This window comes from Pedococcus sp. 5OH_020 (assembly GCF_027812955.1).
In the GTDB taxonomy this organism is placed as follows: domain Bacteria; phylum Actinomycetota; class Actinomycetes; order Actinomycetales; family Dermatophilaceae; genus Pedococcus.
Genome location: NZ_JAPYZV010000006.1, coordinates 1 through 112,006, shown reverse-complemented (window position 1 = coordinate 112,006; position 112,006 = coordinate 1). Strand labels below are relative to the sequence as shown.

At 70.3% G+C, this 112,006-nt stretch carries 109 protein-coding genes, 1 tRNA gene and 1 pseudogene (1 of these 111 cut by a window edge); 43 read left to right on the top strand and 68 right to left on the bottom strand.

Annotated features, from left to right (window positions below):
* From PHA84_RS12535 to mctP, 4 genes are all read left to right on the top strand, one after another.
* Positions 1 to 356: the 3' portion of a S24/S26 family peptidase gene (locus PHA84_RS12535; protein WP_270888455.1), read on the top strand. It extends 7 nt beyond the left edge of the window; 356 of the gene's 363 nt are visible here — the last part of the coding sequence; the start codon falls outside the window, past its left edge; its stop codon occupies positions 354 to 356.
* Between the two features lie 115 nt (positions 357 to 471).
* Positions 472 to 870 carry a superoxide dismutase, Ni gene (sodN, locus tag PHA84_RS12530; RefSeq protein ID WP_270888454.1) on the top strand — a complete coding sequence of 133 codons (399 nt, stop codon included), beginning with the start codon at positions 472 to 474 and terminating at the stop codon, positions 868 to 870.
* A gap of 218 nt (positions 871 to 1,088) precedes the next feature.
* Positions 1,089 to 1,373, top strand: a complete 285-nt coding sequence (locus PHA84_RS12525) for a DUF3311 domain-containing protein (RefSeq protein ID WP_270888453.1) — start codon at positions 1,089 to 1,091, stop codon at positions 1,371 to 1,373.
* Entirely contained in the window at positions 1,370 to 3,046 is a 1,677-nt protein-coding gene (mctP, locus tag PHA84_RS12520) for a monocarboxylate uptake permease MctP (RefSeq protein ID WP_270888452.1), read from the top strand. Before PHA84_RS12525 ends, mctP begins: the two co-directional genes overlap by 4 nt.
* A gap of 117 nt (positions 3,047 to 3,163) precedes the next feature.
* On the opposite strand, the gene PHA84_RS12515 is transcribed toward mctP, so the two are convergent.
* Genes PHA84_RS12515 through PHA84_RS12505 form a run of 3 tightly spaced genes read right to left on the bottom strand, consistent with a single transcriptional unit; the run spans position 3,164 to position 6,089 of the window.
* Entirely contained in the window at positions 3,164 to 4,471 is a 1,308-nt protein-coding gene (locus tag PHA84_RS12515) for an HD-GYP domain-containing protein (RefSeq protein WP_270888451.1), read from the bottom strand.
* The gene (locus tag PHA84_RS12510) at positions 4,468 to 5,919 is read right to left on the bottom strand and encodes an HD-GYP domain-containing protein (protein WP_270888450.1); all 1,452 of its coding nucleotides are present in this window, start codon (positions 5,917 to 5,919) and stop codon (positions 4,468 to 4,470) included. Before PHA84_RS12510 ends, PHA84_RS12515 begins: the two co-directional genes overlap by 4 nt.
* A gap of 41 nt (positions 5,920 to 5,960) precedes the next feature.
* Complete coding sequence (locus PHA84_RS12505; RefSeq protein WP_270888449.1) at positions 5,961 to 6,089, bottom strand: hypothetical protein; 129 nt, start codon at positions 6,087 to 6,089, stop codon at positions 5,961 to 5,963.
* A 307-nt stretch (positions 6,090 to 6,396) separates the two neighbouring features.
* Between PHA84_RS12505 and PHA84_RS20790 the strand changes: the two genes are divergently transcribed.
* On the top strand, positions 6,397 to 6,471 hold the full coding sequence (locus tag PHA84_RS20790; protein ID WP_369791897.1) for a 50S ribosomal protein bL37: 75 nt from the start codon (positions 6,397 to 6,399) through the stop codon (positions 6,469 to 6,471).
* A 123-nt stretch (positions 6,472 to 6,594) separates the two neighbouring features.
* Here PHA84_RS20790 and rsrA read toward each other — a convergent pair whose 3' ends face one another.
* The 4 genes from rsrA to PHA84_RS12485 form a co-directional block, all read right to left on the bottom strand.
* Positions 6,595 to 6,879 (bottom strand): mycothiol system anti-sigma-R factor, encoded by a 285-nt coding sequence (rsrA, locus tag PHA84_RS12500; RefSeq protein ID WP_270888448.1) that lies wholly within the window; start codon positions 6,877 to 6,879, stop codon positions 6,595 to 6,597.
* The gene (locus PHA84_RS12495; protein WP_270888655.1) at positions 6,876 to 7,499 is read right to left on the bottom strand and encodes a sigma-70 family RNA polymerase sigma factor; all 624 of its coding nucleotides are present in this window, start codon (positions 7,497 to 7,499) and stop codon (positions 6,876 to 6,878) included. The genes rsrA and PHA84_RS12495 overlap by 4 nt, the downstream gene beginning before the upstream one ends.
* A gap of 241 nt (positions 7,500 to 7,740) precedes the next feature.
* Positions 7,741 to 8,358: an alpha/beta hydrolase family protein gene (locus PHA84_RS12490; protein WP_270888447.1), complete on the bottom strand. Its 618-nt coding sequence runs from the start codon at positions 8,356 to 8,358 to the stop codon at positions 7,741 to 7,743.
* A 52-nt stretch (positions 8,359 to 8,410) separates the two neighbouring features.
* On the bottom strand, positions 8,411 to 9,331 hold the full coding sequence (locus tag PHA84_RS12485) for an SOS response-associated peptidase (protein WP_270888446.1): 921 nt from the start codon (positions 9,329 to 9,331) through the stop codon (positions 8,411 to 8,413).
* A gap of 104 nt (positions 9,332 to 9,435) precedes the next feature.
* Between PHA84_RS12485 and PHA84_RS12480 the strand changes: the two genes are divergently transcribed.
* The 3 genes from PHA84_RS12480 to rsgA are packed head-to-tail and all read left to right on the top strand — an operon-like array spanning position 9,436 to position 12,339.
* Positions 9,436 to 9,975 (top strand): DoxX family protein, encoded by a 540-nt coding sequence (locus tag PHA84_RS12480; protein WP_270888445.1) that lies wholly within the window; start codon positions 9,436 to 9,438, stop codon positions 9,973 to 9,975.
* A complete protein-coding gene (gene aroA / locus PHA84_RS12475) occupies positions 9,962 to 11,302 on the top strand; it encodes a 3-phosphoshikimate 1-carboxyvinyltransferase (RefSeq protein ID WP_270888444.1) in 1,341 nt (446 codons plus the stop codon). The genes PHA84_RS12480 and aroA overlap by 14 nt, the downstream gene beginning before the upstream one ends.
* Complete coding sequence (gene rsgA, locus PHA84_RS12470; RefSeq protein ID WP_270888443.1) at positions 11,302 to 12,339, top strand: ribosome small subunit-dependent GTPase A; 1,038 nt, start codon at positions 11,302 to 11,304, stop codon at positions 12,337 to 12,339. The genes aroA and rsgA overlap by 1 nt, the downstream gene beginning before the upstream one ends.
* Here rsgA and PHA84_RS12465 read toward each other — a convergent pair.
* Both PHA84_RS12465 and PHA84_RS12460 read right to left on the bottom strand, forming a co-directional pair.
* Positions 12,261 to 12,857, bottom strand: a complete 597-nt coding sequence (locus tag PHA84_RS12465) for a hypothetical protein (RefSeq protein ID WP_270888442.1) — start codon at positions 12,855 to 12,857, stop codon at positions 12,261 to 12,263. The two genes, rsgA and PHA84_RS12465, sit on opposite strands and share 79 nt — an antisense overlap.
* 2 nt (positions 12,858 to 12,859) lie before the next feature.
* Complete coding sequence (locus PHA84_RS12460; protein WP_270888441.1) at positions 12,860 to 13,399, bottom strand: hypothetical protein; 540 nt, start codon at positions 13,397 to 13,399, stop codon at positions 12,860 to 12,862.
* 141 nt (positions 13,400 to 13,540) lie between these two features.
* Between PHA84_RS12460 and PHA84_RS12455 the strand changes: the two genes are divergently transcribed.
* Complete coding sequence (locus tag PHA84_RS12455) at positions 13,541 to 14,092, top strand: RNA polymerase sigma factor (protein ID WP_270888654.1); 552 nt, start codon at positions 13,541 to 13,543, stop codon at positions 14,090 to 14,092.
* Complete coding sequence (locus PHA84_RS12450) at positions 14,089 to 14,697, top strand: hypothetical protein (RefSeq protein WP_270888440.1); 609 nt, start codon at positions 14,089 to 14,091, stop codon at positions 14,695 to 14,697. Before PHA84_RS12455 ends, PHA84_RS12450 begins: the two co-directional genes overlap by 4 nt.
* Positions 14,698 to 14,767: 70 nt before the next feature.
* On the opposite strand, the gene PHA84_RS12445 is transcribed toward PHA84_RS12450, so the two are convergent.
* The 6 genes from PHA84_RS12445 to PHA84_RS12420 form a co-directional block, all read right to left on the bottom strand.
* The gene (locus tag PHA84_RS12445) at positions 14,768 to 15,871 is read right to left on the bottom strand and encodes an ABC transporter ATP-binding protein (RefSeq protein WP_270888439.1); all 1,104 of its coding nucleotides are present in this window, start codon (positions 15,869 to 15,871) and stop codon (positions 14,768 to 14,770) included.
* Entirely contained in the window at positions 15,864 to 16,916 is a 1,053-nt protein-coding gene (locus PHA84_RS12440; RefSeq protein WP_270888438.1) for an ABC transporter ATP-binding protein, read from the bottom strand. The genes PHA84_RS12445 and PHA84_RS12440 overlap by 8 nt, the downstream gene beginning before the upstream one ends.
* A 20-nt stretch (positions 16,917 to 16,936) precedes the next feature.
* Positions 16,937 to 17,866, bottom strand: coding sequence for an ABC transporter permease (locus tag PHA84_RS12435; protein WP_270888437.1), 930 nt, complete (start codon positions 17,864 to 17,866; stop codon positions 16,937 to 16,939).
* Positions 17,859 to 18,785 (bottom strand): ABC transporter permease, encoded by a 927-nt coding sequence (locus tag PHA84_RS12430; protein ID WP_270888436.1) that lies wholly within the window; start codon positions 18,783 to 18,785, stop codon positions 17,859 to 17,861. The genes PHA84_RS12435 and PHA84_RS12430 overlap by 8 nt, the downstream gene beginning before the upstream one ends.
* Before the next feature lie 228 nt (positions 18,786 to 19,013).
* A complete protein-coding gene (locus PHA84_RS12425; protein ID WP_270888435.1) occupies positions 19,014 to 20,663 on the bottom strand; it encodes a peptide ABC transporter substrate-binding protein in 1,650 nt (549 codons plus the stop codon).
* Between the two features lie 230 nt (positions 20,664 to 20,893).
* Positions 20,894 to 21,364 (bottom strand): DUF2231 domain-containing protein, encoded by a 471-nt coding sequence (locus PHA84_RS12420; protein WP_270888434.1) that lies wholly within the window; start codon positions 21,362 to 21,364, stop codon positions 20,894 to 20,896.
* Between the two features lie 147 nt (positions 21,365 to 21,511).
* On the opposite strand from PHA84_RS12420, the gene hisN reads away from it, so the two are divergent.
* Positions 21,512 to 22,291 (top strand): histidinol-phosphatase, encoded by a 780-nt coding sequence (gene hisN / locus PHA84_RS12415; RefSeq protein ID WP_270888433.1) that lies wholly within the window; start codon positions 21,512 to 21,514, stop codon positions 22,289 to 22,291.
* A 98-nt stretch (positions 22,292 to 22,389) separates the two neighbouring features.
* Here the strand turns inward: hisN and PHA84_RS12410 are convergent, their stop codons facing one another.
* The 10 genes from PHA84_RS12410 to PHA84_RS12365 form a co-directional block, all read right to left on the bottom strand.
* Positions 22,390 to 23,757, bottom strand: a complete 1,368-nt coding sequence (locus PHA84_RS12410; RefSeq protein WP_270888432.1) for a M16 family metallopeptidase — start codon at positions 23,755 to 23,757, stop codon at positions 22,390 to 22,392.
* Entirely contained in the window at positions 23,754 to 25,037 is a 1,284-nt protein-coding gene (locus tag PHA84_RS12405) for a M16 family metallopeptidase (RefSeq protein WP_270888431.1), read from the bottom strand. Before PHA84_RS12405 ends, PHA84_RS12410 begins: the two co-directional genes overlap by 4 nt.
* 83 nt (positions 25,038 to 25,120) lie before the next feature.
* Entirely contained in the window at positions 25,121 to 26,542 is a 1,422-nt protein-coding gene (locus PHA84_RS12400) for an NAD(P)/FAD-dependent oxidoreductase (protein WP_270888430.1), read from the bottom strand.
* Between the two features lie 167 nt (positions 26,543 to 26,709).
* On the bottom strand, positions 26,710 to 28,035 hold the full coding sequence (locus PHA84_RS12395; RefSeq protein ID WP_270888429.1) for a hypothetical protein: 1,326 nt from the start codon (positions 28,033 to 28,035) through the stop codon (positions 26,710 to 26,712).
* Between the two features lie 128 nt (positions 28,036 to 28,163).
* On the bottom strand, positions 28,164 to 28,661 hold the full coding sequence (locus PHA84_RS12390; RefSeq protein ID WP_270888428.1) for a methylated-DNA--[protein]-cysteine S-methyltransferase: 498 nt from the start codon (positions 28,659 to 28,661) through the stop codon (positions 28,164 to 28,166).
* Positions 28,662 to 28,695: 34 nt separating this feature from the next.
* Entirely contained in the window at positions 28,696 to 29,118 is a 423-nt protein-coding gene (locus tag PHA84_RS12385; protein ID WP_270888427.1) for an HIT family protein, read from the bottom strand.
* A gap of 9 nt (positions 29,119 to 29,127) precedes the next feature.
* Positions 29,128 to 29,931 (bottom strand): DUF1295 domain-containing protein, encoded by an 804-nt coding sequence (locus tag PHA84_RS12380; RefSeq protein ID WP_270888426.1) that lies wholly within the window; start codon positions 29,929 to 29,931, stop codon positions 29,128 to 29,130.
* Positions 29,928 to 31,268 (bottom strand): class I SAM-dependent methyltransferase, encoded by a 1,341-nt coding sequence (locus PHA84_RS12375; protein ID WP_270888425.1) that lies wholly within the window; start codon positions 31,266 to 31,268, stop codon positions 29,928 to 29,930. Before PHA84_RS12375 ends, PHA84_RS12380 begins: the two co-directional genes overlap by 4 nt.
* Positions 31,265 to 31,996: a DUF1365 domain-containing protein gene (locus tag PHA84_RS12370; protein ID WP_270888424.1), complete on the bottom strand. Its 732-nt coding sequence runs from the start codon at positions 31,994 to 31,996 to the stop codon at positions 31,265 to 31,267. Before PHA84_RS12370 ends, PHA84_RS12375 begins: the two co-directional genes overlap by 4 nt.
* Positions 31,996 to 33,303: an NAD(P)/FAD-dependent oxidoreductase gene (locus PHA84_RS12365; RefSeq protein WP_270888423.1), complete on the bottom strand. Its 1,308-nt coding sequence runs from the start codon at positions 33,301 to 33,303 to the stop codon at positions 31,996 to 31,998. The genes PHA84_RS12370 and PHA84_RS12365 overlap by 1 nt, the downstream gene beginning before the upstream one ends.
* A 194-nt stretch (positions 33,304 to 33,497) precedes the next feature.
* On the opposite strand from PHA84_RS12365, the gene PHA84_RS12360 reads away from it, so the two are divergent.
* From PHA84_RS12360 to PHA84_RS12340, 5 genes are all read left to right on the top strand, one after another.
* The gene (locus PHA84_RS12360; RefSeq protein ID WP_270888422.1) at positions 33,498 to 35,447 is read left to right on the top strand and encodes an APC family permease; all 1,950 of its coding nucleotides are present in this window, start codon (positions 33,498 to 33,500) and stop codon (positions 35,445 to 35,447) included.
* 4 nt (positions 35,448 to 35,451) lie between these two features.
* The gene (locus PHA84_RS12355; protein ID WP_270888421.1) at positions 35,452 to 36,882 is read left to right on the top strand and encodes a sensor histidine kinase; all 1,431 of its coding nucleotides are present in this window, start codon (positions 35,452 to 35,454) and stop codon (positions 36,880 to 36,882) included.
* Complete coding sequence (locus PHA84_RS12350) at positions 36,879 to 37,556, top strand: response regulator (protein ID WP_270888420.1); 678 nt, start codon at positions 36,879 to 36,881, stop codon at positions 37,554 to 37,556. The genes PHA84_RS12355 and PHA84_RS12350 overlap by 4 nt, the downstream gene beginning before the upstream one ends.
* Before the next feature lie 70 nt (positions 37,557 to 37,626).
* Positions 37,627 to 38,592 (top strand): DUF389 domain-containing protein, encoded by a 966-nt coding sequence (locus PHA84_RS12345; RefSeq protein WP_270888419.1) that lies wholly within the window; start codon positions 37,627 to 37,629, stop codon positions 38,590 to 38,592.
* Positions 38,593 to 38,674: 82 nt separating this feature from the next.
* Positions 38,675 to 39,673 (top strand): molybdopterin-dependent oxidoreductase, encoded by a 999-nt coding sequence (locus PHA84_RS12340; protein ID WP_270888418.1) that lies wholly within the window; start codon positions 38,675 to 38,677, stop codon positions 39,671 to 39,673.
* Between the two features lie 66 nt (positions 39,674 to 39,739).
* Here the strand turns inward: PHA84_RS12340 and PHA84_RS12335 are convergent, their stop codons facing one another.
* The 5 genes from PHA84_RS12335 to PHA84_RS12315 form a co-directional block, all read right to left on the bottom strand.
* Complete coding sequence (locus PHA84_RS12335; protein ID WP_270888417.1) at positions 39,740 to 40,051, bottom strand: hypothetical protein; 312 nt, start codon at positions 40,049 to 40,051, stop codon at positions 39,740 to 39,742.
* Positions 40,052 to 40,282: 231 nt separating this feature from the next.
* Positions 40,283 to 40,732, bottom strand: coding sequence for a hypothetical protein (locus PHA84_RS12330; protein ID WP_270888416.1), 450 nt, complete (start codon positions 40,730 to 40,732; stop codon positions 40,283 to 40,285).
* A 128-nt stretch (positions 40,733 to 40,860) separates the two neighbouring features.
* On the bottom strand, positions 40,861 to 41,295 hold the full coding sequence (locus tag PHA84_RS12325; protein WP_270888415.1) for a hypothetical protein: 435 nt from the start codon (positions 41,293 to 41,295) through the stop codon (positions 40,861 to 40,863).
* A 150-nt stretch (positions 41,296 to 41,445) separates the two neighbouring features.
* Positions 41,446 to 41,519: transfer RNA gene (locus PHA84_RS12320), tRNA-Met, on the bottom strand.
* A gap of 52 nt (positions 41,520 to 41,571) precedes the next feature.
* The gene (locus PHA84_RS12315) at positions 41,572 to 44,637 is read right to left on the bottom strand and encodes a UPF0182 family membrane protein (RefSeq protein ID WP_270888414.1); all 3,066 of its coding nucleotides are present in this window, start codon (positions 44,635 to 44,637) and stop codon (positions 41,572 to 41,574) included.
* Between the two features lie 195 nt (positions 44,638 to 44,832).
* Here PHA84_RS12315 and PHA84_RS12310 point away from each other — a divergent pair, with 195 nt between their 5' ends.
* Positions 44,833 to 45,369: a PPA1309 family protein gene (locus PHA84_RS12310; RefSeq protein ID WP_270888413.1), complete on the top strand. Its 537-nt coding sequence runs from the start codon at positions 44,833 to 44,835 to the stop codon at positions 45,367 to 45,369.
* Positions 45,370 to 45,405: 36 nt separating this feature from the next.
* Here PHA84_RS12310 and PHA84_RS12305 read toward each other — a convergent pair whose 3' ends face one another.
* The 3 genes from PHA84_RS12305 to PHA84_RS12295 are packed head-to-tail and all read right to left on the bottom strand — an operon-like array spanning position 45,406 to position 48,082.
* Positions 45,406 to 46,497, bottom strand: a complete 1,092-nt coding sequence (locus tag PHA84_RS12305) for a YlbL family protein (protein WP_270888412.1) — start codon at positions 46,495 to 46,497, stop codon at positions 45,406 to 45,408.
* Positions 46,494 to 46,946, bottom strand: coding sequence for a molybdenum cofactor biosynthesis protein MoaE (locus tag PHA84_RS12300; protein WP_270888411.1), 453 nt, complete (start codon positions 46,944 to 46,946; stop codon positions 46,494 to 46,496). The genes PHA84_RS12305 and PHA84_RS12300 overlap by 4 nt, the downstream gene beginning before the upstream one ends.
* Positions 46,943 to 48,082 (bottom strand): NAD-dependent epimerase/dehydratase family protein, encoded by a 1,140-nt coding sequence (locus PHA84_RS12295; protein ID WP_270888410.1) that lies wholly within the window; start codon positions 48,080 to 48,082, stop codon positions 46,943 to 46,945. Before PHA84_RS12295 ends, PHA84_RS12300 begins: the two co-directional genes overlap by 4 nt.
* A 60-nt stretch (positions 48,083 to 48,142) precedes the next feature.
* Between PHA84_RS12295 and PHA84_RS12290 the strand changes: the two genes are divergently transcribed.
* On the top strand, positions 48,143 to 49,630 hold the full coding sequence (locus tag PHA84_RS12290; RefSeq protein WP_270888409.1) for a zinc-dependent metalloprotease: 1,488 nt from the start codon (positions 48,143 to 48,145) through the stop codon (positions 49,628 to 49,630).
* A 17-nt stretch (positions 49,631 to 49,647) separates the two neighbouring features.
* On the top strand, positions 49,648 to 50,214 hold the full coding sequence (locus tag PHA84_RS12285) for an NUDIX hydrolase (RefSeq protein ID WP_270888408.1): 567 nt from the start codon (positions 49,648 to 49,650) through the stop codon (positions 50,212 to 50,214).
* Positions 50,215 to 50,224: 10 nt separating this feature from the next.
* On the opposite strand, the gene PHA84_RS12280 is transcribed toward PHA84_RS12285, so the two are convergent.
* Positions 50,225 to 50,800: a M48 metallopeptidase family protein gene (locus PHA84_RS12280; protein WP_270888407.1), complete on the bottom strand. Its 576-nt coding sequence runs from the start codon at positions 50,798 to 50,800 to the stop codon at positions 50,225 to 50,227.
* Between the two features lie 258 nt (positions 50,801 to 51,058).
* Between PHA84_RS12280 and PHA84_RS12275 the strand changes: the two genes are divergently transcribed.
* The 3 genes from PHA84_RS12275 to PHA84_RS12265 all read left to right on the top strand — a co-directional run bounded on the left by PHA84_RS12275 (position 51,059) and on the right by PHA84_RS12265 (position 53,653).
* Positions 51,059 to 51,217: a DUF5679 domain-containing protein gene (locus PHA84_RS12275; protein WP_333742305.1), complete on the top strand. Its 159-nt coding sequence runs from the start codon at positions 51,059 to 51,061 to the stop codon at positions 51,215 to 51,217.
* 115 nt (positions 51,218 to 51,332) lie between these two features.
* Positions 51,333 to 52,322, top strand: coding sequence for a hypothetical protein (locus PHA84_RS12270; RefSeq protein WP_270888405.1), 990 nt, complete (start codon positions 51,333 to 51,335; stop codon positions 52,320 to 52,322).
* Complete coding sequence (locus PHA84_RS12265; protein ID WP_270888404.1) at positions 52,319 to 53,653, top strand: ABC1 kinase family protein; 1,335 nt, start codon at positions 52,319 to 52,321, stop codon at positions 53,651 to 53,653. The genes PHA84_RS12270 and PHA84_RS12265 overlap by 4 nt, the downstream gene beginning before the upstream one ends.
* 221 nt (positions 53,654 to 53,874) lie before the next feature.
* Here PHA84_RS12265 and PHA84_RS12260 read toward each other — a convergent pair whose 3' ends face one another.
* The 6 genes from PHA84_RS12260 to PHA84_RS12235 form a co-directional block, all read right to left on the bottom strand.
* The gene (locus PHA84_RS12260) at positions 53,875 to 54,546 is read right to left on the bottom strand and encodes an HhH-GPD-type base excision DNA repair protein (RefSeq protein WP_333742304.1); all 672 of its coding nucleotides are present in this window, start codon (positions 54,544 to 54,546) and stop codon (positions 53,875 to 53,877) included.
* Positions 54,547 to 54,646: 100 nt separating this feature from the next.
* The gene (locus PHA84_RS12255; protein ID WP_270888403.1) at positions 54,647 to 54,778 is read right to left on the bottom strand and encodes a hypothetical protein; all 132 of its coding nucleotides are present in this window, start codon (positions 54,776 to 54,778) and stop codon (positions 54,647 to 54,649) included.
* Positions 54,779 to 54,821: 43 nt separating this feature from the next.
* On the bottom strand, positions 54,822 to 55,109 hold the full coding sequence (locus PHA84_RS12250) for a WhiB family transcriptional regulator (protein ID WP_270888402.1): 288 nt from the start codon (positions 55,107 to 55,109) through the stop codon (positions 54,822 to 54,824).
* Between the two features lie 249 nt (positions 55,110 to 55,358).
* Positions 55,359 to 55,595, bottom strand: coding sequence for a hypothetical protein (locus PHA84_RS12245; protein ID WP_270888401.1), 237 nt, complete (start codon positions 55,593 to 55,595; stop codon positions 55,359 to 55,361).
* 138 nt (positions 55,596 to 55,733) lie between these two features.
* Positions 55,734 to 57,917, bottom strand: coding sequence for an ATP-dependent DNA helicase UvrD2 (locus PHA84_RS12240; protein ID WP_270888400.1), 2,184 nt, complete (start codon positions 57,915 to 57,917; stop codon positions 55,734 to 55,736).
* Between the two features lie 48 nt (positions 57,918 to 57,965).
* Entirely contained in the window at positions 57,966 to 58,394 is a 429-nt protein-coding gene (locus PHA84_RS12235; RefSeq protein ID WP_270888399.1) for a PPOX class F420-dependent oxidoreductase, read from the bottom strand.
* A 133-nt stretch (positions 58,395 to 58,527) separates the two neighbouring features.
* Here PHA84_RS12235 and PHA84_RS12230 point away from each other — a divergent pair, with 133 nt between their 5' ends.
* Complete coding sequence (locus PHA84_RS12230) at positions 58,528 to 58,797, top strand: mycoredoxin (protein WP_270888398.1); 270 nt, start codon at positions 58,528 to 58,530, stop codon at positions 58,795 to 58,797.
* A gap of 48 nt (positions 58,798 to 58,845) precedes the next feature.
* Here PHA84_RS12230 and PHA84_RS12225 read toward each other — a convergent pair whose 3' ends face one another.
* Together PHA84_RS12225 and nudC are read right to left on the bottom strand one after the other, a co-directional pair.
* On the bottom strand, positions 58,846 to 59,982 hold the full coding sequence (locus tag PHA84_RS12225) for a mannosyltransferase family protein (RefSeq protein ID WP_270888397.1): 1,137 nt from the start codon (positions 59,980 to 59,982) through the stop codon (positions 58,846 to 58,848).
* A gap of 81 nt (positions 59,983 to 60,063) precedes the next feature.
* Entirely contained in the window at positions 60,064 to 61,038 is a 975-nt protein-coding gene (gene nudC / locus PHA84_RS12220) for an NAD(+) diphosphatase (protein ID WP_270888396.1), read from the bottom strand.
* A 41-nt stretch (positions 61,039 to 61,079) separates the two neighbouring features.
* Between nudC and PHA84_RS12215 the strand changes: the two genes are divergently transcribed.
* Positions 61,080 to 62,423, top strand: coding sequence for a phosphotransferase (locus PHA84_RS12215; RefSeq protein WP_270888395.1), 1,344 nt, complete (start codon positions 61,080 to 61,082; stop codon positions 62,421 to 62,423).
* 10 nt (positions 62,424 to 62,433) lie between these two features.
* Here PHA84_RS12215 and PHA84_RS12210 read toward each other — a convergent pair whose 3' ends face one another.
* The 4 genes from PHA84_RS12210 to moeB all read right to left on the bottom strand — a co-directional run bounded on the left by PHA84_RS12210 (position 62,434) and on the right by moeB (position 70,748).
* A complete protein-coding gene (locus PHA84_RS12210) occupies positions 62,434 to 65,883 on the bottom strand; it encodes an ATP-dependent helicase (protein WP_270888394.1) in 3,450 nt (1,149 codons plus the stop codon).
* Positions 65,880 to 69,029, bottom strand: a complete 3,150-nt coding sequence (locus PHA84_RS12205) for an ATP-dependent helicase (RefSeq protein WP_270888393.1) — start codon at positions 69,027 to 69,029, stop codon at positions 65,880 to 65,882. The genes PHA84_RS12210 and PHA84_RS12205 overlap by 4 nt, the downstream gene beginning before the upstream one ends.
* Positions 69,030 to 69,073: 44 nt before the next feature.
* On the bottom strand, positions 69,074 to 69,457 hold the full coding sequence (locus PHA84_RS12200) for an MGMT family protein (RefSeq protein WP_270888392.1): 384 nt from the start codon (positions 69,455 to 69,457) through the stop codon (positions 69,074 to 69,076).
* A 64-nt stretch (positions 69,458 to 69,521) separates the two neighbouring features.
* Positions 69,522 to 70,748 carry a molybdopterin-synthase adenylyltransferase MoeB gene (moeB, locus tag PHA84_RS12195; RefSeq protein ID WP_270888391.1) on the bottom strand — a complete coding sequence of 409 codons (1,227 nt, stop codon included), beginning with the start codon at positions 70,746 to 70,748 and terminating at the stop codon, positions 69,522 to 69,524.
* 64 nt (positions 70,749 to 70,812) lie between these two features.
* Here moeB and PHA84_RS12190 point away from each other — a divergent pair, with 64 nt between their 5' ends.
* The 3 genes from PHA84_RS12190 to PHA84_RS12180 all read left to right on the top strand — a co-directional run bounded on the left by PHA84_RS12190 (position 70,813) and on the right by PHA84_RS12180 (position 72,189).
* Positions 70,813 to 71,469 carry a TetR/AcrR family transcriptional regulator gene (locus tag PHA84_RS12190; protein WP_270888390.1) on the top strand — a complete coding sequence of 219 codons (657 nt, stop codon included), beginning with the start codon at positions 70,813 to 70,815 and terminating at the stop codon, positions 71,467 to 71,469.
* A 79-nt stretch (positions 71,470 to 71,548) separates the two neighbouring features.
* Positions 71,549 to 71,773, top strand: a complete 225-nt coding sequence (locus tag PHA84_RS12185) for a DUF3107 domain-containing protein (RefSeq protein ID WP_270888389.1) — start codon at positions 71,549 to 71,551, stop codon at positions 71,771 to 71,773.
* Positions 71,774 to 71,913: 140 nt separating this feature from the next.
* Complete coding sequence (locus tag PHA84_RS12180) at positions 71,914 to 72,189, top strand: GlsB/YeaQ/YmgE family stress response membrane protein (protein WP_270888388.1); 276 nt, start codon at positions 71,914 to 71,916, stop codon at positions 72,187 to 72,189.
* A 49-nt stretch (positions 72,190 to 72,238) separates the two neighbouring features.
* On the opposite strand, the gene PHA84_RS12175 is transcribed toward PHA84_RS12180, so the two are convergent.
* Positions 72,239 to 72,931 carry a ferritin-like fold-containing protein gene (locus PHA84_RS12175; protein WP_270888387.1) on the bottom strand — a complete coding sequence of 231 codons (693 nt, stop codon included), beginning with the start codon at positions 72,929 to 72,931 and terminating at the stop codon, positions 72,239 to 72,241.
* 204 nt (positions 72,932 to 73,135) lie between these two features.
* On the opposite strand from PHA84_RS12175, the gene PHA84_RS12170 reads away from it, so the two are divergent.
* Positions 73,136 to 74,770: a DEAD/DEAH box helicase gene (locus PHA84_RS12170; RefSeq protein ID WP_270888386.1), complete on the top strand. Its 1,635-nt coding sequence runs from the start codon at positions 73,136 to 73,138 to the stop codon at positions 74,768 to 74,770.
* Between the two features lie 14 nt (positions 74,771 to 74,784).
* On the opposite strand, the pseudogene PHA84_RS12165 reads toward PHA84_RS12170, so the two are convergent.
* From PHA84_RS12165 to PHA84_RS12125, 9 genes and pseudogenes are all read right to left on the bottom strand, one after another.
* Positions 74,785 to 75,829 (bottom strand): annotated as a pseudogene (locus PHA84_RS12165) (NAD(P)-dependent alcohol dehydrogenase).
* A 107-nt stretch (positions 75,830 to 75,936) separates the two neighbouring features.
* A complete protein-coding gene (locus tag PHA84_RS12160; RefSeq protein ID WP_270888385.1) occupies positions 75,937 to 76,716 on the bottom strand; it encodes a ParA family protein in 780 nt (259 codons plus the stop codon).
* Between the two features lie 160 nt (positions 76,717 to 76,876).
* On the bottom strand, positions 76,877 to 77,554 hold the full coding sequence (locus tag PHA84_RS12155) for an MgtC/SapB family protein (RefSeq protein ID WP_270888384.1): 678 nt from the start codon (positions 77,552 to 77,554) through the stop codon (positions 76,877 to 76,879).
* Positions 77,551 to 79,131 (bottom strand): TIGR03767 family metallophosphoesterase, encoded by a 1,581-nt coding sequence (locus PHA84_RS12150; RefSeq protein ID WP_270888653.1) that lies wholly within the window; start codon positions 79,129 to 79,131, stop codon positions 77,551 to 77,553. Before PHA84_RS12150 ends, PHA84_RS12155 begins: the two co-directional genes overlap by 4 nt.
* A gap of 86 nt (positions 79,132 to 79,217) precedes the next feature.
* Complete coding sequence (locus PHA84_RS12145; protein WP_270888383.1) at positions 79,218 to 80,288, bottom strand: ABC transporter ATP-binding protein; 1,071 nt, start codon at positions 80,286 to 80,288, stop codon at positions 79,218 to 79,220.
* Positions 80,285 to 81,118, bottom strand: a complete 834-nt coding sequence (locus PHA84_RS12140) for an ABC transporter permease (protein ID WP_270888382.1) — start codon at positions 81,116 to 81,118, stop codon at positions 80,285 to 80,287. The genes PHA84_RS12145 and PHA84_RS12140 overlap by 4 nt, the downstream gene beginning before the upstream one ends.
* Positions 81,115 to 82,023 (bottom strand): ABC transporter permease, encoded by a 909-nt coding sequence (locus PHA84_RS12135; RefSeq protein ID WP_270888381.1) that lies wholly within the window; start codon positions 82,021 to 82,023, stop codon positions 81,115 to 81,117. Before PHA84_RS12135 ends, PHA84_RS12140 begins: the two co-directional genes overlap by 4 nt.
* A 1-nt stretch (position 82,024) precedes the next feature.
* A complete protein-coding gene (locus PHA84_RS12130) occupies positions 82,025 to 83,152 on the bottom strand; it encodes an ABC transporter substrate-binding protein (RefSeq protein WP_270888380.1) in 1,128 nt (375 codons plus the stop codon).
* Between the two features lie 95 nt (positions 83,153 to 83,247).
* A complete protein-coding gene (locus PHA84_RS12125; RefSeq protein WP_270888379.1) occupies positions 83,248 to 84,264 on the bottom strand; it encodes a LacI family DNA-binding transcriptional regulator in 1,017 nt (338 codons plus the stop codon).
* 255 nt (positions 84,265 to 84,519) lie between these two features.
* Between PHA84_RS12125 and PHA84_RS12120 the strand changes: the two genes are divergently transcribed.
* A complete protein-coding gene (locus tag PHA84_RS12120) occupies positions 84,520 to 85,428 on the top strand; it encodes a hypothetical protein (RefSeq protein ID WP_270888378.1) in 909 nt (302 codons plus the stop codon).
* On the opposite strand, the gene PHA84_RS12115 is transcribed toward PHA84_RS12120, so the two are convergent.
* The 3 genes from PHA84_RS12115 to PHA84_RS12105 are packed head-to-tail and all read right to left on the bottom strand — an operon-like array spanning position 85,412 to position 87,763.
* The gene (locus tag PHA84_RS12115) at positions 85,412 to 86,287 is read right to left on the bottom strand and encodes a RecB family exonuclease (protein WP_270888377.1); all 876 of its coding nucleotides are present in this window, start codon (positions 86,285 to 86,287) and stop codon (positions 85,412 to 85,414) included. The genes PHA84_RS12120 and PHA84_RS12115 overlap by 17 nt on opposite strands.
* Before the next feature lie 10 nt (positions 86,288 to 86,297).
* A complete protein-coding gene (locus tag PHA84_RS12110; RefSeq protein ID WP_270888376.1) occupies positions 86,298 to 86,915 on the bottom strand; it encodes a MarC family protein in 618 nt (205 codons plus the stop codon).
* On the bottom strand, positions 86,912 to 87,763 hold the full coding sequence (locus tag PHA84_RS12105) for a PHP domain-containing protein (RefSeq protein ID WP_270888375.1): 852 nt from the start codon (positions 87,761 to 87,763) through the stop codon (positions 86,912 to 86,914). The genes PHA84_RS12110 and PHA84_RS12105 overlap by 4 nt, the downstream gene beginning before the upstream one ends.
* Positions 87,764 to 87,802: 39 nt before the next feature.
* Between PHA84_RS12105 and PHA84_RS12100 the strand changes: the two genes are divergently transcribed.
* From PHA84_RS12100 to PHA84_RS12080, 5 genes are all read left to right on the top strand, one after another.
* Positions 87,803 to 88,828: a hypothetical protein gene (locus tag PHA84_RS12100; RefSeq protein WP_270888374.1), complete on the top strand. Its 1,026-nt coding sequence runs from the start codon at positions 87,803 to 87,805 to the stop codon at positions 88,826 to 88,828.
* Positions 88,829 to 88,887: 59 nt separating this feature from the next.
* Positions 88,888 to 89,415 (top strand): MaoC family dehydratase, encoded by a 528-nt coding sequence (locus PHA84_RS12095; RefSeq protein WP_333742302.1) that lies wholly within the window; start codon positions 88,888 to 88,890, stop codon positions 89,413 to 89,415.
* 101 nt (positions 89,416 to 89,516) lie between these two features.
* Positions 89,517 to 90,389, top strand: coding sequence for an MIP/aquaporin family protein (locus PHA84_RS12090; RefSeq protein ID WP_270888372.1), 873 nt, complete (start codon positions 89,517 to 89,519; stop codon positions 90,387 to 90,389).
* Positions 90,382 to 91,902, top strand: coding sequence for a glycerol kinase GlpK (gene glpK, locus PHA84_RS12085; RefSeq protein WP_270888371.1), 1,521 nt, complete (start codon positions 90,382 to 90,384; stop codon positions 91,900 to 91,902). Before PHA84_RS12090 ends, glpK (PHA84_RS12085) begins: the two co-directional genes overlap by 8 nt.
* Positions 91,903 to 91,910: 8 nt before the next feature.
* Positions 91,911 to 93,614 (top strand): glycerol-3-phosphate dehydrogenase/oxidase, encoded by a 1,704-nt coding sequence (locus PHA84_RS12080; protein WP_270888370.1) that lies wholly within the window; start codon positions 91,911 to 91,913, stop codon positions 93,612 to 93,614.
* A 42-nt stretch (positions 93,615 to 93,656) separates the two neighbouring features.
* Here the strand turns inward: PHA84_RS12080 and glpK (PHA84_RS12075) are convergent, their stop codons facing one another.
* Positions 93,657 to 95,153, bottom strand: a complete 1,497-nt coding sequence (gene glpK, locus PHA84_RS12075) for a glycerol kinase GlpK (RefSeq protein ID WP_270888369.1) — start codon at positions 95,151 to 95,153, stop codon at positions 93,657 to 93,659.
* A 3-nt stretch (positions 95,154 to 95,156) separates the two neighbouring features.
* A complete protein-coding gene (locus PHA84_RS12070) occupies positions 95,157 to 95,939 on the bottom strand; it encodes an IclR family transcriptional regulator (RefSeq protein ID WP_270888368.1) in 783 nt (260 codons plus the stop codon).
* A 173-nt stretch (positions 95,940 to 96,112) separates the two neighbouring features.
* Here PHA84_RS12070 and PHA84_RS12065 point away from each other — a divergent pair, with 173 nt between their 5' ends.
* Positions 96,113 to 97,177 carry a DNA topoisomerase IB gene (locus tag PHA84_RS12065; RefSeq protein WP_270888367.1) on the top strand — a complete coding sequence of 355 codons (1,065 nt, stop codon included), beginning with the start codon at positions 96,113 to 96,115 and terminating at the stop codon, positions 97,175 to 97,177.
* Positions 97,174 to 98,670, top strand: a complete 1,497-nt coding sequence (locus tag PHA84_RS12060) for an aminopeptidase P family protein (protein ID WP_270888366.1) — start codon at positions 97,174 to 97,176, stop codon at positions 98,668 to 98,670. Before PHA84_RS12065 ends, PHA84_RS12060 begins: the two co-directional genes overlap by 4 nt.
* 102 nt (positions 98,671 to 98,772) lie before the next feature.
* Here the strand turns inward: PHA84_RS12060 and PHA84_RS12055 are convergent, their stop codons facing one another.
* From PHA84_RS12055 to PHA84_RS12045, 3 genes are all read right to left on the bottom strand, one after another.
* Positions 98,773 to 99,513 carry a PIG-L deacetylase family protein gene (locus tag PHA84_RS12055; RefSeq protein WP_270888365.1) on the bottom strand — a complete coding sequence of 247 codons (741 nt, stop codon included), beginning with the start codon at positions 99,511 to 99,513 and terminating at the stop codon, positions 98,773 to 98,775.
* 195 nt (positions 99,514 to 99,708) lie between these two features.
* The gene (locus PHA84_RS12050) at positions 99,709 to 100,305 is read right to left on the bottom strand and encodes a general stress protein (protein ID WP_270888364.1); all 597 of its coding nucleotides are present in this window, start codon (positions 100,303 to 100,305) and stop codon (positions 99,709 to 99,711) included.
* Between the two features lie 61 nt (positions 100,306 to 100,366).
* The gene (locus tag PHA84_RS12045) at positions 100,367 to 101,572 is read right to left on the bottom strand and encodes an acyl-CoA dehydrogenase family protein (RefSeq protein ID WP_270888363.1); all 1,206 of its coding nucleotides are present in this window, start codon (positions 101,570 to 101,572) and stop codon (positions 100,367 to 100,369) included.
* A 282-nt stretch (positions 101,573 to 101,854) separates the two neighbouring features.
* Between PHA84_RS12045 and PHA84_RS12040 the strand changes: the two genes are divergently transcribed.
* Positions 101,855 to 102,691 carry a serine protein kinase RIO gene (locus PHA84_RS12040; protein WP_270888362.1) on the top strand — a complete coding sequence of 279 codons (837 nt, stop codon included), beginning with the start codon at positions 101,855 to 101,857 and terminating at the stop codon, positions 102,689 to 102,691.
* Positions 102,692 to 102,875: 184 nt separating this feature from the next.
* Here the strand turns inward: PHA84_RS12040 and PHA84_RS12035 are convergent, their stop codons facing one another.
* Together PHA84_RS12035 and PHA84_RS12030 are read right to left on the bottom strand one after the other, a co-directional pair.
* Positions 102,876 to 103,871 (bottom strand): L,D-transpeptidase family protein, encoded by a 996-nt coding sequence (locus tag PHA84_RS12035; RefSeq protein WP_270888361.1) that lies wholly within the window; start codon positions 103,869 to 103,871, stop codon positions 102,876 to 102,878.
* A 332-nt stretch (positions 103,872 to 104,203) separates the two neighbouring features.
* Positions 104,204 to 105,052 carry an alpha/beta fold hydrolase gene (locus PHA84_RS12030; protein ID WP_270888360.1) on the bottom strand — a complete coding sequence of 283 codons (849 nt, stop codon included), beginning with the start codon at positions 105,050 to 105,052 and terminating at the stop codon, positions 104,204 to 104,206.
* Positions 105,053 to 105,237: 185 nt separating this feature from the next.
* On the opposite strand from PHA84_RS12030, the gene PHA84_RS12025 reads away from it, so the two are divergent.
* Both PHA84_RS12025 and PHA84_RS12020 read left to right on the top strand, forming a co-directional pair.
* On the top strand, positions 105,238 to 105,687 hold the full coding sequence (locus PHA84_RS12025; RefSeq protein WP_270888359.1) for an iron chaperone: 450 nt from the start codon (positions 105,238 to 105,240) through the stop codon (positions 105,685 to 105,687).
* An 88-nt stretch (positions 105,688 to 105,775) separates the two neighbouring features.
* Complete coding sequence (locus tag PHA84_RS12020; RefSeq protein ID WP_270888358.1) at positions 105,776 to 106,336, top strand: mycothiol transferase; 561 nt, start codon at positions 105,776 to 105,778, stop codon at positions 106,334 to 106,336.
* A 4-nt stretch (positions 106,337 to 106,340) separates the two neighbouring features.
* Here the strand turns inward: PHA84_RS12020 and PHA84_RS12015 are convergent, their stop codons facing one another.
* Entirely contained in the window at positions 106,341 to 107,237 is an 897-nt protein-coding gene (locus PHA84_RS12015) for an HpcH/HpaI aldolase/citrate lyase family protein (protein ID WP_270888357.1), read from the bottom strand.
* Positions 107,234 to 108,319 carry an HpcH/HpaI aldolase/citrate lyase family protein gene (locus PHA84_RS12010; RefSeq protein ID WP_270888356.1) on the bottom strand — a complete coding sequence of 362 codons (1,086 nt, stop codon included), beginning with the start codon at positions 108,317 to 108,319 and terminating at the stop codon, positions 107,234 to 107,236. Before PHA84_RS12010 ends, PHA84_RS12015 begins: the two co-directional genes overlap by 4 nt.
* 52 nt (positions 108,320 to 108,371) lie before the next feature.
* On the opposite strand from PHA84_RS12010, the gene PHA84_RS12005 reads away from it, so the two are divergent.
* The 4 genes from PHA84_RS12005 to PHA84_RS11990 are packed head-to-tail and all read left to right on the top strand — an operon-like array spanning position 108,372 to position 111,915.
* Positions 108,372 to 108,914 carry a hypothetical protein gene (locus PHA84_RS12005; RefSeq protein WP_270888355.1) on the top strand — a complete coding sequence of 181 codons (543 nt, stop codon included), beginning with the start codon at positions 108,372 to 108,374 and terminating at the stop codon, positions 108,912 to 108,914.
* 9 nt (positions 108,915 to 108,923) lie between these two features.
* Positions 108,924 to 110,198: a magnesium transporter MgtE N-terminal domain-containing protein gene (locus PHA84_RS12000; protein ID WP_270888354.1), complete on the top strand. Its 1,275-nt coding sequence runs from the start codon at positions 108,924 to 108,926 to the stop codon at positions 110,196 to 110,198.
* Complete coding sequence (locus tag PHA84_RS11995; protein ID WP_270888353.1) at positions 110,191 to 110,760, top strand: DUF1003 domain-containing protein; 570 nt, start codon at positions 110,191 to 110,193, stop codon at positions 110,758 to 110,760. The genes PHA84_RS12000 and PHA84_RS11995 overlap by 8 nt, the downstream gene beginning before the upstream one ends.
* Positions 110,761 to 110,769: 9 nt before the next feature.
* Complete coding sequence (locus PHA84_RS11990; RefSeq protein ID WP_270888352.1) at positions 110,770 to 111,915, top strand: Mrp/NBP35 family ATP-binding protein; 1,146 nt, start codon at positions 110,770 to 110,772, stop codon at positions 111,913 to 111,915.
* The last annotated feature ends 91 nt before the right edge of the window (positions 111,916 to 112,006 follow it).

Sequence of the window (112,006 nt, the reverse complement as noted above, 5' to 3'; positions counted from 1 at the left end):
TCGGGCTAGGCGTCGTGGTGGTCCGGGGGCGGTCGATGGAGCCCACTCTGCACACCGGTGACCGGATGGTCGTACTGCGCGGTGCCCCGCCCCGGATGGGTCGGCTCGCCATCGTCCGCCTTCCCCCCGACGAGAGCGGTATGCCGCGTCCGCTGGCGATCAAGCGGGTCACCGGCCGTGACCCCAGCGACCCGCGGCGGTACTGGGTGGAGAGCGACAACCAGACCGTGTCAGGCGTGGCCGACTCCTGGACGCATGGCATCGGATCCCTCGCCCGCGAACAGATCAGAGCGGTCGTCCTCTTCCGCATCCCGCAGCGCCTGCGGCTCCCCGGAGGCCGCCGACCCCTCCAGTGACACCAGGCCCGGGGGGAGTCGCTCTCGCAGCGTGCCGAGGGGGCCTGTGCGGGCCGGGAGGGGCCGGGGTAGGTTGAACCAGCACGTGATCGTCCATCTCGCAGAAGGGATTCGCATGCTCTCCCGTTTCTTCACCCCGACCGAGGTCAGCGCCCACTGCGACCTCCCCTGTGGCGTCTACGACCCTGCCCAGGCCCGCATCGAGGCGCAGTCCATCAAGGCGATCATCGCCAAGGTCGCCGACAACAGCGACCCTGACTTCAGGACCCGCGCGGTCCTCATCAAGGAGCAGCGCTCCGAACTGGTCAAGCATCACCTCTGGGTGCTGTGGACCGACTACTTCAAGGCCCCGCACTTCGAGAAGTACCCCCAGCTGCACACGCTCTTCAACGAGGCCACCAAGCTCGCGGGTGCCTCGGGCACCAAGGGCGAGTTCGACGCCGGCAAGGCCGACGAGCTTCTCGCCAAGATCGACGAGATCGACGCCATCTTCAAGGAGACGAAGGCGGCCTGACCTCTGTCGCTCGGACCGGCGCCCGCCCCCTCGGGGGCGGGCGCCGTCGTTTCTCCGGGCCGCGGATCGGGTACCGGTCGGTTGGGGTACGTGTGCTCGAGCCGACGCCACGGGCTGTTACCGATGTGACCCGTGACATCCCCCCGTTACCCGGGAGTCGGGCATATCGTGCACCCGGCTGCGCATCCGCAGTCGTCGCCTGTCATCTGGAGGTCAAGGTGAGCACCGACACCGACGTCGATCACGACACCGTCCCGCCCGCCAACAAGGGGCTGCTGGCCATCGCCGGCGTTCTGCTGGCGATCCCGCTGATCGCTCTGCTGTGGGTGAGCAGCTATGCGAAGAAGGACCCACAGCTGTGGGGCTTCCCGTTCTTCATCTGGTACCAGTTCCTGTGGGTGTTCCTCTGCTCCGCCATGACGTACACCGCGTACCGCCTGGTGCTCAAGGCTCGCCCGCACCGACCGATGACCGGCGGCTACCGTGAGGAGGATGGCCGATGAGCAGTCTCGTGCCCGCGGCCGCGAACACCGGCGTCAACGGCGTGGCGCTCGTGGTCCTGATCGTGCTCTTCGCGCTCGTCACCGGAATGGGCTTCTGGGCGACCCGCTGGCGTAGGGCCGACTCGATGGAGTCGCTCGACGAGTGGGGCCTGGGCGGTCGACGCTTCGGCACCTGGGTCACCTGGTTCCTGCTCGGCGGCGACCTGTACACGGCGTACACCTTCGTGGCCGTCCCGGCCGCCATGTTCGCGCTCGGAGCAGTGAACGGCTTCTTCGCCGTGCCGTACACCATCGTGCTCTACCCCATCATCTTCGTCTTCATGGCGAGGCTGTGGTCGGTCAGCCACCGTCACGGGTACGTGACGCCGGCCGACTTCGTCAAGGGCCGCTACGGGTCGAGGGGCCTCGCCCTGGCCGTCTCGATCACCGGCATCCTCGCGACGATGCCGTACATCGCTCTTCAGCTCGTCGGCATCCAGGCCGTGCTGGAGGTGGCCGGGCTCGGCGGGAGCAACGCCCTCGCCAAGGACCTGCCGCTCTTCATCGCCTTCGCCCTCCTCGCCGCCTACACGTACTCGAGCGGGCTCCGGGCGCCCGCCGTCATCGCGTTCGTCAAGGACGCGCTGATCTACCTGGTGATCATCGTGGCCGTCATCTACCTGCCGTCCAAGGTGGGCGGCTGGGCCCATGTCTTCAGCGCCGCCGAGGCCAAGATGGCCAAGCCCAGCGTCGCCAACCCGGCGAAGCCAACCGGCTCGTTCATCCCGGGCGCCCAGCAGTACTGGGCCTACGCCACGCTGGCGCTGGGCTCGGCCCTCGCCCTGTTCATGTACCCGCACTCGATCACGGCGACGCTGTCCAGCTCGAACCGCAACACCATCCGCCGCAACGCCTCCATCCTGCCGGCGTACTCGTTCGTCCTCGGACTGCTGGCTCTTCTGGGGTGGGTGGCGATCGCGGCGGGCACCAAGCCGATCGGGCTCGACGGGAAGCCGAACGCGCAGCTGGTCATCCCGCAGCTGTTCGAGGACATGTTCCCGAGCTGGTTCGCCGGCGTGGCGTTCGCCGCGGTGGCGATCGGAGCGCTGGTTCCGGCGGCCATCATGTCGATCGCGGCGGCGAACACGTTCACCAGGAACATCTACCGCGACTGGATCAAGCCCGACGCCACGCACGCCCAGGAGGCCAAGGTCTCCAAGCTGGTCTCGCTGCTCGTCAAGGGTTTCGCCCTGGTGTTCGTGCTGACGCTGGACAAGCAGAACGCGATCAACTTCCAGCTGCTCGGCGGTATCTGGATCCTGCAGACCTTCCCGGCGATCGTCTTCGGCCTCTACACCCGCTGGTTCCACCGGTGGGGGCTCCTGGCCGGCTGGGCCGTCGGCATGGTCTACGGAACCTTGGTCGCCTACAACGTCATCAACCCCACGACGAAGGGACACTTCGGTGGGTCGCTCGCCCAGATGCCCGTCATCGGGAAGCTGGGCTACATCGCCATGACGGCGTTCGTCATCAACCTGGTGGTGGCCGCCATCGTGACGCTGGTCCTCAACGCGATGAAGGTCGACCCGGGCCGGGACGAGACGATCAAGGGTGACTACTTCGCCGACGCGGGAGACCCGCGGGTGGAGAAGAACCTCGAGATGGACGTCCGGCTCACCACCGGCGCGCCCTGACGGCGCGTCGCAGCAGTACCGGAGAAGCGGTGTCGGGGCCTCGGTCCCGGCACCGCTTCTCGCTTCGTTGTGCCGCCCGGGGCCGCCGCACGTCACCCGTGCGACACCGACGGCGCGTCACCCGTGCGCGGTGGTCAGCCGGCGGCGGCGGTCCAGGACGCGGGTCAGCGAGTCCACGACGCGCGGGTCGTACTCGTAGCCGAGGCCGAGGTGGATGCGCTCGATGGCGCGCTCGTCGTTCTCGCCGCCGGGAGCGCTGAGGTCGTCGTAGGCGTTGGCGACCTTGATGATCCTGCTGGCGAGAGGCAGGTCCTGGCCGAACTCCCGCACCTGTCGGTACGGCGTCGTCTGCGCCTCCAGGATGGCCGCGACGTTGTCGAGTACGCCGGTGGTGCGCACGATCTCCGCGCCGTCGTGGGCGATCCGCTGCTGGTCCGCGGGCGCCACGAGCACCGTGGCACCCATGGGGATCGGCTCCCGCAACGCCACCTGCCCCAGGTCGTGCAGCAACGCGGCATACTCCAGGTCCGTCAGTTCCCGCTGCCCCATACCGAGGTCACGCCCCACCGCCAGCGACAGCTGCGCCACCCGCTGGCCGTGGTCGGTGACCGTGTACCCCGCGCGCTCCGTGAGACCGGACAGGGCGCCGATGGTCTGGCGGTAGGTGAGCCGGATGCTGGCATAGCGCTGGACGGCGAACGACGTCAGGACCAGCGGGAAGAGGAACAGCGGGAGGGCCGCGATGCCGATCGCGTGTGCCGCGAGCGCGATGAGGGCGCCGGAGGTCACCAGGGCGGTGGCGAGGGCGACCGTGGAGCGGACCTCGTCGATGACGGCCGGTAGGAGCGGAGCCTGGTCGCGTCCGGCGCGGACCGCTGCCTCCAGGACGAGGTCGACCAGCATCGCCACCCCACCGACGAGCAGCATGACGAGCCCGACCAGCCAACGGTGGTGCGCCCACGCCTCCTGCCACTGCACCAGGGTCTGGCCGTCGAAGCGGACGTACCGGTAGAGCACGGGGGCCACCCAGGCGCCGGCGACCCGGGCGGACATGTCCACCCAGGAGACACGGGCGCCGGTGGCCCTCAGCAGCAGGGAGCCGACGATGATGCCACAGGCCACGACAGCCGTGACCAGGGCCGCGCCGACGTGGCCAGCGGACCCCTGGAACTTCAGCAGCGACAAGGCGAGCCCCAGAGCGGCAGCCGTCGACATGGGCGAGGTCTCGCGTCCGGTGAGGATCGTGAGCCGGGCAGTCTCCCCGACGGCGATCGCCAGCAGGAACAGAGTGACCGAGAGCAGAAGCCCGCCGTGCAGCTCCCGAAGGTCCGCCCGGCCCACCCATCCCGAGACCACCACGGTCGCGCCTGCGGCCACCGCGACAGGCCACCTGGCATCGACGGTGAGGCGGCGCAGCCGGTTCACCGATGGCTCCCCGTGGGCAGGGCGACGGACGTCGTCGCGCCCTGGACCCGGTCACGCAGGTCCCGCCGGGTGGCGAAGAGGTCCGAGATCTCCGGCTCGTCGTGGTCCAGCGCTACCCCGGCCGCGGCGAGCTGGTCCGGCGTCCGCTCGGTCGGCGTCCAGTCGTGGCGCGCCAGAGCCCGCCGCAGCGCTTCGACGATCTGCGGGTCGAACTGCGAGCCGGCACGGGCGGCCATCACGGCCAGAGCCCCCTCCACCGTGGCGGCACGCCGGTACGGCCGCGAGGTCGTCAGACTGTCGAAGGCGTCAGCCACCGCGACGATCCGCGCGACCAAGGGGATGCGGTCGCCCGACAGGCCCGCGGGATAGCCGCGGCCGTCATACCGCTCGTGGTGATGCGCGATGCCATGGACGGACCCGAAGAGGAAGTCGATGCCCTGCACGAGGTCCACCCCGCTGAGCGCGTGCTCCGCCATGACGACGAGCTGGTCGTCGGACAGCACCTGCCGCGAGCGAAGGAGCCGCGTCGGCACGCAGACCTTCCCGATGTCGTGCAGCATGGCGGCGGTCCGGACCTCCTGGATCTCCTTGTGCCCCAGCCCGAGCGTCTCGGCAAGCCATTCGGCGAGCTGTGCGGTGCGGTCGCTGTGGCCGGCGCTGGAGGGGTCCTTGATCTCGCCAGCCGTCACGAGGGCTCGCAGCGTGCGGTCCTGGGCTCGCAGCTCGTCGCCGTACTGCACGAAGGCCCAGCGGGCCACGAAGAGGGGGGCCAGCACGAGCACGGCGCTGAACCAGCCGACCTCGGCGGGGACCCAGAGGACGACGAAGAGGAAGCCGATGACGCCGTAGCCGACGTAGGCGACGCCCGTGGTGCTCAGAAGCTTGATGATCTGGGTCCGCGCAGGGACCCCGGCGGAGACGCGCATGACACCTGCGAGGAGGACGGCGTTCGTCCCGCACTGCGCGATGTCGGCGACGAGCAGTGGTGCGCCGATCCGGCCGATGATGTCGAGGGCCCCGTGGACCTGTTCGATGGCGTGGGGGCCGGTCAGGGCGAAGAACACGAGCCCGCCGACGCTTCCCACGACCGAGTGCATCGCCGCGTTGAAGGCGCAGACGACGGGTCGTCCCCGTCGCCACTCGGTGAGGTTGGAAACCAGTCCCACGAGCCCGGAGCCGACCGGGCCGATGATCACGGCTGAGGCCAGTAGGACGATGCTCGTGGAGGAGAACTGCACGCGGTGACCGACGTCGCCCTCACGGAGCACCCAGCCGGTCACGGCCAGTACTGCCAGCACACCAAGGGCGCCTGTCGCGTACGGCCTTCCCGCTACGACGTACCCGAGCCAGAGCAGACACACCGCCGCGCACACGACCACACTCACGAAGAGGTTGGTCCACAGCGCCTTCCGGTGGGTCCCGGACTCGTTCGTACGCCCGGCCGTCACGACCTCACTCTAGTCCGGCAGTGAGGTTCAGCAGCCGTGAATCAGCCGCCCCAGCTCCAGGTGTTGGACGCGAACTGGGTCGCAGCACCGTCGCGAGAGTCCTCGGGGGCCCAGACCAGGTCCTTGTTGTCGCGGAGGATGGACTCGAAGATGGTGGTGATGGCCTTCATGGCTGATGGTCTCCTTATGCCCGATGCCTGTATCGTCCGTTCGGACCAATCGGGCGGTCAATGCCGCGAACCGTCAGGGGTGCGGTTGGCTGGCAGGACTATGATGCCCTCCAACCTGCGGTGTTGATTGTTTACTGACTTGTTCTTGACCAAGTCTTGAAGATCCATATCCACCGATTGCACCGGAAACGCACACATTCGGACGCTCTTGTCCGGTGGCAGGCGCTTATTCGCGGGAACTGTGAGACAATAGCGCGCCAGACCGGGCGCACCCCGCGCCAGACCGAAATCCGACGGAGTGACCCCCATGAGCAAGCGCGCCCGCAAGCGCCGCTCGCGCAAGGGCAACGCGGCCAACCACGGCCGCAAGCCCAACGCCTGAGCCCGCGCCACAGACGCAGCAGACGACGAGGCGGGGTGATCGGACTCTCAGGTCCGACCGCCCCGCTTCGTCGTCTACGAGGGATGCGGTGCCCGAAAGGCCGAGCTCCCCGGCGAGGGCGAGCTACTCCGCGATCTCGAACCGGATGGTGGTGATCCGGGCCATGATCTGCGTACGCAGCTCGACCGGCGCCTCCTCGCAGGCGCACGACCGCTTCACCAGGGCCTTGAGGGCCTGGTCGAGGTCGTACTGCTGAAGGCAGGGCGCGCACGCGTCGAGGTGGTGCTGGATCTTGACCGTGTCGTCCCTGGTCATCTCACCGTCGAGGTACTCGTAGACGCGGTGCAGCACCTCCGAGCAGTCGGCGCCGGCCGCCTCGTCCATGCCAGAGTCAGGTCCGCACTTCATGAGTCCGCTCCCTGGGTCGCAAAGCCGCGTTCTGCGGCGTACTCGGTCAAGAGCTCACGGAGCTGACGCCGGCCACGGTGCAGCCGCGACATGACCGTCCCGATCGGCGTCTCCATGATCTCCGCGATCTCCTTGTAGGCGAAGCCCTCCACGTCGGCGAGGTAGACCGCCATCCGGAAGTCCTCCGGAAGCTCCTGCAGGGCGCGCTTCACCTCCGTGTCGGGCAGGTGGTCCAGCGCCTCCGTCTCCGCCGATCTGAGGCCGCTCGAGCTGTGCGACTCGGCGCGCGCCAGCTGGTAGTCCTCCACCTCGGAGGCATCCGACTGCAGGGGCTCCCGCTGCTTCTTGCGGTAGCTGTTGATGTACGTGTTCGTGAGGATCCGGTACATCCACGCCTTGAAGTTCGTGCCCGGGCGGTACTGGTGGAAGGCCGCGAACGCCTTGGTGTAGGTCTCCTGGACGAGGTCCTCGGCATCCGCAGGGTTCCTCGTGGTGCGCAGGGCAGCGGAGTAGAGCTGGTCCAGCAGCGGCATGGCCTCGCGCTCGAAGCGCGCCTGGCGTGCCTGCCGGCCTTCGGTGTCCACGTCGACCGTGGCGTCGGGGGCGGGAGTCTCAGTCATCACCCGCCAGCCTAGCCCGGCGCGTAGCGGGGCCGCCTTCTGGCTTCCTGCCGCGAGACCGAGGGCGCGTGCGCCGACCGGCGGGCCCGTCAGGTCGATGGTCCGCGCCGGCGGCGGGTCGGTCAGCACGGGCACGGCTTGCTCCTGGGACAGTGACGAGGGGGTCACCAGTCACAACGGGACTTCCGTGGCCCTCATTCCCTCGCCCTCGGCGACCAGCGACAGGTGAGGGTCTGGGCGGCTAGGTCAGGGACAACAGGAAGCTGCTGGCGGCCCTGACGACGTCGAGGGGGCCGGGCCCGAAGCTGTGGGCGCCCTGCACGGCCGACACCATGGCCGGGTTCGGCAGGTGCTCGCGGACCTGCGCGGGGGAGCCGAACGGGTCACGCTCGCCCTGCACGACATGCAGAGGAATCCGTGCCTCGACTGGTCGCAGAAGCTCGTCGGCCCTGGAGACCGCTGGTCTGCCGGGCGGATGCAGCGGGAAGGCCAGGCACAGCACGGCGGCCGCCGCCAGCTCGTCTGCGGTGCGACAGGCGACTCGGGCGCCTGCACTGCGCCCGCCCACCACCAGCGGCCCGGGCAGCCCACCGCGACCCGTCCGGAGCCGGCGCACGATCGGTATCCAGGCCTCGTCCAGCGTCGGGGGGCGGCTAGCGACCTTCAGCCCCTTGAGGCGCCAGGGCTGGTCGACGAGGGCGACCGCCCAGCCGGCACGGGTCATCGCCTCGGTCACCGCGACAAGGTCGCCGGCCCACCCCTGTCCCCCAGCGCCGTGTCCCAGTACCAGGGTCGCGTGCGCCCCGCGAGGGCGGTAGACGGTGGCGCGCCCCGGACCGTGAGGCGTGGCGATCTCCACGACCCTGGTCGGCTTCAGCGTGGGCCTCCTACCCCGGTCGGGAGGGACCGCCTCACGCGGGGTTGGGACCACTGTGGGTCTCCTGTCGGGCCGCCAGTTGGTCCGGGGCGCCGACGATCTCGCCGGTCATCGGGTCGACCACTCCCACGAGGTCGTCCTCGCCTGCGGGCTCCAGCAGCTGAGGACCGTTGCTGCGGTTGGAGGAAACCGCTGTCCCGACCGGGTACGCCTCGAACCGGCCAGGCGCCGAGAAGGCCAGGAGCCGAGCGACCTCGTCGGGGTCCTCCATGGTGGGGTCCAGCCAGGTGGCCCAGTCCTCCGGCTCGAGGACGAGCGGCTGCCGGTCGTGGATCCGGTCCAGCCCCGGCTCGGCCTGGGTCGTGATGATCGTGAAGGTGGTCAGCCACGCCTCGGGGTCGTCCGGGTCGGCGATCTTCCGGTCGCGCCAGAACTCGTAGAGCCCGGCGAAGGCCAGGGTCCGCCCGTCGGCCCGGTGGGCGAAGAACGGCTGTTTGCGCGGGTTGCCCTTCGGGTCGGTGGCGACGGGCGACTTCTGCCACTCGTACCAGCCCTGGGCCGGCACGAGGCAACGGCGTGAGGCGGCCGCCTTGGCGAACGCGCCCTTCTCCAGGACCGACTCCGCTCGAGCGTTGATCATCCGGAGCCCCATCTTGGCGTCCTTGGCCCAGCTCGGAACCAGCCCCCAGGTCAGCAACCTCAGCTGGCGCACCGGCGCCGAGCCTCCAGTGCTTCCTGCGTCGTTCGCGGCGGCGCCGGCTGACGGCCGGGGCGCGCGGCTCAGCACCACCGGTGCCTGCTTGCTCGGGGCCAGGTTGAAGTCCGGCGTTCCCGGCGGCGGGGACTGAGGGCTCTTCAGGATGCTGCGCGAGGGCTCGCCGGTCCGGTCGAGCTCCACCTCGAACTCCTCGATGAGCTCGTCCGGGTGAGCAGTGGCTGCGTATCGGCCGCACATGGTGGACAGGGTACGCAGCGACGCCACCCGGCCAATACGGTAGGAAGGGAGGCGACCGAGACCCTTTCGACCCTTTCCGCGACCCGAGCCGTCCAGGAGCGACCATGACCCTCGTCCGCCGTGTGGCCCGACCCATGCTGGCCGCCATCTTCGTCGTCCAGGGCTTGGAGCAGCTACGGCACCCCGGCGCGCTGGCCGACAAGGTGGAGCCCCTCGCGCGCAAGGTGGCGCCGCTGGGCCTCCCGGACGACCCGGAGCTCCTCGTCCGGGCCAACGGCGCGACCATGGTGGGCGGCGGAGCGCTCCTGGCCACCGGACACCTGCCCCGGCTCGCCTCGCTGGCCCTCGCCGGGTCGATCATCCCCACCACGTACGTCGGCCACCCGTTCTGGGCGGAGACCGACCCCACGATGAAGCGCGTCCAGCGGATCGGCTTCCTCAAGAACGTCGGGCTTCTCGGCGGGCTGCTCCTGGCCGCGGTCGACACCGAGGGCAGGCCCGGGCTTGCGTACCGGGCCGGGATGGCGGGCGACTCCGCAAAGCGGGCTGCTCAGCGCGCCAGGCGCGAAGCGAGGTATGCCGCGCGGTCCGCCAGGCGTGAGGCCAAGCTCGCCGCGACCCAGGCACACGATGCCCTCACCTGACCCCGCTCCACCGGTGACCGGCGACTGGTCCGCGCCGACCGCGGCCGCCGCGCTCGACGCAGACGTCGTCCTGCCGGGAAGCAAGTCGCTGACGAACCGGTTCCTCGTCCTGGCCGCTCTCGCGAACGCGCCGTCCCTCCTGAGGGGTCCGCTGCGCTCGCGAGACACTCTGCTCATGGCCCAGGGTCTGCGGCAGCTGGGGGCAGGCGTCGAGGATGTCGCCTCGCCTCCGTCCCAGCCCTCGCAGACGACGGACTGGCTCGTGACGCCTGCAGCTCTGCAGGGCGGCGGGCATGTCGACTGCGGCCTGGCCGGCACCGTCATGCGGTTCCTCCCGCCCGTCGCGGCACTGGCCCAGGGCCCGGTGACCTTCGACGGCGACCCGGGGGCCCGGGTCCGGCCCATGGGCCCGGTGCTGGACGCCCTGCGGCGGCTCGGCGGCGACCTCGACGACGGTGGTCGTGGGGTCCTGCCCTTCACCGTTCGCGGCCACGGAAAGCTCCCAGGTGGCTCGGTGGTCCTCGATGCCTCCGCGTCCTCGCAGTTCATCTCGGCCTTACTGCTTGCCGGCCCGCGCTACGAGCAGGGAGTCACCGTGCGTCACGTGGGCGAGCCCGTGCCCTCGGAGCCGCACCTCGAGATGACCGTGGAGACGCTGCGGGACGCAGGCGCGCTCGTCGACGACAGCGAGGCGAACACCTGGCGGGTGGAGCCCTCGGAGATCAACGGTCTGGACGTCCAGGTGGAGCCGGACCTCTCGAACGCAGCTCCGTTCCTGGCCGCCGCCGTGGTCGCCGGAGGGCGGGTGACCGTTCCGGGCTGGCCCCATCACACGACGCAGGCGGGGGATGCCATCCGAGACATCCTGGACACGATGGGCGCTGACGTGCGCGTGACGCGCGACGGTCTGACCGTGTCCGGCACGGGAGAGATCTCCGGCCTCGACCTCGACCTGCATGACGCGGCCGAGCTCACACCCGTCGTCGCCGCTCTGGCGGCCTTCGCGGACTCCCCGTCCGTCATCCGTGGCGTAGCCCATATCCGGGGGCACGAGACCGACCGGCTGGCCGCCCTCGCCACCGAGCTGTCCGCCCTGGGTGCCGACGTCAAGCAGACCGAGGACGGCCTTCGGATCGTGCCGCGCCCGCTGCTCGGCGCACTGTTCCACACCTACGCCGACCACCGGATGGTGATGGCCGGAGCGCTCCTCGGGCTTCGCGTGCCGGGCGTGGTGGTGCAGGATGCTGGGACGGTTGCCAAGACGCTGCCGGAGTTCACCACGTTGTGGGAGCACCTCGTCGAGCCTCAGGTCGGCGTAGCAGGCTGATGAGCCGGCGCACGTCCGACTACGACGAGAGTGACGTCCGGATCCGGCCCAGCCGGCGGGGGTCGCGACCTCGGTCCAAGGACCGCCCCGCGCACGAGGAAGCGCTTCCCGGGTTCGTGACGGCCGTCGACCGTGGCAGGTACACGATCCTCGTCGCGGCGGGCGTCGGCGGCAGGCGCCTGCCCGAGCGAGTGGTCACGGCCATGAAGGCCAGGGAGCTGGGGCGCAAGGGCATCGTCGTCGGGGACCACGTCGACCTTGTCGGCGACCTCTCGGGGGGTCCGGACGCCCTCGCCCGGATCGTACGGCTGACGCCGCGCCGATCCGTGCTGCGCAGGACCGCGGACGACACGGACCCGGTCGAGCGGGTCATCGTCGCCAACGCCGACCAGCTCGTCATCGTCTCGGCGCTCGCCAACCCCGAGCCGCGGCCCCGGCTGATCGACCGGTGCCTCGTGGCGGCGTACGACGCGGGGCTTGAGCCCCTCCTCGTCCTCACCAAGGCGGACCTCACGGACCCGGCCGCGTTCCTCGAGCACTACGCGCCGCTGGACGTGCGCCACATCGTCACGGCGACCGGCGCCTCGAGGTTCCAAGGGCTGAACGCCCTCCAGCAGGCCCTCGAAGGTCGGGTCAGCGTCTTCGTCGGGCACTCCGGGGTCGGCAAGTCCACCCTCGTCAACGGACTGGTGCCCGGTGCTCGACGCGCCACGGGCGTGGTCAACGACATCACCGGACGTGGCCGACACACGTCCAGCTCGGCAGTGGCGCTGCGCCTGCCCGGCGAGAAGGGCTGGGTCATCGACACACCGGGCGTGCGGTCGTTCGGTCTTGCCCACGTGGACCCCCGACGGATCATCGACCACTTCCCCGACCTCGAGCCCGGCACGGCGCTCTGCCCGCGAGGGTGCAGCCACGACGAGCCGGAGTGCGCCCTCGACGACTGGGTGACGTCGGGTCAGGCCGGTCCGGCCGGCGCCTCGAGGCTGGAGTCGCTGCGGCGGCTGCTCAGGGCGCGGTCCGGGGAGTCCGACTGAGGCGACGCAGGCAGCGGACCCATCACCAGATGGCCCGCCCAGGCGAGAGCCGTTGCCAGCACGGGCATCCCGAGCAGGAAGCTCAGCTGCACCCGCGCCGGCGCGGCGGTCATCGTCTCGTCGTCGAACCTCTCGAACCACCAGAAGGTCAGGGCGGGTCCGACCAGTGCGGCAGCGGCCACGCCCCGCGGCAGGAGGCCACGACGGCGGACCAGCGGACCCGCCACCAGGAACCCCGGCGCCAGCGGCAGCCCCTGACCGGCGAAGAGCACCAGCCCGGGCACCGCGAGCAGTCGTAGCCACCTGCGCCAGCCGGTCGAGGTCCGGGCCCGCCAGGCGATCCCGACGAGCAGCCCGAAGACGGCGCCGAGCAGCACGATCAGGAGCGTTCCGGGCCACGAGAACTGCGGGTCGGTGGACACGAGCCGCATCCAGATCCGGGCCAGGGCTCCCCACGCCGCCCCCAGTCCGAGGCCGGCGAGGGCGGCGTGAAGGAAGCCGTGCCTGCTGGGGTCCATGGTCACCACTCGACCGGCAGGCAGGCGAGCCTCGGACCGGCGGTACCGTTCGCGGCGGTCCGGTCCTGGTGGATCACGACCGAGCGCTGGCCGGCCGTGGGAACCCAGTCGACGTGGGAGACCGACTGAGCGTTCCCGTCGTCGTCGACCGTGAAGTCCAGCCAGATCTCCGTGGCGTCGCTGACGACCGGGGGGACCACGCCGCTGTGGTTGTAGTGCGGACCTGCTGCGGGCCCGTTGCCGGCGACACAGGGCCCCGAGTGCAGGTGCGCACCGAACGTCCGGGTCGCGACAGCCGTGTCGACTCCCTTGACGAGGAGGACGACCGTGGACGCACTGCCGTGGCCCACCAGGACCAGCTGCGCGCTCGCGTGGTCGAACGGTCCCGCGGCAGCGGGCGCGAGGTCCGCCAGGTCGCCACGGAAGAGGTTCGCGACGCCGGCGACCGCCGGAGTGACCGCGGCAGCAGCGGCCACGGCGGCGGTGCAGGCCAGTGCAAGGCCGGTCCTCCGCCAAACGAGTGATGCTCCGGACCTGTTCATGATGTCTCCTTGCGTATGCGGAACTGTGCTGACACCCCTACCGACGCGCCACTCCCGCACGGCGGGTGACAGGCAGATCCGGCGGATAAATCTCGACTTCCGCTGTCACCCAACGGGTTCGGCTACTCGTCTGTCGAGGTGATGGAGTCCGTGGGCATACTCCCCAGCCGGGCCGAGGAGGCTGAGAGATCGGCGTCGCCGAGCGACGTCGACGCGGTGGTGGCCGACCTGTTCGCCACGGAGGCGCGCCGCCTCGTCTCGCTCGCGCGGTTCTTCGTCGAGGACCGCACGGCAGCTGAGGACCTCGTGCAGGAGGCCTTCATCAGGCTCGCCCGGAGCAGCCATCGGATCCGCGAACGTGACCGCGCCGCGGCGTACCTGCGGTCGATCGTCATCAACCTGGCTCGTGACCACAACAGGCGGGGGCTGGTGTCGCTCAGGCACCGCCCACCCGCTGTCCTCGACGAGCCGTCCGCAGAGCACACCGCCGCGGCGCGGGAGTCGCGCCAGGAGGTGGTGGCCGCACTGCGCCTGCTGCCGCGCCGTCAACGCGACTGCGTCGTGCTCCGGTACTACCTGGACCTGCCCGTCGAGGAGATCGCCCAGACCCTGGGAGTCTCCGCGAACTCGGTCAAGACCCACCTGCAACGCGGGCTCAGGTCGCTCGCGGCCGGCTTGGAGGTGAAGCAGTGAGCGCCCTGGAGGATCGCCTGCGTGACGCGCTCAGCGCCGAGGGCGCGGCCCGCGAGCCTTCGCCCGACCTCTTCGCCCGGGTCGTCGTCGGGATCGACCAGGACCGGGCGCGGCGGCACCGCGCCGTCCGGACCGCGGTGTCGTGGGCCGTCGGGCTCGCCGTCGCCGCAGCAGCCGTTCTAGCCCTGACACCGAGGGACGAGAGAGGACTACACATGCCCTGGTGGATTCTCGAGGTCGCGACCAACCTCGCGCTGGTCGGGCTCGCGCTCTGGCTCGGCCCGTTCATCAAGCGGTTCGGACGGGCGTATGCCGCCGATGTGTTCCACGACAACCCGCTCACGGGGAAGAGCTACATCGTCCTGACCGACATCGTCTACTACCTGATCTTCGCGGCGTACATCCTCTTCACCCTCCACGTGGCGCCCAAGGACAGCTGGGAGAACGGCCTCACGCAGGAGGTCAGCGCGGGACAGGTCACCTTCGAGCTGGGCCGCCTTGGCGGCATCCTGCTGATCATCGGCGTCCTGCATGGGTTGAACATCGTGCTCATGCCGCTGCTGGGCCGGGTGTTCTCGCTCAACCGGCGCCTCCCGGGGCGCTGAGGACCGACGACGGCGCCGTTCCCCGACCGGGGAACGGCGCCGTCGTCAGAGTGGCCGGAGCGAGGCTGGCTCAGGAGTCCTGGGTCCCGTCGCCCACCGGCTCGAGCGAGGAGTCGTCGCGGAGCCCGCTGTCGAACGTGGTCGCCTGGGGCGTGTCCGTGAGGTCCACTGTCTCGATGATCTCGCGTGGAGCTGCGAAGTGGCAGGCCGACAGGTGTCCGCCCGCACCGTCCGGCCGGATCTCCAGCAGGGGGATCTCCACGGAGCACTTCTCCTGCGCCTTGAAGCAGCGGGTGTGGAACCGGCAGCCTGACGGCGGGTTGGCGGGGGACGGCACGTCGCCCTTGAGGACGATCTGCTCGCGCTTGTCCCGCAGGGTCGGGTCAGGCACGGGGACGGCCGACAACAGCGCCTGGGTGTAGGGGTGCGTCGGACGGCCATAGATGTCGTCCTCCTCCCCCAGCTCCGCCATCTTGCCGAGGTACATCACGCCGACGCGGTCGGAGATGTGCCGCACCACCGACAGGTCGTGAGCGATGAAGACGTACGACAGGCCGAGCTCGTCCTGCAGCTTCTCCATGAGGTTCACGACCTGCGCCTGTACCGAGACGTCCAGGGCGGACACCGGCTCGTCGCAGATCAGCACCTTGGGGTTCAGCGCGATCCCCCGGGCGATGCCGATGCGCTGCCGCTGGCCACCGGAGAACTGGTGCGGGTACCGGTTGATGTGCTCGGGGTTCAGCCCGACCAGGTCCAGCAGGTCCTGCACCGCCTTGCGGCGGCCCTTCCTCGGCACCACGTCGGGGTGGATGTCGAAGGGCTCGCCGACGATGTCGCCCACCGTCTTGCGTGGGTTCAGGGACGTGTACGGGTCCTGGAAGACGATCTGGATGTCACGACGCAGCTTGCGCATCGCGCGGCCCCGCTGGGCGTACATGTCCACCCCGTCGAAGACGACGGAGCCCGACGTGGGCTCCTCCAGCCGCATCAGCAGCCGGCCCAGGGTGGACTTGCCACAGCCTGACTCCCCCACGATGCCGAGCGTCTCACCCTTGAGCAGCTCGAAGCTGACGCCATCGACGGCCTTGACGTGGCCCACGGTGCGACGCAGGACGCCGCCCTTGATCGGGTAGTGCTTGACCAGGTCCTTCGCGGTGAGGATCGCCTCAGCCATGGAGCACCTCCTCTGCGAAGTGACACGCCGACTCCCGACCGGGAACCACCTCGCGCAGCGGAGGCCGGTCCTCTCGGCAGACGTCCTGGGCGTACTTGCAGCGGGGGTGGAACGCGCAGCCCGGAGGGATTCGCATGAGGTTCGGGGGCAGGCCGCCGATCGCCGCCAGCTGCTGCCCCTTCTGGTCCAGGCGGGGAATCGACTCGAGCAGGCCCTTGGTGTACGGGTGCGCCGGCTGGCGGTACAGCTCGTACACGTCGGCCCGCTCGACGATCCGGCCGGCGTACATGACGGCGATCTTGTCGGCGACGTCCGCCACCACGCCGAGGTCGTGCGTGATGAGGATGAGCCCCATCTGGCGCTCCTCCTGCAGTTCCTGGAGCAGCGCCATGATCTGCGCCTGCACCGTGACGTCCAGGGCGGTGGTCGGCTCGTCGGCGATCAGGACCGCGGGGTCGAGCGCGATCGCCATCGCGATCATGATGCGCTGGCGCATCCCGCCGGAGAACTGATGCGGGTAGGCCTTCACCCGCTCCTTCGCAGCCGGGATCTGGACGCGCTGCATCAGCCTGACAGCGCGCTCCATGGCGTCCGACTTGTTCATGCGCCGGTGCACGCGGAACATCTCGGCGATCTGCCACCCGACCGGGAAGACCGGGTTGAGCGAGGAGAGGGCGTCCTGGAACACCATGGAGACCTCCGGCCCGCGGGTCCGCCGCCGCTGGTCGTCGGGCATGGTGAGGAGGTCCTGGCCGCAGTACCGGATCTGGCCCTTGGGGATCACCGCGGGAGGCATGTCGAGGATGCCCATGATGGCCTGGGCAGTCACCGACTTGCCGGAGCCGGACTCGCCGAGGATCGCGAGCGTCTCGCCCTGGTTCAGGTTGAAGCTCACCCCGTTGATCGCCTTGGCCACGCCGTCGGCGGTGCGGAACTCGACGTGGAGGTCGTCCACCTCGAGCAGGAGGCCGGCCTGCGGGATGTACCGCGAGTCAGCGGTGCGCTGTGCGCGCTCGGCGGCCCTGGAGTCAGTCGTCGTTGTCATGGGTCGTCGTCTCTCCTGCCTCAACGCGACTTCGGGTCGAAGGCGTCTCGCACGGCGTCTCCGAGCATGATGAAGGCCAGCACGGTCAGGCTCAGGAACAGGCTGGGGAACAGCAGGATGTGCGGGGTCGTCCGCAGCGCCACGATGGCGTCCGAGATCGCCACCCCCCAGGACACCGCCGGCGGCGTCAGGCCGATACCCAGGAAGCTGAGCGTGGCCTCGACAGCGATGAAGACGCCGAGGTTGATCGTCGCGACGACGATCATGGGAGCCACGGCGTTGGGCAGGACGTGGGCGCGGATGATGCGCCACGGGCTGGCCCCCAGCGCGCGGGCCGCCTGCACGTAGTCGTTCGGCTTCACCTGCAGCACGGAGGAACGCATCAGACGGGCCAGGCTCGGCCACCCGAAGATCGCCAGAACGAGTACCACCTTGCCCACGACCAGCAGGTACGGGGAGTTGACGTCGTTGGGGAACGTTGCCATGAACAGGATGCCGCCGAGCAGGAGCGGGATCGCGAAGAAGATATCCGTCACGCGGGAGACCAGGGAGTCGATCCACCCCCCGTAGTAGCCGGCGAGCACGCCCATGACACCGCCGATGATGACGGTGGCGACGGAGGTGAAGACACCCACGAGGATCGAGGCGCGGGCACCGTAGATGGTGCGCGAGTAGATGTCGTAGCCCTGGATGTCTCGGCCGAACCAGGCGCTCGAACTGGGCCGCGCCCGCGCCTCCTTCAGGACCGCCGCGTTCGGGTCCACGTTCGTGAACAGCGATGGCCAGATCGCCATCAGGACGAAGAGGACGATGAGGGCGGTAGACACCCAGAAGATGGGGTTCTTCTTGAGGGAGCGCCACGCGTCGGATGCCAGTGACCGGGCTCCCTCGGGACCGGCTCCGGGCGGGGCCGTTGTCTCAGCGCCAACGACGATGGTTGCCTCAGTCATGGCTGATCCTCGGGTCGAGCACGCCGTACAACAGGTCGACGAGCAGGTTGGCAAGCAGGAAGACGAGCACGAGGATCGTCACCGTGCCGACGACGGCCACACCGTCGCGGTTGTGCAGGCTGGTGAAGGTGTAACCGCCTACCCCTTGGATGTTGAAGATGCGCTCGGTGACGATCGCACCGCCGAGGAGACCGCCGAAGTCGGCCCCGACGTAGGTGACCACCGGGATGAGCGAGTTGCGCAGCGCGTGCACGCCGATCGCCCGTCGACGAGTCAGGCCCTTGGCCACGGCCGTCCGCAGGTAGTCCGCGCGCAGGTTCTCCACCAGGTTCGTGCGGGTCAGGCGTGCCGCGTAGGCGATCGAGGCGCTGCCCAGGACGAAGGCCGGCATGAGCAGCTCGTAGAACGTCGCCCCGGACGAGACGGTGACCGGGAAGAGCTTCCACTTCACGCCGAGGTAGTACTGCATCGTCGCGCCGATGACGAACACCGGGATGGCGATCACAAGCAGTGTGCTCACCAGCACAAGGTTGTCGATGAACTTGCCCTTGCGGATCCCGGCGAGGACGCCGGCTATGAGGCCGATGACCGTCTCGAAGACGATGGCCATAGCAGCAAGCTTGGCTGTCGTGGGGTAGCGCTGCTTGAGGTCCTCGGCGACTTTGACCCCACGGAAGTTCGTGCCTAGGTCACCATGGCTGAGGTTCACCATGTACTTGGCATACCGCGTGGGAAGTGGGTCGTTCAGGTTGTGCTCGGTGCGGAACTGGGCGACGAAGGCCGGGGAGCAGGGTCGGTCGCCACACATGCCCGCCGTGGGGTCACCAGGTAGCGCGAACACCATGGCAAAGATTATGAACGTGGCCCCAAGCAGCACGGGGACCATCTGGATCAGTCGCCGCAGGATGTACTTGTACACGTCACCTCCTGAAAGGTTGGAGCCTCGGCGGGGTGACGCCGGAGGCGGTGATCCAAGCCGGGCGATGTGCATCGCCCCGGTCTTCACAACATAGTCGTATCGACCGTACAAGGAAGGGCGCACAGGGTGAGGTCATCACCCCGCGCCCCTGGCAGGCCATCGGCCTGCCGGCTGGGGCCGGCAGGCCGATGAGCTGTCGACGTCCCTCGCGCGGGAGCGGTCGGCGACCTACTTGAGCTGCAGGCTGGTGAGGTCGACCGTGCCGAACGGGGTCACCTTGACGTTGGTGACCTTGTCCGACCACCCGAACTGCGCGGTGCCGTACCAGAGCGGGGCGACCGGCATGTCGTTGGCCAGCAGCGCCTCCGCCTGCTGGTACTTGGCATTGGCCTGCGCCGCGTCCGTCTGCGCTGCCGCCTCGTCGAGGAGCTTGTCGAAGGCGGGGTTGCTGTAGTCGTTGTCGTTCGACGATGCCTTCGTCTTGTAGATCGGAGCCAGGAAGTCTTCGATCGACGGGTAGTCCATCTGCCAGCCGCTACGGAACATGCCCTTCATCTTGCGCTCCGTGATCTTGCTGCGGAACGTGGCGAAGTCCACCACCGGCGTGGCCACGCAGTCCACCCCGAGGGCGGTCTTGATCGAGTTGCAGGCAGCTTCGACCCAGGCCTTGTGGGATGCGTCGGCGTTGTAGGCGATGGTCATCTTGCCACCCTTGAAGCCACCGGCTTCGTCGAGCTTCGCCTTGGCCTTGGCCGCGTCGAAGGTGCAGTACTCACCACATGCATTGGCCTTGTAGCCGTCCACGACCGGGGCGACCCAGCCCGTCGCAGGCTGGCGCGTGTTGTTGAAGATCTGCTTGACGATCGTCTGCCGGTCGATGGCCATGGAGATGGCCTGGCGAACCTTCGGGTCGGCGTAGGCCGGGTCGACCTTGGACGGCGGGAAGTTGATGTCCTGGAACACCCCGACGGGCTTGGAGAGGTTGCGATCCGGCAGGTCCGTCTTGTACTTGTCGTCGATCAGAGCCGAGGACGGGATGGTGTCGATCACGTCGAGCTGGTTGGCGATGACGTCGTTGTACGCCGCGTCATCGTCCTGGTAGATCTTGAAGGTCAGGTTGTCGAGCTTGGCCGGGAACTTGCCCTTGTAGTCGGCGAACTTGCTGAGCTTGATCTCAGTGTTCTTGGTCCACGAGTCGAACTTGAACGGGCCGGCGCCGACCGGGTGCTCACCGAAGGCCTTGGGGTCGCTGAAGAACGAGTCGGGCAGCGGCGCGAAGGCGGTGTAGCCCAGACGGACCGGAAGGTTCGAGACCTTCTCCGTCGTCTTGATGGTGAAGGTGTAGTCGTCCTTGACCGCGAGCCCGGTCATCTTGTCCGCCTTAGGCTTGACCTTGCAGTCGGCGTCGCCGCACTGCACGTCCGAGAAGCCCTCGATCGGCTCGAAGAAGTAGCTGTTCAGCTGGGCGTTCTTGCCGTTGGCCACCCAGTTCCACGCGTCGACGAAGTTCTTGGCCTTGACCTCGGTGCCGTCGTGGAACTTGTAGCCCTTCTGCAGGGTGACCGTGAAGTTCTGGTTGTCGCTGGACTCGATCTTGTCCGCGATGTCGTTCTCAGGGGCCGCGTTCGTGGGGTTGTAGTGGATGAGCTTCGCCGTGATGGCGTCCAGCACGTTCCCACCACACGTCTCGTTCGTGTTACCCGGGATCAGGGGGTTCTGCGGGTTGCACCCACGGACCGTGACGGCGCCGCCGGTCTTGCCAGCCGCGCTGGAGCTGGAGCCACTACTGCCCTTGTCGCCACCACCACACGCTGCAGCAAGCAGCGTGACGGCGGAGACACCGGCAACCATGGCCACCGTGCGAGTAGTTCCTCGCATTGATGTCCTCCTACATAGGGGTCAGCCGTTCGAGTGAACGGTCGGTCCGGGCCGCGAACCGGGTGGAGCGCAGCCCTGAAACGCACAGTGCGTCGTGTTGTGGCACCCATGAAAGAGCAAGGAAAGGGTAAAGGCGACGGTCTGAGCCAACCCGAGACAAAAACGTGATCGTCTTGCAGCCGAGTTGAGAGCAGATCTTCGGCGCCCGCCCGGTCCAGGCCGGTTCGTCCCTATTTGCCGGTGTGCTCCACAATCGGCCCCCAGACCGCCGTGGCGCCGGAATGACCGACTCGGACGGTCCACACCAGCACCACCAGCACCACCACCGTGAGCACCGACCCGGAGACCACCTCGGGCACTGGCCACCGGTCCCCGGACCGCCGGGACAGCTGGACGAGCAGGGTGACGGCCGTCAGCGCCAGCGCCAGCCACGGCAGCCACCGGCCCTGGCTGCCGTGCTCCAGTGCCACCTGCCCGCCCAGCCGCCGCTGCAGCGCCTCTCCGGACTGCTTCGCCACCAGCGCCAGCACGGTCACCCCCGCGTCGAGCGCGACCACCAGCCAGCCCGTCCTGGGGGTGCGTCGCTCGGGCCGACGTTGCCACGCCCAGACCGCCGTGGCGAGCGCGGCGAGCGGGAGCAGCACGACCACGGCATGGACCACCAGGGCGTGGACGGGAAGGCCGAGGACGGTGTCGAACACGTGGTCTCCTGCTCGTCGGGGTGCCGAGACCACCGCGGCCGGTGGTCGGCTGTGCTGACGCTAGCGGAGCCGCCGCTGCAGCCAGCGGAGCCGGCGTTGCCGTGGCGGTCCGCGTCGTGGCGGTGCCGACGGGCTAGCGTGGTGCGGGTGCCCTATGACGACGACCTTCGTCTCGCCCATGTCCTGGCGGATGCCGTCGAGCGGATCACGATGGCCCGGTTCCGCGCGGAGGACCTCGTCGTGGAGTCCAAGCCCGACCTGACGCTGGTCAGCGACGCCGACAAGTCGGCGGAGGAGCTGGTCCGCGCCCAGCTCAAGCGGACGCGACCCCGGGACGCCGTCGAGGGCGAGGAGTTCGAGACCACGGGACACGGACCTCGACGGTGGGTCATCGACCCGATCGACGGCACGCACAACTTCGTCCGCGGGGTCCCCGCCTGGGCCACTCTGATCTCCCTGGTGGACGACGGCATGCCCGTTCTCGGCCTGGTGGCCGCCCCCGCGCTCGGCCGGCGATGGTGGGCGGCGAACGGCTCGGGAGCCTGGTCCGGACGCAGCCTGGCCGCCGCCAAGCGCATCCACGTCTCCCAGGTCTCGCGGGTCGAGGACGCGTCCCTGTCCTACTCCAGCATCTCGTCCTGGCGGGCGGTCGAGCGCCACGCGCAGTTCCTGGCACTGGCAGACGACTGCTGGCGCACCCGTGCCTTCGGGGACTTCTGGTCGTACATGCTCGTCGCCGAGGGAGCGGTGGACATCGCCGCGGAGCCGGAGCTGGCGGTCTATGACATGGCGGCGCTCGTGCCCATCGTCACGGAGGCCGGGGGCCGCTTCACCTCACTGGCCGGGAAGAACGGACCATGGGGCGGCAACGCACTCGCGACCAACGGACTCCTGCACGACGAGGTGCTCGGCCGGATCGGCACCTAGCCCACGCCGAGAACGTTCTCGAGCAGCCGAGCACGTTCTCGAGGGGCCGAGGTCGCCGACCGCTGCTGCTCACGGGGACGACGCTGCACCTCGGGGGCTCAGGCCGGTACCACGGTGGCCGGGCCGATCCCCAGCTCCTGCAAGCCCCCGGCGTACAGGCCGGTGTCGCCGACGACCACGACCGTCCACTGCCCTGTCACCCACTGGCGGTACGCGTCGACCAGGGCCTGCGGGTCGAGGCCCCGCATGGCCTCGAGAGTGGCGGTCGTGAACTCCGTGGTCAGCCCCTCCAGGGCGAGGCTGGCGGCTTCGTCAGCCACGGCGTCCGCGGTGGCGAAGCGGCCCGGCGCCGTCTTGCTGATGAAGTCGACCCCGGCCCGGACCTCCTCCTCGGCGAACCCCTCTCTCCCCGACTCCAGGATCTGCAGGAGTAGCTGCACGGACTCGACGGTCGACTCGGCGCGGACGGAACCAGAGGTCAGGAAGAGCCCTCCGACCCGCCGGGGACGGAACGCCGAGCGGATGCCGTAGGTGTAGCCCTTCTCCTCCCGAAGGACGGCGTCGATGCGAGCGTTCGGCGAGCCACCGACCATGAACCCCAGCACGGGGAAGGCGGCCCAGGTAGCCTGCACACGCCGGTCGGGCCCTACACAGCCCACCAGCACCTCCGTCTGCACCGAGCCAGGCCTGTCGACCAGGACGACCCTCGCGGCATCGGCGGCGACCCGTCCCGCCTGTGACTCTGGCGCCGGTCGCTGCGACGACGACTCCCACGTCCCCAGCGCCCGGTCTGCCAGGTCGACGACGTCGAGTCCGGCCAGGTCGCCCGCCACGACCGCGGTCATGTCCCGGGGTCCCACCCGGGCGGCATGGAAGTCCACGATGTCCTGGCGCGAGATGGCACTGACCGTGCCGGCCGCCCCACCGGTGGGCCTCGACGCCCGGTCCTCGCCGTCGTACAACGTCGCGATGAACTCACGGGCCGCTCGTTGGGGGGCCAGGGCGCGCTCCTGCTCGATCTCTGCAAGCCGCGTCTTCAGGTGACGGTCCACCTCCGGCTGGGGGAACACGGGAGCCGAGAGGGTCTGCCTCAGCAGGTCCAGCGCCTCGGGCAGCCGGCGCTTCGGGACGTCGAGGTCCACCGCGAGGCCGGCGTCCGTCACCGATGCACCGAAGGCGATCCCCTTGCGCTCCAGCAGCTCCGCGAACTCCTCCGGGCTGTGCTCGGCCGTCCCCTCGTCGAGCATGCGCGCCATGATCGTGGCAACGCCTTCCACCCGTCGCGGCTCCACCGTCAGCGGGAAGGGCAGCGTCGTGCGCACGGACACGACGTACTGTCCTGGGATGTCGTAGAGCACCAGCTCCACGCCGTTGGACAGTGTGTGACGGGTCGGGGTCGGGAAGCTCCACGGACCCGGAGGCTGTACCGCTGGCCGAGCGGGGGCGGTGGACGGCGACGCGCTCATGCCGCGTTCTCCTGCTCTGCCACGAGGTGACGGACCACCGCGCGGGTGTCGGGGTGCAGCCACCTGGCGGCGGCCGCCTTCACGGCCTCTGCGCTCACCGCACCGATGCGGTCCAGGAAGGTGTTGACGAACTGAGGGTCGGAGTGCAGGAGGACGTGCTGGCTGATGAGGTCTGCCCGCTCCTCCTGCCCGGCCAGCGCGGACAGCCAGGACCGCTCGGACTGAGCGAGGGCGGACTCCAGCTCGACGTCCGTCGGGCCCTCGGAAATGAACCGGTGGAGCTCCTCCACCACAGCCGCCTCGAGCCGCGCGGGGTCCTGTCCGTCGGCCACGTCGACGACGAAGAAGCCCAGGGACACTCCGTCGACGAAGCCCATGGCGTTCGCCTGGACCGCGTTGGCCACCTGCTCGCGTCGGACCAGCCGCTGGACGAGCCTGGAGGTGGACAGGCCTCCGAGCGCGTCCACCGCCAGAGCGGCGGCGAAGAAGTCCGGCGTGTTGTCCACGGGCAACCGGAAGGCGATGTGCAGCCGGTCGTTGGGGACGTTGCCCGGCCGGTCGACCAGCACGGGGTGCGACAGCGGGGGCAGCTGCGAGAGGTTGGGGCGCGACGGCTCCGCCGAGGCCGGCAGCCAGCCGAAGTACCGCTCAGCCGCGGCGAACCCCTCGTCGGCGGTGAGGTCGCCGACCAGGGTCAGCACGGTGTTGTTCGGCCCGTAGTAGCGGCGGAAGAAGGCGCGCACGTCCTCCAGGCTGGCCGCGTCGAGGTCCTCCATCGACCCGATGGTCGGGTGGTGGTACGGGTGTCCGGCGGGGAACACCGCGGCGTAGACCTCCATGAGGGCCTTGCCGTAGGGCACGTTGTCGTACCGCTGCCGCTTCTCCTCCTTGACGACGTCCCGCTGGTTGTCCAGGTTCTCCTGGGTGACCGCGTCCAGGAGATGGCCGTGCCGGTCGGCCTCCATCCACAGAGCCAGCTCGTAGGCACCCTTGGGGACCGTCTCGAAGTAGTTCGTGCGGTCGAACCACGTCGTGGCGTTGAGCCGGCCGCCCTCGGCCATCAGGCGGGTGAAGTGCTCCCCGCTAGCGACGTTCCGCGACCCCTGGAACATCAGGTGCTCGAAGAGGTGGGCGAACCCCGTCCGGCCAGCCACCTCATGCCGTGACCCCACGTTCACCCAGAGGTTGACGGTCACGGTGGGCACGCTGGTGTCGGGCGAGACGACGACGCGCAGCCCGTTGCCAAGGGTGGTCTCGTGGATCGGGTAGTCCAGTCGCATGTGCGTCACCCTAGGCGACCCGCGGCGGCCGCGAGGGGTCGGCCGCGAGGGGTCCTGAACCAGGTGCCGCAAAGCCGACGCGCCTACAGCGCCCGGCTTCCCTCTTCGCGGGCCTGCGCGACGGACTGCGCCGGCGGCTTCCTGTCGCTGGGCACCCGTGGCAGGGAGGGGGCATACCCCTCCCCCAGCTGCTCGATGGCCAGACGTGCGAACACCTGCTGCTCGGTCACCGTTCGCTCCGAGCGCCCCCGGCCGAGGAAGCTCACGGCCCAGTGCAGAAGGGTGGTCAGCCGGTTCTTGAAGCCGATGATGTAGACGAGGTGCACCGCCAGCCAGAGCACCCAGGCGACGAACCCGGTGAACCGCAGCCTGCCGACGGACGCCACCGCGCTGAAGCGTGAGATCGTCGCCATGGAGCCTTTGTCGTGGTACTCGAAGGGCCCCTTCTCAGGCCTGCCGTCCAGCCGCCGCCTGATGGTGTCCGCGGCGTACCTCGCGCCCTGGATCGCCACCTGGGCCACGCCGGGGTAGCCCTTGAGCGACGCCATGTCGCCGACGACGAAGACCTCGGGATGACCCGGCAGCGTGAGGTCGTCGTTCACCGACACCCGACCCGCTCGGTCGAGGGGCGCGCCGGACTGCTCGGCGAGCTGGGCACCCAGCTCGGAGGCCTGGACGCCGGCCGCCCACACCTTGCAGACGGACTCGATGCGCCGGGTCGTGCCGTCCGCGTCCTGCACGTCGATCCCCGTGGCGTCGACCCCGGTCACCTTGGCGCCGAGCTGTACCTCCACGCCGATCTGTTCGAGCCGTTCTGCGGCCTTCGCGCCGAGCCGGTCACCGAAGGCGGAGAGCACGCTGGGCGCCGCGTCGAGCAGGACGATCCGGGCGCGGCTCGTGTCGATCTTGCGGAAGTCCCGACGCAGCGTCCGCCGAGAGAGCTCGGCGATCTGTCCCGCCATCTCGACGCCGGTGGGCCCGGCGCCCACGACCACGAAGGTCATCAGACGCTGGACCTCCTTGGGGGTGCTGGCGAGCTCCGCCCACTCGAACGCGCCGAAGATCCGGCCACGCAGCTCCAGGGCGTCGTCGATCGACTTCATCCCCGGGGCGTAACGGGCGAACTCGTCGTTGCCGAAGTACGACTGTCCTGCGCCGGCGGCGACGATCAGCGAGTCGTACGGCGTGACGGTCTCGCGGTCCAGCACCCGGGAAGTGACCGTCCGGGCGGCGAGGTCGATGTGGGTGACGGCGCCGAGCAGGACGGTGGCATTCTGCTGGTGCGCCAACACCTCACGGGTGGCGGGAGCGATCTCCCCCTCGGACAGGATGCCGGTCGCCACCTGGTAGAGCAGCGGCTGGAACAGGTGGTGCGTGGTCTTGGCGATCAGGGTCACATCCACGTCGGCCCGTTTCAGGGCCTGGGTGCCGAACAGGCCGCCGAAGCCGGAGCCGATGACGACGACACGGTGACGGGGCGGGCCGGGGACCTGGTGCGACGACATACCAACACTCTCCTGTGAAAGACGAAGGACGGCCACCCCAGCTGGGGTCCGCCGTCCTCGGTGACGCGTTGCTCTCACTGCAACCACCATAGCTGCGTACGTATGCCGGCTGCCTCGACAGCGTGCACCCGGTGCGACCGGGATCACGTCCGCGTCCCAGCGGGTGGTCAGCCCGGCGTGCTCGTCTGGGTCACCGCGGTTGTCGTCACCGCCGTTGTCGTCACCGCGGTTGTCGTCACCGCCGTTGTCGGCACTGTGGGGTTGGGCACCGTGGAGCTCGAGACCGGGTCCGGCACCGTGGTCGTGGGGTCTGGAACCGGCGTGGTGGGGTCCGGCACCGGGGTCGTGGGGGCCGGTGGCGGGGTGGTCGTGGGGTCCGGCGCAGGCGTGGTGGGCGCTGGGTCAGACGGGCTGCTGGGAGAGGGTGAGGGAGCCGGGGCCGGTGACCGCTTCGGCGGGGTGGTGGGCGTGCTGGTCGGCGATGGTGCTGGCTGGGGCGTCGAGGCAGGCCGCGAGGTCGCCGCCGGGACAGCAGCCGCCGGGTGGTCCTTGGAGACAGCGCCGACAGAGGCCGTCGAGCTCGTTCCCGAGGTCGGAGCAGGGCCCAGGGCGCTGGCGCGACCGCCGGAGCCCACGCGGAACGCCACGTCGTCCAGAGCGGCCAGCCCGTGCCGGTCGAAGAACGTCACCCATTCCAGGACGGTGGACAGGTACGCCGCGGAGTTGTTGTAGGACAGGACCGCCGACCGCAGGTCGCCAGTCCGCGCGAGGTTCCGGCCCTGGCAGAGGTACCCCGCAGTGGCGAGAGCCGCGTCATAGACGTTCTGCGGGTCCCGGCGCCCGTCGCCGTCCCCGTCCCGACCTGCCCAGCCCCAGGTCCCCGGCAGGAACTGCAGCGGCCCCACTGCGCGGTCGTAGTCGCTCGCGCCGTCGTAGCGGCCGCCGTCGGTGTCGCGGACGACCGCGAAGGGCCCGCCGTCCAGGAGTGGGCCGTAGATCGCGGGCGTGACGCGATGCCCGCGGTCCACCGACCGTCCACCGACGGAGCCGGACTCGACCTGGCCGATGGCGGCCAGCAGGTCCACCGGCAGGTGACAACCAGCGTCGGAGCGTCGCTGGGCCGCTCGGTAGGCCGCCGCCAGCACCGCCTGCGGACTGCCGGTTCGCGGAGCGGTCCCGGTCGCCGCCTTCTTCGGGGGGCGCCTCAGCGGCCGTCCACCGGCGGTCGTGGCTGTCGCGGGGCGGCTCACCGCGGCGACCGGTCGCACTCGGCCCAAGGCGAGAGAGCCACGGGCGTCGTCGAAGGACCACTGAGGCGGGACCGGAGCCACGGCGTGGTCGGGCGCCACCGCGGGGTGACTACGGGACGCAGCCCGCGCCTGGACCGGGGGCCGCAGCTGCTCTGCCGCGGACCGTGCCTGGAGCACCGACCCGCCCTGCACAGCGAGCGCGGCGACCGTGGCCGCAAGAACGCCGGCTCTGAGCAGCCTCACACTTCTCTCCCTTCCGCAGGACGACCTTGACCCACGGGCACCGCTGCGGAACCCGCGCCGCGCGAAGATGGCACTAACGGACGAGGAGCAAAGCGGACTGGCGTCACGCCGGCATCACCCGTCCCTGGTCAGAACAGCCTGCCTGCGCGGGTCTCGGCCGACTCCTCCAGCGCCAGGAGGAAGCGTTTACGCTCCAGACCTCCTGCGTAGCCGACCAGGCTTCCGTCCGTACCGATCACCCGGTGGCAGGGAACGACGATGGCGATGGGGTTACGGCCGTTCGCCGCGCCCACGGCCTGGCTGAGCGTCACGTCGCCCAAGGCGCGCGCCAGGTCGCCGTAGCTGCGGGTCTGGCCGTACGGGATCTGCATGAGCAGCTCCCACACTCTGTGCTGGAAGGAGTTCCCCTCGGGCGCCAAGGAGAGCTCGAAGGTGGTTCGCGAGCCGCGAAAGTACTCCTCCAGCTGCTTCACCGCGGCGGCCAGACCCCGGTCGTCCCGGCGGCCCAGGCCGCCCGCGTCCACACCACCCTTCGGTCCGCCCATGGAGAGGCGGACCAGGCTGCCCGACTCGGCCACGACTGTCAGGTCACCGACCGGCGACGGCAGCGTGGTGTGGGTCCTCACCGCGTCATCGTCCCAGCCGATGCCGACAGTGCCCTCAGCCGGGCGGGACGGGGAGCGCGGCGGCGACGCGAGCCGCGTACGTCGCGGCCTCCTCGTCCGAGGCATACCTCGTGCGTGGCCAGAAGAACCCGCGCAGCCCGTCGCCCTTGGTCCGCGGCACCACATGGACGTGCAGGTGCGGGACGGACTGGGAGACGACGTTGTTCATCGCGACGAAGGACCCCTGGGCCCCCAGGCCGGCCACGACGGCGGTCGCCAGGCGCTGGGCGGCGCCCATCAGTACGGGCAGCAGCTCAGCCGGCAGGTCGAGGAACGTGTCGACGTGGATCTTGGGCACCAGGAGCACGTGTCCCTTGAAGACGGGACGGGTGTCCAGGAAGCCGAGCACGAAGGGCTCGTCCACTACGACGGTGGCCGGTACCGCGCTGTCGACGATCCGGCAGAAGAGGCAGTCCACGCCGGGACTCTAGTGCGCCCGCCACGGCCCTCTCGGCGGCCGCGGCAGGAAGTAGCTGGTGCGCTGACGGTACGTGGCGTAGCCGGGTCGCTGGGCCAGATGCCTCTCCAGGAGCCGGGCGCCGGTCGCGAAGACGAGGAAGTAGGTCATCGCCACGGGCGACAGGACCGTCAGTACGCCGGGCCAGGCGCTCGCCGAGACGAGGTAGATCCCCCACCAGACGCAGGCGTCGCCGAAGTAGTTCGGATGCCGAGTCCACGCCCACAGTCCGCGGTCCATGACCGTGCCCCGCGTGACCGGGTCCGCCTTGAACCGTGCGAGCTGGTGGTCCCCGACCGCCTCGAACGTCAGACCGGTCGCCCACAGAAGCACGCCGAGCGCAGCGACGGGCCAGAGTCCCCCGCCCGCGGCGGCGCTCACCTGGATCGGCAGGGACACGAACCAGACAGAGACACCTTGGACGCCGTACACCTTGCGGACTGCCACGAGGGTGGGGTTGCCCGCCTGCTCCGCGAGCATCTCGGCGTACCGCGGGTCCTCCCCCTTGCCGGAGTTCCGCCGGTGCATGTGCCACGCGAGCCTGAGGCCCCAGAGCGCGACGAGGACGAGCAGCAGTAGACGGCGCGGACCGGAGCCGTGGCCGGCCACAGCGGCCACGCCTGCGACGAGCACGAAGCCCAGCCCCCACGCCGTGTCCACGACGCTGACCCTGCCCTGGCGCCTGCCCACCAGAGCGGTGAGCGTCATGAGGACGACGACCGCCAGCAGCGAGAGACCGCTCACCACGAGGAGGTTCGAGCCGTCGACCGTCATGTCGCGCCCTCTGCCCGCCGAAGCACGAGCTGTTGCACGTCGAGGTACCCGGAGGTGAAGCCGGCCCGCGAGTACTCCAGGTAGAAGTGCCACATGCGCGCGAAGACCTCGTCGAAGCCGAGCGCGTGCACCCTGTCGAGCGAGGCCACGAACCGTTCGTCCCACAGTCGCAGCGTCTCGGCGTAGTGCTGGCCGAAGGAGAGCCGGTCCACCAGGCGCAACGTGGTGTGGTCGCGGGTGACGTCGATGATGGCCTGGGTCGAGGGCAGGAAGCCACCGGGAAAGATGTACTTGTTGATCCAGGTATAGGTCTCGCGAGTCGCCACCATCCGCTCGTGGGGCATGGTGATCGCCTGGAGGGCGACCGTCCCGCCGGGCGCCAGCGCACGCTCCAGGGTGCGGAAGTACTCGGGCCAGTAGTCGTGCCCGACCGCCTCGACCATCTCGACCGAGACGATGGAGTCGAACCGGCCTTCTACGGCGCGGTAGTCGAGCAGCTCCACGCTGACCCGGTCGCTCAGCCCGGCGGCGGACACCCGCTCCCTGGCGAGAGCCTGCTGCTCGCTGGAGAGCGTGACGGTCAGGACGGACGCACCGCGGCGGGCGGCGCTCACCGCCAGCGCCCCCCAGCCCGTGCCGATCTCGAGCAGACGGGTCCCTTCGCCCACCCGCGCGGCGTCGAGGATCCGCTCGATCTTGTGCTCCTGCGCCCGGGACAGGACGTCCCAGCTCTGCGGCTGGGCCGGCCGGCTGACCGTCACGGACTCCCCGGCCAGCGGTTCGCCGATGGTGCTCAGACCGTCGAACAGCGCCGCGGAGTAGCTCAGCGTCGAGTCGAGGAACGTGGCGAACAGGTCGTTCGACAGGTCGTAGTGGCGGGCGATGTTGCTGCGGGTGTTCGTGCTCGTGTTCCGCTCGGAGCGGGGGTGACGCGCCACGTAGAGGGAGCGCAGGCGCTGCAAGGGTGCCGGCACGAGCGTGGGGAGCTGTGCCGCGAAGACCCCCAGGAGGCGCCCGAGGTCCGGCGAGTCCCAGTCTCCGGCCATGTAGGACTCTCCGAACCCGATCAGCCCGTCCGCGCCGACGGCTCCGAAGAAGGCCTCCGGGCGGCGCAGGCGCATCACCGGAGCGCTGGAGTCGTGCGCGCCACCCCCGATCAGCTCCCGCTCGGCGAGCTCGGCGCGCATCGGGAGCCTGCGGACGATCGACCGGAACAACGTCTGCGCCAGCTGGGCCTGCAGCGCGCGACGAACGCTATGACTGGGGACTGCGAGGTGCGGCCAGTGCCTGGGGTCGACTGCTGGCCGGCCGGCAAGGCGTGCGGTGGCGGTGGTCACTGGACTGCCTCCTGGTGATGGGTCGGGCGGGGGTGGACCGGTAGGCGCCGCAGCCACAGGCGGACGCCGTGCACCCGGATCCGTGCGGACACGGCGAGCGGCTCCAGCGGCTGCCTGACGGCCAGACGCAGGACGGTCCCGGCGGTGACTGGCAGGGACCGCCCGCTGACCGTCGCGACGAAGGGGTCCCGTCCAGGCCGCTCCAGGACGACCTGAAGGCGCAGACGGTCGTCAGGCTCCGGCACGGTCAGTCGGTAGTACCCCGAGACGTCGTTGAAGGGACTGACGTAGAGCGTCTTGTCGACCTCGGCGCGCCCGCGCTCGTCCGGGTGGACAAGATAGGCGTGCCGGTCACCGTAGGTGTTGTGGACCTCGACCACAGTGCAGCGCAGCTCTCCCTGCGGACCGTGGCACCAGTACACCGAGATGGGGTTGAAGACGGCTCCGAGGACACGCGGCATGGCGAGCATCCGCACCTGGCCGCCTTGAAGGGTCACCCCCTGCGTGTCCAGGTAGGCCTCGAGGTTCCCCCGCAGGGTCCCCGCCCCAGAACCGAGGTGGTCCCGGGGCAGGAACCGGCCCAGGGGGCCGAGGATCCCCAGCCTCGGGAGGTCGTCGAGGTCGACGAGCCAGGTGTGGCTGCGGTGCCGGAAGGAGTGCCGCACGGGCTCGGAGCGAGCATGGGCAACCGACGTCGCGTAGATGCGGGTGGTCAGGGACGCCTTCATCAGGCGAGTACCTGCTCCTGCGACGCGCGTACCGCCGCGTCCCAGCCGACGCCGAGGGCCGCCGCGGCCCGGACCCCCGACCTCGCGCCGTCCTCGTGGAAGCCCCAGCCGTGGTAAGCGCCGGCGAAGGCCACGTGCGGGGTGTCGATCTCCGGTAGCCGGCGCTGGGCCGCCACGGAACGGGGCGTGTACAACGGGTGCTCGTAGTGCATGGTGTCGATGACCAGGCTGGGGTCCACCACGTCGGTGCCGTTCAGGGTCAGCAGGAGTCGAGTGCCGCTCAGGTGGAGCCGCTGCAGCCGGGTCAGGTCGTACGTGACGAGGACGCCCGCCCCGTCGCCCGCGGGGCGCCGCAGGTAGTTCCAGGACGCCCGGGCGCCGGAGCTCCGGGGCAGGACCGACTCGTCCGTGTGGAGCTGTGCCACGTTGTGCGAGTAGGGGATCGCCGCCAGAACCTCGCTCTGTGCCTGGGTGGGTTCCGCGAGCATCGCCAGCGCTTGGTGGGGGTGCGTGGCGACGACGACGTCGGCAAAGCTCTCCTGTCCGCCGGTCGCGTCCCGCACGACAACACGACCGTCGGTCTCGCGCACCGACGTGACGCCGGCACTGAGCCGGATGTCGTCCAGCCCGGCGGCCAACCGCTCCACGTACCGTGCGGAACCGCCTACGACCGTGCGCCAGGTGGGCGAGCCGAAGACGGTGAGCATCCCATGGTGGTGCAGGAACTCGAAGAGGTACCGAGCCGGGTACTCGAGCGCCACTGCGGGGTCGCACGACCAGACCGCCGCCACCACCGGCTCCAGGAAGTACCGCCGGAAGTAGCCGCTGAGACCGCATCGTTCCGCCAGCTCCGCCAGCGTCTGGTCGCGTTCGGTGTCGCTGTCACCGAGCAGCAACACCGCCCGAGCCTCGTGGTGGAACCGCCGGACCTCGCCCAGCAGTCGCAGGTAGGCGGGTGTGGTCAGGTTTACCGGCCTGGGGAAGAGACCTCGGGCGCCCTTGCCGCCGGCGTACTCGAGCCCTGCCTCGTCGCAGCGCACCGACATGGACATGTCCGACTCCTGGGTCGCAATGCCCAGCTCGCCGAAGAGCCGAAGCAGCGTCGGGTAGGTCCGGTCGTTGTGCACGATGAACCCGGTGTCGACCTGGACGGTGCGGCCGGCGACGTGGACCCGGTGGGTGTCGGCGTGCCCTCCCAGCCTGTTGTCGGCCTCGTACAGGGTCACCGGCCCTCGCGTGCTGAGCACATGAGCGGCGGCAAGCCCGGCGATCCCGCTCCCGATGACGGCGCGGCGTGGTGCTGGCATGAGGGTCCAATCGGTGCGGGAGCGGATGCCCCCGTCATTCGGCGCCCTCGTACGGATGGATTGGGCCCAGTCCGAGGCCCCGCCGACCGCCCTCCCGACGTGCGCCGTCAAGAAGCCGTCAAGATCGCCCGGGGCACCGTCAAGGAGGCATCAGGACCGACCGAAGGGGCCCGGTGGCGTGCTTGCCTGCAGACATGAGCATCGTCTCCCTCCCGAAGCGTCTCCTGGTGGGCCGGCCGCTGCAGAGCTCACGGATGGGAGAGACCCTGCTGCCGAAGCGGCTGGCGCTGCCCGTCTTCTGCAGCGACCCGCTGTCCTCCAACGCCTACGCGACGGAAGAGATCCTCCTGGTGCTGAGCCTCGGGGGCGTCTCGCTGCTGCACCTGACTCCCTGGGTAGGCCTGGGCGTTGTCCTCCTGCTGGTCGTGGTGGTCGCCTCGTACCGTCAGACCTGCCATGCCTACCCCGACGGTGGCGGGGCCTACGCCGTCAGCCGAGCGAACCTGGGACGAGGCGCGGCCCTCGTGGCAGCGAGCGCCCTCCTTGTCGACTACGTCCTGACGGTTGCCGTGTCCGTCGCCGCCGGGGTGGCGAACATCGTGTCGGCCCTGCCCGTCCTGGCGCCGCACGCGGTGTCGCTGTCGCTGTTGGGCGTGGGCCTACTGGCTGTAGTGAACCTGCGTGGCGTGAAGGAGTCCGGCAGCGCCTTCGCGGTGCCAACCTATGGCTTCGTGGTGTGCGTCCTCGCCATGCTGGTCCTCGGCTTCTGGTCCGTCCTGCGGGGCAGCACCCCGGTGGCCGAGTCGGCGAGCATCGGCCTGCACACGACCAGCCATGCCAGCGGCCTGCTCCTGGTGGCCCTGTTGCTTCGCGCCTTCGCGTCGGGCTGCACGGCCTTGACCGGCGTGGAGGCCGTGAGCAACGGGGTGCCGAGCTTCCGCCCGCCGAAGAGTGCCAACGCGGCCGCGACGCTGCTCGTCATGGGTGCCCTGACGGTCGTGATGTTCGTAGGGATCACCGCTCTGGCCGTTCTCGCCCACGTCCATGTGTCGCCCGACCCGGCGAACCTGGTCGGGGCCCCTGCCGGCTACGAGCAGAGGACCGTCATCGCACAGCTCGCCTCGGCGGTCTTCGGCAAGGGGTCAGCGGGGTTCTTCGCGGTCCAGGCCTTCACCGCCGCGATCCTCGTCCTGGCGGCGAACACCGCCTTCAACGGGTTCCCGATCCTCGCGTCGATCCTGGGGGACGACGGCTACCTGCCGCGCCAGCTGTCCCGCCGCGGAGACCGGCTCGTCTTCTCCAACGGCATCCTGATCCTCGCGGCGCTGGCAGGGCTTCTGATCCTGGTGTTCGACGCGAGCACCACCCGCCTCATCCAGCTCTACATCATCGGCGTGTTCGTCTCGTTCACCCTCAGCCAGGCGGGGATGGTCCGGCACTGGACGTCCGACCTGCGGCGCCTACGGCTTCGCGCCGACCGGAGGCTGGTTCGCCGCAAGCTGGCCGTCAACGCCATCGGCGCGGTGACCACCGGCCTCGTCCTGGTCATCGTGCTGGTCAGCAAGCTCACCCACGGCGCGTGGATCGTGGTGATCGCCATGCCGGTCGTCTACGCGCTCATGACGCTCGTGCACCGGTACTACGAGAGCCTCGGACGTCGCCTGCGTCCGGCACCCGGAGGGGTGCTGCTGCCCAGCCGGATCCATGTCCTGGTGCTCGTGTCGGCGCTGCACACACCGGCCCTTCGTGCCCTGGCGTTCGCTCGAGCCACCCGGCCGGCGACGCTCACAGCGCTGACCGTGCGGACCCGTGCCGCGGAGACGGAGCAGCTCATGCGTGACTGGGTCGAGCGCGACGTTCCCGTGCCTCTGACAGTGCTCGACTCTCCCTTCCGCGACATCACCGGACCCGTCCTGGAGCACATCTGCGAGCTTCGCCGGGCCCATCCCCGAGACCTCGTGTCCGTCTACATCCCGGAGTACGTCGTCGGCCACTGGTGGGAGAACCTGCTGCACAACCAGAGTGCGCTGAGACTGAAGGCGCGTCTGCTCTTCGAGCCGGGCGTGACGGTGACGAACGTCCCGTGGCAGCTGAGCGAGGCGACGCAGGACCGCCGAACCTCGCACGCCCCTGTGGGACGCTGACCGCATGGATGGAGCGGACCCGCCGCGGCCCCTGGCCGGCATCGCGCGGGGAGAGCTGGGCGTCCTGCCGTCCGGGGCCGGGGGGCTGCCGCGTCGCAGGGTGGTGGCCGGTCTGCTGCTCGCGACCGTCGGGCTTCCGCTGGAGACCGCGGTGCTCGTCCACCTCCGGGGCGACCTGGCCCGTGAGAGCACGCTGCTGGTGTACATGCTCGGGGTCGTCGTCGTCGCGGTGCTCGGTGGTGCGGTGCCGGGGCTCCTCGCCGGCGCGTGCTCCTTTCTCCTGGTCAACTGGTTCTTCACCCCGCCCTACGGCACCTTCGCCGTCCACGACCGGAGCTCGGTGGTGGACCTCGTCGTCTTCCTGTTGGGGGCCCTGGTCGTCAGCGTGGTGGTGGAGGTCGGTGCCAGGCGTCGTGCCGTCGCCGAGCGCGACCGACTCGAGTCCAGGCTCGTCGCCCGGTTCAGCGCCGCCGAGGCCTCTGCGGCAGGGGTGGAGGACGTGCTGGGGCAGGTACGGACGCTGTTCTCGATGGCGACGGTGGCGCTGCTGGAGGAGGACGGCACGGTGCTGGCGTCCGTGGGCCCAGAGGGCGTCGGCCCGGCCTCCCTCTCGGTCCCGGCGGGCCAGGGGCTCGTGCTGGCGGCATACGGCGCTGACGTCTTCGCCGAGGACCGGCGCCTCCTGGAGGTGCTCGCCGGGAGCGCGGCCAGGGCGTGGGAGCGTCAGGGACTCGCCGCACAGGCGGCGCAAGCGGAGCAGCTGGCCCAGACGGACCGCGTCCGAGCTGCCCTGCTGGCCGCCGTCAGCCATGACCTGCGCACGCCCATCGCCGGGATCAAGGCCGCGGCCTCAGGCCTGCGCCAGCCGCAGATGGACTGGGAGGAGGGTGAGGAGGACGAGCTGTTGGCCTCCATCGAGGAGGGCGCGGACCGGCTGGCCGACCTGGTGGACAACCTCCTTGCCATGAGCCGGGTCCAGGCCGGCGCCCTGTCGGTGCACCCACGCCGTGTCGCGCTGGACGAGGTGGTGGGCCGCGCCCTTCTCTCGACGGGTTCGCGAGGCGTCGAGGTCGCCGTTCCCGAGGACCTCCCCGCCGCGTGGGTGGATCCGGGACTGCTCGAGCGGGTGCTCGCGAACCTGGTCGCGAACGCCGTGCGGTGGAGCCCGGCCGACCATCCGGTTCGGGTGAGCGCCAGCGAGCTGGGTGAAACGCTGGTGGTTCAGGTCGTCGACCGAGGCCCCGGAGTGTCGCCGGGTCGCTGGGAGGAGATGTTCCAGCCCTTCCAGCGACTGGGAGACACCTCCCGCGACGGCGTCGGGCTCGGACTGGCGATCGCCCGCGGACTGACCGAGGCGCTCGGTGGCCGGCTCGCCCCAGGACAGACTGAAGGGGGCGGGCTGACGATGAGCGTGACGGTGCCGGTGGCGCGATGACAAGAGTCCTGGTGGTGGAGGACGAGGACCGGCTGCGGCGCGCTCTGGCCATCAACCTCAAGGCGCGGGGGTACGACGTCGAGGCGGTCGGTGACGGCCGGTCGGCCCTCCGGGCGGCCGCGTCCACCGTGCCCGACCTCGTGGTCGTCGACCTCGGCCTGCCAGACGTAGACGGTGTGGAGGTCGTGCAGGGCCTTCGCGGCTGGACGAACGTGCCGATCATCATCCTCTCGGCCAGGGACTCGCAGTGGGACAAGGTGGACGGTCTCGACGCGGGCGCCGACGACTACCTCACGAAGCCCTTCGGCATGGACGAGCTCCTGGCGCGTGTGCGTGCGGCGTTGCGTCGAAGCGCAGAGGCCACGGCCGCAGTGCCCGTCGTGGAGACCGCGACGCTGCGGATCGACCTCGGCGCCAAGCGCGTCCAGCGCGACTCGCACGACGTCCGGCTGACCCCCACCGAGTGGCACTTCCTCGAGGCGCTGGTCCGCCAGCCGGGCAAGCTCGTGCCCGGTCGCCGGCTGTTGCACGACATCTGGGGACCGGCGTACGAGGACGAGACGAACTACCTTCGCGTGTACATGGCGCAGCTTCGTCGCAAGCTCGAGGTTGACCCCTCACACCCACGTCATCTCATCACCGAGCCGGGACTCGGCTACCGCTTCGAGCCATGACCGGAGCCGGTCGCCCGTGGTCGACGCCGGCGCGTCCATCGTGGTCGCCAGCTGGGAGACACTACCCACCATGCTCACCCTTCGCGTCTCCTGCCCGGCCGAACTCACCGAGGACGTCGTGCGCGTCCTGGGTGAGGACCCGAGCGTGAGCAGCCTGTCCCTCGTACGCGGCGCCTGCCTGCACCCTGCGGGAGACCTCGTCCTGGCCGACGTGGCACGCGAGGCGGCCAGCGACCTGGTCCAGGCGCTGGTCACCATGGGGGTCCACGAGAACGGGACCGTGCAGCTCGAGCCCGTCACGGCCTGGCTGTCCCGCGACGGCTTCGAGGCCGAGCGACGTACGCCCGGAAGCGGGGCCGACGCGGTGGTCTGGGCGGACGTGACGCAACGGGCCTACGAGGACTCCGAGCTCAACTGGACCTACGCCTCCTTCATGACGCTGGCGACGATGATCGCCACCATCGCCATCGTCCTCGACTCACAGATCCTCGTCATCGGCGCGATGGTCCTCGGCCCGGAGTTCGGGGCGGTCGCCGCCCTGGGAGTGGCGCTGGTGAGGCGGCGCTGGACGCTGCTGCGCCTCGCCGCCCGGACCCTGGTGGCGGGGTTCGCCGGCGGGATCGTCGTGACGACCCTGTTCGCGGTCGTCGTCAGGTCGCTGGGCTGGGTGACGCTGGCAGAGGTGGCGGGACGGCGTCCGGGGACCAACTTCATCTACTCGCCGGACAAGTGGTCCTTCGTCGTCGCGGTGATCGCGGGCGCCGCGGGGGTCCTGTCGCTGACGTCGGCGCGCACGGGTGGGCTCTCGGGCGTCTTCATCTCGGTCACCACCGTTCCGGCAGCCGGGAACGTCGCGTTGGGACTGGCGTTCGGCGCGTGGGCCGAGGTGCGCGGCAGCACCCTCCAGCTGGTTGTCAACCTCTCCGGGATGGCCATCGCCGGCTGGTTGACGCTGGCCCTCCAGCAGAGGGTGTGGGCACGCATGTCGGCGCGTCGCGCCCGACTCATGGGCCGGCTGCGCCACCGTACGCCGTGAGCCGGCGAGGCCACGTCGACGGACCGGGCGGGAGTGAACCACAGCTCACACGCGTGGGAGCCGTCGGCACTACCGTGGGTGGATGAACGGTCGGTTCGCGAACCTCGTTCTCCTGGCGCTGGTTCCACTCGCCGCCGCGTCGGGTTTCGTCATGTTCCTCCTCGGCAGTGGTCCGGTCTGGGCGATCGCCGCGCTGCACGGCGTCGTCGGACTGGCCGTCGTCGTACTGGTGCCGTGGAAGTCGGTGGTCGTGCGTCGTGGGCTTCGCCGGGCGCGCCGGTCCGGTAGGGCGACGTCGCTGCTCCTGACGGTTGCGGTGGTGCTGGCTCTGCTCACCGGTATGGCGCACCGCGTCGGCATCCTCCTCGCCGACTCGCGCATGACGACCCTGCAGGCGCACGTCGGCACGGGGGTCGGCGCGGCTGCTCTCACGCTGTGGCACGCGCGCCGTCGGCGCATCAACCCACGCCGTACCGACCTGTCCCGTCGCTGGCTCCTGCGGTGCGCTGTGGTGGCCTCCGCCGCGGGACTCCTCGAGGTGTCGGCTCGGGTGGCCAGCGCCCTCACCACGTCACCCGGTGCCCGTCGGTCGACCGGCTCGTTCCAGCTGGCGTCCTCCTCGGTCGCCGCAGTCCCGGAGACGTCCTGGCTCTTCGACCGGGTGCCCGCCGTGGACCCAGACACCTGGCGGCTGACCGTGGCAACCGGTGATGACTCGCGTGACTGGTCCCTGCAGGACCTCGCCGACTGGGACGACCGGCAGGTCGCCGTACTGGACTGCACGGGCGGCTGGTGGACCAGGCACGAGTGGTCGGGCGTACGGCTGGCGCGACTGCTTCCCCCTACGGCCACCGGCACCGTCGAGGTGACCAGTGCTACCGGCTACGCGCGCCGGCTGCCGCTCACCGACCAGCTCCTGCTGGCCACCCGGATCGACGGCACAGAGCTCAGTGCCGGGCATGGAGCGCCGGTCCGTCTGGTTGTCCCCGGACGACGCGGCTACCACTGGGTCAAGTGGGTGGTCCGGGTCCAGCACGACAGCGAACCGTGGTGGGTCCAGGTGCCGCTGCCCCTGCAGTGACCGCACCCTGCAGCCACAGCAGACTGCAGCGTCCGCAGGTGGCGGGCGGCTGAACCTGTTGCGGGTTTACGACCAGGGTGGCGGCGGCCAGGCGGCGGACCTCCTGCGGTCCGCCTCCCCCCGGCTCTGGGATGTCCGGTGCTCCTGAAGCCGGTAGACCAGCTGCCGCTGGCGTGAGAGCAGGGGCGCCACATCGGGGTTGATCGCCGTAGACCCGTTGCGAGTGGTCAGGAAGGGGGTCCGGCGCAGCTCGGCCTCGACATGCGCCAAAGCGGCGAGGAGGTCTCGGACCGACATCGTGTCAAGGCCCCCGTCGATGTCATCTCGATCGACCCGAGAGGAGTGGAGCTTCGGCTTGTCCGTGGTCACGTCGCTCATCGCTGCTCCTGCTGCCCACACCGGTGTGGACGCGCCGCCGGGCGTCTCCCGGTGGCCGGCCCCTGTGCTGGCCTGCGCCTCTGTGCCGTCGCAGCGGGGGTCGCTTCCATGGTAGGTCGACGGGTGCCCCGGTCAAGTGCCGGGCTGGACCCTGCACACCGCCCGGTGTGCGGTGACGCCCCGGTGTGCAGTGACGCCGCGGGAGCTCACGTGGAGTGACGCCGGGAAGGCTCAAGAGCGCTGCCGGCCGGCGCGTCTCCGGCCGGCCGGCCCGTGAGATCCCCGTGTGGTCACCGCGCCCCAGGCCGCGATCCAGGCCGCCTCGCACACCAGGTCCTGCAGGTACATCCGGCTGATCCGGCCCTTGGGCACGTACACCAGGTCGACGAGCAGCAGCGTGGCCGCAGTGCCGAGGCCGATGCGGCGAGACACCCTGAGCTCATCGTCGGAGACACTGAGCAGCTGGCCGACGCCGACGGTCATCAGCAGCCCAGCCACCGTCCGCTCGAGCCAGTCGTCCGCCTTCGGGCCGTACACCGCCTCGAAGCTCCGCATGCTGACCAGCGGCCAGGCACCGCCGAGCACGTTGAACGTTCCCTGGCCCAGCGAGACCTGTCGCGCTGTCAGTCCCACGCCTGCCTCCGGGCTCGCTGCGATGGTGTCCGTTCCGATGGGGGCCATCGGTCCCAGGGCGGCCGCACTGAGCCGTCCCCGCGCTACATACCCTGGCTTTTCGTCCTCATGCCCGCCGCCCCCTGTGCTGACAGATCCGGTCTCCCTGGTTGGCGTTCCCCCCGAGACCCGAACGCTCAGGCGTCGGACGCGCCGGACCACTGCAGCCGCAGCTCCAGGAGGACGTGGAGGGCCACAGACTCGCCGTCGCGAGCTCCCTGGCCCACCTGGAGCGGCGGAGCGGTGGGCTCCACGCGGACCGTACGCCAGCGGCCGAACCGCTCCGGCGGTACGACGAGTACGTAGTAGCCGCCGTCCACGCCGACGCCGATCGAGCGGTCGCGGCGCAGGTACCAGCCGACGACGCCGGTCCGGTAGCGGCCACGTCCGGACCATGGCCGGGCGGTCAGCTCCTCGGTGGGGAGCCCCGCCTCCTTGGCCTTCTCCACGAACCGGTCGACGAGGACCTGAGCCTTCGCCGACTCCTGCTCGCTACGCCGCCGTTGCGCCTCGACGTGGTAGTCCGCCCGCTCGGCACGCTCAGCGCGGCGCTTCGCCGCATCCTCACTCATGCGAACCCTCCGTCCCGCGCCACCGGTGTGCTGGCGGTCTCTCCGTGGGCCCCATCTTCCCCCGTCACGACCTGCCGCGCCGGGCGCCCGGAGATGTCAGAGGCCCTCTCCCATACCGGGAAAGGGCCTCTGACGGTGCTACCACGTGAGTAGCGGGGGCAGGATTTGAACCTGCGACCTCCGGGTTATGAGCCCGGCGAGCTACCGAGCTGCTCCACCCCGCGTCGGTGACACCACCTTACGGGACACCTCTGTCGCAGACCAAATCCGGCTCGACTAGCGCGACGTCGCAGAGGCCGACGAGGTGGGGCTGGCGCTCCCCGACGGCGTCGGCGTCACCGTAGCGCTGCCACCCTTGGGCGCCGCCGCGACAGCCCGCTGGATCGCGTCGTCGAGCCGCTTCTGCGCAGCTCCGTACGCCGCGAAGTCACCATCCTTCAGGGCCTTCTGGCCGTCGGCGTACGCGGTCTGTATGTCCGCGAGCGCCTGCGTGAGCGCCTTGGAGTCCGTGGTCGGCGCGGTCGGCCCGGTACCGCCACCGGTGGTAGGCGGCGGGTTCGCGGTGGTACCGGAGTCGCCTGCAGTCGCGCCGGAGTTGCCACCGAAGAGACCGTCGAGGGCACCGTCCAGGGTGTAGGCCCAGGCCAGCTTGTCGCCGAACGCCACCACGGTTGCGCGAGACAGCGGGTACGACGCCGCGCCGGTGCCACGGACGTAGACAGGTTGCACGTACAGCAGACCTCCGCCGACAGGCAGCGTGAGCAGGTTGCCCATGGTGACGCTGGAACCGCGCTGCCGGTTGTTGTTGAGGAACTGCGACAGCGTCAGCGTGGAGTCGGGAGTGTTGTCGTTGGAGGAGTTGATCTCGTTCTCGACCTGCCCGGGACCCTTCACCGTGGTGTCCCGGGGCAGCTCCAGCATGCGTAGCTTTCCGTACCCGACACGGCGCTGGCCGTCCGCCGAGCCGGCGTCGGAGTCCACCGCGAGAAAGCCCGAGAGGACCTCGCGGTCACCGGCGGGCATGAACGTCGACGTCAGGGAGAACGACGGTTTGGGCTGGTCCGGCATGGCGAGGGTGAGGTAGAACGGCGGCTGCGGCACGACCCTGTCCTCCTGCGCCGGGTCGTTGGGCACCTTCCAGAAGTCGTTGCCGCCGTAGAACGAGTTCGGGTCGGTCACGTGGTACTTCGCCAGCGTCGAGCGCTGCACCTTGAACAGGTCCTCCGGGTAGCGCAGGTGCGACATGAGGTCGCCGCTGATGTCGCCCATCGGCAGGACCGTGTTGTGGAAGGCGCTGCTCCAGGCCTTGAGCAACGGGTCCGTCTGGTCCCAGGCATAGAGCTTGACCGAGCCGTCGAACGCGTCGACCGTGGCCTTGACGGAGTTCCGGATGTAGTTGACCCGACCACTGCTGATCGGACGAACGGCCGACGAGCTCTCCGTGACGGAGTCGGAGGTGATGTTGTCGATCTCCTGGAGCTTCGAGTAGGGGTAGTCCGCCGAGGTCGTGTAGCCGTCGATGATCCACTGGATGCGCCCGCCCACCACTGCCGGGTACGGGTTGCCGTCCAGGGTCAGCCACGGCGCGACCCGCTGGACGCGCTCCATGGGCTTGCGGTGGTCCATGAGCCGGCTCTTGTCGTTCACCGTGTCCGAGAGCAGGAAGTTCAGCTCCCGGTACTTCAGCGCATAGGCCACCTTGCGCATGAACGAGCTCAGCTGCACACCGCCGGAACCGGCGTAGGTGTTGTTCTTCTGCCCGGCCGCGCCGCTGTCGGGGTAGTCGAACTCGCGCGGCGAGGCGCCGCTCGGGGCCCCGACGATGGAGTACGTCGGCGACTGCTCGCCGAAGTACACGCGCGGCTCGAAGTCCCGCAAGGGGCCCACAGGAGGGATGTTCTGCTCGTAGAAGACCGGCTGGCCGTCCGCGCCGCGCTGGTTGCCGTAGGCCGCAACGACGCCGAAGCCGTGGGTGTACACGGTGTGGTCGTTCAGCCAGTTCCGCTGGTTCTCCGGCACGCCGTCGAGGTCCAGCTCGCGCACGGCGATCACCGTGTCGCTCAGCTTGCCGTTGATGTTGTACCGGTCGACGTCGAGCGCATCAGGGAACGCGTAGTAGGACTTCACAGACTGGAGCTGCTTGAACGTGGGGGACACCACGATCGGGTCGACGAGCCGGATGCCCGGGATGGTCTCGGCGTCGTCACGCAGCTGGCCCGACGTGGCCTTGGTCGTCGCCTGGTAGGGCTTGGTCTGGATGCCGTCGATCCCGTACGCGGCGCGCGTCGCCTTGATCCCGCGCTCGATGTACGGCTGTTCCAGCGACTTCTCCGACGGCTTCACCTGGAAGCGCTGGACGAGCGCCGGGTAGATGCTGCCGACGACGACCGAGGTGATGACGAGCAGGGCCACGCCGACTCCCGGCAGGCGCCACGAGTGCGTCCAGATCGAGGCGATGAACAGGGCCGCCGTCATGACCGCCGCCACGGCGAGGATGGCCTTGGTCGGCATCACGGCGTGCGCGTCGGTGTACCGGATCCCGGTGAGCAGCGCGGAGTCCTTGGTGGCCAGGGAGTACCGGTCGAACCAGTAGCTCGCAGCCCGCACGAGCACGAGCACCGCGAGGATGACGGCCAGGTGGGTCCGAGCGGCGCGCGTGGTGCGCTCCGCCCTTGCCTGGATCTGAAGCCCGCCGTACACGTAGTGCGTGAACGCCGCGGCGAGCAGCGTCATGATCAGCGCCATCGTGAGGAACCCCAGCACGAAGCGGATCCAGGGAAGGGTGAAGACGAAGAACGACAGGTCGAGGTGGAACTGCGGGTCCTTCGTCCCGAAGCGCTCGGAGTTGCGCCAGAGCAGGAACGTCTTCCACTGCCCCGCAGCCCCGGTCGCCGCGAGCAGACCGAGGATCCCGGGGATGGCGACCATGGCGACGCGCCGCAGTGGCTCGATCGCCTCGCGGTACTGGTCGAGACTCTGCTGCTGGGGCGTGACCGGCGCGTACACCGGCCTGGTTCGGTACCCGAGGACCAGGCTGGACGCGACGAGACCGGCGGTCAGGATGAAGGCGATCGTGAAGAGCAGGATTTTGGTCGTCAGCTCGGTGACGAAGACCCCCTCGTAGCCGACGGAGTGGAACCACAGCACCTCCGTCCACAACGAGGCAGTGATGGACACCACGAACCCCAGCGCCACGAGGATGGCGATGGTCGGGGCCAGCGGCCCCCGCCTGCGACGCAGGGTGAAGGTCGGCGGCCGCCGTCCTCCCGCTCCGGCTCCACCGGCGCGAGGCCTGCCCTGGTCACCTGGTTCGCCCTGGCCGAACCACTCAGAAGAACTCACACCACGCCCGATCTGCCGCGCGGCCACCCGCCGTGGCCGCCTGCTGGTACTAGACCAACTTACCGACCCTGCCTGGGGTTCCCGCCGCCTGCGGTGAACTCGCGTGACGGCTCCGGCCCGACGGCGCGAGGCGACAGCTCCCGGCGCGAGCGCCTCGAGCACCGTCCGAGTGACCCATACGGCAGCATTGGGGCGGTGAGCCAGACCCCTCGGCCGGTGGCCGACCCCCTGTCCATCGCCGCACTCGACACCGAGCGCCACGTCGCCGCGTCGGGATGGGACCAGAACCCCAGGCTCTTCGCCCTGGTGCCGACGCGGGACCTGCTGGAACGAGAGCCGCACCTGAGGTCACGGATGGGCGGTGCCGACCTGACGGAGGGCGCCCTCAGCGCGATCGAGCAGGAGGGACTGCCGCCGACCTCCAATGTGGAGAGCCTGCTGGGCGGCATCGCCTGGCCGGACGCGGTGGTGGGCGCCGCTCTGGCCATCGAGCGGGTCGTCGTGCCGCCGGAGGCGGAACGTGACCTGCCTGCCGACGTGGACTCCGCCGTCGATGCCCTGGCGGCGCATCCGGCCCGGCAGGACGTGCGGCTGCTCGTGGCCGTGACTCGGGACGGCGCAAGCCGCTGCCTGCTTCGGCAGCGAGCCCACGACAGCGACGACCAGGTGGCCCTCGGCGACGACATCGCGCCCGGGCTCGTGCACGCGTTGCGGGCGACTCTTCAGGACTGAGCGGCGAAGCCGAGCTCACGCCCGAGGTGACGCCTCTCAGCCGGCCGTGCACGTCGGTAGGGCGCCGCCCTGACCGGCCGCGATCCTCTCCACGGAGGTGCGTGCCTCGGCGAACGTCGCGATGCGCACGACCCGCAGACCGTCCGGCACGTGGCCGGCTACCTCGTCGCAGTTCGCCGACGGGGCGAGGAACCAGCGTGCTCCGCCATCGTGGGCTCCCACGAGCTTCTGCCGGATGCCGCCGATGGGCCCGACTGCGCCGCTGGAGTCGATGGTGCCGGTCCCCGCGATCTGCTTCCCACCGGTGAGGGCACCGGGAGTGAGCAGGTCGTAGACCCCGAGCGCGAACATGGTTCCGGCCGAGGGACCGCCCACGTTGCCGGCGTTGATCTTGACGCTGACGGGGGAGCTGAAGCGCAGGTTAAGGAAGACCCCCACGGTGGTCCGACCACCGGAGTCCCGGGTACTGGCCTGGACCTCGACGCGCTTGCCCTGCCGCAGCAGGACGAGCGACACCTTCTCCCCCGGCTTGCGCTTCGAGACCGCGGTCCGTACCGCCTCGCTGCTGTCGATGGAGGTGCCGTCCACCGACAGGAGTTCGTCGCCGGCCTTCAGGAGGGCGGCGGAGGGAGCGTCCTTGGCGACCTCCGCGATCACGACATGCTGGGTGACCTTCGCCCCGGTCGACCTGAGGGCCACGGCGATCGCCTCCTGCTGGGAGTCGATCATCTCGGCGGCGCTCTCCTGCTCGACCTGCTTGTCCGTGACCCCCTTCGGGAAGTACGCCTCCTCCCGGACGATGTCCTCACTCGGGTTCACGGCGGCTTCGAGGACGTCCCAGACGGTGACCCGGAACCCGGGTCCGCCGGCGACGCGTACGGTGGTGAAGTCGAGGGCACCCTTGGTCGGGTACGTCGCCGCGCCGCTTACGGTGATGAGCTGTCTGCCGGACAGCTTCCCGAGGGTGTTCGTGACGGGTCCGGGCTTCATGACGACGTACGGCAGGCCCACCATCGTGGACACCGCCGCCAGAGCGATCAGGACGAAGACCACGACAAGGGTGACGGTGGAGCGGCGGCTCAGCCGGTAGGGGTCGCCGGTGACCACGGGCCCGAACGGCTCGCTCACGGCAGCCCCACCCACTCGTCGGTACCGTCAGCGAACTGCTGGTGCTTCCAGATCGGCACGGTCGTCTTCAGGGTGTCCACGAGGTCCCGACAGGCGTCGAACGCCTCGCCCCGGTGGGCGGAAGACACCGCGGCGACGACCGCCAGGTCGCCGATCTCCAGATGGCCCACGCGGTGGATGGCGCCCACCCGCGCCACGGGGTGACGGGCGGCGACCGCGAGGCATACCTGGGACAGCGCCTCGACGACGCTCGGGTGCGCGGAGTAGTCCAGCGACGCCACAGCCGTGCCGTGGTCGTGGTCGCGGACGACGCCGACGAAGAGCGCGATGCCCCCCGCCTGCGGGTGTCGGACCGCGTCCAGCACCTCGTCGACGCTGAGGGGCTGCTCGCGCACCTCGCTCAGCACGACCTCGGCGGCGACCAGACCCTGCGGTACCTGCTCGGTCATGCGGGCGAACCCTTCCTGCGGCGGCGCCGCATGATGGCTGCGGTGCCGACGAGGGCGACCGCCGCACTGGCCGCCCCGAGGGCGGCGTCCTTCCGGTCCAGCCGGCGGGCTGCGACCGCGTGCGAGCCCCGGATGGTGTCCAGCAGGACGCCCACGCAGGTCTCGTTGTCGTACACCGGTACCCATCCCCGGTCGAGGAGTAACCCTGAGGACACCGCCCAGGGAAAGGCGACGAACGCGAGGTCGCTGGCCGGTGTGGGCAACACCCCGAGGCGGTGGAGGCGGTCAGCCGTGGCCATCGCCGCGGAGATGCTCAGCTCCACGTGACGCATGCCCGTGAGCCGCTCGAGGTCGCCCTGGGTGAGCCATCCCGGCGCGCCGGCCGAGACGGCGCCCTGGAGGGACTGCGCGAGCACCACTGCCACAGCCGAGCCCACGTCGTCGACATGGCAGAACTGCCAGGCCGACTCCGCTCCCCGAAGGGTGAGCAGCCTTGGCGCCTCGAAGTGGCGGGTGATGACCGTGTCGACCCCCGGGCCCACCAGCGCGGCCGGTCGCAGCGAGGTGAGCATGAGTCCCGGATGCACCTCCCGGGCGATCGAGAGGAGCTGCTCGACGTCCATGAGCTCGGCAACCTGGCCACCATCGGAGGGCGCGCGAAGTGGCGCAGCGTCCGCAAGCGGTAGCGGGTTGTCGGCGTACGCGCCGTAGACCTGTGCCCCCGTGACCACCACCAGGTGACGCACCCCGGCGGCCGCGCACGCGGTGATGACAGTCTGGGCGCGGCGCAGGCTTCGGTCCCTGCGCACCTTGGGCCCGAGCTGCAGGTCACCCGCCAGGTCGGTGCTCGCCGCGACGTAGGCCGCGGCGTGCAGGCCGCGCAACGCCTGCACGAGGCTCGGGTCTGCCGGGTCGGCGAGCCGGTGCTCGACTCCCCCGACCACCGCCGGCTCGCCGCCCACGGCGACCACGGAGCCCACGCGTGCCTCCTGCTGACCCCCGACCGAGGCGACGCCGCGGGCAGCAGCCGTCACAAGGGCCCGGAGCATGGCCGAGCTCACCGCGTCGCCGTCGCCGATGACGGCGACGTCGATGACGCTACGCCGCGAGCGAACGGCGCCCCGGGGGGAACTCACTGTGGCCTCCGCGTGGTTGTCTAGGAGGACTCATCCTCTCAGGACCACCCAGGAGCCGTTGTGCCCGACCTGCCGCCCTCCGCCGACAACCCCTCCGCCGAGGGCGACCCGGACGACCGCTCCACAGGCGCGGGCAGCTCGGGACTGCCACCGGAGATCGAGCAGATGCTCGCCCGGCTGACGGGGGGCCCGGTCGACCCCGAGATGGCCAAGGCGCTGCAGGGCATGGGGATCGACAAGGTGGACCCCGCGATGCTGGAGCTGATGACCGGTCAGATGCAGGCCATGTTCGCAACCAGCACCGACGCGGAGCCGATCAACGTGTCGCTGGCGACGGACACCGCCCGGCGGACGGTCGGGGAGAGCGGCGACCCGTCGGTCGGCGACGCGGCGCGCCGCCAGCTCGCCCAGGCTGCGCAGGTGGCGGAGCTGTGGCTCGACGAGGTGACTGCTTTCGAGGCCCCCGGGATCACGACCCATGCCTGGAGCCGCGCGGAGTGGGTCGAGGCCACCATGCCTGCGTGGCGCACCCTGGTCGAGCCGGTCGCCGAGGGAGTGGGCCGAGCCATCGGTGACGCCATGCGTACGCAGCTACAGCAGCTCGGGGAGGGCGCGCTGCCGGAAGGACTGCTCCCCGCCGGCATGGACCCTGCCCAGCTGCTGGGGCAGATGGAGCCGATGCTCGAACGGATGAGCGGCTCGATGTTCGGACTCCAGGTCGGACAGGCGGTGGGGGCGCTGGCGTCGGAGACGGTGAGCGGCACGGAGGTGGGACTACCTCTCGTCGCCGACCGGTCGGTGGCCCTGCTGCCTGCGAACGTCGAGGCTTTCGCGGACGGCCTGGCCGTGGACCTCGAACAGGTGCGCCTGTACCTCTGCGCCCGTGAGGCCGCCCGAGTGCGGCTCTTCTCGGAGGTGCCGTGGCTGGGGCCGCAGCTGATGGCCGCCGTGCGGGACTACGCCCGGGACATCAGCATCGACACCGACCGCATCGAGAGCGCCCTGCAGTCGGTGGACCCCAGCGACGTGAACGCGCTGCAGTCTGCCCTGCAGGACCAGCTCTTCCGGCCCGACCCCAGCGCGACACAGCGCGCTGCCCTGGTGCGGCTCGAGACCTACCTCGCGCTGGTGGAGGGCTGGGTGGACGTCGTGGCTGACCGCGCCACCCGGAACCACCTGCCGCAGTCCGCCGCCCTCGGCGAGGCTGTCCGGCGGCGGCGCGCGACCGGCGGCCCCGCCGAGAAGGTCTTCGCCGGACTGGTCGGTCTCGAGCTGCGCCCGCGACGGCTGCGCGACGCTGCGAACCTCTGGGCCGCTCTCGAGGCCAGACACGGCCAGGACGCCCGGGACGCCGCCTGGGGCCACCCTGACGTCGCTCCCACCGCGGCGGACCTCGACGACCCTTTGGCGTACGTCGACAGGGTGGGGACCAGCACCGACTCGGATCTGGACGCAGCCTTGGACGAGCTGCTCAACGAGAGCGGAGGGAGCGACGGCGAGGGCGGGCGCAGCGACGGCGAGGGCGGCTACGGCGAGAGCGACAGATGAGGGGCACCCTGCCGGCCGTGCCTGACGGGTTCCTCACCCTGCGCGACGACGCGATGCGCCTCCTGGAGAGCTGGCACGCGCCCGACCCTCAGCAGGAGCAGTGGCGGGCTGACCTGCTGGCACACTGTCGCGCCAACCCGGACGCGCTGTGGAAGCAGGGCCCGCCCCAGCATCTGACCACAGGCGCCGTGGTCCTCAACCGCACCTTGGACAAGGTCCTTCTCACGCTCCACGCGAAAGCGGGGATGTGGTTGCAGTTCGGCGGGCACTTCGAGCCCGAGGACCGCTCGGTGCATGCCGCCGCCACCCGGGAGTCCAGGGAGGAGAGCGGGATCGCCGACCTCGTCCTGGACCCGCGGGTCGTGGAGCTGCATCGTCATGAGCTGCTGGCGCCGGCATTCGGCAGGTGCGCCGAACACCTGGACATCCGCTTCGCGGGTGTCGCGGCGGACGAGGGGGCCTTCGCCGTCAGCGACGAGTCCCTCGACGTCGCCTGGTGGCCGGCCGACGGGATGCCTGAGGCAACGGAGGCAGAGCTCGGCCCCCTCGTGCGGGCCGCACAGCGCCTCCTGGCGGACCGGTAGCCGTCTTCTCCTAGTCGACGGCCGCGACGTCCAACGCGGCCTGCCCGGGTGCCAGTGCCTCCTCGTCCTGGTCGGCGTCGGTCAGGTCGAGGCCTGCCGCGGAGGCGACGCCCTCCAGGTACCCCCGCGCCCTCTCCGTCCGGGGGTAGCTCGTGAGCAAGGACCAGAACTGGCGGCCGTGGCCCGGAGCCAGAAGGTGTGCCAGCTCGTGCAGGATGACGTAGTCCAGCACATACCCCGGCATGCCCTTGAGCCTCGCCGAGATCCGGATGGTGCCCTCGGCCGGCGTACACGAGCCCCAGCGAGAGTTCTGGTTGGTCACCCACCTGATGCTGCTGGGCTTCGCCATGCCTCCGAGGTAGCGCTGCGACAGCTCGGCGGCGCGGGCCCGCAGCTCGGTGTCGCTCGGACGCCGACGCTTGTCCCCCTTTGCGAGCTTGGCGACCATCGTGGCGACCCACTGCTGTTCCTCGGCCTTGGTGAACCGGGCCGGGATGAGCACGATGGTGCGTCCGTTGTCGCGGTAGGCGCTGACCGTCCGGCGCCGGCGGTGGCTGCGACGGACTTCCACGTCGGTGCTCCCCATACTGACCACGATAGGCGAGCACACCGACAATCCCTTGTCACCGCCTCCTGGTCGTCGCGGCGCAGGGCTGCAGCCGGCGCCAGTATGGCGACGGAGACGGCCGACAGGCCGGTTCCGGGGGCCCCTCCGGCTCGCCGGGACCGGCCCAGCGGAGCACGGCTGACACGCCCCCCTTGCGGCGTTTCGTGCTCAGGATGGTCTAGGTTGGCCGCAGTCCGACACCGCACCGTGCGGTGTGATCGACAAGGAGACATGGCGATGGCTGACGAGACCTACAAGGGCGACTTCTACTGCGTGAAGTGCAAGGAGAAGCGCGAGGCCGAGGGCAAGGTCGTGGAGACGAACGGCCGCCGCATGGCCAAGGGTGTGTGCCCGGTGTGTGGTACCAACCTCAACCGCATCCTGGGCAAGGCCTGACACCAGGCGACCTCCGCGAGGGGCGGGTCCGACCAGCGGTCGGCCCCGCCCCTCGCGCGTGCGACGCTCTGTGGACGAGGGCGGACCAGGCGACGCCTTGTGTCACATTGTCCAGGTGACCCGCCGTCAAGCACCGACCCTCCTGAAGGTCCTCGGCCCGGTCCTGCGACGAGGTGAGGGTCAGGTGCAGGTGGGGACCGACCCGGGCCGGGCGGTCGTCGTCCAGGGGCTCCACGAGGCGGAGGTCGCGGCGCTCCAGGTGCTGGACGGGACTCGAGCAGTGCCGCCGGCTCTCACGACCGAGAGCGGCGCTCGCCTGGTGGAGCTGCTTGCTGGGCACGGCCTGCTCGTCGACACGGCAGACCGACCGCCGTTGCCGGCGGCCACACGGGCGCTGTATGCGGCGGACGCGCAGGCCCTGCTCCGCACGACCTCGTCGACCACCAGAGCACACGCTGCGCTCGCGCGCAGGCAGTCGTCTCCCGTGCTGGTCGTCGGACGCGGCACGCTACCGGCCGCCGTGGCCGACGAGCTGCGCCGCGCCGGAGTCCGACGCGTGGCCAGCGGCTCCCAGGCCGCGGATGACTGGGAGGCGGCGCAAGCGGACACCGGTTCGACGCAGGCTCCCGCTCTGGTGGTCCTCGTCGGCGTCCACGCGCTCGACACGGCGGTCGCACACCCCTGGTCGGCGGCCGGCACACCGGTTCTACCGGTGGTCCTGCACGGCGCCGAGGCGCTGGTCGGGCCGCTGGTCGTGCCGGGCGGACCGTGCCTGCGATGCCTGGACCTGACGCGGACCGATCTCGACCCGGCCTGGCCGACGGTGCTGGGCCAGCTGACGCGGCCTGCGGTGGGCGAGCATGCCGAGGCCACCGGGGAGACCTCGCTGGTCGCGCTGGCCGCCGCGATGACCGCCATGGTCTCGCTCTGCGTCATCGACGGTCAGACCGTCCCGGTGGGTCGCTCGCTCGAGGTGAGCCTGCCGTGGCCGAGGGTCAGCCAGCGCCAGTGGCCCGTGCACCCACGCTGCTCCTGCGTCGCGCCACGCGCATCCATCCGCCCGGTCGGCGGAGCGGCCCACCCACAGGCGAGAATGGCCGGATGAGCGAACTTCCGCGCCGCGCCGTCTCCCGCACGGCCAGGCTGGCCAGCCTGCCGCTGGGCTTCGCGGGCCGCACGGCGGTGGGGCTCGGTAAGCGGGTGGGGGGCAAGCCCGCCGAAGCGGTGGCGGCCGAGCTGCAGGCGCGGACGGCCGAGCAGCTCTTCAAGGTGCTCGGGGAGCTCAAGGGCGGGGCGATGAAGTTCGGGCAGGCCATGTCCGTCATGGAGGCGGCACTGCCCGAGGAGATGGCGGCGCCGTACCGGGCGACCCTGACGAAGCTTCAGGAGGCGGCACCACCCCTGCCCCCGGCAACCGTGCACAAGGTGCTCGCGAAGGAGCTCGGCCCTCGCTGGCGGACTGCCAAGTTCGAGTCGTTCTCCGACACTCCCGCCGCCGCGGCGTCCATCGGGCAGGTGCACAGAGGCGTGTGGCGCGACGGTCGCGAGGTGGCCGTCAAGATCCAGTACCCCGGAGCCGGGCAGGCACTGCTCTCCGACCTCAACCAGCTCGCGCGGGTGGCCCGCATCGCGGGTGGCTGGATTCCCGGCATGGACATCAAGCCGATCACCGACGAGCTCAAGTCCCGGATGGCCGAGGAGCTCGACTACAACCTGGAGGCGGCAAGCCAGCGGCGCTTCGCCAAGGTGTTCCGGGGCGATGCCCATTTCGCGGTGCCCGATGTGCTCGTCCACAGCGAGCACGTCATCGTCTCGGAGTGGATGGACGGCACACCGCTGTCGACGATCGTGGCGTCGGGCAGCAGGGCTGAGCGCGACGCCGCCTCCCGTCGCTACATGGAGTTCCTGCTCGTGGGCCCCGCCCGCGCGGGACTCCTGCACGCGGACCCGCATCCGGGAAACTTCCGCCTGCTGCCGGACGGCCGCCTCGGGGTCATCGACTACGGCGCGGTGAACCGCCTGCCCCAAGGTCTGCCCCCTGCGATGGGGGCGCTCGTCGCAGCCGCCCTGTGTGCGGAGGCTGCCGAGCTCGAGGCTGGGCTGCGTTCGGAGGGGTTCATCAAGCCGTCGATGAACCTCGACGCGGAGGCGCTGCTGGAGTACCTTCAGCCGTTCATCGAGCCGCTGACCCATGACGAGTTCACCTTCAGCCGGGGTTGGCTGCGCAGTGTCGCTGCGCACATCAACGACGTGCGCAGGCCCGAGTTCCTCGTCGGGATGAAGCTCAACCTGCCACCGGCGTACCTGCTGATCCATCGCGTGTGGCTCGGCGGGATCGGTGTGCTGTGCCAGCTGGGAGGCACCGTGCCGGCTCGCGGCATCGTCGTGGAGCACATGCCCGGTATGCGCATGCGCCACCTTCCGCCACCGGTCTGAGCACGCAGGCCGCTAGACCACCCAGGTCACCACCAAGCAGAGTCGAGCTTGCCCTCGATGCTGCGCAGATGCTGACGGCTGCAGCGCTCGCAGGTCCACACCTGTCGCCCGCTCTCGAGTCCGCGGGTCCACAGGAGCGCCACTGAGGCAGCGTCTTGCGCAGTCCGGCCGCACGTCCCGCAGACGTAGGGGTCAGGTGCGTCCTTCCGGCGCCGCATCGGTCAGCCCTTCGCGGCTGGGCGCCTCGTGCCGGCGGTGCGCCCGCGCCCCGAGGCCTGCGCCGGCGCCGAGGCGGGGGCGGAGGCCGTGGTGGCACCAGCTGCCTTCGCCTTCGCCTCCGCCTTCGCCGCCTGCTTGAACTCGCGAACCTTGGCGAGGGAGGCGGCGTCCACGACATCGGCCACGGAGCGGAAGGAGCCCTCCTCGGCATACGGGCCCACGGCCTCCTGCCACCCGGGGGGTCGCAGCCCGAGCTGCTTGCCGACCAGGGCGGCGAAGATCCGGGCCTTCTGGTCGCCGAAGCCAGGCAGCGCCCGCAGTCGCTCGAGCAGCTCGCGGGCGTCCGGGGCGTCCTCCCAGATGCTCTCGGCACGACCGCCGTACTCGTCCCTGACGACTGCGGCCAGCTGCTGGACGCGGCCCGCCATAGAGCGGCCATACCGGTGGATCGCCGGAGGAGTCGCACAGAGGTCGGCGAAAGCCTCAGGCTGGGCCTCCGCGATCGCCTGAGAGTCGAGGCTGCCGAACCGCTGAAGGATCTTCCACGGTCCGCGGAAGGCGTGCTCCATCGGGTACTGCTGGTCCAGCAGCATCCCGACGAGCAGAGCGAAGGGGTCCCGGCTCAGGACCTCGTCGGCGGCAGGGTCCTGGGCGATCCGGAGCTGTCTGGCCATGTTCCTCAGCCTAGCCAGACACGTCCGAGAGATGGGTGGGCAAAGAGGAACCCGCCGGGACCACTCCAGAGCGGGGGTCCCGGCGGGTTCGGGCAGCGGGTCACCGGGCCAGCATGCGAGGGAAGGCGACCAGCATCTCGTGCTGGGCCCGGACCTCGAGCTGGCGCTGGTACTCCCGTTGGCGGCGCTTTCGGTGGGCGCGCGCCAGGTCGGCGTACAAGGCCTGGAACATGGTGAAGCTCCTCATGGACGAAGAACGGACGGTGCGGGGGTGCTCATGCGGCGACCTGGTTCTTGCGCGGCCGGCCACGAGGACGCTTGCGGGCGACGACTGCTCCTTGGACGAACAGCTCACCGCCCCAGACGCCCCACGGCTCGGAGCGCTCGAGCGCGCCTGCGAGGCAGGCGACGCGGGCCGGGCACGTGCGGCACAAGGCCTTTGCGAACTCGACGTCGGCGGGGCTCTCGGCGAACCACAGCTCGGCGTCGTTCTCTCGACACGGGATGCCTGCGCCTGCGACGGCGGCCTGCTGGTTCAGGTCGTGAAGTGCGCTCAGCTGCATCGGGTGTCACCTCCCTCTGTCGTCCGCGTCACGGTCGTGACGGCTGTCTCGGTGCTGTTCCGGCCGGTGCTCCCCCGGTCGGGGGCCGGCCCGTTCTGCTGGGTGCGGTCCTGCTGGTGCATCTGGTGCTGCTTCCTGCTGGTGCGGAAGAGGTCTTGGTGGTCGGGACGGCAGCTCTGGACAAACAGAAAGGCCGCGGATCCCGGATATCGGGTTCCGCGGCCTCGGAGAGGGCCTGCTGGCTGGTGCCTAGACAGGTGGTTCTCCGTAGGTACGGAACGCGAGGTCCTGGATGGGGGCGCCGAAGCCACCGACGTACGTCGGGGCGGACACAGTGGTGTTCACACCGGTGGCGACGGGCGCGGACACAGTGGTCCCCTGGACCGAGCCGCGGGCACCGGCGAGGAGGACACGGCCGGCCTCGGGGCACGCAGAACGGACGCGGATGCCGTGCTTCGCGTCGATCGTCATCGTGGAGCTCTCCATGGGGCCAACCTCCTTCAGGCGCTGAGTAGGGCCGACAGGTCAGACCCGCCGGGATGTGTTCGTTCAGAGTACGGGAGCCTCGGCCGGCCGGGCAACGCATTTAACAAGAAAGCGGGAACAAGCTGCTTCGATCCACGTCTAGCCGTCGGAATCCCTTGTGGCAGAAGGGCTTTCGACGACCGCCGACGGGTCCACTCCGGCGAGTACGGAGAGCACCTGCTCGCCGTACAGGCTCAGCTTCCGGGCCCCGACCCCGGAGATGGAAGCCAGCTGCGCCTCGGAGGACGGCTCCCGCTCCGCGATCGCGGTGAGGGTCGCGTCGGTGAACACGACGAAGGCGGGGACGCTGGCACCCCGAGCGACAGCAAGGCGCCACTCCCGCAGCCGCTCGAACGTGGCCTCGTCATAGGTCGGTGGACAGTCGTCGCAGCGGCCTGTCTTGCGCTGGGCCGCCGTGGTGAGCTGCTCACCGCAGGATCGGCAGTGTGCGGGGAGCGCCGGCTTCGGCGTCGCGCCGGACCTCGTGCCGGATCGCGTGCCCTTGGGCCCCGACTTCGGCGTCGACCGGGCGCCTTCGCCGAGGACGGCCGCGGCCGCGTCGAGGAACCGCGACGGCCTGCGGCTGGCGCGAGAGCCCGGGGTGCGAGCGCCGGCCCACGACAGTCGCAGCTCGCGCCGAGCACGCGTCACGCCCACATACGTCAGCCGCCGCTCCTCCTCGATCGCCGCCTGGGTGTCGGCCATCGCGATGGGAAGGTAGCCGTCGGAGCAGCCGGCAAGGAACACGACGTCCCACTCCAGGCCCTTGGCTGCATGCAGGGACGCCAGGGTGACCCCCTGCACGGCCGGCGCGTGCTGAGCGGCAGCACGCTCGTCCAGCTCGCGGACGAAGTCCGGGAGCCGCGCCTGCGCGCTGGTGGCTGCAAGATCGTCGGCCAGGGCCGCCAGGGCCGCCAAGGACTCCCACCGCTCGCGGGCTGCTCCGCCCGAGGCGGGCGCCTGTCTGGTCCACCCGGCGCCGAGCAGCAGGTCGCGGACCAGGTCCGGCAGGGCGATGGAGCCCTCGTCGGACCGCGCAGCCCCACGCATCAGCAGCACGGCGTCCCGCACCTCCTTGCGCGCGAAGAACCGCTCCCCCCCTCGCACCAGGTAGGGGATGTCACGGTCCGCCAGAGCCGCCTCGAAAGCCTCCGACTGCCCGTTGGTCCGGAACAGCACGGCGATGTCGCCCGGAGACACGCCCCGCGCCACCCGAGCGGAGATCTCGTCGGCCACCGCGGCGGCCTCGGCGGGGTCGTCCGCATGTGCCGTCAGAGTGGGCACGACGCCCTGCTCCCCCTGGGCCTGGAGCGTCACGGCGTTGCTGCGCATCGCTCCGGACGGTCCACGGACGACGAGGTTCGCGAGGCGCACGATCTGTGCTGTGGAGCGGTAGTTCCTCACCAGACGCACCACCTGGGCGTCGGGGTGTCGCACCGGGAAGTCCAGCAGGTGCTGCGGGCTCGCCCCCGTGAACGAGTAGATCGTCTGCGCGGGGTCGCCCACCACGCACAGGTCCTTCCGCTCGCCGACCCAGAGGTCGAGCAGACGCTGCTGCAGGGCGTTGACGTCCTGGTACTCGTCGACGACGAAGTGCCGGTACTGGGCGCGCACCGCCCGGGCGATGTCGTCCCGCTCGGCGAGGATGCCCACCGTGACGAGCAGCACGTCCTCGAAGTCGATGACGCCGCGTTGGCTCTTGACCTGCTCGTAGGCCTCGAGAACTCTCGCCATGGCGGTGGGGTCGAGCCCCGGCGGGTCGCGGCGGGCGGCACGGGCGCCGGCAGCGTACGTCTCGGGGGTGAGCATGGAGACCTTCGCCCACTCGATCTCTGCGGCCAGGTCGCGGATCGCCGTCCGGTCCCGGGCCAGGTCCAGGCGCAGTGAGGCCGCAGCCTGTGCGACGGCCGCCGCCTTCTGGCTCATCACCTCCGGGGCGGCCCCCCCGACCGCCTGCGGCCAGAAGTAGTGCAGCTGCCGCAGTGCCGCCGCGTGGAAGGTGCGCGCCTGGACACCACCCACGCCCAGGGCGCGCAGCCGCGTCCGCATCTCCCCCGCAGCCCGTGCGGTGAACGTGACCGCGAGGACCCGCTGCGGCTGGTAGGCGCCGGAGTGGACGCCGAAGGCGATCCGGTGCGTGATCGCCCGGGTCTTCCCCGTGCCGGCGCCGGCCAGCACGCACATCGGGCCCAGCGGGTGCGCCGCGACCTCTCGCTGCTCCGGGTCCAGGGCCGCCAGCACCTCGTCCGGTGAGGGCGGCCGTGCGCCTGGCTGGCTTGACATCGCAGCGATCCTCTCAGACGCCTCTGACGCCTGCGGTGGGCCCCCGCGTCACTGGACGAGCCCGTAGACCTTCGTCACCTCCAGGCGCAGCACGAGCCGTCCGTCCGCCACCATGGCGCGCCGGTAGTCGTCCCAGTCCGGGTGATCCTCGCCCCGGATCGCCCGGTAGAGCTCCACGAGCTCCTCCACGGTCGCGTCGTCCTCCTCGCGGGCCACCTCGGAGAGGTGCGCGTCGCCCTCGAGAACGGCATACGACCAGCCGTCCTTCGAGGTCACCAGCAGCGAGGCACGAGGGTCCCGACGCAGGTTTGCGACCTTCGCCCGACCGTCGACCACCGAGACCCGGGCGATGGGACCGGCAGGGTCGAGGTGGAAGTTCACCATGGACAGCTGCGGCCTGCCATCGCGTTTGAGGGCGGCGAGAGCGGCAAGGTTCCGGCTGCCGGCGAGCGCGAGGAGGTCTGGGTCGATGGCCATGCACCATCATGGCCACAGATCTCATACCTGGTGGCGGGGAAGATCAGGGAGCGGTCGGGTGTTGTAGAGGACGACCCGCCGCGGCTGCCTCGATGCTGCCCGGCCCTCGAGGAAGAAGGCGGATACGACCCCCATGACGACCACCAAGGCTCCAGCCCCCGGCTCCGTGACCATGTTCAGCACGTCGTGGTGCGGGTACTGCAACCGGCTCAAGGCTCAGCTCGGCCGCGAGGGGATCCCGTTCACCGAGGTCAACATCGAGGAGGCGCCGGAGGCGGTGGCCTTCGTCATGGACGTGAACGGTGGCAACCAGACCGTCCCGACCCTGCTCTTCCCCGACGGCTCGGCCGCCACCAACCCTTCGCTCGGCGAGGTCAAGAAGCGCCTGGCCGCCACGCCCTGACCCCGCAGCGGGACCGCGGGACGCTGCTGAGGCCACTCTGGTCCACTGTCAGGCCACCCAGGTCCGGGTGGCGAACGACACGGTGGCCAGCGCCATGGCGACCGCGGACACCACGGCGTAGGTACGCACCCAGAACCGGCCCGGGCTGCGCTCGCCCCAGCGGGCAAGCAGCAGGTAGACCGGAAACCACGCCAGCGCGTACCGCGGTGCCGACACCCAGACGGTCGAGCACGCGACCACCCCCACGGAGAGCGCGAGGTATGCCGTCTCCGCCCATCGCCGCTGCCGCGCCAGCGCCAGGACGGCGAAAGTGGTGAGCACCACGGCGGCCACGTCCAGGCTGCGAGAGAAGGCCAGGGCCCAGTCCGGAGCCGCTGCGACCGAACGCACCGCGGCGGCAAGGCCCTCCCACGGCCACGCCGTGGAACGGCGCCAGCCCTGGTCCTCCGCCTCCCGCCACGCGTCCCAGGAACCGGTGAGGTGGTGGAGGTAGGCCAGGTAGCCGCCGACGGAGACCGCCGGCAGGCTCATCGCAAGCAGGTCCGTGCGTGGTCGGCGCCACCCCTCAGGGGTCCTGAGCTGCTGGGCGTAGAGCACGGCAAGGGCCACGACGAGGAACACCCCGTTGACGCGCACCGCGCACGCCCCGGCGGCCAGGAGGCCCGCGAACCACCACCGGTGGCGGGACGCCGCGAGCCACGCTCCCAGGGTGAGGGCCAGAAAGACCGCCTCGGTGTACACCGCCCCTAGGAAGACGGCGCACGGAGCTACAGCGAGCAGCAGGACGGCGCGCCCAGCCAGCGCGGCGGAGCCCCCCTCCTGACGAGCCAGTGCCCACAGCAGCGCCGCCGCCGCGAGCGACGCCAGCACGGAGACGAGCAGCCCTGCGGCGATGGCGCTCCCTCCCACCAACGGGCGGACCGCCACCATGAGCAACGGGTAGCCAGGGAAGAAGGCCTGGTCGCAGCACGGCAGCCCCGGCGGAAGGTAGCCCTGTTCGGCGATGCGCACGAAGTGGTAGCTGTCCCAGAAGGCGAACCGGTCCAGCCACCAGGTCCCCTGCGCCAGCGGGTGGCGTTCCTGCCCGAGGCCGGCCCAACCTGCGACCAGGAGGACGGCGGCCATGAGCACCAGCCGCCCGGCGGCGAAACCTGCCACCGCACGACGCGCGGAAGGAGTCGCCATGGGCGCCATCATGCCGGGTGGCCGCCCCGCCCTCGCGGTGGCCGGCATCGGCGCAGAGTGGTTCGCCATCGGCGCGGTCGCTCAGCCGACGCCCGTGATCTCGTGGCCGAGCCAGTGCTCGACGATCCGACGGGCGATGGACAGACGCGGCGACACTCCGAGCGAGCCGTCGGCCACCAGGTCTCGCAGCTCCTGGCGGGTGAACCACCGTGCCTCGGCGATCTCCGACTCCTGGAGCTTCAGCTCAGAGGTGTGCGCGCGCGCCGTGAACCCGACCATGAGGGAGGTGGGAAACGGCCACGGCTGGTCCCCGAGGTACGTGATGTCCTCCACGTCAAGGCCCACCTCTTCCCGTACCTCGCGGGCCACCGCAGCGCTGAGGCTCTCCCCCGGTTCCAGGAAGCCGGCCAGCACGGAGAACCTGCCGGGAGCCCACCCTGCGCCGCGAGCCATCAGCAGGCGGTCCTGGTCGTCGATGACGGACATGATCACCGCGACGTCGGTCCGCGGGTAGTGCTCGCTGCCCTCCTTGGTGCAGCGGCGCAGCCAGCCGGCCTGAGCCGGCTCGGTAGGCGCTCCGCAGCGGGCGCAGAAGGGGTGGGCCGCATGCCAGTTGGCCAACGCCAGCGCGGTCGTGAACAGGCTTGCATCGCGGTCACCGAGGTCAGCGCCGACCTGGCGCATGGTTCGCAGAGCGGGATCGTCGTCGTGCCGTGGGCCGTCATGCCGTGGTCCGTCATGCCGCAGCTCGTCAGCGGCCGTCTGGTCGGGGCCTGGTTCGACGACGACCGCGACGTAGGCGTCGTGATCGCCATCAGCGCCGAGGAAGAGGCCCAGACGAGCCAGGTCCTCGGGCACCGGCCTTCTCAGGACCAGCTCGGCACCGAGCTGCCCGTCGGTCACGGCGACCTTGCCGTCCCGCAGCTCCAGGACCCGGGTGTCGTCGCTCTCCAGCAGCTCCTCGACCAGCCGGTGGTCCAGCCGGCGGTCCGCCTGGCGGTCGAGGCCCGGCCGAGCGAGCGAGAGATTCGGGAGAGTTTCGACGGGTCGGCCCACGCCTCCACCCTAGGCGGGACCGATCGGCATACGGTGGCAGCGTGGACCGAAGCCCCCTCTTCCTCGCGGCCCTGGCCAGCGCCGCCGTCCCTGGGCTCGACCCCGCCAGCGTCGAGCCCCTGCCCAGCGTCCCGGACCAGCAGTACGACGTCGCGTTCGTCCAGGACACGCAGCACCGGCGCTGGGTCATCCGGGTGCCGCGCAGCCAGGCAGCCGCCGCCCAGATGGAGGCGACGTTCGCCCTGCTCGGCCTGCTGGCTCGACGGCTTCCGTTCAGTGTCCCGACGCCGAAGGGCTTCGCCGCGCTCAAGGAAGGCGGTCGTGCGGCCATCTACCCTTACCTTCCGGGGCATCAGGTGGACTTCGAGCACCTCCCGGCCGGGCCTGGGCTCGCGGCGGAGCTCGGCAGGTCCATCGCCGCCTTGCACAACGCCGACCACGGGCTGTTCGACGAGGCAGGGCTACCGGCGTATGACGCCGACACCTACCGCACCCGCCACCTCAGCGAGCTCGACCGTGCCGCAGCGACGGGACACGTACCGACCGGGCTTCTCGCGCGCTGGGAGAGGTTCCTGGAAGACGTCGCCCTCTGGCGCTTCGCACCCACACCGACCCACGGCGACCTCACCGGAGACCAGGTCCTCGTGCTCTTCGACGACGAGGAGGATGCAGCGACCGGCAAGGTCAAGGCCTTCACGGGCTGGGAGGACGCCAAGGTGGCCGACCCGGCCGACGACTTCGCGGCCCTGGTGACCCAGGCACCGCCAGCCGCCCTTGAGACCTTGATGGAGGCCTACGCGCATGCCCGGTCCGAGCGACCCGATCCACACCTGCTGACTCGGGCACGGCTCGCGGCGGAGATGCAGCAGCTGAGTGAGCTCATGGGGGCGGTGGCCTCCGGACAGAGTCTCCAGGTCGAACGGTATGCCGCTGCGCTCAGGCGGCTCGACGACAAGGTCCACGCAGAGGCAGAGGCGTCGCACGACTACCGTCGCTCCGGCCTGGCTCCCGCGCGTCCGGTGGCGCCGGTCGTCGTCCCTCCTGTCGTGGAGGACGACGTGGAGGACGACGACGTGGCGGTGATGTTCGGTTCCCGGGACTCCGAGCCCGACTCGCAGTCCCAATCGCAGCCTGATGCGCAGCCCGACTCGCAGCCTGATGCGCAGCCCGACTCGCAGCCCGCGGCCGAGCAGGCAGAGCCAGGTCGTGATGCGGGGCACCTGACCGCGCCAGGCCAGGCGACCGGGGACGAGGTGACCAGCGAGCTCGACGTGAGCACCTTGCGGTCATCGCTCGATCCCATGGGCTCCGACGACGCCGGACCGGAGTTCGAGCCCGGCAATGCCGCACCGCAGGACCCTGCTCCGCCACGCCCTTCGGCCTAGCCGCCCACTCCTACTCCTGCGCCACGGCGCTGAGCAACCGTGCCAGATCCTGGTCGTCAGGAAGCTGCGGCCAGACGGTTTCCCCGGTCCCGGCGTAGTAGAACGCCGCGTCGACCTCGTCGAGGGACAGCCCTCTCAACCTGGCGAACGCCACCCTGTAGGCGGCCAGCTGAAGGGACCTGGTGCCGGCCACCTCAGCGGTCGGCTTGGCTCCCGTCTTCCAGTCCACAATGGTGAAACCACCGCCGTCGCGGGGGAACACGGCATCGACCCGTCCTCGGACGGCGATGCCGTCGATAACGGTCTCGACAGCGATCTCGATCTCGGCCGGAGTTCGGTGGGCCCACTGGCTGGCGAGGAAGCGCTCCTTCATGGCGGGCAGCTCCGCATCGTCTCCCGGATCCTGGTCGGCGCTGCCGGGCAGGTCGAGGATGTCCACCATGGCGGCCCGGGCGTAGTGCTGCTCGACCCAGGCATGGAAGGCCGTACCACGGCGTGCGGCCAGGGCGGGGGGCTCGGGCATGGGGCGGCGCAGCCCCGAGGCGAACCGTGCGGGGTCCTGAGCCAGTGCCACCACGGCGGAGGCTGACAGGTGACGAGGCAGCAGGACCGTGAGCTCGCCACGGTGAGCACTGCGACGCCGCTCCTCCAGCAGCAGGTCGAGCTCCTCCATCACGGGCAGCGCTTCACCCGGCAGGGGCAGCACGCCCTGGTGCCCGCTCGCCGTCGGGGGCTTGGTCCCCGAAGCAGAGGTGAGCTCCTTGACCGCGTGCCTGACCGCTTCCGCACCGTCGGAGAGGGCGGCCCTGCGGTGTTCCATCGGGTCGGCCGGCCACAGAGCGGAGATCGCCTCGGCGTTCGCCGGGTTCTCCGGCGCCTCCGGAGCCGTCGGGTCGGGCAGCTCCGCCCATTCCAGCACGGTCATCGGGACACCGCCTTCAGGGTCCAGCAGCTCGGTGAGGAACCGTGAGGTCACCTTGGGAGTCTTTCCATCCGTCCACACCGGCGCGCTGAGGAGCATCGCCTTCCTGGCGCGGGTGAAAGCCACGTAGGCGAGCCGGCGCTCCTCGGCGACACCATGCTCGCCCCCTTCCCGCAGGAACTCCTCGATGCGGCTCTCCAGAGCCTTCCAGTCGGCGGCACCCCTCCAGTCCAGCCGTGGCAACCCCTTGCTGTCGCCACGGAGCTCGAACGGGATCCCGCCGTCCTTAGGACCAGCGACCCATCCCCGCGACTTCGGCGCGGGGACGACCCACTCGCCCGCCAGTGGCCGGCTGACAGCCGAGGAGAGTGCGGGAAACGACCCCTCCACGAGCCCGGGTACGGCCACCACGTCCCACTCGAGTCCCTTGGCAGCATGGACTGTGAGGATCTGTACCGCGTCGGTGGACGCCTCGATGTACCCCTTGTCCAGCCCTCGCTCCTCCTTGAGGGCCGCTGTGAGCCAGGCGAGGAAGCCACCGAGGTTGGGGCGGTCAGCAGTGACCGTGAAGGTGGCGGCCACGTCAGCGAAGGCATCGAGGTGGGCGCGCGCGGCGGCCGGGGTGTAGCCGGGACGAGCCAGCACCTCGATGTCCAGGCCCAGGGCTCGCTCGGCCTCGCCGAGGAGGTCGGCCAGCGGAAGGCCGGTCAGCGACCGCAGCCTGCGGATGGCCTGCTGCAGCCCACGCAGGCGGTCCAGCGCGACGTCACTGATGGACTTGCCGTCCCAGCTTCGCCAGCCCGGCCGAGGAAGGTCGTCAACGGCCTCGACGATGCTCACGCGGTCCGAGCTGTCCGGCGACTGGTCGCGAGCGGTGGACCCGGATCCGCGGGCGGCCCCAGGGCCCGGCACATCGACAACCGCGCCTTGAACGTCGTCCTCGTCGTCGGGGGCGACCTCGTCCGCCACGCCGAGGCGAGCGTCCTGCTGGTGACGCGCCCACGCCATGAGACCGTCGAGGTCCGCTGCGCCGAGCCGGCACAGGGGACCTGTGAGCAGCCGCATCAGCTGGTCACCGCGCGTCGGGTCCTGCACCACGTGCAGGAGAGCCGTGACGTCCTCGACCTCAGGTGTGAGCAGCAGCCCCCCTAGCCCGACCACCTCGTACGGGACTCCGCGGGCCTCCATCGCCTCGATGACCGATGCGAACTGCGAGCGCTTGCGACACAGCACGGCAGCCGACCGTGCCCCCTCGGCGCGCCGGTCCGCCACCCAGCTCGCCAGGAGCGCCGCCTCGTCGGCGGCCGTGACGGTGCGGGCCACCACGACCTGGCCGTCACCGGCGTCGGCACGTGGCGAGAGCTGCTCCACCGGGACGGAGGAGTCCCGTCGCAGGGGCGCGGCGACCAGGTTGGCCACACGCAGGACCTGCCGGTCGTTGCGCCAGCTCGTGGACAACGGACGGAGGGCAGCAGGACGGTCATTGCGTCGGAAGACGTCGCGGAAGGCAGTCAAGGTCGTGGCGCTGGCACCACGCCAGCCATAGATGGACTGGTGGGGGTCACCCACCGCGGTCACCCTGGCGGGCTCCTCGGAAGAGGCGAAGAGCGCCCTCAGCAGCTCCAGCTGTGCGGCAGACGTGTCCTGGAACTCGTCGAGCAACACCGCGCCGAACCGCTCGCGCTCGATCGCTCCGATGTCCGGGAAGGTCATCGCGAGTCGCGCAGCCAGGGCCATCTGGTCGGCGAAGTCCATGGCGTCCCTGGACTGCTTGAGGTCGAGGTATCGCTGGACGAGGGGGAGCACCGCGGCCCTGGCACGGAGATTCTCCCGCATCTTCCGTGCCTCGGTGGGCAGGTCCTTGGCCCGGCTGTCTCCTTTGGGCAGCGCCGCAAGCGTTTCGAGCACCTCTGTCAGGTAGCCGGCCACCTCGCCGGGCGACACGAGGTGCTCCGACATCTCGCCCGCCAGGTCGACGACCGCAGCGGTCACTGTGGACTCCGCGAACTGGACATCGTTCATCGGCCCGTCGTAGGCGGCCACGACCTCGGAGGCGTACTGCCAGGCGGCAGCCTCGGAGAGCAGCCGCGACTCCGACTCGAACCCGAGTCGCAGGGCGTGCTCGCGGACCAGACGGCCCGCGTACGAGTGGTATGTCGACACGGTGGGCGTACCACCGAGAACCTCCGCGCCGGACTGCCCGTCGTCGGGCGGCGGCACCCAGACGTCGTGCTGCTGCAGGAGCCGCAGCCGGTTGCCGATCCTCTCTGCAAGCTCCGTTGCGGCTTTGCGCGTGAAGGTCAGGCCGAGCACCTGGTCGGGTGCCACCAGTCCGTTGGCCACGAGCCATACGACGCGGCTCGTCATCGTCTCCGTCTTTCCGGACCCCGCGCCGGCCACCACGAGCAGAGGTGACAGAGGAGCCTCGATGACCGCCTCCTGTTGCGGCGTGGGCTCGGGCAGCCCGATGGCCCGCGCGATCTCCTTGGCCGACAGGGTCCCCCGCCGCACGGTCAGGATGCTTTCCTGCGTCGTCACAGCACTCGCCCCTCCGGCTGCACGGGACAGGACTGCCGGAGCTGGCACTGCTTGCACCACTCGCCGACCGTGGCGACGAACGTCCCTGCCGCCATCCCCTCGGCGGTGCTGCTCACCAGGTCCTGCGCCCACCCGGGCTCGTCGTCGTCGCGCAGCGCCGGTTGCAGCTGCAGAGTCGTCTTGACCAGAGCCCCCTTGCCGACCTGGAGGAGCGCCGCACCGGCCGAGCTCGTCCCGAGCTCCTCGAACGCCCCGTGCTCCACACCCAGCTGGTAGACGCCCAGCTGCGGGTGACGGGCGATCTCCTCGGCCCGGGGCTTGCTGGTCCCGGTCTTGTAGTCGACGACGCGAAGACCCGACCCGTCCGGTGTCCGCTCCAGCCGGTCAACCTTCCCCGACAGCACCGCCCGGCCGACGGTGACCTTCATCTCCAGCTCGGCCCCGAGCCGCGTCCATCCGCTCGCCGCAGCCTCCTCGAAGTACCTCGCCAGCCTGCGGACCATCTGGTGAGCCTCATGGCGCTTGCGGTCGGAGACCCATCCGGGCGGCAGACCGAGCCTGCCCCAGCGGGCATCGACCTCGGCGACCATGGTGTCCGCATCGACGTCACCGAGCTCGGCGGCGATGTCGTGCACGAGGGTGCCCAGGTCGGCGGCCCCGACGGACGGCCCGTCACCGCCGACGGACCCGAACAACCACCGCAGGCCGCAGCGGCCGAACGCCTCCACCTTGCTCGGCGAGACACGGACGGGCTCGTCGTCGGCCCGCAGCGGCCGGTCGTCGGAGAGCGACCGCATGACCCACCACTGCCTTGGGTCCGCTCCAGGGACCCCCTCGTGGGTCAGACGCGCGAGCGCCGACACGGCAAGGCGCCGCACCGCCGGGTCCCGGTCGGCCAGCTCCCGGCGCAGCTGGCCGACGAGCGCAGGCAGCGTCATCGTCCGCGAGACCTCGGTGAACGGCCGGTCCCCCCTCGCGGAGATCGTCTCCGGGTCCACGACGTCGAGGTACACGGACGGCTGCTCGTCGTCGCTGCGCACCGCCGTGACAAGCACTCGCCCGCGCGCTCGGGTCACAGCCACGAGGAACAGCCGGGTCTCGTCGTACCGCACGGCTGCCTGCGCGGCACGGAACGTCGTCGGTCTACCGGTGACGACGTCCACCAGGTGCTCCGAGCCCAGCAGGGACCCGCGCAGCCGCAGGTCGGGCCACACGCCCTCCTGCACGCCGGCGACGACGACGAGGTCCCACTCGCGACCGGCAGCGGACTGAGGAGTGGTGATCGTCACGGACTCCCCTACCGGCGACCGCGCCACGAGGGTGTCTCCCGGGATGTCCTGGCTGCCGATGTGGGTGAGAAACTCCTCGGGTCCCGCCTGCGGCAGCCGGTCCGCGAACTTCGCGGCGGCGTCGAACAGGCCGACGACCGCGTCCAGGTCGCGGTCGGCCCGGCCTCCGCTGGGCCCGCCGGCAAGGGCAGCCGCCTGCCACTGCGGCGCGAGCTGGGAGGCACTCCACATGGCCCACAGCACGGACTCGGCGCTGACGCCCGGCTCCCAGCGCCAGAGCGACCCGTCCCGGTGGCCCGGAGCTGCGGCGACACCGGCCTCGATGGTGCGGGCGACCCGCCGAGCCGAGTGAGCCTCCGGGCCCAGCTCCACGAGGGCCCCCGGCTCCGTCAAGGCCCGCGCCAGAAGCTCGTCGCTGGTCCGGCCTCCGCCGTTGGCGAGCTCCTGTCGCCGCAAGGCCCGCCTCAGCCGGCGCAGAGCCACTGCGTCTGCGCCGCCGAGGGGCGAGACGAGGGTATCGACGGCCACCTGCGGACTGAGCGCGTCGGCGCCGCCCCGGGCGAGGTCCAGTACGACGGAGAGCAGGGCCAGGAGCGGCCGCACCGCAACCTCTTCCCGCACGGGAAGGTCCGTCGCGCTCGCCGCCACGGGGACGCCGGCGGCGATGAGGGTCCGGCGCAGGGTGGATGTGCGACCTTGACCGCGGACGATGACCGCCATCTGTGACCACGGCACCCCGTCACGCAGGTGCGCCTCCCTGAGCCGGCCCGCCACGAAGCTGGCCTCCTGGGTCACGGCCCGCAGCAGGTGAACCTCGACCTCGCCACCGGGCCGACCCGGCACGGTCGCGCGCTGCGCGCCGCCTCCCAGCGCACCGATCTTGGGGGCGACGCGTGCGGCGGCCCGGTGCACGGCGCGCGGCAGCCGGTACGCACTGGGCAGGACCAGCGACGGCCCGGCGCCCAGCTCGGTCCAGCGGTCGGCCAGGTAGCGGGGGTCTGCGCCGCGGAAGGTCTGGACGGCTGAGTCGGGATCGCCGAGCAGGACCACGTCGAGGCCAGGGGCGGCGACCGTCCGCAGCAGACGGGCAGCAGACCAGGTGAGCTCCTGCGCGTCGTCCACGACGACCAGCCGCAGCGAGTCATGCAGGCGTGCCAGCCAGGCGGGGTCCTCCTCCAGCAGGTCCGCGGCTGCACCGAGGATCCAGGCCGGGTCGTATGCTCCGGGCGCCGACAGGGCCGTCACCTCGTCGTACTCCGCGAGTACGTCGGCCGCGGCAGCCCACTCCGGACGCCCGTGGTCCCGCCCCAGCCGCGCCAGGTCGCCAGGCTCCAGACCATGCTCGACGGCGCGCATCAACAGGTCGCGCAGCTCAGCACGGAAGCCTCGCGTGCCCAGAGCAGCCTGGACCCTCTCGGGCCAGGCCGGCGCCATGGTCCGGTCGGCCGCATGCCCGGCCAGCAGGTCACGCAGGATGACGTCCTGCTCCGGCCCGCTGAGCAGCCGGGGCGTCGGGTCCCCCCGCAGGGCGGCGGCCTGCCGCAGGATGCCGAACGCGAACGCCTGCTGCGTCCGCGCGAGGGGCTCGGTCGAGGTCCGGCCCAGCCTTGCGGTCACCCGCTCGCGCAGGGCACCGGCAGCCACTCGCGACGAGGTCAGCAGGAGGCACTGGTCGGGAGTCGCCTCCCCCGACTCCACCCTGGCCACCACCGTCTCGATCGCCGTGACCGTCTTCCCGGTGCCTGGACCGCCGAGCACTCGCAGCGCCCCTCCTCGATGCGCGACGGCAGCGGCCTGCACGTCGTCGAGCGAGGGCGGGTCGGCGACGAGGCCGGGGGCGCGACGCAGGGTGAGCACGCGACTGATTCCATCACCTTGCACCGACACCGGACGTCGCCGGCTCACCCTCCACGGTGGCCTTCGACGGCTGTGGGCAGTCGTGGCTCCGACCACCGAGCGCTCGCGAGGTCCACCCTCCGCCCGTCGATCTGCCCGCGCACCAGCGCGGTGCCCTCCTCGCGGTAGTGGGCGAGGGCCTGCTCCTCGTGGCCCTGCGGGAAGTAGCCGCCTGCCCGCACCACGCGCCACCACGGCACATCCGAGCCGTACCGCGCCATCACCGTGCCGACGGCCCGGGGCCCGCCCCGCCCGAGGAGCTCGGCGATGTCGCCGTACGTGAGCACCATCCCCTCCGGGATGGTGTCGACCACCTCGAGGACGTCGTCGGCGAACTCAGTCGGCAGTCCGCTGGGGCCGTCCGGACCACGGCGCGGCGTTCCGGTCACCACGTCTTTCGGGTCAACGTCTTTCGAGTCACCAGGTCCTGGGGTCACCATGTCGGGACGGCCCCTAGTAGGTCGGTTGCGTGGGGTCGACGTCACGGACCCACGCGAGGACGCCGCCGCTGAGGTTCGCGACGCCGGCCCGACCACCCCGGGCGAGCAGGCGGGCAGCCTCGGCCGAGCGCGCACCGGACTTGCAGTGAACGATCACCGGTATGCCGGGTACGAGCTCGGAGTCGGCCTCGCCGCTGCGGAACCGGTCCAGGTGGACGGCCCGCGCACCGGGGATCGACACGATGTCCCTCTCCCCGGGCTCCCTGACGTCGACGAGCTCGAAGTGGACCTCCCCGCGCTCCCGCCGTGCCAGCAGGTCCGCGAGCTCGGTCGCCGATACCTCCCCCACCGGGGCGGTCGGGTCCGCCGGTCCGCCGACCGCGTCGTCGGCGGTGCCGACCGTCGCCGGACCACGCAGGCCACACAGCTGCTCGTAGTCCACCAGCGAGGTGACGGTCGGCGACTGCCCGCAGACCGGACAGTCCGGGTCGGCCCGGACGGTGAGGGCGTCCCAGGTCTGGCGCAGCGCGTCGTGGACCAGCAGGCGTCCGACCAGCGGCTCGCCGCGCCCCACCACCAGCTTGACGGCCTCGGCCACCTGGACCGACCCCACCGCCGCGCAGAGCACACCCAGCACACCGCCGGTCGCGCACGAGGGAACGGCGTCGGGGGGCGGGGGGTCCGGAAAGACGCAGCGGTAGCACGGGCCGTACCCGGCGAACCACACGGAGACCTGGCCGTCGAACCGGTAGATCGAGCCCCATACGTGCGGCAGCCCGAGCATCACGCAGGCGTCGTTCACGAGGTACCGGGTCGGGAAGTTGTCCGCCCCGTCGAGGACGACGTCGTAGTCGGCCAGGATCTCCATCGCGTTGTCCGAGGTCAGTCTCACGTCGTGACGCACGACGGTGACGAGAGGGTTGATGGCCGCCACCGTCTCGGCGGCCGACTCCGTCTTGGGACGGCCGACGTCCGCCACCCCGTGGACGACCTGCCGCTGAAGGTTCGAGGCGTCCACCACGTCGTCGTCGACGACGCCGATGGTCCCGACGCCTGCCGCAGCCAGGTACATCAAGGCGGGCGATCCGAGCCCACCGGCCCCCACGACCAGCACGCGGGCGTTGGAGAGCCGACGCTGACCTTCGACCCCGACGTCAGGAAGCAGGATGTGGCGGGCGTACCGGGCCTTCTGCTCACTGCTCAGCTCGGGCCCCGGAGCCACCAGCGGTGGGATCGCCATGTGACGCACGTTACCCGTGCGTACCATGGCCCGGACAGCGCAGTACCGAGAGAGGCCGCCACCGATGTCCCTACGCGCAGATCCCGGCACCGAGACGGCCCGCGGGCAACGCCTGCCGCGCTCGGCCCGCCGGGCGCAGCTTCTCGAGGCTGCCCAGGCCGCTTTCGTCGAGTCCGGCTACCACGCTGCCGCGATGGACGACATCGCGGACCGGGCTGGGGTGTCGAAACCCGTGCTCTACCAGCACTTCCCGGGCAAGCTCGAGCTCTACCTGGCGCTGTTGGACAAGCACAGCGAGGCTCTGGAGCAGCTTGTCCGGGACGCCCTCGACTCCACGCATGAGAACAAGGAACGCGTCTACGCCGCGATCAACGCCTACTTCGACTTCGTCTCCCGGGACGGGGCGGCCTTCCGGCTCATCTTCGAGTCCGACCTGACCAACGAGTCGGCGGTGCGGAACCGGCTCGACGCCGTGGGGCTGGTCTGCGCCGAAGCGGTGGCCGAGGTCATCGCCGAGGACACCGGGCTCACCGAGGAGGACGCCTCCCTGCTCGGTATGGCGCTCACGGGCCTGGCGCAGGTCAGCGCCCGCCATTGGCTGGCCCAGGGTTCCGACGTGCCCAAGGACGAGGCCGCCAGGCTGGTCGGGGCCCTGGCCTGGCGCGGGCTCGGTTCCTTCCCCAAGGTGGGCGGGGAAGGTTCGGACGACCTGCCTGGTTAGCCTTCAGGCGAGACACCGCACCGGAGCCACCGGCCCGCGTGCCGACTGAGCAGACGCACCTGAACAGAAGGGAACCACCGTGGAGGTCAAGATCGGCGTGCAGAACGTCGCCCGCGAGATCACGTTCGAGACCGACGCGAGCGCCGACGAGGTCGTCAAGGCCGTCACCGACGCCGTCGAGAACGGCAGCGCCCTGCGGCTCACCGGCGAGAAGGGCCGACAGGTCCTCGTGCCCGCCGGCGTCCTGGGCTACGTCCAGATCGGCGAGACCGAGAAGCGGGGGGTCGGCTTCGGCAACATCTGACGCCGAACCACCTCTGACCTGCGGTTTTCCGAGCACGTTGTGTCCTCACCGTGACCATCTGAACGTGCGGAACCGGGCGAGAAGGTGTTGAGTTGTTCTTGTCCGGGCCTGTGTGGCCCCACGAATGAGAGGAACTCTCCATGGAGATCATCGGTGTCATTATCGCCGGCGCCATCATCGGCGCCCTCGCGCGCTTGGTGATGCCCGGCCGTCAAGGGATCAGCGCCCTTGTCACCGTCATCTTGGGCATCCTCGGGGTGCTGATCGGGTACTACCTGGCAGCGGCCCTGGGCGTGGCAGCCACCAACGGCATCGACTGGCTGCGATGGATCATCAGCATCATCGTCGCGGTCGTCCTCATCGCCATCTACATCGCGGTGACAGGACGCAGGGGCACCAGCAACACGCGCATCTGACCCCAACCGTCACGGAGGGGCCCGGTCCATCGCTGGACCGGGCCCCTCCTCATGCGGCAAGGCCGAGGCGGCCCATCCTGCGGGTGTGCTCGTCGGTGAGCCGGGCGAACATCCTGCCGAGCTCGGCAAGGTCAGCGCTGGGCCTGCCCGGCGCCCCCACTCCCCCGACCAACAACGACGCCAGAGCATCGCGCTCCACAGCGACCTGCTGCGCCTGGGAGAGCGCCTCCCCGACAAGACGGCGACCCCAGAGCGCAAGCCGGCCGGCGACCCGCGGATCCTCCTTGATCGACTCCCGCACGACCTTGACCACGAACTCGGCCTGACCGACGTCCTGCATCGCGGAGTGCACGAGGTCGCGGGTGGACGGGTCGACGTACGCCGCGATCTCCCGGTAGAAGTCCGTCGCGATCCCGTCGCCGACGTAGGCCTTCACCAGTCCCTCGAGCCAGGTGCTCGGGCGTGTCCGCTCGTGGAACGAGTCGATCGGCCCGATGAATGGCGCCATGGCCTCCTCGGAGGCGATGCCCATCTCGTCCAGCCGGGCCACGAGGATCTCGTAGTGCCGGAACTCCGCTACGGCGAGGGCTGCGACCGCTGCCTTCAGCGGCTGGGTGGGCGCCAGCTCGGAGTCACCGGCCAGCCTCGTGAAGGCGGTCAGCTCCCCATAGGCCAGCACTCCGAGCAGGTCCGCGACGGCGTCGCGGTACTGCTGGTCGGCCAGCCAGTCGTCCTGCGTCATGCCGGTCACCCTATAAGCGGGTCCCGGCAGGTGCCGTCGATGCGGGTGATCTGGCGGTGTCCCGGTAGGCTGGGGACGTCAAAGGTGCCCGGTCGGCACGAATCAGCCGCGGACCCTCGGTCCGCTCCCCTCATGACGAAGACCTCCGATCGGCCCGCTGTGCGAGCGCCTCCCTTGCGGGACGGCCCCGATCGAGAGAACTCCATGACTGAGCACGACCTGGGCGCGAGCGCGCCCACCCCCGAGTCCGCCCCTGAAGAGGCTGCCCCGTTGGCCACGGCACCGCCCACGCCGACGTTCGCCGACTTCGACGTCCACCCGGACATCGTCGCCTCCCTGAGCGATGCCGGCATCGTGACGCCCTTCCCGATCCAGGCGATGACCCTTCCTGTAGCCCTGTCGGGCCACGACATCATCGGCCAGGCCAAGACCGGCACCGGTAAGACCCTCGGTTTCGGCGTACCGATGCTGAACAGGACCGTCGCGCGTGACGACAGCGGGTGGGAGACCCTGCCGTATGCCGGTAAGCCGCAGGCCCTCGCCGTGGCACCCACCCGTGAGCTGGCGGTCCAGGTGGCCGGCGACATCGAGCGAGCCGGCAGGCGCCGTGGCATCCGGGTCCTGACCGTCTACGGCGGCCGGGCCTACGAGCCGCAGATCGAGGCGTTGCGCACCGGTGTGGAGATCGTCGTCGGAACCCCCGGCCGGCTGATCGACCTGGCCCAGCAGGGACACCTCGACCTGTCCCACACGAAGACCGTCGTGCTCGACGAGGCCGACGAGATGCTGGACCTCGGGTTCCTGCCGGACGTGGAGAAGCTGCTGGCGATGACGCCCGGCTCGCGACAGACGATGCTGTTCTCGGCCACCATGCCGGGGGCCGTCGTGGCGCTCGCCCGTCGGTACATGAGCCAGCCCACCCACATCCGGGCCATGGGCGACGACCAGGAGAACGCGCACACCGTGAAGGCCGTGGAGCAGTTCGTCTACCGGGCCCATGCCATGGACAAGGTCGAGATGCTCGCCCGGATGCTGCAGGCCAGGGACCGTGGGCTCACCATCATCTTCAGCCGCACCAAGCGGACGGCGGCCAAGGTCGCCGACGAGCTGGTCGACCGCGGGTTCGCTGCGGCCGCCATCCACGGGGACCTCGGCCAGGGTGCCCGTGAGCAGGCCCTCCGGGCGTTCCGCAACGGCAAGGTCGACATCCTCGTGGCCACGGACGTGGCGGCCCGGGGCATCGACGTGGAGAACGTGACCCACGTGATCAACTACCAGTGCCCAGAGGACGAGAAGACCTACCTGCACCGGATCGGGCGCACGGCCCGCGCCGGCAACACCGGCATAGCCGTCACCTTCGTCGACTGGGACGACATGCCTCGCTGGGGCCTCATCAACAAGACCCTCGACCTCGGCATACCGGAGCCGGAGGAGACCTACTCCTCCTCGGACCACCTGTACGAGCAGCTGGACATCCCCCGCGAGTCCAAGGGCCGGCTCCCCCGGGCGGCCCAGAAGCTGGCCGGCCTGGGCGCCGAGGTGCTCGAGGACCTCGGGGAGACAGGGAAGAGCAGTGGACGTCGCGCGGCTGCCGGTGGCCGCACTGGACGGGAGACCGGACGGGAGACCGGACGCGGTCCAGGCACCAGGGAGAGCCGTCGTCGCGACGGCGGCGACCGGCGGCCCGAGGGTCGGGCGGAGGGCCGGTCTGAGGGCCGGTCGCAGGCTCCGGCTCCCGACCGCGGCGACGGTGACGGCGGGACGAAGGCCCCGCGTAACCGTAACCGCCGCCGCACCCGCGGTGGCAGCACCGGGGCCGGCGAGCCGACCCAGAGCTGACGGCGTGGCGCGGGTCAGGCGCCGATGGTCGCCGTGTCGATGACGAACCGGTACCGCACGTCCGAGGCGACCACGCGGTCATAGGCCTCGTTCAGCTCGTCCGCACCGATCGTCTCGATCTGCGCGGCGAACCCGTGCTGGGCAGCGAAGTCCAGCATCTCCTGGGTCTGCGGGATACCACCGATGTTCAAGCCGGCCAGCGCCTTGCTTCCGCCGATCAGGGAGAAGGCGCGGAACGAGCTGGGGTCACTCGGGGCGCCGACGTCACCATGACGCCGTTCGGCTTGAGCAGACCCAGGTAGTCATCGAACGGCAGGTTGGCGCTGACTGTGTTGAGGATGAGGTCGAACCGGCCTTGGAGCTCCCCGAAGGTCTCCTGGTCTCTGGTCGCGCGGTGGTCTACGGCATCGAAGCGCCTGCTGTCGGCCTCCTTGGCCGTGGACTGGCTCAGCACGGTCACCTCCGCGCCCAGTGCCGCGGCGAACTTGACCCCTAGGTGCCCAAGGCCCCCTAGCCCCACCACGGCGACCTTCGTTCCGGGGCCCGCACCCCAGCGCTTGAGCGGGTTGTACGTCGTGATGCCGGCGCACAGCAGTGGTGCGGCGACGTCCAGCTCCAGCTCGTCCGGGATGCGCACCGCGAACCGCTCGCTGACGACCACCTGTTGGCTGTAGCCACCCATGGTCCTCTCCCCGTCGTAGCCCTCGCCGTTGTACGTCATCACCGCCCCCTTGACGCAGAACTGCTCCTGTCCGTCCTTGCAGTGCTCGCACTGGCACACGAGTCGACCATGCACCCGACGCCCACTCGGTCGCCGACCGCGTACCGCGTCACGCCGTCGCCGACCGCGGAGACGACGCCGGGGATCTCGTGCCCCGGGACCATCGGGAAGCTGGCGCTGCCCCACTCCTCCCGGACCTGGTGGATGTCGCTGTGGCAGATTCCTGCGAAGGCGATGTCGATGAGGACGTCGTCGTCGGGCAGCTCACGGCGTTCGACCACCGTCGGCTCGAGCGGGGCACCTGGGGTGGCTGCGGACAGGGCTGCGGTCTGGGACATGCGGTCTCCTGGGGTCGTCGCGGCCTTTCTCGTTCCGTCAGGCGACAAGTCCGCCAGGGTGGCGGCTATTCAAATTGGCACCCGGGCGGGCTTTGTGCGCGGGTGTCTCAGAGCTTCCTGACCAGCGCGGTGGCGACGTCGCGGTAGGCCTTGGCGCCCTTGGAGGTGCGCGACGTCGCCAGGATGGACCGCCCGACTGCGGGCGCCTCGGCGAACCGGACCGTCTTCGGGATGGGCGGCTCCAGGACCGGGAGACCGTACCGGTCACCCACGTCGGCAAGCACCTCCTGGGCGTGGTTGCTCCTGCCGTCGAAGAGCGTGGGCAGGATGCCCCACACGGCCAGGTCCTTGTTGAGGATCTTCTTCACGTCGGCCACGGTGTCGAGCAGCTGGCCGACGCCCCGGTGGCTGAGCATCTCGCAGGGCATCGGGATGACCAGCCCCTGGCTGGCGGTGAGCGCGTTGAGCGTCAGGACCCCGAGGCTGGGTGAGCAGTCGAGCAGGATCACGTCGTAGTCCGCGCGAACCTCCTCGAGCACCCCACGGAGGATGTACTCCCGGCCGGGACGCGGCAACAGCTGCGCTTCGGCACCGGCGAGGTCGATCACGCTGGGGACCAGGTCCACGCCGTCCTCGCACTCCACCCGCACGTCCGCCACCGAGGCGCGACCCAGCAGGACCTCGTTGATGGACCCCTCGACGGCGTCCGGGTCGACGCCGAGGCTGAACGTGAGACAGGCCTGGGCGTCCAGATCGACGAGCAGGACCCTCTTGCCGAGCTCGGCGAAGGCCGCGCCGAGGGAGGCGACGGACGTGGTCTTGGCCACGCCGCCCTTCTGGTTGGCGACGGAGACGATCGTGGCGGGGCGGGGGCGCGACCTGGCCAACTCTGCGCCTTTCCATGGGTCCGGATGCGACGCGCACAGTGTCTCAGGCCGCCACACCGGCGGGACCGGCGGCTTGGACCAGGACGGAACCAGTGGTCAGCCCAGCCCTCCGGGAAGGGCGCCGATGCCGTACTGGAGCCCATTCGGCGCTCTTGCCGGCTCAAGCCGCGCCCAGCGTCACGTCGACGATGTCCGGGTTGCTCTCGAGGTCGGCGACGAGCTGCGCGGCCTGTTCTGTGCGGGCCCGGGTCTGCATCGTCACTCGCCGCCAGCCGCTCGTGCCCGAGTCGTCGATGCTGAGATCGCTGAGACCGAGGTTGAGCCGCTCCATGGCGTCGAGAACGTCGGCCAACGTGCCGCTTCCTTGCGGATACGACACCGAGAGCCGCAGGCTTTGGCTGCGGAGCCGATCGACGCGGATGACCAGGGCCCGCAAGCCGACCAGGGCGAAGGCGACAACCGCCGAACCGACGAAGAGCGGGCCCCACGCGCCGGCGCCTGCCGAGACTCCGAGTGCAGCGGACAACCAGAGCGTCGCCGCGGTGGTGACGCCGCGCACGGATGTGCCGTCCCGCATGATGGCCCCTGCACCGATGAACCCGATGCCTGATACGACCTGTGCGGCCACGCGAAGCGGGTCGACGTTGGGTCCGCGTGGGATCTCGCCGAAACCATGGGCACCGGCGATGGTGAACAACGCAGCACCGACCGCCACCAAGGCGTGCGTGCGCACGCCGGCCACCTTGTCGCGGACCTGACGCTCCAGGCCGAGGACAGCACCGGCGCCGACGGCGGCCAACAGCCGAAGGGCCAGCTCGACCGTGCTCAGGGTGCTCAAGGTCGTGCCCGCTGCCCAGACGCCCGTCCGTTCAGCGTGAAGGGCGACCTCAGCCGCAGCTCCACGTTACGGTCGCTGACAGCCCCACGGTTGGGTGAGTCGAACCCTGCCCAAGGGACGTTCCCGGCCAGCTCGCGGTGCAGAGCCGCCAGCTGGGCGGACGATCCTGCAGTTGATCCCGGGGATGAGTCGTGGTCGAGCATGGTGCAGACAACAGAGAGCGTCTCGTCGCCGTTGTCGACGATCTCCACCAGACGCGCCTGGCATGGCCAGTCCACGATCGCACAGGTCGTGACCTCCCAGAATCCGGCACTGGTCCGGTGCGGATGCCGTTGGGGGCGGATCGTGTTGGTGTGCGTGTGGCCGTTCAGCCACAGGACGACGTTCTGGAAGCGGTGGAGCAACCGCAACAGGCTCACCGTCCCGTGTCCGCCTTCGGGGTCTGTGGCCCGACCGGAACCCAGGGTGTCCGAGCCGTGGTGGGAGAAGACGACCACAAGCCGGTCATCGCTGCCGGTCTGGACGACACGTCCGTCGGCAGCGTCGTACTGGGAGTGCACGTCCACCAGCTGTTCCTCCAGCCAACGCATCTGCTCGCCGTTGACCGATCCTTGGGCGCCACCTGCGACATAGTTGGTGTCCAGGGAGATGAGACGCACGTGGGGCAGGTCATAGCTGTAGTAGGCGGTTCCGTCACGCCGGTTCGCAGCGGTGAAACCATGTCCGGACGGCTGGCCGCCGTCGCGAAAATGAGCGTCGATGAACTCGCACCGGGTGATCGGACGACGGGCCGGGTCCGCGGTCAGCGGACGGTGGAGTCCCGTCGCGAAGTGATCGGGGGAGGAGATGAAATGAGCGACCGGATCGAACGATCGTTCTCTCAGGAGCTGCGCAGGCAGGGCAACGGGCTTGCGGTCTCCGACGAGCAGACGTCCGAGAGCCTCAGTGATGCCACCCATTCCCTGCGCCAGCGCCTCGTGGTTGCCGTAGCACGCCAGCCAGGGATAGCGCAGACCAGCCGCCTCGAACTCCTCGAGCGCGCGATCGAGAAGACCAGGATGTGTCGGAAAGCCGTATCGCTCACGCCACATGTCGCGGCCCCCGTCGGGGCGCCAGAAGGCCGTCCCTGGCCAGACCTGACTCTGTACCCCTTGATAGATCGGACCACCGGACCGCGGGCGAACCCGACCACCCTCGAGCAGCGCGAGAAACATCTCGGTCTCGTTCCACTGGGCGTTGTCGATGGCGTCACCCGTGGTGACCACAGCATCGATCGGCGCGCCGGTGACGGGGCCGCCGGAGAGCCGGTTGAGGGTGCGGACCATCGAGTCGACCGCGTGCGCCGTGAGCGCCTCCTGCGGCCGCTGCGTGGGAGCCAGCGCCTTGAAGGCAGGCACGTCCATCAGCTCGTTGAAGAACTCGAAGCGAGCCGGCGACTGCACGTCGGCGATCTGCAGGTCTGTCACGTGCGCGAGGCAGGCCAAGGGGCGTCGGGTGGACAGTCCTCCAACGGCCTCCGGGCCAAGAGGCGCCAGGTCGTCGCGCCGAAGGTGCCTCTCTCCCGGACCCAAGCTCACTGACCGGTACGCCGCGTGGGTTCCGGACGAGATGGAGCCACCAGCCCGCAGAGTCCGTTCCAGGGTGGTCCGCGGGCGCCGAGCGCTCACCGCTCCACCAGCATGGGACGCCGCAGGCGCAGCTCAACGAGCACCTGTTGACCGGGCGCGAAGCCGCCTCCCTCAGGCGAGGGCATGTCGGCAAGCACGAGCTGGCCTTCCCCGGTATCGAGACGGACCGTCACGCGAGACACGGGCCCGAGAAAGCTGTTGGTGAGAACCGTCGCGAGAATCTTGGCGGAGTGGGCCGACATCTCGTTGCCGTCGGCCTCGGCCAGATGAACCTCCTCCGGCCGCACCAGGAGCCGTACCTTGGCGCCCTGCCGATAGCTTCGGGCCTCCTGGATGGGCACTCGACTCCCGTCGACCACGACGTGGCTTCCCTCGATCGATCCCAGAAGTGCGTTGGTCACCCCGACGAACTGCGCGACGAACGGCGTTGCCGGTTCGCGGTACACCGTGGCAGGGACGTCGAGCTGCTCCATGCGGCCCTCGGACATCACCCCGACGCGATCGGAGATCGCCAACGCCTCCTCCTGGTCGTGAGTCACGAACAGGGTCGTGATCCCCAGGTCCTTCTGGATCCGCCGGATCTCTCCACGGAGGTTGACCCGCACCTTGGCGTCCAGCGCCGACAGCGGCTCGTCGAGCAGCAGGATCTTGGGCTCGATCGCGAGGGCTCGAGCGAGGGCGACGCGCTGCTGCTGTCCTCCGGAGAGCTGATGAGGGTACTTGCCACCGTGAGCCGCAAGACCGACCAGGTCGAGGAGCTCCCCGGCACGGTCCCGGCGGCGCCGGGGCGCGACACCGCGCAGTCGCATCCCGAACTCGACGTTCCCGGCAGCGGACATGTTGGGAAACAGGCTGTAGGCCTGGAAGACCATTCCGATGTCGCGCCGGTCGGGGGTCAGACGGGTGACGTCCTGACCGTCGATGACGACACGTCCCCGATCCGCGCTCTCGAAGCCCGCAACGATACGCAGGGCGGTGGTCTTGCCGCAGCCGCTGGGCCCCAGCAGACTGACGAACTCCCCGGCTGCGATGTCCAGGTCGAAGGAGTCCAGGGCGCGCACGCCGCCGAAGGCCTTCCCGAGGCCACTCATCTGTAGATGCGTCACGACGTGATCTCCTCTCGGACGGCGGCAGGCACGTCGTCGTCGCTGGTGGTGGAGGGCAGTCGCCTCCCGATGAAACCGAGGACGAACAGAACGACGAAGGCGAAGATCATGGACGCCAGCGCGACAGCCACCGACAGGCCGGCGTCCCGCTTGCCGATGACGTTGATCTCGACCTGAAGGTTGTCGAAGTTCAGCAACGACGCCAGGGTGAACTCGCCCAGCACAAGCGCCATCGTGAGCGACGCAGCCGACACGAGCGCGACCCGAAGGTTAGGGACCATCACGCGAAGGAGCACGGTGGTCCACGAGGCGCCGAGACTTCGGGCGGCCTCCGCAAGGGTTCGCAGGTCCATCGCAGAGAGGCCGTTGTCGATGGCTCGGAAGGCGTATGGAAGTGCCAGGACTCCGTATGCGAACGTCAGGGTGAGCGGTGAGTCGCCGAGGAGGTAGGTCACCCAGGCGTAGAGGTCCGCTATACCGACCACCACGACGATGGCGGGGATGGTCAGCGGCAGCAGACAGACCAGCTCCATCGCGCGCCGCAGCTGCGGAACACGCAGGTGGACCCACGCCGTGGTGGGGACGAGAAGGCCCAGGACAAGAGCAGTCGTGAGGACGGCCTGTGTGAGCGAGATCCGGATTCCGGCCAGCATGGCCGGCGTGGACCCGATCGCCCGCCACGACTCCAGACTGCGGCCCGTCGTACCGCGCGTGCTGAACTCCAGCATCGCCATGAGCGGCAACAGGAAGTACAGGGCACTCGCCGCCAGCACGAGCGCACGCAGAGCACTGTGCCCGGTCCAACGGCGAGGTGCCGCCGTCCGCCTCATCGCAACCACCGGGCGGTCCGGCGCTGCAACAGCGCGTACAGTCCCATGAACAGTGCGACGACGACGATCATGCCGAGGCCCAAGGCCTTGCCGAGGTTCTGCTGCCCGGTGATCACCTCGCTGGTCATGAAGGCGCGGATCTGAAGAGGAACGATCGGGCTGCCTTGCGAAACCAGGGCTGCGGCCGTTCCGTAGGCTGAGAACGCGTTGGCAAAAAGCAGCAGCGTCGCTCCGAGAAAGGCAGGGCTCAGCACGGGTCCCCCGACATGACGCCAGTAACGCCACGTCGACCCGCCCAGACTCTGGACCGCCTCGTGCCACTGAGGCCGGAGTCCTTCGACGGCGGGCAGGAAGACCAGCACCATGAGCGGGATCTGGAAGTAGGTGTAGACGACCATCAGTCCCGGCATGTCGAAAAGCCAGGCGCCGCCCCGGGGTGGCTCGATGGCGAAGAGCTCGCGCAGGAGGTTGGTCGCCAGGCCGGTCACGCCGACGGTGGCGATGAAGGCGAATGCCAGCGTGACACCACCGAACTGAGCCAGGACGCCGCACCCGGCCAAGACCAGACGCCGCACCAGGCCCTCTGGCTTCGCCGCCGCGATCGCCCAGCTGAGCAGCGCGCCCAGAACCGCCCCGACGAGAGCGGTCACTGCCGAGAGCTCGATGGAGCGGACGAACGCGTCGGCATAGACGCTGCCCGTGACTGCGCGAAGGTTGGACAACGTCGGATGCCCCCCGTTGTCCTGGAACGCGCCCATCACCACGACCACCGTCGGATAGAGCAGGAACACTGATACGAAGACCAGGAAGGGGGCGAGTGCCAGGTAGTGTCCCGCCGGTCCCAGCCGAGCACGCCGGTCCCTGCGCCCGCCCCGGCCGCCCTTCACCGGGTTGGAAGCCGCCACCTCAGTTCACCGCTTGCGCCCAGTGTTCGGCGACGTACGCCTTCGCCTTGTCGGACTGCGCGGTGGTCAGCTGGACGGGGGTGCCCGACAGTGCTGGCAGCAACGCGTACGCCTTGGCGTCGATGGTCCCGCTCTTGGTCATGGCGTCTGCCCGGACGGGGCGGGCCAGGCCGTTGAGCCAGATGTTCTGGCCCTTGTCGGAGAACAGGAACTCCTCCCACAGGCGAGCCGCTGCGGGATGTGGTGCGTCCTTGTTGATGGCTTGCATGTAGTAGGAACCGATCACGGCGCCAGCGGGCACCACCATCCGCCAGTCGACCTTGGAACCCTTGAACTGCTTCGCCATACCGGCGTTCTGGTAGTCCCAGTCCAGTACGACAGCGGTCTGTCCGCTTTCCACGGTCGCCGGCGTCGGGTCAAGGGGCAGGAAGTTGCCGCGCTTCTTCAGGTCAGCGAAGAACTCCACCCCTGGAGCAACGTCATCGGCCGAGCCACCGTTGCCGAGGGCCGCGGCGACCACACCGTTCAACGCTGCAGACGCCTGGGTGGGGTCACCGTTGAGGGCGACCTTGCCCTTGTACTCGGGCTTGCGGAGGTCCTTGATCGTCGTGGGCGCCGCAACCTGGTTGGCGTCGTAGCCGATCGTCATGAAGCCGCCGTAGTCGTCCAACCACTTCGCATCCGGGTCCTTGTGGTCGTCGGCGACGTCTTCCCAGCTCGCCACCCGATACGGGGCAAAGAGCGCGGTGTTCGCGAGCGCGACACTTGCGCCGAGGTCGAACACGTCTGGTGCCCGATCGCTGGCCGCGAGCTGGCGCGCCGCGTTGACCTCGTCCTGGCTCGAAGCATCGGGTTGTGCGGAGTTGACCCTGATCCCGTACTCAGCCGAGAACTGCTCGATCATCTCGCCGTAGTTGGCCCAGTCCGGAGGCAGTGCAATGACGTTGAGCGCACCCTCCTTCTTGGCCGCCTTCAGCAGTGCCTCCATGCCGCCTGCGGCGACTGCCGAAGTTGCCGACGCAGCCGGCGACCGACCGGCCTCGGAGTGCGTGGGCGGTGCGCCGCAGGCGGCGAGGGAGAGCGCGACCAGCGACAAGCCCAGGGCCGTGCGCGGGAAAGTACGTGCCATGAGGTCCCCCTGCTTCTGCGTCGAACGACGCATCTCTATAAAACGATTTAGGCGCGGGAGACATGATCAGAGCTTCCAGGCCCTCTGTCAAGCGGTCACCCGGGGCGCGGGGCCCGGACCAAAGACTTCCGCTCGAGGAACTCCACCGGCTCCCGGTGGTCCGCCGCAGGACCGTCATCGAGTAGCCGTGACATGAGTACGCGGCCGAGTCTTCGGCGATCAAGGGCGAGCGTGGCCAGGGGAGGGTCAAGGAACGCGGACGTGGGTAGGTCGTCATGACCGACGACTGACAACCGAGCTCCAATGCCCACGCGATGCGTCCGCGCCGCACGGTAGACCCCGAGTGCCGTGTAGTCGGAGTTGCAGATGACGGCTGTGGGAGCGGGACCGCGCGTGATGGCGCTGCCGATCGCCTGCTCGACCCCTGTCACGCTCAAAGGCGTCCGTATCACGCGTGCCGCAACTCCCGCCTCGCGAGCGACGCGCCGGAAGTACCTGAGACGGTCGCCGTCTGCCATCAGGGCTTGGGGTGCCGCCACGAAGCTCACCTCCTGGTGGCCGAGCTCCGCCAGCCGGCGCACCGGTAGCTCCACGGCCCGCCGGTTGTCCGGGGCGACACGTGAGATCCCGGCAATTCCTGCCGCGACAGCGTTGAGTGCCACGGTAGGCCGGCCGGGTGAGAGGTCACGCCATAAGCGGATGGCATCCCCGGTGCCGACCGGCGCGATGGCCAGGCCCTCAACGCGATAGTCGGCAAGCCGCTCCACGTGGGCCGACTCCCGCTCCAGCGAGTAGTCGGAGTCCAGGACCAGCAGAGCGACGCCCGCCTCGTGGGCAACCTCCTCCGCCCCCGCTATGACGTCGAGGAAGTACGGGTTTGACAAGTTGCGCACCACAAGACCGAATGTGGCGCTCCGACCCCGACGCAGAGCCCTCGCATACGGGTTGGCCCGGTAGCCAAGCTGATCCGCCGCCTGGAGGATCCGCTTACGGGTCTTCTCGGCGACGCCCTCGCGGCCGTTAAGTGCGAAGCTCGCGAGAGTGAGCGACACGCCAGCGGCCTTGGCGACGTCGCGAAGGTTCGCCGGACGGGAGGTCTCAGGCGTCGCCACGGTGTCACCCTCCAAGAGTTCCGGACCACGGGTCCTCGGCCTTGCGCCAGCGTAATCGCAAGTGTCCACGTGGCGCGGAGTAGGTGCGATGTCGCGAAGGAGGTGCTGGGGCGTGAGCTCGGGCGGCCTCGGTGGGCCGCTTCTTAACTTGCGGACGCCCAATCCTGTCAACGCCTAGGGTGACGAAAGAGTGACGTCCAGGGGAGCTGCGGACCGCCCAATCGGGGCCGCATCGGCACAGGGGGGACCGTAGCCATGTCCACGTCCGTTTCGGGCCAGGGTCCGGGAGGGGACGCCGATGTGGCGTTCCCCACCGCTCTGCGCGCCGCCATCTCAGGCAGCGGCCGCAGCCTGGAGTCATTGCGTCGACGGCTTCAGGAGCGAGGCACCCCCCTCAGCATCGCGACGCTGAGCTACTGGCAGTCCGGCCGCAGGGCACCCCAGCGCGCCAGCTCCCTGGAGGCGCTCGCGAACCTCGAGGCCATCCTGGGGCTCGCGCCGGAGCAGCTCAGCGCGACCCTGGGTCCGCCCCGACGGCCCGGTCCCCCGCGCGCCGCACGCCAGGCCGCGCGGCTTCCCGTGGAGCTGGTGGGGGCTTGCGAGGCTCTGGAGAGTCTCGGCTTCACGCCGTTCCTCGAGGTCGTGGATGTGACCGTCCACGCCACCCTGGAGGTCGACGCACAAGGGTCTGAACGCCTCCGCACGGTGCGCAACGTGGTCAGGGCCACTCGGGACGGGGCCCGCCGCCTGCCCGTTCTGCTCACCGCGCCGAGGCGGAGCGACGACCAGATCGAGGTCTCGGCGATCAGTGGTGGCCGGCTGGGGCGGGTCGTGTCCCTGCCACGGGACGGAGGGTTCGTCGGCGAGCTGATGCTGGACCGGACGCTTCGTGGCGGGGAGACGGCCGCCGTGGAGTACGAGGTGCGGCTGCCCAAGAACCTGTCGGCCGGCCATTCCATCGAGCACCACCTCTGGCACCGGGTCAGCGAGATCATGCTGTGGGTGCGGTTCCACCCGGACAGGCTGCCGCGCTCGGTGCAGGGCTACAGCGTCGTCGAGGGCACCAGGGCCGGCTCCGCCATGACCCTCGACGCGGCGACCAGCGTCCAGCAGGTCCTCCACAGGGCGGGGCCCGGTACGGTCGGCATCAGCTGGGCCTGGTGACGCCCAGCGCCGCGGGACCCTCGAGAGCCGCCCAGCCCGACTTCTCCTCTCCGTACGCCTGACCGGCCGGGCAGTGCGTCCGGAAGTCGCACCACTGGCACAGCGGTCCGACCCTGGCCGGAAAGCTGGGCGCGTCGACACCGAGCTCGGCGTAGTCCGCCTCCGCCGCGCGGGCCTCCTTGGCGATCGACTCCGCCTCGGCGATCTTGCGTCGCAGGGAGTCGCCGGTGTGGTCGTGGGCGGCCACGGTGCCGGTGGGCAGGTGATGCAGCTCGACGCGGACACACCGTCGGCGGAACATCTTCCAGGCAGCCGCGGCATACAGCGCGAGCGGCAGTGAGGTGCGGGCATCGTCTGCCGTGGGTGGCTGCCGGCTCGTCTTGTAGTCCACCACTGCGAGATGGTCCCCCCGGTCGTCTAGACGGTCTACCCTGCCGTGCAGCGCCAGGGCCTCGGTCTTGAGCGACACCGTGCGCTCGACGCCCAGGGGCTGCCGGACGGGGTCGACCCCTGACAGGTATGCCGCCACCTGCGCCTGCGCCAGGGCCAGCCACCACGCGGACTGCTCGGGATCGCGGAACCCCACGTCGATCCAGGACCGGCGCACCAGCTCGGCGCCCGCGGCGGCGGTGCGCCGGCCGGCCGGCAGGTCCCACCAGTCGCGCAGGGCGTTGTGCACCGCAACGCCGACGGAGGTGTGGGCGCGCTGGACCCGCGCTGCGGGCGCGGGCCGGTCGAGATACTGCATCCGGTAGCGACGCGGACAGTCGACCCACGCCAGCAGCTTGCTCGGGCTCGCGCGGAAGAGCCGTCTCGGCATCCCGCCGAGCTCCTGCTGGATGAACTTCCCCTCGTGCACAGCGCCCAGGCTAGGTCGTGGTGCCGACAAAGGCGCGGATGCTGTCCGCGACCATCTGCACGGCGATCGCGGACAGCAGCAGGCCAGCGATCCGGGTGATGAGCACCGTGCCGCTGTCGCGCAGGACCCGGTGGACCTGGCCGGCGAACCGGAAGAAGAGCCATACGACGGCCATCGTCGCGACCAGGCCCAGCCCTACCGCGAGGTACTCGTCCACTGCGTGCGAGCGCCGGACGGCGAGCATGGTGGCGACGATGGCCCCAGGTCCGGCGAGCAGCGGGGTACCGAGCGGTACCAGGGCGACGTTGACGCCTGCGTCCGCATGCTGCTCCTGCTCCGACCCGGTCAGCAGCTGGAGCGCCACAAGCAGCAGCAGGAGGCCGCCGGCCCCCTGAAGGGCGGGCAGGGAGATGTGGAGGTACGTCAGGATCTGCTGGCCGAAGACCGCGAAGAGGACGATGACACCGAGCGCCACCAGCGACGCTCGGCGGGCTGCCGCGACCTTCTGCCGCTGGGTCAGCGCTCCGGTCAGGGCCAGGAAGATCGGCAGTGCGCCAGGCGGGTCCATGATCACCAGCAGGGTGACGAAGACCGACCCGAAAGTCTGCAGGTCCACGATGCGGCTCACGCGCGGACCACGTCCACCCCGCTCGTAGCCTCCGCCTCGATCTGCTCGAGGACGTCCCTCGTGGTCGTGTTCTCGCCGAGCCGGTTCTGCTTGCCCGCGCCGTGGTAGTCGCTGGAGCCGGTGGTGAAGAGCCCCAGCCGGGCGGCCAGCTCCTCGGCGTGCAACCGCTCGAGCTGGGTGTGGTCGCGGTGACGGGCCTCCAGCCCGGCGAGGCCGGCCAGCGCCATCTCCTCGACCACCCGGTCCTCCACGGTCCACCCCCGCCCGTTCGCGAACGGGTGCGCCATCACGGGGACGCCGCCCGCAGCCCGCACCAGCCGCACGGCCGTCACCGGGTCCGGCGCGTAGTGCGAGACGTAGTACCGGCTCCCGTTGCGAAGCACGTCCGCGAAGGCCTCGTCCCTGGTGGCCACGTACCCGCTGGCCACGAGCGCGTCGGCGATGTGCGGGCGGCCCATCGTGGTGCCCTCGCCCGCGAGGCGGCGGACCTGCTCCACCGTGACCGGGATGCCGTCGGCCGCCATCCTCTCCACCATCCGGTCGACCCGGCTCACCCTGCTCCGCCGCGCCTTGTGCAGCTCGGCTGCCAGGCCGGGCGACTCGGGGTCGACGAGGTAGGCGAGCAGGTGCACGCTGACTCCGTGGTATGAGCATGAGATCTCCACCCCCCGCACGAGGCCCACGCCCACCTCGCGGGCGGCTCGCACGGCGCTGGTCCACCCGGCGTACGTGTCATGGTCGGTCAGCGCGACGACATCCAGACCGGCCCGCGCCGCCGAGGCCACGACCTGCGCGGCGGGCTCCGTGCCGTCGCTCGCCGAGGAGTGGGCATGGAGATCGATCGGCACGACCCAAGGGTAGGCCCAGGGCCATGTCATCATCGGCTGGTGACCGGTCGCTCGCGCGTGCCGATCCGGGACGCCGAAGGGGCCGACCGGTTCGAGATCTTCCTGGTGTGCGCCGTCGGCGCCATCGCAGTAACGCGGATGCTGTTGGCAGCCACCGGGTTTCCGCAGCTGGGACAGGGGACGCTGCACCTGGCCCACCTGCTGTGGGGCGGCCTCGGGATGCTTGTCGCGCTGCTGATGTTCATGCTGTTCCTGAGCCGTACCGCGCGCACCGTGGCCACCGTCTTCGCGGGCGTCGGCTTCGGGCTGTTCATCGACGAGGTCGGCAAGTTCGTCACCGGCGACAACAACTACTTCTACGAGCCCGTCGCGGCAATCATCTACGGCACGTTCGTCGGCATGTACCTGGTGGTCGACTTCGTGGTCCAGCGCCATCCCCTGACCGACCGCGAGCGCGTGGTGAACGCAGTGGAGCTGCTGAAGGAGTCTGCGGCACACGACCTGGACGAGGGTGAGCGCCGCAGTGCTCTCCGGCTCCTGGACGAGGTGGGACCCGGTGAGCCCCTGGCCGCGCCGCTCCGCCGGGCGATCGCAGGCCTGCCGGTGCAGCCCGGCACGCCGTCCTTCGTGGCCAGGGGTTACGCCGTCACCCGTCGCGCCATCACGCGGCTCCCGAGGCTGGAGCTGGTCAAGCGGACGGCGGTCGTGGTCTTCGTCGCCTTCACCCTGTCCTCGATGGTGCGGCCCGTGCTGCACCTCACCCGTCATCCGGCGGCGACGGACATCGTGTACGCCGCCTTCAGCGTGCTCGCCGCCGTCTTCGCGGTCGTCGCTGCTGTCCTGTGGGCTCGCGAGGAGCGCGCGGCGTCGCTGCGGCTGTTCGAGGTCGTGCTGCTTGCCGGGCTCTTCATCGTCCAGTTCTTCCGGCTGCTGGACGAGGAGTTCGCCGGGTACCTCCTCGTGTTCGTCAACCTGGCCCTGCTCGGGCTCTGCCGCGGGCTCCGACTGGAGCTACGCGGCCCCCGGGACGATGGTGCGCCGGTGATCCCGCTGGGAGAGGGCTGAGGGCCTGTGAGGGAACGCACGCGCCTCCCCCGTGTCCAGGGCTTCGCCACCTCGGCAGGATGGGGGCCATGCAATTCGGACGCAGCTATGAGGAGTTCGAGGTCGGCGCTGTCTACAAGCACTGGCCCGGCAAGACGGTGACCGAGTACGACGACCACCTGTTCTGTCTGCTCACCATGAACCACCATCCGCTCCACCTCGACGCGAACTACGCCGAGGAGACGACGCAGTTCGGCAGGAACGTCGTCGTGGGGAACTACGTCTACTCGCTGCTCCTCGGCATGTCGGTGCCCGACGTCTCGGGAAAGGCGATCGCCAACCTCGAGGTCGAGTCACTGCGTCACGTGGCGCCGACCTTCCACGGCGACACGATCTACGGCCAGACCGAGGTGCTGGAGAAGTGGGAGTCCAGGTCGAAGGACGACCGCGGTGTGGTCCATGTCGAGACCAAGGGGTACAACCAGGACGGCACGCTCGTGTGCGTGTTCCGTCGGAAGGTCATGGTTCCCAAGCAGTCGTACCTGCAGGCGCGCGGCGGGGAGCAGCCCGGTCGTCCCGACCTGCGGGAGGCACCGTCACGCGCCTGAGTCGACCGGCTGTTCGACAATGCCGAACAGCCGGTCACCGCTGAGCCGCTCCGCGCTCATACGGTCGGGCCCTCCTCACAGGCAGTGAAAGGGCACGGGCCATGGCAGAAGTACTCAAGCGGCGAACCCTGGTGGCAGAGATGGCGGCCGAGTTCGCCGGCACCTTCCTCCTCATCCTCTTCGGCTGCGGCGTCGTCGCCCAGGTGGTCACCAGCAAGGGAACCCTCGGCGACCACAACACCATCGCCTGGGGGTGGGGTCTGGGGGTGACGCTGGGCGTCTACGTCGCGGGACGCATGACGGGCGCCCACCTCAACCCCGCCGTCACCGTTGCGCTGGCGGTGTTCCGTGGGTTCAGCTGGGCGAAGGTCGGGCCCTACGCCCTCGCGCAGACCGTCGGGGCCTTCCTTGCCGCCCTGGTGGTCCGCTGGAACTACAGCGAGGTCATCCACTCCATCGACCCCGGCACGACGATCGCCACCCAGGGCATCTTCTCCACCCTGCCGGGGAACGGGGCCCTTCCCGTCGGGACACTGGGTGCCCTGCGCGACCAGGTCATAGGCACCGCCATCCTGCTCGTCTGCGTGCTGGCCATCACCGACCTACGCAACACCTCGCCAGGGGCGAACCTCGCCCCGCTGCTCGTCGGGCTGGCCGTCGTCGCCATCGGCATGGCCTGGGGCACGGACGCAGGTTACGCGATCAACCCCGCCCGCGACGTCGGTCCACGCCTGGCCAGCCTCGTGACCGGGTACGGCAGCGCGATGAGCGACCAGCACGGCCACCTCTACTTCTGGGTGCCCATCGTCGGGCCGCTCGTCGGCGCGCTGGTCGGCGCGGCCTTCTACGACGGCCTCATGGGGCGCTTCCTGCCCGTGGCTGACGCCGACGCGGAAGCGGTCGACGATCACGTCCCACCGTTGGAGGACACTCTCAGCAACGACATCCTCAGGGAAGGGGCGCAGCATGCCTGACTTCGTCGGTGCGGTCGACCAGGGGACGACCAGCACACGGTTCATGGTCTTCGACCACTCGGGCAACGAGGTGGGCAAGCACCAGCTCGAGCACGAGCAGATCCTGCCGCGCGCTGGATGGGTGGAGCACAACCCGCTGGAGATCTGGGAGCGCACCCAGACGGTGATCGCCTCCACCATGGCCACGCTGCGGCTACAGGCCGAGGACCTCGAAGCGCTGGGCATCACGAACCAGCGCGAGACGACCGTGGTCTGGAACCGCAGGACCGGTCGCCCGCTCTACAACGCGATCGTCTGGCAGGACACCCGGACCGACCGCATCGCCCAGGCCCTGGAGTCCTCCGGCCGTGGTGAGGTGATCCGCCGCAAGGCCGGAATCCCTCCGGCCGCCTACTTCTCGGCCGGAAAGATCCAGTGGATCCTCGAGAACGTCGACGGCGCACGGCAGGCCGCCGAGGCCGGTGACGCCATCTTCGGCAACACGGACACGTGGCTGTTGTGGAACCTCACCGGGGGCGTGCGGGGCGGCGTGCACGTGACCGACGTGACGAACGCCAGCCGGACCATGCTCATGGACCTCGAGACGCTGGACTGGGACGCCGAGCTGTTGGGGTTCTTCGACATCCCGCGCGAGATGCTGCCGCAGATCCGGCCCAGCTCCGACCCCCGGTTCTACGGCCACACCCTCGCGGGTGGACCGGTCGGCGGTGAGATCCCGCTCGCCGGTGACCTCGGCGACCAGCAGGCGGCCACGGTGGGCCAGGTGTGCTTCGGCGCCGGCGAAGGCAAGAACACCTACGGCACGGGAAACTTCATGCTCCTCAACACGGGCGAGGACATCGTCCGCTCCAGCTCGGGCCTGCTCACGACGGTGTGCTACCAGCTGGGCGAGGACAAGCCGGTCTACGCCCTCGAGGGCTCCATCGCCGTGACCGGGTCGGCGGTGCAGTGGCTGCGCGACCAGCTCGGCATCATCTCGGGGGCCGGCGAGATCGAGCGGCTCGCCGGCTCTGTGCAGGACACCGGCGGCATGTACTTCGTCCCTGCCTTCTCCGGCCTGTTCGCACCGTACTGGCGCGCCGACGCGCGAGGAGCCATCGTCGGCCTGTCCCGCTACAACACCAACGCGCACCTGGCGCGCGCGACCCTCGAGGCGATCTGCTACCAGACCAGGGACGTCTCGGACGCCATGGAGAAGGACAGCGGTGTCGTCCTGGAGACCCTGAAGGTGGACGGGGGGGTGACGGCGAACGGGCTCGCCATGCAGCTCCAGGCCGACATCCTCGGCGTGCCGGTCTCGAAGCCGGTCGTGGCGGAGACCACGGCGCTCGGAGCGGCCTACGCTGCTGGTCTTGCCACCGGGTTCTGGAAGAGCACCGAGGAGCTGCGACAGAACTGGAACGAGGACCGGCGGTGGGAGCCGCAGTGGAGTGAGGAGCAACGCCGCGACGGCTATGCCGGGTGGCAGAAGGCGGTCCGGCGCACCTTGGACTGGGTCGACGTCGAGGAGTGAGGGAGAGCATGGGGACGCCACTGTCACCGCAGGGACGCCAGACCGCCATCGAGGCGCTCGCCTCGGGAGAGGAGCTCGACATCCTCGTGGTCGGCGGCGGCGTGGTCGGCGCCGGCTCGGCCCTGGACGCCGTGACGAGGGGACTGCGGACGGGGCTCATCGAGGCTCGCGACTTCGCCAGCGGCACCTCGTCACGGTCGAGCAAGCTCATCCATGGCGGGCTGCGATACCTCGAGATGCTCGACTTCCGGCTCGTGCATGAGGCGCTCAAGGAACGCGAGCTGCTGTTGACCCGGCTCGCGCCTCACCTCGTACGGCCCGTCCCGTTCCTCTACCCGCTCACCCACCGGGGCTGGGAACGCCTCTACGTCGGCTCCGGTATCGCCCTCTATGACGCTCTCAGCAAAGGCACCGGCCAGTCGGGCGGGCTGCCGCGCCACCGGCACCTCACCAGGCGTGGCGCCCTCCGGCTCGCCCCCAGCCTGCGTCCCAGCGCGTTGACCGGAGCCATCCAGTACTACGACGCGCAGGTCGACGACGCCCGGCACACCATGGAGGTGGCTCGGACCGCCGCCAGCTACGGGGCGCTGGTGGCCAACCGGGTGGAGGCCGTCGGCTTCCTGCGACAGGGCGAGCGGGTGACCGGCGTGCGGGCCCTGGACCGCAGGAGCGGCCGCGAGCTCGTGATCAACGCGCGCCAGATCGTCAACGCGACGGGCGTCTGGACCGACGACACGCAGGCGATGGTGGGCGAGCGGGGGCAGTTCCACGTCCGGGCCTCCAAGGGCATCCATGTGGTGGTGCCCCGAGACCGCATCCATGCGAAGACGGGTGTCATCCTGCGCACCGAGACCTCGGTCCTGTTCGTCATCCCCTGGGGCCGGCACTGGATCATCGGCACCACGGACACCGACTGGGCACTGGACAAGGCGCATCCTGCCGCCTCCCGCGCCGACATCGACTATCTCCTCGACCACGTCAACCGGGTCCTCACGACTCCGCTCACGCACGAGGACGTCGAGGGGGTCTACGCCGGTCTGCGCCCCCTTCTCGCCGGGGAGTCGGAGTCCACCTCGCGGCTGTCGCGCGAGCACGTCGTCGCTCACAGCGCGCCCGGCCTGGTGGTCGTGGCAGGCGGCAAGTACACCACGTACCGCGTCATGGCGAAGGATGCCGTCGACGAGGCCGCGCAGGCCCTGGCGCGCATGGTGCCGCCGTCGACGACCGACAGCGTCCCGCTGCTCGGGGCGGTCGGCTACCACGCCGTCTGGAACCAGCGGCATGCCGTCGCCGCGCGGGCCGGTCTGCACGTGGCCCGGGTCGAGCATCTCCTTCTTCGCTACGGTGCACTCACCCACGAGCTGCTCGACCTCGTGCGCGAGCGGCCGGAGCTGGGAGAGCCGCTCAGCGGGGCCGAGGACTATCTCAAGGCGGAGATCGTGTACGCCGCGTCGCACGAGGGCGCCAACCACCTCACCGACGCGCTGACCCGGCGGACCCGGATCTCCATCGAGGCGTGGGACCGGGGCGTGTCAGCTGCTCCGGAGGCGGCGGCGCTCATGGCCGGTGTCCTCGGCTGGGACGAGGAGCGCGCCCGCCACGAGGTCGACGTCTACCTCGGCCGGGTCGAGGCCGAGCGCACCAGCCAGACGATGCAGGACGACCTCACTGCGGACGAGGCACGCCGCGGCGGTCCGGACTCGACGATCTGAGCAGGTCGCGGGGACACGAGAAGGTCGCAGGAGCTTCGGGGCTCACGGTTGGTCGAGCGCGCGACGAAGGGCCGCCTGCCACATCGTGGCGCCCTGTGCGCGGGTCGCCGCATCCATGACGGGCTCCCACTGGCCGGCTCTATGCCAGTTCCGCCGCAGTCCCTCGAGGTCGGGCCAGAACCGCACGGCAAGCCCAGCGAGGTAGGCCGCACCCAGGCTGACTGTCTCCGACACCATCGGCCGAACCACGGTGAGGTCGAGGACGTCGGCCAGGGTCTGCATGAGCATCTGGTTCGACGTCATGCCGCCGTCCGCGCGCAGGGTCTCCAACGGGATCCCTGAGTCCTGGTCCATGGCCTTGAGGACGTCGGCGGTCTGCCAGGCGGTCGACTCCAGCACGGCGCGAGCCAGGTGCCCGCTGCGCACGTACGAGGTCAGGCCGGTGATGACGCCGCGCGCTTCGGGGCTCCAGTGCGGGGCCAGCAACCCCGCGAAGGCGGGAACGATGTAGCACCCACCGTTGTCCCGCACCGTCATCGCCAGGGTCTCCACCTGAGGCGCCGAGGAGATCAGCCCCAGCGAGTCGCGCAGCCACTGGACCAGCGACCCGGCGGTGGCGATCGAGCCCTCGAGCGCGTACGCCACGGTGCCGTCCGACAGCTGGTACGCGATGGTGCTGAGCAGCCCGTGCGTGGACCTGACGAGCTGGGTGCCGGTGTTGAGCAGGAGGAAGGCACCGGTGCCGTAGGTGCACTTCGCCTCGCCGGGACCGAAGCAGGTCTGGCCGAACAGCGCCCCCTGCTGGTCGCCGACCAGGCCCGCGACCGGCACCCCGGGGAGCACGGTGGTCGCCGTACCCACGACTCCCGAGCTGGGCACGATCGTCGGGAGGATGGCCGCGGGGATGGCGAAGAAGTCGAGCAGCTCGGCGTCCCAGGAGAAAGTCGTCAGGGACATGAGCATGGTGCGGCTCGCGTTCGTGACGTCGGAGACGTGGACCCCGGACGCGGGGCCCCCGGTGAGGTTCCAGACGAGCCAGGTCTCCATGGTGCCGAAGAGGAGCTCCCCAGCCTCGGCCCTGCGCCGCAGGTCCGGGTACGTGCGCAGCAGCCAGGCCAGCCGAGGCGCCGTGAAGTAGGTGGCCGGCGGAATCCCGCATCGCTCGAGGAACCACTCCGCACCCGGTTCCTGGAGGAGCCGGCGGACGGAGTCGGCCGTGCGCACGTCCTGCCAGACGATGGCGCGGGTCACCGGCTTCCCGCTCGCGCGTTCCCACAGCAGGCAGGTCTCCCGCTGGTTGGCCACGCCGAGCGCCACGACCTGGCGGATGCCGATGCCGTTGTCCTGCAACGCCTCACCGACGACCCGCACCGTGTTGCGCCAGATCGCCTCAGCGTCGTGCTCCACCCAGCCGGGCCTGGGGTAGAACTGCCGATGCTCCCGCTGGGCCAGCCCGGCAACCCGCCCCTGCCGGTCGAAGAGGATGGCGCGCGTCGAGGTAGTGCCCTGGTCGATGCTCAGGACGAACTGCTCCGCCACCGGCTAGGACCGCTGCGCCACGACCGCGCGAGAGGCCGATCCCGCCGCGTCGCGCATGCGAGCGACGAGCTCGGGCCTTGGACGTCCGTCCGGACGCAGGAGCTCGTCAGTACCCCCTTGCGCACCCATCGCAGCGACCACCACGCCGCCCGGCCCGTGGACCGGCGCCGCGATCGCCGCCCGGCCCACGAGGTGCTCGTCGTGCTCCACGGCATACCCTCTGCTCCTCGTCAGGTGCAGCTCTTGCGCTAGCTGACGGGCGGTCGTGATGGTGCGGAACGAGCACGGCTCCAGGGCCAGCGAGGGCGCGCACCGGTGGCCACGAGGCGACAGAGCGAGGAGCACCTTCCCCAGGGCGGTGGCGTGCAGCGGCAGCCGGTCCCCCACCTCCATGACCTGGCTGCTGCTGTCCGGGCGGAAGACGTGGTGGACCACCAGGGCGGTCGGCGGGCCGCCTCCGGTGGGGCGCGCGAAGGTCACGAGCCGCGCGCTCAGCCGCGTGTGAGCCGCCAGGGCGTCGAGCCACGGTTCGCATCTCGAGCGCACGTCGCTGCGGTCAGGCTCCTGGTGCGCCAAGGACCTCGCCTGCCCATCGAGCAGGTAGGCACCGGTCGTGCCTACCTTGCGGACGTAGCCCAAGGACACCAGGGTGCCCAGGATGCCGTGGGCCGTCGGCTTGGCCAGGCCGAGCAGCGCCGCGATCTCCCCCAAGGCCACCGGCGACGGGTCGTCCGCCAGCAGCTGCAGCACCGAGACGGCGCGCTCGATCGACTGAATGTTCCCCACAGGGGCTGACTGTATGGCCGCTTCGTCCCTTTTGTCAGCGCGCTAACGCCACTGCCCTCCGCCGTGATGCCGAGACTGGGCCCGCGACTGGTCCTCCCGGGCGGCGCACACAGTCGTCGGCGCGACCGGCCGTCGAGCGTGCGAGGCGGAACACCCTGTGCCTACAGTGCGCCATGCCTCGTTTGCGGACCGTCAACGCCTCGTCGCGCGGTTGGACGCGGCGCAAGGTCGGCCGCGGCTTCGTCTACCTCGACGAGAACGGCGAGCGCCTCCCACCGCACGAGGTCGAGCGGATCCGAGCGCTGGCGATCCCGCCGGCGTGGAAGGACGTCTGGATCTGTCCCTTTCAGAACGGCCATCTGCAGGCGGTCGGAACGGACGCCGCCGGGCGGCGGCAGTACCTGTACCACCCGCAGTGGCGGGTCAAGCGCGACCAGGAGAAGTTCGACCGGGTCCTGGCGGCCGCCAGGCGCCTGCCGCAGGCGCGGAGGCGGGTCCTTCGTGACCTCGCAGGGCAGGGGATGACCAGGGAACGGGCTGCGGCTGCCGCGGTGCGCCTTCTGGACCTTGGGTACTTCCGCATCGGCAACGACGCCTACACCGAGGACAACGGCTCGTTCGGCCTCACGACGCTCGAGCGACACCACGTCCGCCGCCGGGGGGACGTGATCGTGTTCCATTTCGTCGGCAAGTCCGGGATCGAGCACACCGTGGAGATCGACGACGCCGTGGCGATCCAAGTGCTGGAGCGGATGCGAAGGCGCCGCTCCGCCAGCCGCAGGTTGCTCGCCTACCAGCAGGGCCGTCGCTGGGCCGACCTCGACGCCGCGACGGTGAACGGCTATCTCCGCGACCTGCTCGGCGGCGAGATGACAGCCAAGGACTTCCGCACCTGGCACGCAACGGTGCTGGCGGCCGTCGCACTCGCCACGAGCGACGAGCCGGGTGACACGCCGGCCTCCCGCAAGAGGGCCATCAAGGCAGCCGTGCAGGAGGTCTCCGAGTACCTCGGCAACACGCCGACCATCGCGAAGAGCTCCTATATCGACCCGCGGGTGCTGGACCGCTACGAGTCCGGCAGCACCATAGAGGTGGACCCCCGCCGGTACCGCAACCCCGAGCGCCGACAGGCTGCGGCCGAGCGGGCGCTGCTAGCCCTCCTCGCCCCGGCCGAGGAACCGGAGGAGGCCGTGGTGACCACCGCTCGGCGTGGACGTCGTGCGACGATTGCCCGGTGAGCGAAGAGCAGAAGAAGCCGGAGAACCGCGCGCGCCCCACCACGGACGAGCTGCGGAAGTTCATCGCCGAGGACTGGGCGCCTCGTCACCCGGGCGCCACCGGGCTCAGTGAGGCGGCGCGGTATGCCGCCGCCCGTCGGGACGCAGTGAGCGCCGCGTTCCCGGGTGAACGGCTCGTCATCCCGGCGGGCGGTCTGAAGGTCCGCAGCAACGACACGGACTACGTCTTCCGGCCGCACAGCGCCTTCGCACACCTCACGGGACTGGGTGGCGACCGCGAGCCGGACGCCGTCCTCATACTCGAGCCACGTGACGACGGTACCCATGAGGCCGTGCTCTACTTCCGCCCGCTGGCCGGCCGGGACACCGACGAGTTCTTCGCGGACGCCCGGTACGGCGAGTTCTGGGTGGGTGCGCGCCCGACGATCGAGGACCTCGAGACCGAGCTGGGGCTGACCGCACGACACATCGACGAGTTCGCGGACGCAGCGGTCAAGGACGCCGGGGAGGTCACCGTCCGGCTCGTGCGGGACGCGGACCGGGACCTCACCCGTCAGCTGGACGACCAGCGCAGCTCGGAGACGACCGACCAGGACGACCTCACGGAAGCCGACGAGGAGCTCGCCCACTTCCTCTCCACGCTCCGTCTGACGAAGGACGAGTGGGAGGTCGAGGAGATGCGCAGGGCGGTGGAGGCGACCCGCCACGGGTTCGAGGCTGTCATCGCGGCCCTTCCCGAGGCCGTAGGTAAAGGCCGCGGCGAGCGCTGGGTCGAGGGCGTGTTCGGCCTGGTCGCACGGCACGAGGGCAACGGCGTCGGGTACGACTCCATCTGCGCGGCCGGCGACCACGCCACGACCCTCCACTGGATCAAGAACACCGGTGACCTCCGCGAAGGGGACCTCATCCTGCTGGACGCCGGGGTCGAGCGGGAGTCGCTCTTCACAGCCGACATCACGAGAACCCTGCCCGCCAACGGGACCTTCACGGACGCGCAGCGCGAGGTCTACGACGCGGTGTATGCCGCGCAGGAGGCCGGTCTCGCCGCCGTCAGGCCCGGCAACCGCTTCTCGGACGTGCACGCGGCGGCGATCCGGGTCATCGCGGAGCACCTGCACGCCTGGGGGCTGCTGCCCGAGGGCGTCGACGTGGAGGCCACCCTGGACAAGGACCACGGCCAGTACCACCGACGCTGGATGGTGCACGGCACCAGCCACCATCTCGGGATCGACGTGCACGACTGCGCCCTCGCCACGCGGGAGGAGTACCTGGATGCCGAGCTGCGACCCGGGATGGTCCTCACCGTCGAGCCTGGGCTGTACTTCAAGGCCGATGACCTCAAGGCGCCCGAGCGGTTCCGCGGCATCGGCGTGCGGATCGAGGACGACGTGCTGGTCACCGAGGACGGGTACGAGAACCTCTCCGCGGCCATGCCGCGCACCAGCGCCGAGGTAGAGGGCTGGATCCGGGAGGTTCAGGACCGGCGCGGCTGAGGAGCGGGTGGCACCTGCGTCCTAGCGGCGCTGGACGATGGGGCTCCTAGCGGCGCTCGACGACGACGGAGCTCCTAACGGCGCTCGACGACGACGGAGCTCCTAACGGCGCTCGACGACGTCGAGCGTCATCGCACTCGGTACCCCGGCGGCCTGGCCACCCCAGCCGAGCACCATGGACACGATGTCCCGAGGCTTCGGGAAGGTCTCCGGAAGCGCCTCGTTGTACGTGCGGTGCGCCTCCAAGGAGGCGACGGCCTGCTCGACGTGGTCCCCGACCCCGATGAAGTGAGTGGGTGTCGTCGAGCCGGCGAAGCAGAGCCGCCGGACCGTCCAGGGCTCGAGGCCCTCCTCCTCCAACAGCTCCGGAAAGATCCAGCGGTTCCCGGCGTCGGCGACCGCGTCCACCGTCGCCAGCCCGACTGCGCGATGGTCCGCCTGGTTGAGCATCCCGGCGACGAACCGGTCGTGGTAGTCACCGGTCACCACGACGTCAGGGCGCCTGCGCCGGATCTCGCGGGCGATGTCCCGGCGAAGGGCCAGCCCGTACTCCACGACGCCGTCCCGGTGGCTGCCGAACTCGACCTCGGTGACCCCGACGATGGCTGCACCGTCGCGCTCCTCCTGCTCGCGGACCTTGGCGGCCTGGTCCGGATGCATGGTGTCGATGCCCGCCTCCCCGCGAGTCAGCAGGAAGTACGTCACGGTCTTGCCCGCCGCGGTCCAGCTCGCGACGGCCGCAGCGGTGCCGTACTCGATGTCGTCGGGGTGCGCCACGACGCACAGGGCCGAAGAGAAGTCGTCGCCGAACTCCTGCAGGGATGCGGACGCTGGCTCAGTCATGCGCCGAGGGTATGCCGGAGCCGAAGGGGCAGGTACAGCCATTTGGTGGATACGGCGGTTGGCGGGCGGGCGGTTGCGGTGAGGCGGTTGGCGGGCCCGGCGGTCGGCGGACACAGCGGTCGGCGGACACGGCGGTCGGCGGACACGGCGGTCGGCGGTGCCGCACTCGACGGAGGCCAGGTGCCCGGGCCCGGCTCAGACGGGAGGCTGCTGCCTGGTGGGATCCTGGGCCTGGGCCCGCGTCGCGGCGTCGAGCTGGGCCTGACGTGCGGCGTCCACCTGGGCCTGCGCCGCGGCCATCGGGTCCATCTGTGCGAGGAGCTCGCGAGCGTGGGCAGCGAACTTGTGCTCGACGAGCACCTCGTACTGCGTTGCCACCACCTGCATGACGGACGTGAAGTCCCGGTTGCCGCCGGTCAGCGCGTAGCCGATGAGCGCCCACACCAGGCCGAACACGGCGCCGAACGCCACAGTGATGAGCACTCCCGCGAACCCTGCGCTGTTGCTCGTGTCGAGCAGCGAGAAGATCAAACCCACGAACAGCCCCAGCCAGGCCCCGGAGACCAGACCGCCCACGGCCACACGTCCGCGGGTGAGCCGGCCCGTCACGCGCTCGAGCTGCTTGAGGTCCGTGCCGACGATCAGCACGTTCTGCACCGGGAACTCATGGTCCGAGAGGTAGTCGACCGCCTTCTGCGCCTTGTCGTAGGTGTCGTACCGCCCCAACGACATCGGGTACTCAAGGGTCAGGACTGCGCGCGACCTGGCCATGGCGTTCGGCTGAGTGCTCATGGGGCCCAGTGTCTCAAACCGCGCGGGCGACCGCCCCATTGCCATCGAGCGGAGCTCCCGCTCAGCCCTTGAGGGCGAAGTCCTCGAGCAGGCGGCGGCCGATGATCATCTTCTGGATCTCCGCGGTGCCCTCGCCGATCAGCAGCATGGGCGCCTCCCGGTAGAGCCGCTCGATCTCGTACTCCTTGGAGTAGCCATACCCGCCGTGGATCCGGAACGACTGCTCGACCACGTCGGCACAGTTCTCCGCGGCCAGGTACTTGGCCATCCCAGCCTCCAGGTCGTTACGGGCCCCGGCGTCCTTGAGCCGGGCAGCCTTCACCATCAGCTGGTGGCTGGCCTCCACCTTGGTCGCCATATCGGCCAGCCGGAACAGGATCCCCTGGTGCTCGGCGATCTTCTTGCCGAACGTCTCCCGCTGCTGGGCGTAGGAGATGCCCAGCTCGAAGGCTCGCATGGACACCCCACAGGCCCGCGCGGCGACGTTGACCCGGCCGACCTCGACGCCGTCCATCATCTGGTAGAAACCCCGTCCGGGCTCTCCGCCGAGGATCTGCGCCGTGGTGCTGCGGTGCCCCTCCAGCACGAGCTCGGTGGTGTCGACACCCTTGTAGCCCATCTTGTCGATCTTGCCCGGCACCGTGACCCCTTGGGCCGTCTGGCCGAACCCGGGCTCCTTCTCCACCAGGAACGTCGTCAGGTTCCGGTACACCGAGTCGGCTCCAAGGTCTGTCTTGACCAGCACCGCCACCAGGTTCGCGCTGCCACCGTTGGTGAGCCACATCTTCTGACCTGTGATGCTCCAGTCGTCGGAGTCCTCGCTGTCACGCACGGCTTTCGTCTTGATCGCTGACACGTCGGAACCCAGCCCCGGCTCCGACATCGAGAAGGCGCCGCGGACCTCCCCGGTCGCCATCCGCGGCAGGTAGCGCTGCTTCTGCTCCTGCGTGCCGTGCTGCAGCAGCATGTAGGCCACGATGAAGTGCGTGTTGATGATGCCGCTCACGCTCATCCAGCCCCGCGCGATCTCCTCCACGCACAACGCGTACGTCAGCAGAGACTCCCCCAGACCGCCGTACTCCTCGGGGATCATCAGCCCGAAGATGCCCATCTCCTGCATCCCCTCGACGATCTTCGTCGGGTACTCGTCGGCGTGCTCCAGCTCCTGGGCCACGGGGATGATCTGCTCGTCCACGAACTCCCGGACGAGGCCCAGCAGGTCCCGCTGATCCTCGGTCAGGCCGTCGGTCTGCTGCAGTCGGGACATACGTGTTCGCCACCTTGCGATCGTGGAAAGGTCCTGCGGCGAGTATGCCGAGTACCCTCGGCGCGGCACAGGCTCGCGGCGTGTGAGTCCCACCACCAGCGGCGTCAGGAAACTCGGTGGCGCCGTGGGTCGGAGCGCTGGCACCCTTGGGGGGCGACCCACGCGACATATCCGGTGGGCTGGCTCCACCCCCGACTCCGAGGAGGCCCGAGATGTCTACGACTGTCCTTGGCATGACCGTCCAGACCCATGCCACCCTCCCCATTTCCTTGGAGTCCACCCATGCAGTTCCAGGAGCACACCAGCTTCTCTTTTGACAGCCTTCCCGACTCGCCACCCGAGGGCGAGCGCTGGTCGAGCTGGGACGGTGCCACACACGGTCCCCAACCCCGACCCGACTGGGTCATCACCGCTCTGGGTGCCGTCGAGGCCGACCTCGGCATCCTCAAGACCGGCAAGGAGGCCGACGTCCACATCGTGCGTCGCTGGGTCCCCGATGGGACCGCGGCGCCTGCCGTGGACAGCTACCTCGCGGCGAAGCGCTACCGCACCGGCGAACACCGGATGTTCCACAGGGACGCCGGCTACCAGGAGGGTCGCCGGGTCCGGCGCAGCCGAGAGATGCGGGCGATGGCACGCCGCACCGAGTTCGGTCGCGAGCTGCTCTCGGGGCAGTGGGCGGTCGCGGAGTTCGAGGCCCTCGGCGCCCTCTGGGAGCTGGGGCTGCCGGTCCCCTATCCCGTGCAGCTGAGCGACCGCGAGATGCTCATGGAGCTTGTCGGGGACGAGGGCATGGCGGCACCGCGACTCGCCCAGACGAGACCTTCGGTCGAGCTGCTCCCGGAGCTGTTCGAACAGCTGCGGTCCGCCATGGTCGTCCTGGCCAAGCGCGGCTGGACGCATGGAGACCTCTCTGCCTACAACGTGCTCCTGCACCGCGACAGTCTCGTTCTCATCGACTGGCCGCAGATCGTCGACATCATCGGCAACCCCCGGGGCTTCGAGTTCCTCGAGCGGGACGTGACGAACATGTGCCGCTGGTTCACCGCGCGCGGTTACGCCGTAGACGAGGGCCAGCTGCTGGGCGACCTGGTCGCGGAGGCGACTTCACGCTGGTGAGGCTCGGCCGCCCGCTTCCACTCCCCCGAGACGCTCCTCCTCGGGCCCTCCTCCGGCCCTCCTCCGGGCCCCTCCTCACGACCGAACTCCCGATTTTGTGCGTGTCGGACGTTCTGAGTCCGCAAACCACGGCGTGTCGGTAGTTCGGTCGGAGGGGGGTTGGTGGGGTGGCCGGGGACGGTGGTCAGTAGACGACGACCCGTCCACCGATCGGCATGAGCCCGGTCGCCCAGATCATGTCCATCGCCGGGTTGCTCACCCGGGCGCAGCCGTGCGACGCGGGGTAGCCGGGCACGTTCCCGGCGCCATGGACCGCGATGCCGCCGTTGAAGTAGCGCGGGCGCCACAGGTCGCCGAGTGGCCCCTTGTCGAGGTGGTCCACCGACCGGAAGGTGCTGTACGTGCCTGCCGGGGTGTTCGCCACTCGGTCCACCCCCTGGTAGTCGTAGTGCTGGCCGCTCCCGGTGCTCGTGTTGAGGATCGTGGTGACCGCGCCGCCACGCACGACGAGCAGCAGCTGACGGGCCTTGTCGATCTCGATGCCGCTGCCGCCGATCCTCGACCCGGGACGGACACCGGCCTCCAGCGCGCGACGCGTGGCGGGTCCGAACACCCCGTCGCGGCCAAGGCCGGTCGCCTTCTGCAGCGCCATCACTGCCTGCGCCGTCAGGCCGCCGTACGTACCGTCGGGCGTGCCGTTCCAGTAGCCGAGTGCTGCCAAGCGCTCCTGCACGCGGTGCACGTACGCGCCACTGTCACCGACGTGAAGGGTCTGGCCGTCCTGCGGGGCAGCCGGGGGCTGGGTGGTGGGCGGGACCGGTACAGGCTTGCGGGTCGCCGGGGACACCGACGGCTTCGGCGTAGCCGGGGTCGTATGCCTCGGGCTGGCCGCTGTCGTGCGGCTCGGCTTGGCGGGTGTCCTGGTGGCCGGGCTGGCCGGGGAGGGGCGTGGCGACGTGGTCGATGCCGACGGCGTCGTGGCGGACGTCGCCGAGCTCGTGGTCGCCGGCTCGGTGGCCGACGCAGAGGCGCTTCCAGAGGTCGACGGCGCGTCAGCCCTGACGCTGGTCGGTGCGGCCGTGCCGCCGAACGAGACACCGCCACATCCGGTCAGCGTGACTGCTCCGGTGAGCAGTGCGGTTGCGACTGCCGACCTCTTGCCGAGCCGGTGCTGTGCCATCGTTCCCCTTCCTCGCTGCCCGACTGACGCCGGCAGTCCGTCACTGGTGCCTTCGTCTCCGCGGCACGAACTGTCAGTCATGGTGACGCACGAGCGGCCAATTCGGTTGCGCCCGCCACGCCGACGTGTGCGGACCGAGACCAACCCTTGACCGACGTGGGCCTGTGCGGATCGCCGCCGTATGCCGTTTGGCGCAGCGCGATGGCGCGGCCGTGCCTTGCATCACACGGTCGTGCCCGACATCGCACGGTCGTGCCGAACGTGGTGCGGTCGTCCTCTGCCGAGGACGACCGCACCCACCAAGACGTTCGGGGAGGCGGAAAGGTTGCGCCTCAGACTGTGCGGATGCCGCTTTCAAGCTCGTCCAGTGCGGCTCGGACGGCTCCTGGCACATCGAGCCAGATGAAGTGCCCCGCTCCGCGGACGCTGCGAACCCAGGACGTGGGAATACGGGCTGCAGTCTCCGTCGCGGCCGACTGCGGCATGGGGCTGTCCTGACCGGTCACGAAGGCCACAGGCATGGCCAGACTCACGAGCGCCGACTCCAACGCGGGGAGCTGCTCCGCGACCGACGCCATCGTGTCCTCGTAGCAGTCGATGGACATGCGCAGCTCCGGCGCCGCCGGTGCCGCGTCCCACGACGGGAAGTAGGCCGGCCACACCAGGCGCACCGACTCTGAGGCGGCTTCCGCGGTCCAGCCCTGGGAGGACCCCGCTGCGTCCAGCTCCTCCGCTCGCCGGGCGATCTCGGGCGGCACCCGCCCCAGGAGGGTGGCCTCGAACTGCGCCCGCCCGCCGTCACCGACGCCGCCCAGGGGGTCCACTGCGAGCAGGGCCCCAACGCGCCCGGGGAGGGCAGCAGCGACGTGCAGTCCGAGGTGGCCTCCCCAGGAGTGACCGACCACGACGGCCGCCTCCCAGCCGAGGGCGTCCAGTGCCCGAGCGGCATCAGCGACGTGGTCCGCAACGGTGAACGGACCAGTGGTCGACGAGGGCGCAAGCCCTCGCTGCTGGAACCACGCCACCTGGTGGCCGGGGAGCAGCTCGTCGACCAGCGGCTCGAGGTACTCGGCATTCAGGCCCGGCCCACCGTGCAGAAGGAGCAACGGCGCGCCCGCGCCCTCCACCCAGCCGGCGAGGGCGTCGTCGCCCTCGCCGATGTGCAGTACCCGTCGGCTCATCCGCGGTGTCGGCTCATCCGCGGTGTCGGCTCATCGATGCCTCCGGTCCGTAGGCGGCCATGGTAGGTCGGGTGGGCCTGGTCCCGTCAGGAATCGAGAAGCACCGTTGCAGTGCCGCGCTCTAGCGTTCAAGGCGGAGGCCGGCATGAGGCCGAGCCCGTCGAAGTCAGGAGAGGAACACGCAGATGGCCGCGAAGATCGCTGAGACCGCGTCAGAAGGATTCACCGCCGCGGAACGTGCGGCGATGAAGCAGCGCGCCGCCGAGCTGCGCGCCGAGGGCAAGAAGGGTGCCAAGAACGCCGATGGGCTGCAGGCGGTGCTCGACAAGATCGCCGAGATGGCGCCGCAGGACCGTGCGCTTGCCGAGCGCGTGCACGTGACGGTGACGGCCAACGCACCGGAGCTGATGCCCAAGACCTGGTATGGGATGCCGTCCTACGCCAACGCTGACGGCAAGGTCGTCCTCTTCTTCCAGGACTCGGGCAAGTTCGGCTATCGCTACTCGACGTTGGGCTTCCAGGACACCGCGAACCTCGACGACGGCGACCTCTGGCCTGTGTCCTACGCACTCCGGGACTGGAGCGCCGCGGTCGAGAAGAAGGTCGCCGAGCTGGTGAGGGCAGCCGTCTCGTGACGGTTGCCTGCGCACGTCGCGCTCTGGGCGGCCCCTGAGACTCCGAAAGTCGATGGCGGGCCGGGGACGCGGGCACCACCATGGGGTCATGGGCACCCAGCAGCGACGATGGAGCCAGGCAACCGTCCACCCGGACATGTGGGTCGACCCGGACGAGGACCCTCGCGACAACACCGAAGCCAGTCCCGATGGTGAGCTCGCGACGCTGCAGGACTATCTCAGGAGCTACCGACTCACCCTGTTGATGAAGTGCGACGGGCTCAGCGCGGAGCAGCTGGCCCGTCGCTCCGTGCCCCCGTCGAACCTGTCGCTGCTCGGCCTACTCCGTCACCTCGCCGAGGTCGAACGGGACTGGCGAGGGTGGATCCTGCCTGGAGAGCCGCCGCCCAAGCTGTACGGCTCCCGCGACGCCGACTTCGACGGCGCGGTCGCCGACCCGGCGGTGGTCGACGCGGCGTACGCCGATCTGGCACGTGAGCAGGCTGCCACCGACGCTCTGCTGGCCGAGCACCCGGATCCGGCGGAGCGCCTGGGAAAGGACTCCATAGCGGTTCGGGAGCTGCTGGTGCACCGGGTCGAGGAGTACGCCCGACACTGCGGGCATGCCGACTTGTTGCGGGAGTGTGTCGACGGCCGCGTGGGCCAGTGACAGCTCACCCCTGGGCGTCGACCGCCAGCCTGGTGACCGCCTCGTGGACGGCCAGGATGCGCTGGGCCGTCTCGACGTGAAGGTTCTCGACCATCCGTCCACGGAAGGTGACCACGCCTGAGCCGGCGCTCTCCCGCCAGACCTCGAGCAGACCTTGGGCCTCCTCGACCGCCTCGGCACTGGGGGCGAAGGCCTCGTTGCAGAGCTCGACCTGGCCAGGGTGGATGAGCGTCTTGCCGTCGAACCCCAGTTCCCGGGCCTGCCTGCACTCGGCCGCAAAGCCCGCGGCGTCCGTGACGTCGTTGTAGACACCGTCCAGGATCAGCGTGCCCGTCGCGCGTGCCGCCAGAAGGCACAGTGAGAGCCCGGTCACGAGCGGTCCTCGTCCCGGCACGTGCTCGGCGTGCAGCTCCTTGGCCAGGTCGTTGGTTCCCATCACCAGCACCGTCAGTCGCTGCGAGGCGCCGGCGATCTCCTCGCAGTGCAGCATCGCCTGCGGGGTCTCCACCATGGCCCACAACCTCGTGCGCTCTGGTGCCCCAGCGGCCTCCATCGCGGCGACCAGGGTGCGGACGTCGTCCGCTGAGCCGACCTTGGGGACCACGATGGCATCGGGTCCGGCGGCACTGGCCGCACGCAGGTCCTCGTCGTGCCAGGGCGTGCCGATCCCGTTGACCCGAATGGTGACCTCACGCCGACCGTATGCAGCGGACCGCGCTGCGGCACAGGCGTTGTCGCGTGCCTGCTCCTTGGCAGCCGGGGCCACCGCGTCCTCGAGGTCGAGGATGAGCCCGTCCACCGGCAGGGTCCTGGCCTTCTCCAGAGCGCGCTCGTTGGAGCTCGGCATGTACAGGACCGAGCGGCGCGGGCGGTAGCCGGTACTCGTCGCCTCGCTGCTCACCCGGCGACCCCCTGTGCGTCGGAAGCGACCGCCGCATACCGCTCTGCGAGCTCCGGATCAGTCGCCGCCAGACGCTCGGCGAGCTGAAGCATGACCCTGCACTGCTTCAGGCTCGCGTCGTCCTCCATCTTGCCGTCGAGCATCACCGCGCCCGTACCGTCGCCCATCGCCTGCACCACCCGGCGGGCGTGGGCCACGTCCTCGGTCGAGGGGCTGAAGACGCGCTTGGCGATGTCGATCTGGACCGGGTGCAGCGACCACGTCCCCACACAGCCCAAGAGGAACGCGTTGCGGAACTGGTCCTCGCAGGCGACCACATCCTTGATGTCCCCGAACGGCCCGTAGTAGGCAAAGATGCCATGCATCGCGCAGGCGTCCACCATGCGCGCGATGGTGTAGTGCCACAGGTCCTGCTGGTAGGTCTGCCGGGTCGAGAAGATGCCGTCGGGGCCGTCCGGGTCCTGTCGCACCAGGTAGCCGGGGTGGCCCCCGCCCACGCGCGTCGTCTTCATCCGACGGTCTGCCGCAAGGTCTGCGGGCCCCAGCGACATCCCCTGCATACGGGGGCTTGCCCCGGCGATCTCCTCGACGTTCGCGACTCCCCGCGCCGTCTCGAGGATGGCGTGGACCAGGATGGGGCGGGTGAGTCCAGCCTTGGCCTCCAGCTGGGCGAGCAGCCGGTCGACGTAGTGGATGTCCTCCGGCCCCTGGACCTTGGGCACCATGACGACGTCGAGCTTGGCACCCACCTCGGTCACCAGCGTGGTGAGGTCGTCCAGGACCCAAGGACTGTCGAGCGCGTTGACCCTCGTCCAGAGCTGGGTGTTCTCACCGAAGTCGGTGGCCTTGGCGATCTGCACCAACCCCGACCGGGCCGCCTCCTTGTGATCGGCCTTGATGGCGTCCTCGAGGTTGCCGAGGAGCACGTCCACGCTGCCGACGAGGGAGGGGACCTTGGCGGCCATCTTCTCGTTGCCGGGGTCGAAGAAGTGGATGACCCGCGAGGGCCGCGCCGGCACCTGCATGACAGGGGCCGGAGCACCCACGGCCAACGGGGCGAAGAAGTCCTTGGGGCTGCGCACGCGCAGACGCTAGCAGCGCCGGTGAGGACGACGTTATGACACAGTTCACGGTGTGACCGATGCCGCCCCGCTGAACATCACCGCGCTCTTCGCCGAGGCCGCGAGCAAGTCGGGGCTCATGTGGGTGCAGCCGCCCCACGAGCGTGCCTGGCCGTTCTGGCACGCCTGGGCGCAGGACACCGTCTTCGTCGTCTCCGGGCCGGGGGAGCAGATGCTCCCCTTCCTGCCGGAGGACGTGCTGGTGCTGGTCCGCAGCAAGGACACCGGTGGCCGGCTGCTCACCGTGCACGCCCGGGTCCAGGAGATCCGGGCCGGCGACGAGCTGTGGGAAACGGCGACCGAGGCGCTCAAGGCCGGTCGGCTCAACGCCACTGACGACATGGTGCAGAGGTGGTCGCGAGAGTGCACCGTACGCGCCCTTCGACCGTACGGTGCACCTCTGGAGGCACCCGGCGCATACAGCACCACGTCGGGGGCCGCGGCAGTCCCGCCCAGCGACGCCACGACCACCGGCAGACGACCTTGGCACTGGCGCGGCCGACCCCGCCGTCGGCGCGGCAACCGCCTCCCCGAGCAGGGCCCAGGGGACGGATAACCTTGCGACGTGAGCACCCCGTCGCGCGTCTTCGTCGGCCGCCTGACCAGCTTGAGCGTCTTCGACCCGCTCGGCGACCAGGTCGGCCGGGTGCGTGATGTCGTCGTCACGTTCAGCGCCTCGCGGCGCCGCCCACGCGTGATCGGCCTCGTCGTGGAGGTGCCGGGCAGACGTCGGGTGTTCGTGCCCATGACCCGGGTGACGTCCGTGGACGGTGGGCAGGTCATCACCACGGGGCTGGTCAACATGCGCCGGTTCGAGCAGCGCACGAACGAGGTGCTCGTCATGGCCGAGATCCTCGAGCGCACGGTCACGGTGCAGGACCCCGAAGGCCCGTACCCGGCCACCGTGGAGGACGTCGCGATCGAGCGCGAGCGGAGCCGGGACTGGTCCATCTCGAAGGTGTTCGTCCGTCGCGGCAGCACCCGTGGCTCGCTGGGGCCGTTCCGGCGGCGCCGTGGCACCACCGTCCTCGTTCCGGTGGAGGACGTCACGGGCATCCACCAGTCTGCCGCCGGACAGTCGGCAGCCATGCTCCTGGAGACCTACGACGACCTGAAGTCGGCCGACCTCGCCGAGGTCATCCACGACCTGCCGCCCAAGCGTAGGGCCGAGGTGGCCGAGGCCATGGACGACGACAAGCTCGCCGACGTCCTGGAGGAGCTGCCGGAGGACGACCAGGTGGAGATCCTCGAGACGCTGCCGGTCGAGAGGGCGGCCGACGTCCTCGAGGCGATGGAACCGGACGACGCGACCGACCTCCTGCACAACCTCACCGCGGAGAAGCAGGAGGAACTGCTCCAGCTCATGGAGCCGGACGAGGCCGCGGACCTGCGCCGGCTGCTGACGTACGACGAGGAGTCGGCCGGCGGCATGATGACGACGGAGCCGGTCATCCTGGGACCGGAGGCCTCCATCGCCGAGGCGCTGGCAGTGGTGCGACGCGCGGAGCTGTCCCCGGCCCTGGCCTCGACCATCTATGTCTGCCGCGCGCCACACGAGACGCCAACCGGCAAGTACCTCGGCATGGTCCACATCCAGCGGCTGCTCCGGGAGCCGCCACACGGTGCTGTCGGCGGCATCCTGGACAAGGAGATCGAACCCCTGACGGCGGACGCTCCGCTGGGTCAGGTGACTCGCATGCTCGCGACGTACAACCTCGTCGGCGTGCCCGTCGTCGACGCCGACGGACGGCTGCTGGGCGCCGTGACCGTGGACGACGTGCTCGACCACATCCTCCCGGACGACTGGCGTGAGGAGCGGCGCGAGGTGACGCATGGCTGAGCGGGACCGGCGGGCGGCCCTGAGCCGCCTCGACCAGCCACGGGAGACCCGGCGAGCCCTGCTGCCGCGACCCACCTTGTCGCAGGAGACGTTCGGCGTGTGGAGCGAGCGCTTCGCCCGGTTCATGGGGACGGCCATGTTCCTCATCGCCATGACGGTGTTCGTCGTGTTCTGGGTGGCGTGGAACGTGCTGTCGAGCAAGAACCTGCGGTTCGACGCCTACCCGTTCATCTTCCTCACGCTGATGCTCAGCCTCCAGGCGTCGTATGCCGCCCCGTTGATCCTGCTCGCTCAGAACCGCCAGGCCGACCGGGACCGCGTCATGCTCGAGCAGGACCGCGCACGTGACGAGCGGAACCTGGCCGACACCGAGTACCTGACCCGTGAGGTCGCCTCCCTGCGCCATTCGATGGGCGACGCGGCCACTCGGGACTTCGTCCGCTCGGAGCTCCGGAGCCTGCTCGACGAGCTGGAGGAGCGCGGGCTCGAGATCCACCGCCGTGATGCAGGCGACAGCCAGGACGCTACGGCCGGTTCTTCGAAGGACCTCCCCGCGACCTAGCATGGGGTCATGGCCGACCCCGCTCCCCCGGTGACCCAGGACGCCCTGCTGCAGGCGCTGTCCACGGTCATCGACCCCGAGATCCGCAAACCCGTCACCGAGCTCGGGATGGTGCAAGAGGTCTCGGTGGACGCCGCCGGGATGGTGCGCGTGACGATCCTGCTCACCGTGGCGGGGTGCCCGATGAAGGAGACGCTGACCAGGGACACGACCGTGGCCCTGGCCAAGGTGCCCGGCGTCAACGGCGTGAAGGTCGACCTCGGGGTGATGAGCGACGAGCAGCGGGCGGGCCTGCGCCAGCAGCTTCGCGGCGGCGTGGCGGAGCGCGAGATCCCCTTCGCGCGACCGGGGTCGCTGACCCGGGTGTACGCAGTGGCCTCGGGCAAGGGAGGTGTCGGGAAGTCCTCGGTGACGGTCAACCTCGCCGCCTCGCTGGCCCAGAGCGGTCTGCGGGTGGGTGTCGTCGATGCGGACGTGTACGGCTTCTCCGTGCCCCGCATGCTGGGCGTGGAGCACCGGCCCACCCAGGTCGACGACATGATCCTCCCGCCCGTGAGCCACGACGTGAAGGTCATCTCGATCGGCATGTTCGTCCCGGGCAACCAGCCCGTGGTGTGGCGGGGACCGATGCTGCACCGGGCGCTGCACCAGTTCCTCGGCGACGTGTTCTGGGGCGACCTCGACGTGCTGCTGCTCGACCTGCCGCCCGGCACGGGAGACATCGCCATCTCGGTGGCGCAGCTGATCCCCGGTGCGGAGATCCTCGTCGTGACGACACCCCAGCAGGCAGCGGCCGAGGTGGCCGAGAGGGCCGGGTCCATCGCCCTGCAGACGCACCAGCGCATCGTGGGTGTCATCGAGAACATGTCCTGGCTGGAGCTGCCTGACGGTTCACGCCAGGAGATCTTCGGCTCCGGCGGTGGCAGGGCGGTGTCGGAGTCGCTGACCCGTTCCGTGGGCGCCGACGTCCCCCTGCTCGGACAGATCCCCCTGGACACGAACCTGCGCGAGGGCGCCGACGAAGGCACGCCGGTCGTGCTGCGGAACCCGGACTCGGCAGCCGCTGTCGCGCTGCGCGGCATCGCCCGCGGGCTGGCGACCCGGTCCCGCGGCCTGGCCGGCCGCTCGCTGGGCCTCTCACCCGTTGGCCGCTGACCCCCTGGGCCGACGCGCCTCCCCTACGCGACCCTCGTCCCCCCTCGCGCCCTTGGCCGGGTCGAGGCTGGCTGACTTGGCGGCCTTAGCG

What these genes read in the sequence shown, in the direction of transcription:
- sodN (WP_270888454.1), top strand. Translation starts at nt 472, where the DNA reads ATGCTCTCCCGTTTCTTCACCCCGACCGAGGTCAGCGCCCACTGCGAC.
- PHA84_RS12330 (WP_270888416.1), bottom strand. Translation starts at nt 40,732, where the DNA reads ATGGCCCCCATCGGAACGGACACCATCGCAGCGAGCCCGGAGGCAGGC.
- PHA84_RS12260 (WP_333742304.1), bottom strand. Translation starts at nt 54,546, where the DNA reads ATGGCCAGACAGCTCCGGATCGCCCAGGACCCTGCCGCCGACGAGGTC.
- PHA84_RS12055 (WP_270888365.1), bottom strand. Translation starts at nt 99,513, where the DNA reads ATGACTGAGCCAGCGTCCGCATCCCTGCAGGAGTTCGGCGACGACTTC.
- PHA84_RS12275 (WP_333742305.1), top strand. Translation starts at nt 51,059, where the DNA reads ATGGCTGACGAGACCTACAAGGGCGACTTCTACTGCGTGAAGTGCAAG.
- PHA84_RS12435 (WP_270888437.1), bottom strand. Translation starts at nt 17,866, where the DNA reads ATGACTGAGGCAACCATCGTCGTTGGCGCTGAGACAACGGCCCCGCCC.
- PHA84_RS12245 (WP_270888401.1), bottom strand. Translation starts at nt 55,595, where the DNA reads ATGGAGAGCTCCACGATGACGATCGACGCGAAGCACGGCATCCGCGTC.
- PHA84_RS12465 (WP_270888442.1), bottom strand. Translation starts at nt 12,857, where the DNA reads ATGGACCCCAGCAGGCACGGCTTCCTTCACGCCGCCCTCGCCGGCCTC.
- PHA84_RS12080 (WP_270888370.1), top strand. Translation starts at nt 91,911, where the DNA reads ATGGGGACGCCACTGTCACCGCAGGGACGCCAGACCGCCATCGAGGCG.
- rsgA (WP_270888443.1), top strand. Translation starts at nt 11,302, where the DNA reads ATGAGCCGGCGCACGTCCGACTACGACGAGAGTGACGTCCGGATCCGG.
- aroA (WP_270888444.1), top strand. Translation starts at nt 9,962, where the DNA reads ATGCCCTCACCTGACCCCGCTCCACCGGTGACCGGCGACTGGTCCGCG.
- PHA84_RS11990 (WP_270888352.1), top strand. Translation starts at nt 110,770, where the DNA reads ATGGCCGACCCCGCTCCCCCGGTGACCCAGGACGCCCTGCTGCAGGCG.
- PHA84_RS12240 (WP_270888400.1), bottom strand. Translation starts at nt 57,917, where the DNA reads ATGTCAAGCCAGCCAGGCGCACGGCCGCCCTCACCGGACGAGGTGCTG.
- PHA84_RS12370 (WP_270888424.1), bottom strand. Translation starts at nt 31,996, where the DNA reads ATGAAGGCGTCCCTGACCACCCGCATCTACGCGACGTCGGTTGCCCAT.
- PHA84_RS12090 (WP_270888372.1), top strand. Translation starts at nt 89,517, where the DNA reads ATGGCAGAAGTACTCAAGCGGCGAACCCTGGTGGCAGAGATGGCGGCC.
- PHA84_RS12350 (WP_270888420.1), top strand. Translation starts at nt 36,879, where the DNA reads ATGACAAGAGTCCTGGTGGTGGAGGACGAGGACCGGCTGCGGCGCGCT.
- PHA84_RS12460 (WP_270888441.1), bottom strand. Translation starts at nt 13,399, where the DNA reads ATGAACAGGTCCGGAGCATCACTCGTTTGGCGGAGGACCGGCCTTGCA.
- glpK (WP_270888371.1), top strand. Translation starts at nt 90,382, where the DNA reads ATGCCTGACTTCGTCGGTGCGGTCGACCAGGGGACGACCAGCACACGG.
- PHA84_RS12355 (WP_270888421.1), top strand. Translation starts at nt 35,452, where the DNA reads ATGGATGGAGCGGACCCGCCGCGGCCCCTGGCCGGCATCGCGCGGGGA.
- PHA84_RS12335 (WP_270888417.1), bottom strand. Translation starts at nt 40,051, where the DNA reads ATGAGCGACGTGACCACGGACAAGCCGAAGCTCCACTCCTCTCGGGTC.
- PHA84_RS12455 (WP_270888654.1), top strand. Translation starts at nt 13,541, where the DNA reads ATGGAGTCCGTGGGCATACTCCCCAGCCGGGCCGAGGAGGCTGAGAGA.
- PHA84_RS12020 (WP_270888358.1), top strand. Translation starts at nt 105,776, where the DNA reads ATGGGCACCCAGCAGCGACGATGGAGCCAGGCAACCGTCCACCCGGAC.
- PHA84_RS12440 (WP_270888438.1), bottom strand. Translation starts at nt 16,916, where the DNA reads ATGACAACGACGACTGACTCCAGGGCCGCCGAGCGCGCACAGCGCACC.
- PHA84_RS12170 (WP_270888386.1), top strand. Translation starts at nt 73,136, where the DNA reads ATGACTGAGCACGACCTGGGCGCGAGCGCGCCCACCCCCGAGTCCGCC.
- PHA84_RS11995 (WP_270888353.1), top strand. Translation starts at nt 110,191, where the DNA reads ATGGCTGAGCGGGACCGGCGGGCGGCCCTGAGCCGCCTCGACCAGCCA.
- PHA84_RS12380 (WP_270888426.1), bottom strand. Translation starts at nt 29,931, where the DNA reads ATGACGGTCGACGGCTCGAACCTCCTCGTGGTGAGCGGTCTCTCGCTG.
- PHA84_RS12035 (WP_270888361.1), bottom strand. Translation starts at nt 103,871, where the DNA reads ATGGCACAGCACCGGCTCGGCAAGAGGTCGGCAGTCGCAACCGCACTG.
- PHA84_RS12130 (WP_270888380.1), bottom strand. Translation starts at nt 83,152, where the DNA reads ATGGCACGTACTTTCCCGCGCACGGCCCTGGGCTTGTCGCTGGTCGCG.
- PHA84_RS12175 (WP_270888387.1), bottom strand. Translation starts at nt 72,931, where the DNA reads ATGACGCAGGACGACTGGCTGGCCGACCAGCAGTACCGCGACGCCGTC.
- PHA84_RS12255 (WP_270888403.1), bottom strand. Translation starts at nt 54,778, where the DNA reads ATGTTCCAGGCCTTGTACGCCGACCTGGCGCGCGCCCACCGAAAGCGC.
- mctP (WP_270888452.1), top strand. Translation starts at nt 1,370, where the DNA reads ATGAGCAGTCTCGTGCCCGCGGCCGCGAACACCGGCGTCAACGGCGTG.
- PHA84_RS12180 (WP_270888388.1), top strand. Translation starts at nt 71,914, where the DNA reads ATGGAGATCATCGGTGTCATTATCGCCGGCGCCATCATCGGCGCCCTC.
- PHA84_RS12265 (WP_270888404.1), top strand. Translation starts at nt 52,319, where the DNA reads ATGAGCGAACTTCCGCGCCGCGCCGTCTCCCGCACGGCCAGGCTGGCC.
- PHA84_RS12120 (WP_270888378.1), top strand. Translation starts at nt 84,520, where the DNA reads ATGTCCACGTCCGTTTCGGGCCAGGGTCCGGGAGGGGACGCCGATGTG.
- PHA84_RS12065 (WP_270888367.1), top strand. Translation starts at nt 96,113, where the DNA reads ATGCCTCGTTTGCGGACCGTCAACGCCTCGTCGCGCGGTTGGACGCGG.
- PHA84_RS12300 (WP_270888411.1), bottom strand. Translation starts at nt 46,946, where the DNA reads ATGACCGAGCAGGTACCGCAGGGTCTGGTCGCCGCCGAGGTCGTGCTG.
- PHA84_RS12505 (WP_270888449.1), bottom strand. Translation starts at nt 6,089, where the DNA reads ATGAAGGCCATCACCACCATCTTCGAGTCCATCCTCCGCGACAACAAG.
- PHA84_RS12225 (WP_270888397.1), bottom strand. Translation starts at nt 59,982, where the DNA reads ATGGCGACTCCTTCCGCGCGTCGTGCGGTGGCAGGTTTCGCCGCCGGG.
- PHA84_RS12400 (WP_270888430.1), bottom strand. Translation starts at nt 26,542, where the DNA reads ATGTCGTCGCACCAGGTCCCCGGCCCGCCCCGTCACCGTGTCGTCGTC.
- PHA84_RS12445 (WP_270888439.1), bottom strand. Translation starts at nt 15,871, where the DNA reads ATGGCTGAGGCGATCCTCACCGCGAAGGACCTGGTCAAGCACTACCCG.
- moeB (WP_270888391.1), bottom strand. Translation starts at nt 70,748, where the DNA reads ATGGCGATCCCACCGCTGGTGGCTCCGGGGCCCGAGCTGAGCAGTGAG.
- PHA84_RS12045 (WP_270888363.1), bottom strand. Translation starts at nt 101,572, where the DNA reads ATGTCCCGACTGCAGCAGACCGACGGCCTGACCGAGGATCAGCGGGAC.
- PHA84_RS12340 (WP_270888418.1), top strand. Translation starts at nt 38,675, where the DNA reads ATGAACGGTCGGTTCGCGAACCTCGTTCTCCTGGCGCTGGTTCCACTC.
- PHA84_RS12190 (WP_270888390.1), top strand. Translation starts at nt 70,813, where the DNA reads ATGTCCCTACGCGCAGATCCCGGCACCGAGACGGCCCGCGGGCAACGC.
- PHA84_RS12230 (WP_270888398.1), top strand. Translation starts at nt 58,528, where the DNA reads ATGACGACCACCAAGGCTCCAGCCCCCGGCTCCGTGACCATGTTCAGC.
- PHA84_RS12365 (WP_270888423.1), bottom strand. Translation starts at nt 33,303, where the DNA reads ATGCCAGCACCACGCCGCGCCGTCATCGGGAGCGGGATCGCCGGGCTT.
- PHA84_RS12425 (WP_270888435.1), bottom strand. Translation starts at nt 20,663, where the DNA reads ATGCGAGGAACTACTCGCACGGTGGCCATGGTTGCCGGTGTCTCCGCC.
- PHA84_RS12485 (WP_270888446.1), bottom strand. Translation starts at nt 9,331, where the DNA reads ATGTGCGGCCGATACGCAGCCACTGCTCACCCGGACGAGCTCATCGAG.
- PHA84_RS12040 (WP_270888362.1), top strand. Translation starts at nt 101,855, where the DNA reads ATGCAGTTCCAGGAGCACACCAGCTTCTCTTTTGACAGCCTTCCCGAC.
- rsrA (WP_270888448.1), bottom strand. Translation starts at nt 6,879, where the DNA reads ATGAAGTGCGGACCTGACTCTGGCATGGACGAGGCGGCCGGCGCCGAC.
- PHA84_RS12410 (WP_270888432.1), bottom strand. Translation starts at nt 23,757, where the DNA reads ATGAGCGCGTCGCCGTCCACCGCCCCCGCTCGGCCAGCGGTACAGCCT.
- PHA84_RS12030 (WP_270888360.1), bottom strand. Translation starts at nt 105,052, where the DNA reads ATGAGCCGACGGGTACTGCACATCGGCGAGGGCGACGACGCCCTCGCC.
- PHA84_RS12360 (WP_270888422.1), top strand. Translation starts at nt 33,498, where the DNA reads ATGAGCATCGTCTCCCTCCCGAAGCGTCTCCTGGTGGGCCGGCCGCTG.
- PHA84_RS12325 (WP_270888415.1), bottom strand. Translation starts at nt 41,295, where the DNA reads ATGAGTGAGGATGCGGCGAAGCGCCGCGCTGAGCGTGCCGAGCGGGCG.
- PHA84_RS12250 (WP_270888402.1), bottom strand. Translation starts at nt 55,109, where the DNA reads ATGCAGCTGAGCGCACTTCACGACCTGAACCAGCAGGCCGCCGTCGCA.
- PHA84_RS12140 (WP_270888382.1), bottom strand. Translation starts at nt 81,118, where the DNA reads ATGAGGCGGACGGCGGCACCTCGCCGTTGGACCGGGCACAGTGCTCTG.
- PHA84_RS12345 (WP_270888419.1), top strand. Translation starts at nt 37,627, where the DNA reads ATGCTCACCCTTCGCGTCTCCTGCCCGGCCGAACTCACCGAGGACGTC.
- PHA84_RS12235 (WP_270888399.1), bottom strand. Translation starts at nt 58,394, where the DNA reads ATGGCCATCGACCCAGACCTCCTCGCGCTCGCCGGCAGCCGGAACCTT.
- PHA84_RS12095 (WP_333742302.1), top strand. Translation starts at nt 88,888, where the DNA reads ATGGGGGCCATGCAATTCGGACGCAGCTATGAGGAGTTCGAGGTCGGC.
- PHA84_RS12025 (WP_270888359.1), top strand. Translation starts at nt 105,238, where the DNA reads ATGGCCGCGAAGATCGCTGAGACCGCGTCAGAAGGATTCACCGCCGCG.
- PHA84_RS12280 (WP_270888407.1), bottom strand. Translation starts at nt 50,800, where the DNA reads ATGGGGAGCACCGACGTGGAAGTCCGTCGCAGCCACCGCCGGCGCCGG.
- PHA84_RS12495 (WP_270888655.1), bottom strand. Translation starts at nt 7,499, where the DNA reads ATGACTGAGACTCCCGCCCCCGACGCCACGGTCGACGTGGACACCGAA.
- PHA84_RS12050 (WP_270888364.1), bottom strand. Translation starts at nt 100,305, where the DNA reads ATGAGCACTCAGCCGAACGCCATGGCCAGGTCGCGCGCAGTCCTGACC.
- PHA84_RS12480 (WP_270888445.1), top strand. Translation starts at nt 9,436, where the DNA reads ATGACCCTCGTCCGCCGTGTGGCCCGACCCATGCTGGCCGCCATCTTC.
- PHA84_RS12405 (WP_270888431.1), bottom strand. Translation starts at nt 25,037, where the DNA reads ATGCGACTGGACTACCCGATCCACGAGACCACCCTTGGCAACGGGCTG.